The sequence below is a fragment of the Paraburkholderia kirstenboschensis genome, assembly GCF_904848585.1.
In the GTDB taxonomy this organism is placed as follows: Bacteria; Pseudomonadota; Gammaproteobacteria; order Burkholderiales; family Burkholderiaceae; genus Paraburkholderia; species Paraburkholderia kirstenboschensis.
The window spans coordinates 115344-230686 of record NZ_CAJHCR010000012.1; the positions used below are offsets into that span (position 1 = coordinate 115344).

General features: G+C 62.0%; 94 protein-coding genes and 7 pseudogenes (2 of these 101 cut by a window edge). 72 read left to right on the plus strand and 29 right to left on the minus strand.

From position 1 onward, the window contains the following. The 8 genes from JMY24_RS25965 to JMY24_RS26000 form a co-directional block, all read left to right on the plus strand. Window positions 1-668, plus strand: the 3' portion of a protein-coding gene (locus JMY24_RS25965) for an efflux RND transporter periplasmic adaptor subunit (RefSeq protein ID WP_128596250.1). It extends 577 nt beyond the left edge of the window; the window shows 668 of its 1245 coding nt (coding positions 578-1245); the start codon falls outside the window, past its left edge; its stop codon occupies window positions 666-668. Window positions 669-681: 13 nt separating this feature from the next. Then, window positions 682-3915 (plus strand): efflux RND transporter permease subunit, encoded by a 3234-nt coding sequence (locus JMY24_RS25970; protein WP_128596251.1) that lies wholly within the window; start codon window positions 682-684, stop codon window positions 3913-3915. 1 nt (window position 3916) lies between these two features. Then, window positions 3917-5416, plus strand: coding sequence for an efflux transporter outer membrane subunit (locus tag JMY24_RS25975; RefSeq protein WP_128596252.1), 1500 nt, complete (start codon window positions 3917-3919; stop codon window positions 5414-5416). After that, window positions 5413-6678: a paraquat-inducible protein A gene (locus tag JMY24_RS25980; protein ID WP_128596253.1), complete on the plus strand. Its 1266-nt coding sequence runs from the start codon at window positions 5413-5415 to the stop codon at window positions 6676-6678. Before JMY24_RS25975 ends, JMY24_RS25980 begins: the two co-directional genes overlap by 4 nt. Further along, window positions 6671-8296, plus strand: a complete 1626-nt coding sequence (locus tag JMY24_RS25985) for a PqiB family protein (RefSeq protein WP_128584452.1) — start codon at window positions 6671-6673, stop codon at window positions 8294-8296. Before JMY24_RS25980 ends, JMY24_RS25985 begins: the two co-directional genes overlap by 8 nt. Further along, window positions 8293-8886, plus strand: a complete 594-nt coding sequence (locus JMY24_RS25990; RefSeq protein ID WP_201703185.1) for a PqiC family protein — start codon at window positions 8293-8295, stop codon at window positions 8884-8886. The genes JMY24_RS25985 and JMY24_RS25990 overlap by 4 nt, the downstream gene beginning before the upstream one ends. Window positions 8887-9276: 390 nt before the next feature. After that, window positions 9277-11157, plus strand: a complete 1881-nt coding sequence (locus JMY24_RS25995) for an alpha/beta hydrolase (RefSeq protein WP_128597337.1) — start codon at window positions 9277-9279, stop codon at window positions 11155-11157. 31 nt (window positions 11158-11188) lie between these two features. Then, window positions 11189-13030 carry a clostripain-related cysteine peptidase gene (locus tag JMY24_RS26000; protein ID WP_164853756.1) on the plus strand — a complete coding sequence of 614 codons (1842 nt, stop codon included), beginning with the start codon at window positions 11189-11191 and terminating at the stop codon, window positions 13028-13030. Window positions 13031-13139: 109 nt separating this feature from the next. Here the strand turns inward: JMY24_RS26000 and JMY24_RS26005 are convergent, their stop codons facing one another. From JMY24_RS26005 to JMY24_RS26020, 4 genes are read right to left on the minus strand one after another with little or no spacing between them, the layout of a single operon-like run. Next, complete coding sequence (locus JMY24_RS26005) at window positions 13140-13886, minus strand: Lnb N-terminal periplasmic domain-containing protein (protein ID WP_236597504.1); 747 nt, start codon at window positions 13884-13886, stop codon at window positions 13140-13142. After that, window positions 13883-14452: a hypothetical protein gene (locus tag JMY24_RS26010; protein ID WP_128589160.1), complete on the minus strand. Its 570-nt coding sequence runs from the start codon at window positions 14450-14452 to the stop codon at window positions 13883-13885. Before JMY24_RS26010 ends, JMY24_RS26005 begins: the two co-directional genes overlap by 4 nt. 17 nt (window positions 14453-14469) lie before the next feature. Next, the gene (locus JMY24_RS26015; RefSeq protein ID WP_128597334.1) at window positions 14470-15726 is read right to left on the minus strand and encodes an HdeD family acid-resistance protein; all 1257 of its coding nucleotides are present in this window, start codon (window positions 15724-15726) and stop codon (window positions 14470-14472) included. Beyond that, window positions 15723-16481: a hypothetical protein gene (locus JMY24_RS26020; RefSeq protein ID WP_128597333.1), complete on the minus strand. Its 759-nt coding sequence runs from the start codon at window positions 16479-16481 to the stop codon at window positions 15723-15725. The genes JMY24_RS26015 and JMY24_RS26020 overlap by 4 nt, the downstream gene beginning before the upstream one ends. A 456-nt stretch (window positions 16482-16937) precedes the next feature. Here JMY24_RS26020 and uxuA point away from each other — a divergent pair, with 456 nt between their 5' ends. The 3 genes from uxuA (at window position 16938) to iolB (ending at window position 20371) form a co-directional block, all read left to right on the plus strand. Continuing rightward, window positions 16938-17996, plus strand: a complete 1059-nt coding sequence (gene uxuA, locus JMY24_RS26025; RefSeq protein ID WP_193425319.1) for a mannonate dehydratase — start codon at window positions 16938-16940, stop codon at window positions 17994-17996. Next, on the plus strand, window positions 17983-19476 hold the full coding sequence (locus JMY24_RS26030) for a mannitol dehydrogenase family protein (RefSeq protein WP_128597332.1): 1494 nt from the start codon (window positions 17983-17985) through the stop codon (window positions 19474-19476). The genes uxuA and JMY24_RS26030 overlap by 14 nt, the downstream gene beginning before the upstream one ends. A gap of 64 nt (window positions 19477-19540) precedes the next feature. Next, a complete protein-coding gene (iolB, locus tag JMY24_RS26035; protein ID WP_128597331.1) occupies window positions 19541-20371 on the plus strand; it encodes a 5-deoxy-glucuronate isomerase in 831 nt (276 codons plus the stop codon). Between the two features lie 43 nt (window positions 20372-20414). Here the strand turns inward: iolB and JMY24_RS26040 are convergent, their stop codons facing one another. Continuing rightward, window positions 20415-21401, minus strand: a complete 987-nt coding sequence (locus tag JMY24_RS26040; protein ID WP_128597340.1) for a LysR substrate-binding domain-containing protein — start codon at window positions 21399-21401, stop codon at window positions 20415-20417. Window positions 21402-21587: 186 nt separating this feature from the next. On the opposite strand from JMY24_RS26040, the gene JMY24_RS26045 reads away from it, so the two are divergent. Continuing rightward, entirely contained in the window at window positions 21588-22754 is a 1167-nt protein-coding gene (locus tag JMY24_RS26045) for a M24 family metallopeptidase (RefSeq protein WP_128597330.1), read from the plus strand. Between the two features lie 88 nt (window positions 22755-22842). Then, window positions 22843-24225: an MFS transporter gene (locus JMY24_RS26050; RefSeq protein WP_201703186.1), complete on the plus strand. Its 1383-nt coding sequence runs from the start codon at window positions 22843-22845 to the stop codon at window positions 24223-24225. Between the two features lie 229 nt (window positions 24226-24454). Here JMY24_RS26050 and JMY24_RS26055 read toward each other — a convergent pair whose 3' ends face one another. Both JMY24_RS26055 and JMY24_RS26060 read right to left on the minus strand, forming a co-directional pair. Further along, window positions 24455-25018: a hypothetical protein gene (locus JMY24_RS26055; RefSeq protein WP_128597328.1), complete on the minus strand. Its 564-nt coding sequence runs from the start codon at window positions 25016-25018 to the stop codon at window positions 24455-24457. 101 nt (window positions 25019-25119) lie between these two features. Beyond that, window positions 25120-26430 carry an MFS transporter gene (locus JMY24_RS26060; protein WP_128597327.1) on the minus strand — a complete coding sequence of 437 codons (1311 nt, stop codon included), beginning with the start codon at window positions 26428-26430 and terminating at the stop codon, window positions 25120-25122. Window positions 26431-26650: 220 nt separating this feature from the next. Here JMY24_RS26060 and JMY24_RS26065 point away from each other — a divergent pair, with 220 nt between their 5' ends. The 11 genes and pseudogenes from JMY24_RS26065 to JMY24_RS26115 all read left to right on the plus strand — a co-directional run. Next, a complete protein-coding gene (locus JMY24_RS26065) occupies window positions 26651-27496 on the plus strand; it encodes a phytanoyl-CoA dioxygenase family protein (RefSeq protein ID WP_128584624.1) in 846 nt (281 codons plus the stop codon). A 1-nt stretch (window position 27497) separates the two neighbouring features. Further along, window positions 27498-28937, plus strand: a complete 1440-nt coding sequence (locus JMY24_RS26070) for an aldehyde dehydrogenase family protein (protein ID WP_128584625.1) — start codon at window positions 27498-27500, stop codon at window positions 28935-28937. Between the two features lie 8 nt (window positions 28938-28945). Next, window positions 28946-29947, plus strand: coding sequence for a LysR family transcriptional regulator (locus JMY24_RS26075; RefSeq protein WP_201703187.1), 1002 nt, complete (start codon window positions 28946-28948; stop codon window positions 29945-29947). A 25-nt stretch (window positions 29948-29972) separates the two neighbouring features. After that, a complete protein-coding gene (locus JMY24_RS26080) occupies window positions 29973-30920 on the plus strand; it encodes an NAD(P)-dependent oxidoreductase (RefSeq protein WP_128584627.1) in 948 nt (315 codons plus the stop codon). A 181-nt stretch (window positions 30921-31101) separates the two neighbouring features. Then, window positions 31102-32265, plus strand: coding sequence for a CaiB/BaiF CoA transferase family protein (locus JMY24_RS26085; protein WP_128584628.1), 1164 nt, complete (start codon window positions 31102-31104; stop codon window positions 32263-32265). Window positions 32266-32298: 33 nt separating this feature from the next. Then, window positions 32299-33231, plus strand: coding sequence for an HpcH/HpaI aldolase/citrate lyase family protein (locus tag JMY24_RS26090; RefSeq protein WP_128597324.1), 933 nt, complete (start codon window positions 32299-32301; stop codon window positions 33229-33231). A 534-nt stretch (window positions 33232-33765) separates the two neighbouring features. Beyond that, window positions 33766-35172: a class I SAM-dependent methyltransferase gene (locus tag JMY24_RS26095; protein WP_128597323.1), complete on the plus strand. Its 1407-nt coding sequence runs from the start codon at window positions 33766-33768 to the stop codon at window positions 35170-35172. 1 nt (window position 35173) lies between these two features. After that, entirely contained in the window at window positions 35174-36511 is a 1338-nt protein-coding gene (locus JMY24_RS26100; RefSeq protein ID WP_128597322.1) for a sensor histidine kinase, read from the plus strand. A gap of 7 nt (window positions 36512-36518) precedes the next feature. After that, window positions 36519-36893 (plus strand): annotated as a pseudogene (locus tag JMY24_RS26105) (response regulator); the annotation flags it as partial. Window positions 36894-37104: 211 nt separating this feature from the next. Next, window positions 37105-38142 (plus strand): response regulator, encoded by a 1038-nt coding sequence (locus JMY24_RS26110; protein WP_128597320.1) that lies wholly within the window; start codon window positions 37105-37107, stop codon window positions 38140-38142. Window positions 38143-38302: 160 nt separating this feature from the next. Then, window positions 38303-38395: pseudogene (locus JMY24_RS26115) on the plus strand (helix-turn-helix domain-containing protein); the annotation flags it as partial. A gap of 7 nt (window positions 38396-38402) precedes the next feature. On the opposite strand, the gene JMY24_RS26120 reads toward JMY24_RS26115, so the two are convergent. The 4 genes from JMY24_RS26120 to JMY24_RS26135 form a co-directional block, all read right to left on the minus strand. Continuing rightward, on the minus strand, window positions 38403-39587 hold the full coding sequence (locus JMY24_RS26120) for a fumarylacetoacetate hydrolase family protein (protein ID WP_128597319.1): 1185 nt from the start codon (window positions 39585-39587) through the stop codon (window positions 38403-38405). 72 nt (window positions 39588-39659) lie between these two features. Beyond that, the gene (locus tag JMY24_RS26125) at window positions 39660-40676 is read right to left on the minus strand and encodes a Gfo/Idh/MocA family protein (RefSeq protein ID WP_128597318.1); all 1017 of its coding nucleotides are present in this window, start codon (window positions 40674-40676) and stop codon (window positions 39660-39662) included. A 115-nt stretch (window positions 40677-40791) separates the two neighbouring features. Further along, window positions 40792-41628 carry a shikimate dehydrogenase family protein gene (locus JMY24_RS26130; RefSeq protein ID WP_128597317.1) on the minus strand — a complete coding sequence of 279 codons (837 nt, stop codon included), beginning with the start codon at window positions 41626-41628 and terminating at the stop codon, window positions 40792-40794. 137 nt (window positions 41629-41765) lie between these two features. Further along, the gene (locus JMY24_RS26135) at window positions 41766-43199 is read right to left on the minus strand and encodes an MFS transporter (RefSeq protein ID WP_128597316.1); all 1434 of its coding nucleotides are present in this window, start codon (window positions 43197-43199) and stop codon (window positions 41766-41768) included. An 84-nt stretch (window positions 43200-43283) separates the two neighbouring features. On the opposite strand from JMY24_RS26135, the gene JMY24_RS26140 reads away from it, so the two are divergent. The 17 genes and pseudogenes from JMY24_RS26140 to JMY24_RS39890 form a co-directional block, all read left to right on the plus strand. Beyond that, window positions 43284-44093 (plus strand): IclR family transcriptional regulator, encoded by an 810-nt coding sequence (locus JMY24_RS26140; RefSeq protein ID WP_128597315.1) that lies wholly within the window; start codon window positions 43284-43286, stop codon window positions 44091-44093. Next, on the plus strand, window positions 44090-44899 hold the full coding sequence (locus JMY24_RS26145; RefSeq protein ID WP_128597314.1) for a 2-keto-4-pentenoate hydratase: 810 nt from the start codon (window positions 44090-44092) through the stop codon (window positions 44897-44899). Before JMY24_RS26140 ends, JMY24_RS26145 begins: the two co-directional genes overlap by 4 nt. A gap of 12 nt (window positions 44900-44911) precedes the next feature. Next, the gene (locus tag JMY24_RS26150) at window positions 44912-45805 is read left to right on the plus strand and encodes a fumarylacetoacetate hydrolase family protein (protein ID WP_201703188.1); all 894 of its coding nucleotides are present in this window, start codon (window positions 44912-44914) and stop codon (window positions 45803-45805) included. A 27-nt stretch (window positions 45806-45832) separates the two neighbouring features. Then, window positions 45833-46528 (plus strand): hypothetical protein, encoded by a 696-nt coding sequence (locus JMY24_RS26155; protein ID WP_128597313.1) that lies wholly within the window; start codon window positions 45833-45835, stop codon window positions 46526-46528. A gap of 116 nt (window positions 46529-46644) precedes the next feature. Then, a complete protein-coding gene (locus JMY24_RS26160; RefSeq protein WP_128597312.1) occupies window positions 46645-48216 on the plus strand; it encodes a UxaA family hydrolase in 1572 nt (523 codons plus the stop codon). Between the two features lie 369 nt (window positions 48217-48585). After that, on the plus strand, window positions 48586-48849 hold the full coding sequence (locus JMY24_RS26165; RefSeq protein WP_128597311.1) for a hypothetical protein: 264 nt from the start codon (window positions 48586-48588) through the stop codon (window positions 48847-48849). 12 nt (window positions 48850-48861) lie between these two features. After that, window positions 48862-49125 (plus strand): type 2 periplasmic-binding domain-containing protein, encoded by a 264-nt coding sequence (locus JMY24_RS26170; RefSeq protein ID WP_128597310.1) that lies wholly within the window; start codon window positions 48862-48864, stop codon window positions 49123-49125. A 202-nt stretch (window positions 49126-49327) separates the two neighbouring features. After that, window positions 49328-51649 carry a DUF3141 domain-containing protein gene (locus tag JMY24_RS26175; protein ID WP_128597309.1) on the plus strand — a complete coding sequence of 774 codons (2322 nt, stop codon included), beginning with the start codon at window positions 49328-49330 and terminating at the stop codon, window positions 51647-51649. Continuing rightward, on the plus strand, window positions 51646-52620 hold the full coding sequence (locus tag JMY24_RS26180) for a phosphate acetyltransferase (protein WP_128597308.1): 975 nt from the start codon (window positions 51646-51648) through the stop codon (window positions 52618-52620). The genes JMY24_RS26175 and JMY24_RS26180 overlap by 4 nt, the downstream gene beginning before the upstream one ends. Before the next feature lie 4 nt (window positions 52621-52624). Then, window positions 52625-53803, plus strand: a complete 1179-nt coding sequence (locus tag JMY24_RS26185; RefSeq protein ID WP_128597307.1) for an acetate/propionate family kinase — start codon at window positions 52625-52627, stop codon at window positions 53801-53803. Window positions 53804-53815: 12 nt separating this feature from the next. After that, entirely contained in the window at window positions 53816-54607 is a 792-nt protein-coding gene (gene fabI, locus JMY24_RS26190) for an enoyl-ACP reductase FabI (protein ID WP_128597306.1), read from the plus strand. Window positions 54608-54630: 23 nt separating this feature from the next. After that, window positions 54631-54885: an RNA-binding protein gene (locus JMY24_RS26195; protein WP_128597305.1), complete on the plus strand. Its 255-nt coding sequence runs from the start codon at window positions 54631-54633 to the stop codon at window positions 54883-54885. A gap of 128 nt (window positions 54886-55013) precedes the next feature. Beyond that, entirely contained in the window at window positions 55014-55931 is a 918-nt protein-coding gene (locus JMY24_RS26200) for a hypothetical protein (RefSeq protein WP_236597506.1), read from the plus strand. Between the two features lie 526 nt (window positions 55932-56457). Beyond that, window positions 56458-57279 (plus strand): polyphosphate kinase 2, encoded by an 822-nt coding sequence (ppk2, locus tag JMY24_RS26205; protein WP_128597304.1) that lies wholly within the window; start codon window positions 56458-56460, stop codon window positions 57277-57279. 247 nt (window positions 57280-57526) lie between these two features. Beyond that, window positions 57527-58321 (plus strand): NAD-binding protein, encoded by a 795-nt coding sequence (locus JMY24_RS26210; protein ID WP_128597303.1) that lies wholly within the window; start codon window positions 57527-57529, stop codon window positions 58319-58321. Between the two features lie 241 nt (window positions 58322-58562). After that, on the plus strand, window positions 58563-60284 hold the full coding sequence (locus JMY24_RS26215) for a SulP family inorganic anion transporter (protein ID WP_201703189.1): 1722 nt from the start codon (window positions 58563-58565) through the stop codon (window positions 60282-60284). 536 nt (window positions 60285-60820) lie between these two features. Beyond that, window positions 60821-61272: pseudogene (locus JMY24_RS39890) on the plus strand (transposase); the annotation flags it as partial. A gap of 354 nt (window positions 61273-61626) precedes the next feature. Here JMY24_RS39890 and JMY24_RS26225 read toward each other — a convergent pair. The 6 genes and pseudogenes from JMY24_RS26225 to JMY24_RS38495 form a co-directional block, all read right to left on the minus strand. Beyond that, a complete protein-coding gene (locus tag JMY24_RS26225) occupies window positions 61627-62802 on the minus strand; it encodes a porin (protein WP_128597302.1) in 1176 nt (391 codons plus the stop codon). Between the two features lie 632 nt (window positions 62803-63434). After that, a pseudogene (locus tag JMY24_RS26230) lies at window positions 63435-63539 on the minus strand (IS6 family transposase); the annotation flags it as partial. A gap of 61 nt (window positions 63540-63600) precedes the next feature. Next, a complete protein-coding gene (locus tag JMY24_RS26235; RefSeq protein ID WP_128597301.1) occupies window positions 63601-64644 on the minus strand; it encodes an SDR family oxidoreductase in 1044 nt (347 codons plus the stop codon). Between the two features lie 665 nt (window positions 64645-65309). Continuing rightward, window positions 65310-66281 carry an LLM class oxidoreductase gene (locus JMY24_RS26240; protein ID WP_128597300.1) on the minus strand — a complete coding sequence of 324 codons (972 nt, stop codon included), beginning with the start codon at window positions 66279-66281 and terminating at the stop codon, window positions 65310-65312. Window positions 66282-66893: 612 nt separating this feature from the next. Continuing rightward, window positions 66894-67085: pseudogene (locus tag JMY24_RS38490) on the minus strand (DDE-type integrase/transposase/recombinase); the annotation flags it as partial. Next, window positions 67085-67210: pseudogene (locus JMY24_RS38495) on the minus strand (IS6 family transposase); the annotation flags it as partial. The pseudogenes JMY24_RS38495 and JMY24_RS38490, both read right to left, overlap by 1 nt. Before the next feature lie 450 nt (window positions 67211-67660). On the opposite strand from JMY24_RS38495, the gene JMY24_RS39635 reads away from it, so the two are divergent. Next, window positions 67661-67996, plus strand: coding sequence for a UTRA domain-containing protein (locus tag JMY24_RS39635; RefSeq protein WP_128597299.1), 336 nt, complete (start codon window positions 67661-67663; stop codon window positions 67994-67996). A 70-nt stretch (window positions 67997-68066) separates the two neighbouring features. On the opposite strand, the gene JMY24_RS38500 is transcribed toward JMY24_RS39635, so the two are convergent. Then, the gene (locus JMY24_RS38500; protein ID WP_236597508.1) at window positions 68067-68429 is read right to left on the minus strand and encodes a hypothetical protein; all 363 of its coding nucleotides are present in this window, start codon (window positions 68427-68429) and stop codon (window positions 68067-68069) included. Window positions 68430-68726: 297 nt separating this feature from the next. Next, entirely contained in the window at window positions 68727-69038 is a 312-nt protein-coding gene (locus JMY24_RS26260; protein WP_128597164.1) for a DUF4148 domain-containing protein, read from the minus strand. A gap of 337 nt (window positions 69039-69375) precedes the next feature. On the opposite strand from JMY24_RS26260, the gene JMY24_RS26265 reads away from it, so the two are divergent. Both JMY24_RS26265 and JMY24_RS26270 read left to right on the plus strand, forming a co-directional pair. Further along, on the plus strand, window positions 69376-69606 hold the full coding sequence (locus JMY24_RS26265; RefSeq protein WP_236597509.1) for a BON domain-containing protein: 231 nt from the start codon (window positions 69376-69378) through the stop codon (window positions 69604-69606). Window positions 69607-69908: 302 nt separating this feature from the next. Continuing rightward, a complete protein-coding gene (locus JMY24_RS26270) occupies window positions 69909-71783 on the plus strand; it encodes a sulfatase-like hydrolase/transferase (protein ID WP_128597167.1) in 1875 nt (624 codons plus the stop codon). A gap of 73 nt (window positions 71784-71856) precedes the next feature. Here JMY24_RS26270 and JMY24_RS26275 read toward each other — a convergent pair whose 3' ends face one another. Further along, window positions 71857-73554: an alpha-amylase family glycosyl hydrolase gene (locus JMY24_RS26275; protein ID WP_128597170.1), complete on the minus strand. Its 1698-nt coding sequence runs from the start codon at window positions 73552-73554 to the stop codon at window positions 71857-71859. 53 nt (window positions 73555-73607) lie between these two features. On the opposite strand from JMY24_RS26275, the gene JMY24_RS39640 reads away from it, so the two are divergent. Together JMY24_RS39640 and JMY24_RS26285 are read left to right on the plus strand one after the other, a co-directional pair. Further along, entirely contained in the window at window positions 73608-74120 is a 513-nt protein-coding gene (locus JMY24_RS39640) for an AraC family ligand binding domain-containing protein (RefSeq protein ID WP_128597173.1), read from the plus strand. A 408-nt stretch (window positions 74121-74528) separates the two neighbouring features. Continuing rightward, window positions 74529-74957: a DUF1810 domain-containing protein gene (locus tag JMY24_RS26285; protein ID WP_128597175.1), complete on the plus strand. Its 429-nt coding sequence runs from the start codon at window positions 74529-74531 to the stop codon at window positions 74955-74957. 231 nt (window positions 74958-75188) lie between these two features. Here JMY24_RS26285 and JMY24_RS26290 read toward each other — a convergent pair whose 3' ends face one another. The 4 genes from JMY24_RS26290 to JMY24_RS26305 form a co-directional block, all read right to left on the minus strand. Further along, on the minus strand, window positions 75189-76301 hold the full coding sequence (locus JMY24_RS26290) for a low temperature requirement protein A (protein WP_201703190.1): 1113 nt from the start codon (window positions 76299-76301) through the stop codon (window positions 75189-75191). Window positions 76302-77003: 702 nt separating this feature from the next. Further along, on the minus strand, window positions 77004-77276 hold the full coding sequence (locus JMY24_RS26295; RefSeq protein WP_236597510.1) for a VOC family protein: 273 nt from the start codon (window positions 77274-77276) through the stop codon (window positions 77004-77006). A gap of 500 nt (window positions 77277-77776) precedes the next feature. Continuing rightward, entirely contained in the window at window positions 77777-78640 is an 864-nt protein-coding gene (locus JMY24_RS26300; protein WP_201703191.1) for a class I SAM-dependent methyltransferase, read from the minus strand. A 95-nt stretch (window positions 78641-78735) separates the two neighbouring features. Next, a complete protein-coding gene (locus JMY24_RS26305; RefSeq protein ID WP_201703193.1) occupies window positions 78736-79629 on the minus strand; it encodes an NAD(P)/FAD-dependent oxidoreductase in 894 nt (297 codons plus the stop codon). A 256-nt stretch (window positions 79630-79885) separates the two neighbouring features. Here JMY24_RS26305 and JMY24_RS26310 point away from each other — a divergent pair, with 256 nt between their 5' ends. From JMY24_RS26310 to JMY24_RS26325, 4 genes and pseudogenes are all read left to right on the plus strand, one after another. Beyond that, entirely contained in the window at window positions 79886-80518 is a 633-nt protein-coding gene (locus JMY24_RS26310) for a TetR/AcrR family transcriptional regulator (RefSeq protein ID WP_128598306.1), read from the plus strand. After that, window positions 80509-80613 (plus strand): annotated as a pseudogene (locus JMY24_RS26315) (IS5/IS1182 family transposase); the annotation flags it as partial. The gene JMY24_RS26310 and the pseudogene JMY24_RS26315, both read left to right, overlap by 10 nt. A 10-nt stretch (window positions 80614-80623) precedes the next feature. Next, window positions 80624-80779: a hypothetical protein gene (locus tag JMY24_RS26320; RefSeq protein ID WP_164853845.1), complete on the plus strand. Its 156-nt coding sequence runs from the start codon at window positions 80624-80626 to the stop codon at window positions 80777-80779. Window positions 80780-81213: 434 nt separating this feature from the next. After that, on the plus strand, window positions 81214-81537 hold the full coding sequence (locus tag JMY24_RS26325) for an Imm40 family immunity protein (RefSeq protein WP_128598305.1): 324 nt from the start codon (window positions 81214-81216) through the stop codon (window positions 81535-81537). Between the two features lie 126 nt (window positions 81538-81663). Here the strand turns inward: JMY24_RS26325 and JMY24_RS26330 are convergent, their stop codons facing one another. Genes JMY24_RS26330 through JMY24_RS26345 form a run of 4 tightly spaced genes read right to left on the minus strand, consistent with a single transcriptional unit; the run spans window position 81664 to window position 85373 of the window. Further along, window positions 81664-82116 (minus strand): hypothetical protein, encoded by a 453-nt coding sequence (locus JMY24_RS26330; protein ID WP_201703195.1) that lies wholly within the window; start codon window positions 82114-82116, stop codon window positions 81664-81666. Beyond that, entirely contained in the window at window positions 82109-83524 is a 1416-nt protein-coding gene (locus JMY24_RS26335; RefSeq protein ID WP_128598304.1) for a serine/threonine-protein kinase, read from the minus strand. The genes JMY24_RS26330 and JMY24_RS26335 overlap by 8 nt, the downstream gene beginning before the upstream one ends. Continuing rightward, complete coding sequence (locus JMY24_RS26340; protein ID WP_201703197.1) at window positions 83521-84441, minus strand: c-type heme family protein; 921 nt, start codon at window positions 84439-84441, stop codon at window positions 83521-83523. Before JMY24_RS26340 ends, JMY24_RS26335 begins: the two co-directional genes overlap by 4 nt. Beyond that, window positions 84438-85373 carry a hypothetical protein gene (locus tag JMY24_RS26345; protein ID WP_128598303.1) on the minus strand — a complete coding sequence of 312 codons (936 nt, stop codon included), beginning with the start codon at window positions 85371-85373 and terminating at the stop codon, window positions 84438-84440. The genes JMY24_RS26340 and JMY24_RS26345 overlap by 4 nt, the downstream gene beginning before the upstream one ends. A gap of 319 nt (window positions 85374-85692) precedes the next feature. On the opposite strand from JMY24_RS26345, the gene tssB reads away from it, so the two are divergent. The 19 genes from tssB (at window position 85693) to JMY24_RS26440 (ending at window position 112065) form a co-directional block, all read left to right on the plus strand. Continuing rightward, a complete protein-coding gene (gene tssB, locus JMY24_RS26350) occupies window positions 85693-86214 on the plus strand; it encodes a type VI secretion system contractile sheath small subunit (RefSeq protein ID WP_201703198.1) in 522 nt (173 codons plus the stop codon). 8 nt (window positions 86215-86222) lie between these two features. After that, window positions 86223-87725: a type VI secretion system contractile sheath large subunit gene (tssC, locus tag JMY24_RS26355; protein WP_128598301.1), complete on the plus strand. Its 1503-nt coding sequence runs from the start codon at window positions 86223-86225 to the stop codon at window positions 87723-87725. Between the two features lie 85 nt (window positions 87726-87810). Further along, the gene (locus JMY24_RS26360) at window positions 87811-88314 is read left to right on the plus strand and encodes an Hcp family type VI secretion system effector (protein ID WP_128598300.1); all 504 of its coding nucleotides are present in this window, start codon (window positions 87811-87813) and stop codon (window positions 88312-88314) included. 104 nt (window positions 88315-88418) lie between these two features. Next, complete coding sequence (gene tssE, locus JMY24_RS26365; protein WP_128598299.1) at window positions 88419-88931, plus strand: type VI secretion system baseplate subunit TssE; 513 nt, start codon at window positions 88419-88421, stop codon at window positions 88929-88931. A 5-nt stretch (window positions 88932-88936) separates the two neighbouring features. Then, window positions 88937-90826: a type VI secretion system baseplate subunit TssF gene (gene tssF / locus JMY24_RS26370; protein WP_201703199.1), complete on the plus strand. Its 1890-nt coding sequence runs from the start codon at window positions 88937-88939 to the stop codon at window positions 90824-90826. Continuing rightward, complete coding sequence (gene tssG, locus JMY24_RS26375; protein WP_128594381.1) at window positions 90790-91821, plus strand: type VI secretion system baseplate subunit TssG; 1032 nt, start codon at window positions 90790-90792, stop codon at window positions 91819-91821. Before tssF ends, tssG begins: the two co-directional genes overlap by 37 nt. A 94-nt stretch (window positions 91822-91915) precedes the next feature. After that, window positions 91916-94627 carry a type VI secretion system ATPase TssH gene (gene tssH, locus JMY24_RS26380; protein ID WP_128594380.1) on the plus strand — a complete coding sequence of 904 codons (2712 nt, stop codon included), beginning with the start codon at window positions 91916-91918 and terminating at the stop codon, window positions 94625-94627. Between the two features lie 64 nt (window positions 94628-94691). Beyond that, complete coding sequence (locus tag JMY24_RS26385; RefSeq protein ID WP_128594379.1) at window positions 94692-95732, plus strand: TcdA/TcdB catalytic glycosyltransferase domain-containing protein; 1041 nt, start codon at window positions 94692-94694, stop codon at window positions 95730-95732. Between the two features lie 56 nt (window positions 95733-95788). Continuing rightward, a complete protein-coding gene (locus JMY24_RS26390; protein ID WP_128594378.1) occupies window positions 95789-96400 on the plus strand; it encodes a YopT-type cysteine protease domain-containing protein in 612 nt (203 codons plus the stop codon). A gap of 116 nt (window positions 96401-96516) precedes the next feature. Next, window positions 96517-98409, plus strand: a complete 1893-nt coding sequence (tssI, locus tag JMY24_RS26395; RefSeq protein WP_236597511.1) for a type VI secretion system tip protein TssI/VgrG — start codon at window positions 96517-96519, stop codon at window positions 98407-98409. Next, complete coding sequence (locus JMY24_RS26400) at window positions 98406-98954, plus strand: DUF6931 family protein (RefSeq protein WP_201703200.1); 549 nt, start codon at window positions 98406-98408, stop codon at window positions 98952-98954. The genes tssI and JMY24_RS26400 overlap by 4 nt, the downstream gene beginning before the upstream one ends. Beyond that, window positions 98951-100486, plus strand: a complete 1536-nt coding sequence (tagH, locus tag JMY24_RS26405; protein ID WP_128598702.1) for a type VI secretion system-associated FHA domain protein TagH — start codon at window positions 98951-98953, stop codon at window positions 100484-100486. The genes JMY24_RS26400 and tagH overlap by 4 nt, the downstream gene beginning before the upstream one ends. Window positions 100487-100554: 68 nt before the next feature. Next, window positions 100555-101892, plus strand: a complete 1338-nt coding sequence (tssK, locus tag JMY24_RS26410; RefSeq protein WP_128598703.1) for a type VI secretion system baseplate subunit TssK — start codon at window positions 100555-100557, stop codon at window positions 101890-101892. Further along, window positions 101889-103256: a type IVB secretion system protein IcmH/DotU gene (gene icmH / locus JMY24_RS26415; protein WP_201703201.1), complete on the plus strand. Its 1368-nt coding sequence runs from the start codon at window positions 101889-101891 to the stop codon at window positions 103254-103256. Before tssK ends, icmH begins: the two co-directional genes overlap by 4 nt. 4 nt (window positions 103257-103260) lie before the next feature. Next, window positions 103261-106848, plus strand: a complete 3588-nt coding sequence (gene tssM, locus JMY24_RS26420; protein WP_128598693.1) for a type VI secretion system membrane subunit TssM — start codon at window positions 103261-103263, stop codon at window positions 106846-106848. Continuing rightward, window positions 106845-108293, plus strand: coding sequence for a type VI secretion system-associated protein TagF (tagF, locus tag JMY24_RS26425; RefSeq protein ID WP_201703202.1), 1449 nt, complete (start codon window positions 106845-106847; stop codon window positions 108291-108293). The genes tssM and tagF overlap by 4 nt, the downstream gene beginning before the upstream one ends. After that, window positions 108290-109009 carry a PP2C family protein-serine/threonine phosphatase gene (locus JMY24_RS26430; RefSeq protein WP_201703203.1) on the plus strand — a complete coding sequence of 240 codons (720 nt, stop codon included), beginning with the start codon at window positions 108290-108292 and terminating at the stop codon, window positions 109007-109009. Before tagF ends, JMY24_RS26430 begins: the two co-directional genes overlap by 4 nt. Before the next feature lie 10 nt (window positions 109010-109019). After that, on the plus strand, window positions 109020-111674 hold the full coding sequence (locus tag JMY24_RS26435; protein WP_201703204.1) for a serine/threonine-protein kinase: 2655 nt from the start codon (window positions 109020-109022) through the stop codon (window positions 111672-111674). A 43-nt stretch (window positions 111675-111717) separates the two neighbouring features. Beyond that, entirely contained in the window at window positions 111718-112065 is a 348-nt protein-coding gene (locus JMY24_RS26440; protein WP_201703214.1) for a hypothetical protein, read from the plus strand. Window positions 112066-112092: 27 nt separating this feature from the next. Here the strand turns inward: JMY24_RS26440 and tssA are convergent, their stop codons facing one another. Beyond that, entirely contained in the window at window positions 112093-113148 is a 1056-nt protein-coding gene (gene tssA / locus JMY24_RS26445) for a type VI secretion system protein TssA (protein WP_201703206.1), read from the minus strand. A gap of 591 nt (window positions 113149-113739) precedes the next feature. Between tssA and JMY24_RS26450 the strand changes: the two genes are divergently transcribed. The 3 genes from JMY24_RS26450 to JMY24_RS26460 form a co-directional block, all read left to right on the plus strand. Next, entirely contained in the window at window positions 113740-114294 is a 555-nt protein-coding gene (locus JMY24_RS26450) for an RNA polymerase sigma factor (protein WP_128598751.1), read from the plus strand. Further along, on the plus strand, window positions 114291-115247 hold the full coding sequence (locus JMY24_RS26455; RefSeq protein ID WP_128598750.1) for an anti-sigma factor family protein: 957 nt from the start codon (window positions 114291-114293) through the stop codon (window positions 115245-115247). Before JMY24_RS26450 ends, JMY24_RS26455 begins: the two co-directional genes overlap by 4 nt. A gap of 87 nt (window positions 115248-115334) precedes the next feature. Then, window positions 115335-115343, plus strand: the 5' end (the start) of a protein-coding gene (locus JMY24_RS26460) for a catalase family peroxidase (protein ID WP_201703213.1). The gene runs 1074 nt beyond the window's last position; the window shows 9 of its 1083 coding nt (coding positions 1-9); its start codon is at window positions 115335-115337; its stop codon lies beyond the right edge, outside the window.

The window sequence follows — 115343 nt, forward strand, 5'->3', positions numbered from 1 at the left end:
TCGCGAGGCAACAGGACGGCAGCTACGTGACGGCCGGCTCCGGCGGCTTGCTGACCTATGTCTACCAGCTCGATCCGATGTGGGTGAACTTCAGCATCTCAGAGAACGAGTTGCTCCGATTCCGCGACGAGATTGCCAAAGGGCGCCTGAAGTTTCCGAAGAATGACGACTTCACCGTGACAGTCGTGCAGGCCGACGGCACCGAGTTTCCCGACAAAGGTCATATCAACTTTACGAACCCGGCTTTCAGCACGGAAACGGGTACGTTTCTCGTGCGCGCGTCGTTTGCGAATGCCAAGGGTATTTTGCGGCCCGGGCAATTCGTGCGTGCGCGCGTGTCTGGTGCAGTGCGGCCGAACGCGATACTCGTGCCGCAACGTTCTGTGTTGCAGGGTGCAAAGAGCCACTTCGTGTGGGTGGTCGATGACGAATCGAAAGCGCATCAGCGGGTGGTCGAAGTCGGCGAGTGGCACGGCGACGACTGGTTCGTCACGCAGGGATTGAAACCGGGCGAGCGAATAGTAGTGGACGGTGCGCTCCGGGTTACAGCCGATACACCGCTGAAGATCGTGGCGTCGCCAGCGGCGGCCAACGCGGCAAACGGCGCACCCGCGGAGGAAAGCACCAGTTCGAACGCTCGTGCATCCAGCACGGTCGCGACGAACTGAACAGGCGAGCGAAATGAATCTCTCCCATTTCTGCATCGACCGCCCGATCTTTGCATCGGTAATCTCGATTGTGATAACGCTGGGCGGCGCGGTGGCGATGTTAAGTCTGCCGATCGCACAGTACCCGGACATCACACCGCCGCAGATCACCATCTCCGCCACATATCCGGGTGCCAGCGCCGATGTGGTTGCCAACAACGTGGCCGCGCCGATCGAGCAGCAGGTCAACGGCGCGGACAACATGATCTACATGAGCTCGTCGAGCTCATCGACCGGCAACCTGACGGTCAATGCATACTTTCAGATCGGCACCAACCCGGAACTCGCGCAGGTCGACGTGCAGAACCGCGTAAATCTGGCGTTGCCGCAATTGCCGCAATCGGTGCAGGCCCAAGGCATTCAGGTTCAGAAGAAGTCGTCAGCGTTCATGATGGTGATCGCGATCTACTCGCCGGGCGACCGTTACGACGCGACTTACATCGCCAACTACGCGAATATCTATGTGCTCGATGCGTTAAAGCGCATTCCGGGTGCCAACCAGTCGTCCATCTTCGGCACGCCGGACTACGCGATGCGAATATGGCTGAAGCCCGACCGCATGGCGCAACTGGGCATTACGGCCGGCGACGTGCAGAAAGCAGTCGCCAACCAGAACCAGCAATTCGCCGTTGGCCGGCTGGGGCAATCGCCGACCGGCAAGGCGGTCGAGCAGTCGTTCGCCGTGACGACGACCGGCCGCCTGAACGAACCGTCCGACTTCGACAACATCATCATTCGCGCTGCGAACGGCGAGGCGGCGATCGTGCGTCTGAAGGACGTTGGCTACGCGTCGCTCGGCCAGAAAGACTATTCGATCCGCAGCCGCTTTCAGGGCAAACCGGCGACAGTCATGGCGGTGTATCAGCAGCCAGGCGCGAACGCTCTCGACGTGTCGAAGCAGGTGCGCGCGACGCTCGAGGAGCTGAAGAAGACCTTCCCGGAAGGGCTCGAATACAGCATCGCGATGGACACGACCGAGTTCACTCGCGCGTCGATTTCGGATGTCGTTCATACCTTTTTCGAAGCACTGGTGCTGGTCGTGATCGTCGTGTTCGCATTCCTGCAAAGCTTGCGCGCGACGTTGATTCCGGTGCTGGCGGTACCCGTATCGATTGTCGGCACGTTCATGGGCATGCTGGCACTTGGCTTCTCGATCAACATGTTGACGTTATTCGGCATGGTGCTCGCCATCGGCATCGTCGTGGACGACGCAATCGTCGTGATCGAGAACGTCGAGCGCAACATGAGCGTGCACAAGCTGAGTCCAAAAGACGCCGCCAAGCGCGCGATGGACGAAGTCTCCGGCCCGGTCATCGCGATCGTGCTGGTACTGTGCGCGGTGTTCGTGCCGGTGGCGTTCCTGAGCGGCATCACGGGCCAGTTGTACAAGCAGTTCGCGATCACCATTGCGATTTCGGTGGTGTTCTCGGGTATCGTCGCACTGACGCTGTCGCCCGCGCTTGCCGCGTTGCTGCTCAAGCCGGGTCACCATGAAAAGCGTGGCTTCTTCAGGTGGTTCGACCGCAATTTCGAAAAAATGACGAACAGCTATTCGCGCGCCGTGAAGCTGGTCATCAAGCGGTTCGTCGTGGCGCTGCTGCTGTTTGGGGGAATGATCGCGCTCTCGGTCGTCATGATGCGCGCGATACCGACTTCGTTTCTGCCGCCCGAGGACCAAGGCTACCTGCTCGGCGCGGTCATCATGCCGGACGCCGCCAGCCTCGATCGCACAGGCGACGTTTCGGAGCACGTCACTGACTATTTCATGAAGCAGGAAGCCGTGGGCAGTGTGACGGTCGTCGATGGTTACAGTCTGCTCGACAGCCAGAACAAGAACAACGCAAGCACGTTCTTCATCGGCTTCAAGAGTTTCGACGAGCGCTACAAGTGGTCCAACATTCGAACGCAGAACGCGCGGGCGGTGCTGATCGGCGCGTACGAAAATCTGTCGAAAGTGAAGGAAGGCATCATTCTTCCTGTTAATCCGCCGTCGATACCGGGGCTCGGCACGACGGGCGGGACCGAGATGTGGATTCAGAGCAAGGGCGACGGTACGATCGCGCAACTCGCGGACGTGGTGGACAAGTTCCTGGAGAAGGCAAAGAAGCGGCCCGAACTGGCGCGCGTGACATCGACCTTCAATGCGTCGTCGCAGCAACTGCTCGTCGACGTCGACCGGGACAAGTCGGAAACGCTCGGCGTGCCGGTCGAAGAAGTGTATAGCGCGATGCAGACCATGTTCGGCTCGCTGTACGTATCCCAGTTCAACCGTTCGAGCCGGCTGTGGCAGGTCATTCTCCAGGCCGAGCCGTCCTACCGGTTGACACCGCAGGATCTGAACCAGCTTTATGTGCGCAGCAAGACAAACAGCATGGTGCCGCTCAAGTCGGTCGTGACGTCACGGTACGTGACCGGCCCTGATCTCATCACGCGTTTCAACAATTTTCCCGCGGTCAAGATCACGGCCAACGGCGCGCCGGGCTACAGCTCCGGACAGGTCATCTCGTCGCTCGAACAGGTCGCCGGCGAGGTCATGTCGTCGGACTACGGTGTCGGCTGGAGCGGTGAGGCCTATGAGTCGAGGCAAGCTGGCAGCACGTCGGGACTCGTGTTCGTATTCGGCCTGATCATGGTCTTCCTGATTCTCGCTGCGCAATACGAGAAATGGAGCCTGCCGGTTGGCGTGTTGATGGCCGTGCCATTTGCGCTCTTCGGCGCGCTGCTCGCGATCATGATGCGCGGACTCGAGAACGACGTCTATTTCCAGATTGGGTTGACCATGCTGGTCGCCCTTGCCGCGAAGAACGCAATCCTGATCTTCGAATTTGCGGTGCTCAACAGGGAGGCGGGCGAGTCTGTCCACGACTCCGCCGTCACGGCGGCGACCGAGCGGCTGCGGCCGATCGTGATGACGTCTCTCGCCTTTATCCTGGGCTGCGTCCCGCTTGCCATCGCCACCGGCGCGTCGGCCAACAGCCGGCATTCAATCGGCACGGGGGTGATCGGCGGCATGCTCGGCGCGACGGTGATCGCTGTGTTCTTCATCCCGATGTTCTTCTATGTACTGGAGACGATGTCGGAGAAGAGCGCCAGCAAGAAGGCACCCGGTTCGAGCGGCGGACCCACGGGCGGCGGGACGCCCCCCGTTGCGCAACCCGGCCCGGGCACGCCGACCATCAAACCGTCTGCCCCGCGCGAGGACGACTGACATGCGCGGCTTCGCGTTCCTCCTGCGTCCGCTATCCACTTTGCTGCTGTTGGGGCTTGGACTGACATTGGGCGGTTGTTTGCTGGGCCCGGACTATGTGCGGCCCACGGTGCCGACGCCGGCAACCTTCCGCTTCGAACCCGGCGAGGCGGCCGATGTTGCCAATGCGATGTGGTGGGAGCAATTCCAGGACCCCGTGCTGAACGATCTGATTGCCGCGGCGCTGGCCGACAATAAAGACGTCAAAATCGCGGCGGCGCGCGTCGACCAGTTTCTGGGCCAGTTCGTCACGACACGTTCGGCGCTCTTTCCGCAGGTCAGCGCGGGCTTTGAAGCTTCGCGGCAGCGCGCATCGATCGCTGGCCTGCCGACGCTGCCGCCCGGCGTCAACCCGGTATTCAACGACTTCCGGGCGCCGTTGATCGCCTCGTGGGAAATCGACTTCTTCGGCAAGGTGAGGCGTCAGACCGAGTCCGCGCGCGCAAGCCTGCTCGCAACTGAAGAAGGCCGGCGCGCGACGATCCTGTCCCTGGTGGCATCGGTTGCATCGGCATACATCAATTTGCGCGATCTGGACCAGCAGCTCGCGATCGCGAAGGCGACGACCGAAAGTCGCGCGGGTTCCGTGGCGGTGTTTCAGGCGCGCTTTTCAGGCGGCGATGTGTCGCAGATGGAACTCGCGCAGAGCCAGTCGGAATACGAAGCATCGCTCGCAACGATCCCGCAGATCGAAACGCAAATCGCCCATCAGGAAGACGCGTTGTCCGTACTGCTCGGTCAGAATCCCGGGCCGATTCTGCGCGGCCGCGAACTGATGGAACTGGAAGTGCCGCCCGTGCCCGCCGGCCTGCCGTCCGATCTGCTCACGCGCCGTCCAGATCTGCGGCAGGCCGAGCAGAACCTGATTGCCGCGAACGCATTGATCGGCGCCGCGCGAGCGCTTTACTTTCCGTCCATTTCACTCACGGGTCTGTTTGGGACGGAAAGCGGTCAGTTCTCGAAGCTCTTCACCGGACCGGCGCGAATCTGGTCCTATGCAGGCTCGCTGACCGTCCCGATCTTTACGGCGGGCAGCATCAGCGGTCAGGTGAGTCAGGCGGAGGCGCAGCAGCAACAGGCGTTGTTCCAGTATCAACAGGCCATTCAGACGGCTTTTCAGGAGGTCGAGGACGCGTTGATTTCGCTTCAGAAGTCGCGCGAGCAGCTGGTCGTGGAAGGCCGGCAGATCGAGGCGCTGAAAACCTATTCAAGGCTCGCGCGACTGCGCTACGAGGGCGGCTACACGAGCTACATCGAAGTGCTGGACGCCGAGCGCAGTCTCTTCAATGCACAGCTGAGCTACACGCAGACCAACGGCGTGGTATTCACGTCTCTGATCTCGCTCTACAAGGCGATGGGTGGCGGCTGGGTAATCGAAGCGGAGCGCATGACGGGACAGGTCATGCAGCATGGCGCCGCAGCACCCGGCACCGCGGAAGCCAAGGCGGAGCAGTCGCAATGAACGCCGGTCGCCTCATTGCATGTCACGAGTGCGATTTGCTGCAACGGGAAACGACGTTGACAGGCGAGGGCGTGCTGCGATGCTGCCGCTGCCGCGCCGAGCTGTTTCGCAGCCACCCGGAAGGCCTGGATCGTGCGCTGGCCTACACCCTTACGGCGATTGTGCTGTTCGTCATAGGCAATGCGTTTCCGATTGTCGGCTTGTCTGTAAACGGCGATCTCGTTCAGACCACGTTGCTGGGCGCGGTTCGCATTCTGTATCGGGACGGCATGTGGCCCATCGCGGGTCTCGTGTTCGCGACGACATTTCTGATGCCATTGCTGCAGATGTCCAGCATGGCGTACATCCTCTTGCCGCTGCGGTTCAATCGCCGGCCGTATCGCGCCGACATCGTCTTTCGGCTGCTCGGTCTGGCGCGGCCGTGGGGCATGACGGAGGTGCTGATCCTCGGCATGCTGGTTGCGCTCGTCAAGCTCGCGCATATTGCGAGCGTAGTGCCGGGCGTCGGGCTATGGACATTCGGCGCGTTGATGCTGATGCTCGCGGCCGCCAGTGCCGCCTTCGATCCACACGAGCTCTGGCAGCGCGCGGACGACCGCTTCAGCGGCGCGCCGATCCCGGACGTCCTCGACGCGCCGCCGGCACGCACGGCAAAGGCGAGCGGACTGATGACCTGCCACAGTTGCGGGCTGCTCACGAGAGCGGACGCGCGCCTGCACGACGCCAGCTGTCCCCGCTGCAGCGCGCCTTTGCACGATCGCAAGCCGGCGAGCTGCACGCGGACATGGGCGTTCCTGATCGCTGCGATGGTCCTCTACATCCCGGCCAACATGTTGCCGGTGATGAACACCAGTTCGCTGTTCGGCTCGGAGAAAGACACGATTCTGAGCGGTGTCGTGTACCTGTGGACCTCCGGCTCGTGGCCCCTTGCCATCGTCGTGTTCATCGCGAGCATTGCTGTTCCGATGCTCAAGATCATCGCGATCATGTTTCTCGTCATCTCGACGCAGCGGCGCTCATCTGCGATGTTGCAGCAGCGAACGCGCATCTACCGCGTGGTGGAACTGGTCGGGCGCTGGTCGATGCTCGATATCTACGTGATCACGATTCTTGTCGCACTTGTCCAGTTCAATGCGCTCGCGACTATCCAGGCGGGCCCCGCCGCGGTGGCTTTCGGCGCGGTGGTGGTGCTGACCATGTTCGCCGCGATGTCGTTCGATCCCCGCCTGATCTGGGACGCCGCGGAGCCGGATCGTGAGTGACCCCGTCGACCGGCCGGGGGCGTCCGGCGTTCCAGAGGCCGTCGCCACGCCCCGCTCGCGGTGGCGGATACAGATTATCTGGCTGGTGCCGCTGATTGCCGTTCTGATCGGCGGCTGGCTAGCGGTGAAGGCGATCGTCGAGCAGGGCCCGACGGTCACGATCAGTTTCGAGACCGGCGAGGGGATCGAGGCCGGCAAAACCAAGATCAAGTTCAAGGACGTCGATATTGGTGTGGTCAAAAGCGTCGCGTTGTCGAGCGACCATCGCCGCGTAGTCGCCACAGCCGAACTGACCAGAGAGGCGTCACCGCTTCTGGTCGATGACACGCGTTTCTGGATGGTCCGCCCGCGTATTTCGGGCGGCACCGTGTCTGGTATCGGCACGTTGCTGACCGGATCTTTCATCGGTATGGACGTGGGGAACTCGACGAAGCCGCGCCACGATTACAGGGGCCTCGAAACACCGCCCGTTTTCGCGAGCGGTGTGCCAGGCCGCGAGTTCATATTGAAAGGCGCGGACATGGGCTCGCTCGATGTCGGCTCGCCCATTTACTACAGGCGGCTGCAGGTCGGACAGATTACTTCGTATCAGCTGGATCCGGACGGGAAGGGGGTGACGATGCATGTCTTCGTCAACTCCCCTTACGACAAATTCGTCAGAGCCGATACACGTTTCTGGCAGGCGAGCGGCGTCGATGTGTCGCTCGATGCGACGGGTGTCAAGGTCAATACCGAGTCGCTGGTGGCGATTCTGATCGGCGGACTCGCATTCGAGACGCCCGACGATGCGACCGATGACGCAGAAGCCGCGGTGAAGGCCCAGTTCGCACTCTTTCACAATCGCGAAGAAGCGATGAAGCGGCACGATCGCATTGTCGATACGTATGTGCTGGTGTTCAAGGAGTCGGTGCGGGGACTTGCGGTCGGTGCGCCCGTGGATTTTCTCGGCATCGTGGTGGGAGAAGTCGTGGCGATCAACACGCGGTACGACCCCGTGGCGAAGCAGTTCAGCATTCCGGTCGAGATACATCTTTTTCCCGAGCGATTCACGTCGCGCTATACGAAGGGCGACGGGGGGCCCGGAGGCAGACTCACGGCCGACCGTCAGAAACTCGCGCAAACGCTCGTCGAGCATGGCTTGCGCGCCCAGTTGCGCACCGGAAATCTGCTGACCGGGCAGCTCTATGTAGCAGTCGATTTTTTCCCGAACGCGCCCAAGGGGAAGTTGGACTGGAACGCCAATCCGCCTGAAATGCCCACAGCGCCCGGTGGGCTGCAGTCACTGCAGGAATCCGTGACCAGCCTGCTCGCCAAGCTGAACCAGATTCCCTTCGGCGGGATCGGTAAGGGCGCGCAAAAGACGCTGGCCGACGCGGATAGCCTCCTGAAGCAATTGAGGACCGACGTGGTGCCGCAAGCCCGAGACACACTTGCAGCGGCTCAGACAGCGCTGAACTCCGCGAATGGCGCGTTGCAGCCCGATTCCGCGCTCTCGCAGAGCACCTCCGACGCCATGACCGAGCTCGCGCGCACGGCGAGCGCGTTCCGCTCGCTCGCGGACTACCTGGAGCGCCATCCAGAAGCACTGATTCGCGGCAAGCCGGAGGATAAAAAGTGAAACGCCTCGCGCCGTGCCTTGCTGTTGCGCTGACGCTGGCCGCGTTCGCCGGTTGCGCGGGCTCTCCCAAGGCCGACTTCTATACATTGAGCGCGGAGGCGCCCCGCGAGCAAGCGAGCGGCGGGGCGCCCGTCAGCGTCGTGGTCGGACCGGTGATCATGCCGGAGCTAGTCGACCGGCCTCAGATCGTGTTTCGTGACGGCACGAACCATGTGAACATCGACGAATTCGCGCGCTGGGCGGAGCCGTTGAAGAGTCAGATCCCGCGTGTGGTCGTCGCCGATCTCACGCGGCTGCTGAACAACGCCCGCGTGTCGACTTCGCCCGCCGTTGGCGAGCCGCCGGCGGCCTGGCGCGTGCGGCTCGACGTCCAGAGTTTCGACGTGTCGCCTGGCGATGCAGCGACTGTCGATGTGTTGTGGTCGGTATGGCCACCCGGGAAAGCGCCGCCCGTGACGGGCCATACCATCGCGCGCGAGCCGTGCACGGGTGCGGGCCGCGATGCGGCGGTGGTGGCCTGGAGCCGGGCGCTCGCCACAGTTAGCGTCGCGATCGCCGCCGCGATCCGCCCTTCGCCGGCAGTCGACTGAAAGGTGGAATGGAAATGGCGCATGACACGCTTCTATCGCGCATGCGCCGCGGTAGTCGTTGCCGTTGGACTGTCGATATGGGTCGATGCCTCGGCGGACTCCGGCGCTGCATGATTGCTCGATGAGCAGCCAGATTTCGTCCGCCAGCTTTTGAATGAAGTTCAGACGCCAGGCACCGTTGCTGCTCGTCTCGCACAAGCATTTCAAAAGTCTCCGACGCAGTGACGTATCTGATTTTCTTCCCGTGGCGGTTCCGACGGGGTTTGCGCTGGCAAGGAGCAGAGGCGCTAACAAGTCGCGTACTCGCCCGACACATATAAGGAACAAAGGTTTTCGATTCGCCTGCCGTTAACGCTTTCGTGTAAGCCAAATAAAAAGAAGTTGATAAGCATGAAAGCGATTTTCACTGGCCAGTATTTCCGCGCGTTCGTCGCCATGCCTGGCACTATCGGCGCGTTGCGCTCGCGCATAGCGCGTCGAATGAGCGATTCGCAGATCGATGCTGCTGGCACCGCCGCGTCATCCGTTGCAGCGTGCTTGTGTGCCGCTGCGCTGCTGGCCGGCTGTGATGGCGGTGGCGTAAGCGGGCAAGCCGATCCCCTTGCCGCCTACAAAACCCAGCAGATTGCCTGGGCGCCATGCAACGCGGAGCAAATTGAAGACATGCCCACGCTGACTGTGAGCGCGCTCGGTACGGATCTGAGCTGCGCACAGATCAGAGTGCCGATGGACTACGCGCATCCCACAGCGGGCGACATTTCCATTGGCGTGATGCGCGTGGCGGCAGCCGCCCCCAAAGAGCGCGTCGGCGCGATCCTTTTCAATCCCGGCGGACCCGGCGGCGACGGATACCAGTTCGGCGCGCTCAGAGCGGGTCTAGCGCGTCTCGTGAATCCGGCGAGCGGCGGCTATCGCGGCTTGTACGACATGTCGCGCAAGTTCGATTTCGTCGGCTTTTCTCCGCGCGGCGTCGGCCGCAGCACGCAGCTCATTTGCTCGCTGCCCGCGCCGCTCGAACACGTCGACTGGCTGCCGAACAATCTGAGCCCGCAGAACGTGGACCGCGCGCTCTATAACGCCAGGCTGTACGCCGACGCTTGCCGCAACGTGCCGCTCGCGCCGTTCATCAACACCGATGCCACCGCGCGCGATATGGACGTCCTGCGCGCCGCGCTCGGCGACACGAGGCTCAACTACATCGGCTATTCCTACGGCACGCTGCTTGGCGCGTGGTATGCATCGCTGTTTCCGCAACAGACCGGTCGCATTCTGCTCGACAGTTCCGTCGACTACGATATGCCGCTGCCGCTGCAATCGCAGGCCGTCGCACAGCAGCAGCTCTACGACGACACCATCTCGCTGTATGCGCTCACCAAGGTCGATCACGTTGCGCTGCCCAACACGCTCGCCGGCATTCGCTCGCTCTTCACGGATGCGCCGGACTGGTCGCGCAGCTATCTGTCGGAAAAGCTGTATAGCGTGATGCCGTACCACGGCGCCGTCGACGAGACCATCGTCGTGATGGCCGCTGCCTATGCGATCACCCAGGCAAGCGCGTCGCACCCGACACCCGATGCCTACGCCGCCGCCTTGGCGAATCACATCTATTTCCCGAACGATCCCGAGTGGAACCAGATGGCGCTCAAGCTCGCGCTCGGCTCGACAGGCGAGTATGCGGAGGCAGTCACGGGCGTCTACGCCTCGCCTGCGGCGCCGACCGACTGGGTCAACCCGACGGTGCGCTGCTCGGATGCACCGGTTTCGTCGAATCCGGCGTACTGGGTGAACCGTGCGACCGTCATCGCGCGCGAAGCGCCGATCGCGGACAGCTCCGACATCGACAATCCGTGTATCTACTGGGGGCCGGTTACGCTCACCAAGCCGGCGCTGTCGGTGGCCGCGAAATCGGCGCCGCCCATTCTCATGCTTCAGTCCGAGAACGACATGCTGACGCCGCTGGCCGGCGCGCAGACGACTCTTGCTGCCTTGCCCTCCGCGAGCATGATCCTCGTGAACGGCGAGTATTCGCACGGCCTCTTTCCGTACGGGACTGCCTGCGTCGATTCGACGGTCGCCAGTTATTTCCTGACCGGTGCGATGCCGCCGCGCAATACCGTCTGCGCGGGCAACGTCCTGCCGGGCGTGGCGGCGAACTCATCGGCCACGTCGGCGGCGGCGCTCAGGCGCGCATCGAGCGATGCCTTCACCGATCCCCAACAGGCGCAAGACATCATCGAGCGCACCCGCGAGCTTCTCCGCCCGCGCCGTTGAGACGCCCACAGCACTTTTCATTCGTACCGACATGATCCGAACTTACGCTCACCGCGCCGTGGCCGGCCTGATGGCGGCTACCCTGCTGTTTCTATCAGCCTGCGGCGGGCAGCTCGATGTACCCGCCGCGTCGCAAGACACGACTGTGCTCGTCTACATGATCGGCTCCGATCTGGAATCCGGCGCCGACAGACCGAGCGAAGGCGGCGCGGGCACGCTCAATATTAACGAGATGCTGCTCGCGCAGGCGCCCGCCAACGCGAACATCGTCATCGAGACGGGCGGCGCCGACCAGACCTATCGCGTGAGCCCGGTTCCCGACTGGAAGAATGTGCGTCGCTTCACGGTGGCCAACCAGAAGCTGACCGAACTGGCGAACCTCGGTCCCGTCGATATGGGCCAGCCGCAGACGCTTACCGATTTCATCGCCTGGGCGAAGCAGAAGTACCCGGCGAATAAATACCGTCTGGTGCTGTGGGATCACGGCGGCGGCTGGGCCGGTTACGGCCAGGACGAAAACTTCAGCAATCACGGTTTCACGCTCGCGCAACTCACGCAGTCGATCAAGGCGGCGGTGGATGCGACCGGCATCCATTTCGATGTGATCGGTTTCGATGCGTGCCTGATGGCCTCCGTCGAAGTTGCGAGTGCACTCGCGCCATACGCGGACTATCTGCTTGCGTCGCAGGAGAACGAGCCGGGCACCGGCTGGAACTGGCAAGCGCTGGTTCAGAACGCGTCGGCGGATCCACAGACCTTCGGCAAAGTGGTCGTGGACTCGTATCTCCTCAAGCAAGCTCAGGACAAAGACCCGAAGGACGCGGTCTCGACCCTTTCGCTCGTCGACCTGTCGAAGATTGCGCCGGTGCGCGCCGCGCTGGTCACGCTTGCGCAGCAACTTTCGTCGGCCGTCGCAAGCGCGGAAAGCTGGCTGGCCGTGGCGCAAGCTCGCTCGGCATCCCTGTCGTTCGGGGGTGCGGACGAAACGGATATCACGAGTCTGACGGCGCATTTCAACGCGGGCGGTGTCGCGGCACAGGCAGCCGCCGCGCTGTCCAGAGCCACGGCCGCCGCAGTCGTTTATACGCGCAACGGCAGCGTTTACCAGGACGCGGGCGGTCTGAGCGTGTACTTCCCGGCAAGCGTGGTGGACGTTAATACACCGGCAAGCTATGCGGGGATTCCGTTCGACGCTGGCTACAAGTCTCTGGTGGCGGCATATGCCGGCAACGGCATCGGATTTCCCCGCCTGCTGGGCATCGACACGACGGGTACCACGAGCACGCAGTTCACGGCGCACTACAACAGCACGTTCGGCGTTCGCTCGCTGGATCGGGCGCTCGTCACGGCGCCGCAGGCGGACGGCACGGTTGTCATGGCCGGCACGATGCCAATCGCGATCCAGCCGACCGCGAAGCCGGTCGACACCTATACAGTCACGCGCACCGGCACCTGGCTTACGCTCAACGGCTATCCCGTGGTGTTCGTCGACAAGAACAGCAATGGCGATGACGACGAGAACGATCACCGGCGCTTCTTCAACGTGCCGCTCGAGATGGATGGTGAGGCGGTCGCGCTGCGCGTGAGCTCCGACAGCAACGGCAACCTCGTGCCGCTCGGGATCGCGCGCGGCAATGTGGACACGAGCCGCCTCGAACCGTTGCCCGACGAGACGAGCGAGATTCGCACGCTCGGTTTCGCTTACGACACGACGCAAGACAAGCTCGGCAGCCCGACGCCGGTGTCGCCGGTGTTTCATGGCGGCAACCTGGTGTTCTCGATGACGACGCCGAACGGGACGTATGAGGAAGGTCTGTTTATCACGAACTTTCGTGGCGAATACCGCCTCTCGGCCTTGTTTCCACGTTCCTGACGTGACGTAGAAGTCGTCATGCATCGCCCGCTGCCTTCGCGCAGCGGGCCAATTCTTTTCTTGCGATGGGAAAGGAGTTCGACGTGCGAGCAGGGCGCCACAAGAGCGCTCAGCGCGCGCTGCGAATAGCTCGCGAGTAGTCTGCGCCGATCGAGGCGTTATCCGGCCGCGCGATCAGACAACGGCGCTTGAGTTCCTCGAATGGACAGGAACGGCCGAGCAAACCGAGGCGATAGCTGTAATCGTCGGCGTGTCCGCTCAGCAGCACTTTCCAGCTATAGCGCAAATGCGGTGCAATTGTGCGCGCATGCCCGAGTATGTTCGTCGTGCAGTTGTTGAAGAGCGTGTGATAGTACTCAGGCCGCTCGTTCAGCTCGTTGACGCGGCGCATATAGTCTCTGAACAGCGCGCGCACGGTATCGGGGCTCACGTCGGCCGGATACAGGCACACCCGCTCGCGCCGCACGTCGGTGCGCACGCCGATGAGATCGCGCTCGTCCGCGACGACATAGATCAGATCGTAATTCCTGAAGAAGCCTTTCCACGTCGAATAACGCTGGCCGCTCCGGCGTCGCGTCTCGATGGAGACAGACAGGTAGCGGCCGTCGTCGAAACCGAAGCTCACGAAAACGTGTGCAATCGAATCGTACGCCCAGCGCGAAACCACCAGGTCCACGCTGCGCAGCCGCGCAAGCTCGTAATCGGCATCGAAATAGGCTGCGGTGTAGTCATCGCGCGTGCGGTAGGTGAAGTGACGGACATTGCGGATACGCACCACGTCGCCGCTCCACACCGCGGAGGCGGTGCGCGCGTATTCATCGACCCACGCGTCGACCCGCGGTGCTGGGTTCTTCACGCGCGGCTCCATGACATGTTTGCTACGAACAGTAGCTGTGCGACCAGATTGAGCGCGACGAAGCTCGCGTGAAAAACCTGGTTGCGCGTGCGCATCGCGAAGATGCAGCCGATCGCGAAGACGGCGGTTTTCACCCAGTACATGTCGCCAAGGCCCGCTACGTGCAGTTCACCCTTGATGAACGAATCCCCTATGTCGATCACGCTTTCGGCAAGCGCCAGGCCGAAAAACCACACGCGTCGCGACATGAAGTAGTCGCGGTAATCGGCGTATTCACGCAATGATTCGGGGAACAGCATCGCGCACATCAGATAGATGATGAACGCGTAGAAGATCAGATAGAGATAGATGCCGAAGGTCCAGACGGGAATTTCGCGCAGCGAGAATTCCCACCACCAGAATTGCAGGATATTGAGGATCAGCGACGCGACCCACGCCATGTGGATCGGATAAATGTTCTTGCTCGACGGATGCTGGATGGCCGAACTTAGACCCTTGAGCATGTGCGTCAGCCCTAGACTGACGATCATGCCCATCACGATGCGCACGTGCGTGAATTTTTCCATGACGCGTGTATGGGGCTCTAGCTGCGGCGTGCGCGGCGCATCTGCCTGAGGCTCAGCGCCGCCAGTGCGAACCAGCCGACGGCCGGCGGATGCGTGACCACGCGCAGGGCGCGTGCGTAGTCGAGCACGAGTCCCGGTGTCCAGGCCATGGTGCGCGCGCGATGACGCAGTTGCGCGGCGATCCACAATTCAGGCGTTGCGACGAGGCGTACCGCGTTCATCCATCCGCCTTCGCGGTATGCCGCGCCTTCGAGTGCCGCCTCCATGGCTTCGGCCACTGTGCTCGAGCAGTTGCGGTTGGTGAGGTTATATATTGCGGTTGCCTTGTAGGTTCCCGCGAATGCCGCGAGACGCGCGGCGTCGAAGCGGCGGAAGGTAATGCGCGCCGTCGATTCGCACCAGCTTGCTGCTTCTTCGGGATAATTCGGCAGATATCGTCCGGGCACGTTGTTGGACGCATCGGCGCGCAGCAGGCGTGCGAATTCATCCGGTGAACGGTCGATCTCCACGCCAGGATACAGGCTGAGATACACATCGCCTGCTTCAAGCGCGGCATGACCCGTCGAGATGACGCCGTTGACGTCGACCGCCGCGATATACCGGTCGATAACCGGGCGGCTCAGCGCCTTGTTCTTCGCCGATCCGACAGGCGTCCAGACGTGCACGATCATCGGCTCGACATTCGACGTTCCGGCAGGCGTTGCGTGCGCCGCCTCTGCGCGAGCCGCTTTGCGCAGACGCAGGTACAGCCAGATCATGCGGCAGCCGCTTACCGCCATCCACGTGCCGATGCAGTAGGGCACCGTGCCGCGATAGTGCGTCGGATACGGCTGAAAGAAGATGATCGCCAGCGCGATGCTCGCGACGCCGAGCGCCATGGTCGAGCGCCAGTGCCGATATCGCACGACCCACGCCGCCGTGATCAGCAGCGCGCCTTCGAGCGCGAAGCCTGCGCCGAAGGTCATCGCGAGGAGAAAGTCGGAATAGCTGTGGCGCACGATGACGAGCACGCCGATAAGCACGCTGATCAGGCCTTTCACGTAGCGAAAGCGGGTCTGCAGCGACAGGCCGCTCTTCGCCAGCACGATCCCCGCGAGGCCTTCGGCGGCCAGCAGTACGCCGAAGGTCTGCAGCGGGAACCAGAGCGCGCCGTCGAGCGCGTCGGCCACGACGAAGGCGCCGATGCCGAGCCAGATCGCACCGAGCATGAGCAGTTTCGGCAGATGCCGGCTGATATAGCGCGCACCGAGCAGATGCAGGAGGAGCTGGATCATTTTGCAGTGGTCTCCGCGAGGGCACTGGACGTATCGTCGTGCACGTCGCTCATGGCGCGGCGCAGGCACATTTGCAGCGCTTCGACCGCGCGCGCATGACGCTGCCGCGCGGCTCGCAGGTGCTTCGGATCGTTTCGGGCCGCTTCGCCGTGCTGTTCCGCGCGGGCGCGGCGTTCGTCGACGAGCAGTTGTGTGATGAGCGCATCGCCGCGACGGCTTTCGTCGAGCAGGTGCACGAAGGCATGAACGTTCTCGATCGAGATCGAACGCGCTTTTTCGCCGATGGCGAGCGTGCGGTTCCAGATCGACACGACGATCGCCGCGACCCACACGAACACGTTGGCGGGCACGACCCACGCGGGTAGCGGCAGCGCCTGTTCCGCGCCTTTTAACCAGCCTTGTGAGCCAGCCGCGCCTTGCATGCCGTTGGCGGACGAGACCGCGCTTTCCAGCGCGTGATGGCGGGCGACTTCGATATCGACGCCCTTGGATGCGAGCAGCAGCGCCACGACGAACAGCACAATGCCGGCGACGAAAATGTTTTGTCTATGTTCGCCTTCGTAGATCGAGCCGATGGCCTCGCGTAGCGAATCGAGCATCAGCACGGAAGCGACGATCGGCAATTCCGCGCTGCCGAGAAAATTGACGATGCCGTGATTACCGCCCACCTGCGCGTGCAGCATGGTCAGCACGGCGGTAACGAACACGGTGAGAACGACTCCGCCGACGGCATCGGCAAACACTGCCTTTTTCATGTTGATCTTGAGAGCTTCCGGGTTGAGGCGAGACGGCCGGCGGCCTTCTTCGAATGTTGCGGCCCTTACGATTCAACTAACGGAAGATCGCGGCGGAACTTGAGGCAGTTATGAAGATTTTTGATGCGAAACGGCCCACACGCGGCTGGTTTTTCAACCAAATCCGCCCGCTGGAAAAACCTGCAACCAGTGTCCGACAGCAGGCGAGCGGCAACCCAGCACACCCAAACGTATTCCAAAATCGTATAGATAAAGCGTTATTCTTCATTATAAAGGCATGTCGATCGCCGCTACTATGCGAACTCCTGGCTGCGCCCCACGCGTGAACCAAACAGGCGCAAGGCATCCGCACGGCGCCTCGCCGCCCTGGGCAACGCGAAGGGCCGAGCCGGCCAATCATTGTGATGCGCTGCCTGCGTCGAAGGCGAGGCGAGCGTACGAGGAGGAGACTCGATCATGAAAATGACCTTCCGTTGGTATGGCGACGCAGACCCTGTGCCGCTCGCTTATATCCGCCAGATCCCCGGCATGGTAGGGGTGGTCTCAGCGGTCTATGACGTGCCCGTGGGCGATGTGTGGCCGGTCGACAGAATCCGGTCGCTGAAGGAGAAGATCGAGGCTCATGGCCTGACGCTGGAAGTGATCGAAAGCGTGCCGGTGCACGAGGACATCAAGCTCGGCAAGCCGACGCGCGACATGCTCATCGCCAACTATGGCGAGACGCTGCGTAACCTTGGCGCCTGCGGCGTGAAGGTGGTCTGCTACAACTTCATGCCGGTTTTCGACTGGACCCGCACCTCGCTCGACATGCAACTGCCCGATGGATCGACGACCCTCGCGTTCGACACGCAAGCGATCCGTGAGCTCGACGTCAGCCAGGGTATCCAGCTACCCGGCTGGGACGCGAGCTATCGGCCCGAACAGTTGAAAGCCCTGCTGCGCGACTACGAAGCGCTAGACGAAGCCGGTCTGTGGGCCAATCTCGACTACTTCCTGCGCGCGATCATTCCGGTGGCGAAAGAAGCCGGCCTCAAGATGGCGATCCACCCCGACGATCCGCCGCGGCCGATTTTCGGCCTGCCGCGCATCGTGAAAAATCGCGCTGACCTGCAGCGCGTGCTGGCCATTGTCGACGATCCGGCGAACGGCCTGACACTGTGTTCCGGTTCGCTGGGCGCGGACCAGCAGAACGATATTCCGGCACTCGTGCGCGAGTTCGGCGCGCGTGGCCGGATTCATTTCGCGCACCTGCGTAACGTGCAAACCAATGCCGCAGGCGACTTTCATGAGACCTCGCATCGTTCGGCCGATGGCTCGCTCGACATGGCGGAAATCGTCAAAGCCTATTTCGAAACCGGCTTTGAAGGCTATGCAAGGCCGGACCATGGGCGAATGATCTGGGGCGAAACGGGCCGCGCCGGCTATGGGCTGTTCGATCGCGCGCTGGGTGCGGTCTACCTGAACGGCATCTGGGAAGGGCTCGCCAAGCATCCGGCCGATCATGCGGCTGAGTAATGCCGCCGTGGCTTCGCTGGGGGGGCGCGCCGCTCGCAGAATCGTCGTTCCCACCTACGATCGCGCGGGCCTTGCACCGGGCATCGTCCATCTGGGCCTCGGGGCGTTTCATCGCGCGCACCAGGCCGTTTACACCGAGCACACGTTGCGCGCTGGCGATCATCGCTGGGGCATCGTCGGCGTGTCGTTGCGACGTGCGGACACTTCGGAGGCGCTCACTGCGCAGGATCATCTGTATACCGTGGATGTGCGCGACGGCACCGCGGATTCGTTTCAGGTGATTGGTGCACTGATCGCTTCGCTGGTCGCACCGCAGTCGCCTGCGGCCGTACTGGATGCGATGACCGATCCGCGCTGCCATATCGTCAGCCTGACGATCACCGAGAAAGGCTATTGCCGGAATCCTGCCAGCGGCGCATTGGAGTTCGATCATCCCGACATTGCCCATGATCTGCGCGAGGCCACCGCGCCGCGAAGTGCGATCGGCTTCGTCGTGCGCGCGCTGGCGTTGCGGCGCGCGGCCGGTTTGCGCCCGCTGACCGTGATGTCATGCGACAACCTGCCGTCCAACGGCGACACGATGCGCGCGTTGACGCTGGCGTTCGCGCGCGAAACGGATCCTGCGCTGGCCAACTGGATCGAGCGAGAGGGCGCGTTTCCCAACACGATGGTGGATCGGATCGTGCCGCTCACCACCGACGCCGATCGCACGCGCGTAGCGGAGCAACTGGGTGTCGACGATGCATGGCCGGTGATGACCGAGCCGTTCTCGCAATGGGTAATCGAAGACCGCTTCGCCGGTCCACGGCCGGCCTGGGAGCACGCAGGCGCGACGCTCGTGTGCGACGCGCGTCCCTATGAGCAGGCCAAATTGCGGATGCTGAACGGCTCGCATTCGGCGCTCGCGTACCTCGGCTCGCTGATTGGCTATGACACCGTTGATCAGGCGATCGGCGCGCCGGCCCTGCTGAACTTTGTCGAAAGCATGTTGCGCGACGAGGTGGAGCCGACGCTGTCGCGACCCGCTTTGGCCAGCTATCGCGCTGAACTGTTCGAGCGCTTTCGCAACACCGCGCTCGATCACCGCTTGCAACAGATCGCGACCGACGGCTCGCAGAAACTGCCGCAGCGCTGGCTGGAAAGCGTGCGCGTCAACCTGAAAAGCGGCGCGCCGACCGAACGTCTGGCATTTGCGTTGGCTGGTTGGATCGCATACCTGGGTGGTCAGGACGAGACAGGCCGCACCTACGCCATCGCGGACCCGCTCGCCGACACACTGACCGAAGCGGTCCGCTCGACCCTGCTCGCGAATGCCATCGACGCGGTACGAACACTGTTCGAAATCGAGTCGATTTTTGGATGCGATCTGCGTGCACAGCCGCGCTTCGTCGCGCAGGTCGCAGGCCATCTGGCGGCGATTCGCGCACAAGGCGTCGTCAAAGCCATGGAAGCTTGCAGCGCTTCACGGCCCTGCATGTAGCCGCAACGTTCGCCGCGTTCACCGCGTTCTGCAGAGTAGCAGCCCTAAATAACTGGAGGAAGACATGAGCGACCTGCTCGTCAAACCGTCAAAGCATGCCGAAGACGGCCAGATCATCCATATCACGCCGGCGAGCGCCGGCTGGAAATACGTCGGCTTCGATGTTTTCGAGTTGAACGCCGGCGCCAGGCTTACGCGGGAGACGGGCGATCGCGAAGTCGTGGTCGTGCTCGTCAAGGGACACGCAATAGTCGGTTGCGAAGGGCTCGCGAGCCGCGCAATCGGCGCACGGATGTCGCCGTTCGATGGCGCGCCGTGGTCCATGTATGTGCCGCCGCATACGCGCTACACGATCGAAGCCACCGACGACGTCGAACTCGGCATCTGCTCCGCGCCCACGAAGGGCGGCCTGCCGCCGCGCTTCATTGCACCCGACGAGGTGAAGCAGGAAACCCGTGGCACTGGCGCCAATCTGCGTCACGTGCGCCACATCCTGCCGGAAACCGAGCCGGCGGAAAGCTTGCTGGTGGTGGAATCGGTGACGCCCGCAGGCAACTGGTCCAGTTACCCGCCGCATCGACACGATACCGACGACGGGGAGCAGCAGACCTATCTCGAGGAAACTTATTACCACCGGCTCTCGCCGCCGCAGGGCTTCGCAATTCAGCGTGTCTATACCGACGACCGCAGTCTTGACGAAACGCTCGCGGCTTACGACAAGCATGTCGTGCTGGTGCCTCGCGGCTATCACCCGGTGGCCGCCGCGCACGGCTACAACCTTTACTACCTGAACGTGATGGCCGGTCCGCGCCGCACGTGGCACGTGCATAACGAGCCGGCTCATGAGTGGTTACTACAACCCGACGCAAGCGTTGCAGCCGACGGCGCGCGCTGATCCGGTTGCCGTGAGTCAATCGCCGTGAGTCAATCGCCGTGAGTCAATCGCCGCTGGCGTCGGGGCCTTGGGTGTCGAACCCGGCGGCCTCGCGCAGCGCTTGCAGCATCGCCCGCGCGCCCGGTGAGAGCCTTTCGCCGCGCCGCGTGACGATGCCCGCCGGTCCGAGCTTCAGATCGAGTTCGAACGGCAGCGGTTCGAGCGCGCCGGCAATGCAATACGGCCGCACCGGCTCGCGCGCAAGCGGCGCGATCATATCGCTCATCTGAAGCAGACTCGTGATGACGGGCAGCGACGAACTCTCGACCACGTCCGTCGGCAACGCGAGCTGCCGTTCGAGAAAAAGTTGCGTGAGCTGATTGCGCATCACATTGCCTTTCGGCGGCAAGATCCATGTTTGCGGCGCCAGTTCGTTCCAGCTCAATGTCTTGCGCCTGGCGAGCGGATGGCCAACGCGTGCGAACAGAGCGTGCTGTGCTTCTGCGAGTGGGGCATAGTTCAGTTCCACCAGATCGTCCGGATTGCGGATTCGCGCGACGATCATATCCAGTTTGCCTTCCTGCAGACGCTGCACCAACACCTCGCTGAACTCCATCTCGATGTTGACGCGAATCTGCGGAAAGCGCTTCTTGAGCAGCGCCACCGCTTTCGGCACGAGGTTGGTGGCCGCCGTGACCTCGGTGCCGATCATCGCCTGCCCGGTCAGGCCGGCTTTGAGCGCGGACACTTCGTCGTATGCGTGCTGCAACTCCGCCAGCACGTTGCGTGCATGGCGGATCAGCACCTCGCCGTACCAGGTGGGCTCGACACCGCGCGGATGCCTTTCGAAGAGCGCCACACCCATCGTCTCTTCCAGTTCGCGCAGCAACTTGGTCGCCCCGGGCTGCGTCATGTGCGCGGCTTCCGCTGCGCGCAGCACCGAGCGATGCGTGTCGAGCTGAACGATCAGGGCTAGTTGACGTGTCTTCAGACGCGAGGGGTCGAAGCGGCTCGTCGCGACGCCGGTGTCCGGATGAGTAGCAGAGGTCACCATGTCATCTCCACGTATTCCATATCGATATAGATTATGAGTTATTTTTCATTTTAAAAGCATATCGATCGATTCTACTATGCATAAGACGCCCGGCATTCCAGGCCGGCGCGGATTCATTCACGGACATCGAGACCGGCTGCATCGAGCAGTCGCGCATGCAACCGCACAGGAGATGAAGAAGCAATGAACATCCGTACCACAGACATCCCGCCGGAAGGCATCACCACCGACGAATTCCTTGGCCGCGTCGCCAAAGTCCGCAGCGCACTCGACAAGGCGGGCCTCGTCGGTCTGCTCGCCTTCGGCGATTGTTGGCGTGGCGCGAACATCGGCTACTTCACCGAATTCCGTCCGCTCGACGGCGTATCGGACATCGCCAACGCGATCCTGCTGTTGCCTGTGGACGGCGACCCGGTCCTGTTCGTGTCGGATCAATGCTTCGATTACGCGACGAGCGTGACCGCCTTCGAGGTGCGCAGCCTTCGTGAAGTCACGCAACAGGTGCAGGCATTTTCGGCACGGCATCGCAGCGGCACGGTCGGCCTCGCCGGCGCCGCCTATATCCCTGCGGATCTGCTGAAGCGCCTGAACGCCGGTCTGGGCGAATTGAAGCTCGAGCCGACGATGGTGCTGGCCGAAGTCAAGGCGATCAAGAGCGACGCCGAAGTCGCACTGATGCGCAAGGCCTCCGCCTTGACCGATTCGGCGATGGCCGCGATTCGCGATGCGCTCGCCGACGGCCGTCCCTACACCGAGCGTGAACTTGCTCTGATCGCTGACCGCGCGATGCTCGCGGGCGGAGCAGACCGGACCGCGTTCGATTCGATGGTGCAGTCCGGTCCGCGCTCGGCGTATAACCTGGCGCGCCCCACCGACCGCATCCTGCAACCGGGCGACCTGATCATGACCGACATCGGTGCGCGCTATCGTGGGTACGTAGCCGATGGCGGACGCGGTTTCACCTACGGTCCGGCGAATCCCGAGAAGATGGCGATCGTCGCGGCAGCGGCGCGCGCGGTCGAAGCGGGGCTTGCCGCCGCACGTCCCGGCATGGCGGCCATGGAACTGAATGCGGTAATCCAGCAGGCGCTGGTGAAATCGAACTACGAGCAATACTCGAGCGAAGCGCGCGGCCATGGCACCGGTCACGGCACCGGCATGGACCCGGAAGAAGAAGCGCCGTGGATCGGGCCGGGCAACACCACCGTGCTGCAGGAAAACATGGTCTTTACCCTGAAGGCGACGATCACGGTGCCGAACGTCGGCGGTTTGCGCACGGAACGTATAGTGCGGCTGACCTCGGGCGGCGTCGAAACGCTCGACCAGTTCCCGATGGAGCTGCACTGGTGAGCAAAGCTCATTTATCGTAACCCGCCGGCGGACCCGCGCCGCCAAACGCAGCGGCTTAAGACATAGATTCCCAGAGAAGGGAGGAGACATGAATACATCGCCCGTTTCATCCGGTAACGCGCCGGTTATCAGCCGTTCGGCCGTCAACCGTGTGCTGGTCGCTTCGGTGGTCGGGACCGCTATCGAGTGGTACGACTTTTTTCTCTATGCCACCGCTTCGGCGCTGGTGTTCGCCAAGCTGTTCTTCCCCTCGTTCGATCCGATGGTCGGCACCATCGCGGCGTTCGGCAGTTTTGCGGTCGGCTATCTCGCGCGGCCATTCGGCGCCGTGTTTTTCGGGCACTTTGGCGACCGCATCGGACGCAAGACGACGCTTGTCGCGACGCTGACGATCATGGGTGTCGGCACCTTCGTGATCGGCCTGCTGCCGACCTACACTTCGATCGGCGTCTGGGCGCCGATCCTGCTGGTGGCGATGCGCTTCCTGCAAGGGCTCGGCGTCGGCGGTGAATGGGGCGGCGCGGTGCTGATGGTGGTCGAAACGGCGCCGGCCAGCAAGCGTGGCTTCTTCGGCGCGTTCCCGCAATTGGGTGTGCCGCTTGGGCTGATGCTCTCGACCGCGGTGTTCAAAGCAGTGTCGAGTCTGCCGTCGGACGCGTTCTATTCATGGGGATGGCGCTTGCCGTTCCTGCTGAGCGTCGCGCTTATCGCGATCGGCCTGTTTATCCGCCTGCGCGTCATGGAGTCGCCGGTATTCGAACAGGTCAAGGCGAGCAAGCAGGTCGTGAAGGCGCCGCTGATCGAATTGCTGCGCCGGCATCCGAAGGATCTCGTGCTCACGATCGGCACGCGCTTCGCGGTCGACATTACCTTCAACGTGATCAACGTGTTCGTGCTGGTCTATGGCACGACCCGGCTCGGCCTGCCGCGCGGACTGCTGCTGAACGCCATCATTCTCGGCTGCGCCTTCGCGCTGATCACGCTGCCATTGTTCGGCAAACTGTCGGATCTGATCGGACGCCGGACCGTCTTCATGTTCGGGGCGGTGTTCGTGGCGATCTACGGATTCGCATTCTTTCCGTTGCTCGAGACACGCAATCCGACTTTGATTCTCTTGGCGTACGTCTGCGGTATCGCGTTGAGCCAGGCGTCCGTGTACGGTGTGCAATCCACGTGGTTTGCGGAGCTGTTCGGTACGCGGGTGCGTTATACGGGTGCGTCGCTGCCGTATCAGATCGCCGGCATCATTACGTCAGGGCCGACGCCGTTGATCGCCACCTATCTGTTCGCCACGTACGGCCAGACGCTGCCCATTTCCATCTATATCGCGGCGACGGGGCTGCTGAGCCTGGTGTGCGCGTTTTTCCTCGCCGAGACTTTCAAGCGGGATCTGTCGGCAGAGCCGGAAGATGAAGCGGCCGCGGCGAGTGCACATGTGCACGCGCACTCGCCGCATTCTCTGTCGCGCTGAGCGCAAATCGATCCTGATGTGATGTCGTGGATGACCCCGCTGTATGACCTCGCTGTTTGCGGGGTCGCAGCGGGGCTGGCGCAAGGCGGCCGTCGAGTCGCTAACGCGGTCTGAATGGATGCTTTGCAATGGCAGTGGGCGGTCCACTGACGGCCACGCTGATTGCGTCGGGCCGGTGAACTGCTCTCGCATCGGCAAGCTACGTGGGTTCGGACGGATTGCGTTCGCGTCACAATCCATGCGTTGGGACGAGAGGGGCAAGCCATGCGTAGCTCAATCCGATATCGCTGTCGGCCTGCATGCTGTAAATCTGATCTGTTACTGGGCATGCGTGAGCATATACCGCTGAGAACCTGGCAAACTCGTCCATTCGCTCTGTCGTGCTCTGTGATTGGATCAGCAGGATTGCATGGCGGGCGAAGTAGCGCGATGCCTGTTGTTTTACGAAGGCGGCATCGCGGTCAAGCTGAGCTTCGCTTGCGCTTCTGGCATCGCGCACGATAATGGATGCCAAGCCGGTGGCTGTGCGCGCCAGAATCCAGATCGCTCGAATGCCGTGGACGCTCCCGCATTCCAGGGGCACGCGAATCAAGCCCGTTACGCCGGTGAAATTCAAGTCGGTTTCCAGCACTTGTCTGGCCTTACGGGGGATATCCGCGCCGGCCAGCCATGCCGTTAGTTGAGCAGACGGTCGCTGTGAACCAGAGAGCGTGAGCCCTGTTTCACCTAGCAAACAGGGCTCGCTATACGCTCCATCGCAAGTTCCTACTGTCAGATAGTTTGGCAGCGTCATGCTGACTCCGGCCTATCCAGAACAACATTCGTTCGGTAGCGCTGCGCATCTGGTTCCGGGCGGCGCTGCCGTATCTGGTTGGTAATGGTGCAAGCCTCGTCTCAACGATCAACCAGTCGTGACGGGAAGCAGAACACCATCGCGCTGCCGACTATCATGCTTGCGGCAAGAATATAGAGGCCGATGCTCGTGGTGCCCGTGTTTTGTTTGATCCAACCGAGCATGTAGGGACTGACGAAGCCCGCCAGGTTTCCGACCGAATTGACGAGCGCAATGCCCGCGGCGGCTGCAACGCCGCCGAGCAACGCCGACGGCAGGGTCCAGAACTGCGACACGACGGACAGGACACCCACGGTGCCGATCGTCAGTCCGCACACGGCCATCACGGTGCTGTGCGGATACATCGCGACGAGCCCGAGGCCGATGGCCGCGACGACACCGGGCAACGCCAGATGCCAACGGCGCTCACGTGTCCGATCCGAATGCCATCCGACAACGAACATCGCAAGCACGGTCGCGGTATAGGGAATCGCAGTCAGCAAGCCGACCTGTAACGGGTCCGTGACGCCGGTGTCCTTGATGATAGTCGGCATCCAGAACAGAACGCCGTACTCTCCCATCAGGATGAAGGCATACATGACGCACAAGATCCACGTGCGCGGGTCGGTGAAGGCGCCACGCAGCGAATGCACCTGGGCCTCCGGGGTCTCGCGTTCGAGGTTAGCCGCCAGCAATTGCTTCTCCGCTTCTGTGAGCCATTTCGCGGAGCGGACATCGTTGCCTAGTACAAAGAACACGGCGATGCCGAGCAGTACCGACGGCGCCGCCTCGAGCAGGAACATCATTTGCCATCCGGACCATCCGCTGATATTGCTCGATGCATGCATGATCCAGCCGGAGAGCGGCCCGCCGAGCATGCCGGCGAGGGGAATGCCTGCGAGGAACAGCGCAATGATGCGTCCACGGCGCGAGGACGGATACCAGTACGTCAGGTAGAGAAGGATGCCTGGCAGAAAACCGGCTTCAGCTACACCGAGAAAGAAACGCATTACATAGAAGGTGGCCGGCGTTTTAACGAACACCATTGCCGCCGAAATCAGGCCCCACGTAATCATGATCCGAGCGATCCAGAGCCTGGCGCCAACCTTATGCATAACGATGTTGCTAGGCACTTCGAAAATCACATAGCCGAGAAAGAAGATACCCGCGCCGAGACCATAGACCGTTTCACTGAACTTCAGTTGATCGAGCATCTGCAGCTTCGCGAAGCCGACGTTCACCCGGTCGAGATAGCCGGCTGTATAGCATATGAGCAGAAAGGGGATAAGGCGCCACGACACCTTCGAATAGACGCCGCGCTCGTCGAGCGTTGCTTCCGCATAGGGCATGGTAGCCGGCGGGTTGATTGACATGTCTCGCTCCATAATGGGTTGGCGGCTTTCTCGCTGCACTTTTGTCTGCTCAAGCCGGGCCTGTTCGCTTCCGGCCGGATGGGCAATCAAAGTATGCAAGAACGAGGAGGCAGGGTCATTCTCAACTTCGCAACGCCGTCATCGCAATTGGACAACCAAACGGGGTACCCGCTGTTTTAGACTGGCTTCGTAGGCTGGTTTGGCTAAACAAGGAGACGAAATGGAACTGAGCAAGCAACAGATTGCGGATTACCACCGCGACGGATTTATCGTTATTCCCAATTGCTACAGCAGTGAGGAAGTGCAGGCCATCCGGAACGACACCGAACGTTTGTGCGCGATCAAGGCGGATTCCATCTTCAGGGAAAGCTCGGGTGCGGTACGTTCGATCTTTCGGGTCCACGAAACTGACGGACCCGTTGCATCGCCGCAGTATCGGGCACTGTCACGCACACCGCGCCTTCTGCGTCCAGTCATGCAAACGCTTGGCAGCGAGGAGGTGTATATCGCCCATACGAAGGTGAACACCAAATCGGCGCTCGAAGGTACAGGATGGCTTTGGCATCAGGACTTCGGTTACTGGGTGCACGATGGTTATCCCGAGAATGACATGCTGACAGCCATGGTCATGCTCAGTGACACCCAGGAAATCCACGGCTCGCTGTACATGATTCCCGGCAGTCATAAACTGGGCCTCATCGACCATTACTACGACGACAGCCAGGCGGCCTACCAGCTGCCGCAGCGCGCGGTACAGCGCGATCGCATCAAGAAGATCCTCGAGACGTCCGGCGCGCCGGTGCCGATCGTCGGCAAAGCGGGCACGCTGGTGCTATTTCATTGCCTCACCATTCATGGCTCCGGCGTGAATATGTCAGCGGAGAACCGCTGGCAGGCGTACCTCACCTATAACCGCGTTGCGAACCGTCCACATGACGTGGAAAAGCCGCGCGGCGACTTCGTGCGGTCGACCAACTGGGCGCCGCTTCCCATCGAACGCGACGACGGGATTCTTGCCGCCGGCCAACGCCAGCAGCAACGCGAAGTCTCGGTACAGGGGAAATAACGTGACAACAGCTCATCATTTCATCGGCAATCAATGGGTGGCGCCTTCGAACGGCGACACGATAGCCGTGGTCAACCCGTCCACGGGGCTCGAATTCACACGCATCGCACGTGGCAACGCGGCTGACATCGATGCTGCCGTCAAGGCGGCGCGGAAAGCATTCGACACCACGTGGCGACGTATCGGTCCCGTCGAGCGTGGCCGCATTCTCGCGCGACTGGGCCAGCTCGTGCTCGACAATCATGAGACGCTGACGCGCATCGAATCGGAGGACACGGGCAAGCCGCTAAAGCAAGCCGCGGCCGACATCACCGTATGCGCGCGCTACATGGAATTCTATGCAGGTGCCTGCGACAAGCTGCATGGCGAGACGATTCCCTTTCTGCCGGGACATACGGTGCTGGCCGTTCGTGAGCCGCATGGCGTGACCGGCCATATCATTCCATGGAATTATCCTGCCGCGATGTTCGGACGCAGCGTCGCGGCTTCGCTGGCGGCAGGCAACGCGTGCGTGGTCAAACCGGCCGAAGATGCCTGTCTCTCGTATCTCAAGCTGGCCGAACTGGCGGCCGAAGCCGGCCTGCCCGCGGGCGTGCTGAACATCGTGACTGGCTACGGCCGTGAAGCCGGCGTCGCGCTCGCCGAACATCCTGGCATCGCACATATCTCCTTTACGGGTTCTCCCGCAACGGGCACCGCCGTCGCTCAGGCGGCGGCCAGGCACCATTGCCCGGTGACGCTGGAACTCGGCGGGAAGTCTCCGCAAATCGTCTTCGACGACGCCGATCTGGATGCCGCGCTGCCGATCATTCGCAACGCAATCGTGCAGAACAGCGGCCAGACCTGTTCCGCCGGTAGCCGCCTGCTCGTGCAGGCCTCGTTGTACGAAGAGCTTATCGAACGACTCGCGCGCAGCTTTGAAGCAGTTACGGCGGGCCCCGCGCAAGGGGACTACGACTGCGGACCGTTGATCAACGCGACGCAGCTCGACCGGGTGAAGACGTTCCTTGCCAGGGCGGACGCCGACAACATCCGCTTTGCGGCGACAGCGAAGCTTGCACCGAATGCTGCAAAGGGAGGATATTTTCAGCCTCCGGTGTTGTTGCGTGATGTACCGCACAAGCACACCCTGGCACAGGACGAAGTGTTCGGGCCGGTATTGGTCGCGATGCCGTTTTCGGATGAAGCCGAGGCTGTACATCTGGCGAACGACACGGCGTTCGGTCTGGTTGCCGGCATCTGGACGCGCGACGGTGGACGCCAGATGCGCCTCGCTCACGCGTTTCATGGGGGGCAGGTGTTCGTCAATTGCTACGGCGCGGGCGGGGGTATAGAGTTGCCGTTCGGCGGTGTCAAGCAAAGCGGCTATGGCCGTGAGAAAGGGTTGGAGGGCATGTTGAGCTTTACGACCTTGAAGACGATCACCCTCAACCACGGCTAAGGCGGACGTTGAGTGCGCCAGGCCTGAGTATTCCGAATGCCGGAAACGTGTCTGGCGCACTTAACTTAACCCTGCCGGAGCAATCTGGACCTTGCATGCGGATTGACCTTGTTACGTTAAAGATATTTCTAACCGTTATTGAGGAGCGCAATTTCGCGCGGGCCGCGGAGCGTCACTTCATCGCGACATCTGCCGTCAGTAAGCGGATCAGCGATCTCGAAGACGCGCTGGGCGTGCAATTGCTCGAACGCCGTAACATGGGTGTTCGACCAACGCCCGCCGGGCTCGAACTCGTCACGCACGCGAAAGACATGATGCTGGTGATGGCTCGCATGCGTTCGCAGATGAGCGAATTCGGTGACGGTTCCAAGGGCGAAGTCCGGGTTTTCGCCAACAGCACTGCGATCGTCGGTTTTCTTGGCCCGACCATTCGTACGTTCCTCGAAGCCTATCCGCAGATCGACGTTCATCTCGAAGAGTGGAGCAGCCCGTTCATCGTTCGTGCGCTGCGCGACGGCATCGCTGATCTAGGCGTGTTCTGGTCGGGCGTCTCGACGGCAGGACTGATCGTGCATCCGTTCCGACGTTCGAACCTCGTTGCCGTGGTGCCCTCGCAGCATCCGCTGGCCGACCGAACTGAAGTTTCCTTCGCCGAGACGCTGGACTACGACCAGATCGCTTTCCACGAAGGCAGCCTGATATTCCGAATGATGCAGTCGTGCGCCGCCGACTTGCAGCGCAAGTTGCGTATCCGTTTGCAGGTGACGAGCTTCGACGCGATGCGCACGATGGTGCGCTCCGGCATTGGCCTCGCGGTTATGTCCGACGTCACTGTGAACACGCCGGACGAGAGCTATGGCTACAAGGTCGTCCCGTTAAGCGATGAATGGACGAAGCTGGAAAGCCTGATCGGCTATCGTGACTTCAACGCATTGCCACGCTCCGCACAGAACTTTGTTCGCCATCTGCAATCCCCACACCCTGGTCTGACGCAAGGGCCGCAGACGTAACCGAACGTTGGAGATTTCCACTCTCATGAGTCATATCGTCTTTCTGGACAGTGCGACCTTGCCTGTGCCAGTACCCCGGCCACGGCCATCCGACCGCTGGACGGAGCGACTCAGCACCCGCGAGCATGAGCTTATCGACGCGCTGGCAGACGCCGATATCGCGATCACCAATAAGGTTCCGCTTCGGTCGGACGCACTGCGGCAACTTCCGAAGCTCAAGTATATTTGCGTCGCGGCGAGCGGTTACGACAGCGTGGATATAGCCTATTGCCGTGAACACGATATTCAGGTCTCCAATGTTCCTGCGTATGCGGCATCGAGCGTGGCCGAGCATGTGATCGCCTGCATCTTCATGTTGCGAAGGCAAATGCTTTCGTACAACCAGTTGGCTGCTTCGTCCGCATGGACTTCATCGCCGGTGTTTTGTGTCCACGGCGCGCCCATCCGCGACATACGCGGCGCAACGCTCGGCCTGATCGGCCTGGGCGCGATTGGCAAGGAGGTCATGCGGATGGCGGCAGCCCTCGGTATGCGGGTACTGGTAAGCGAGCGTAAGGGCAACACCGAAGCGCGCCCGGGCTACACCTTATTCGACACCGTGATTGCCAACAGCGACGTGATCTCGTTGCATTGCCCTCTGTCCGCCGATACCGCCGGTCTGATTGGAGAACGCGAGCTTTCGATGATGCGTCCCACTGCGGTGCTGATCAACACGGCGCGCGGTGCACTCGTCGACGAGCGTGCGCTCGAAGCGGCGCTTTTCAGGCAATCCATCGCCGGCGCGGCGCTTGACGTGTTACAGCTTGAACCACCGCACGAGCAGCATCGTTTCGTCACCGGTCAGCCGGACAATCTGTTGTTGACACCTCATGTAGCGTGGGCGAGTTCGTCCGCCGTCGAGGCACTTGCACGCGCGGTTTCCGCCAACGTGCAAAGTTTCCTGGAGCAACGCACGCTCAATCGCGTTGCCTGAAACGCCGCAATACATTGAGCCGTTCGTCGGTGCCGCCGCGCAAGTCTTCAATTCCGAATGCGGCATTCACAAATCGATGATTCACAGGCCGTATCGGCTGCGGGAAACTTTCTCAAGGAATTGGGCGCGCGCAATCAGGCAGCCTGGTAGACCGTCCTCAACCAACTGAGAAAGCGTCGATATGAACCTTCCCCTGGATAACATAACCGTGGTATCGCTTGAGCAGGCGATCGCCGCTCCGCTCGCGAGTCGGCATCTTGCAGATTGGGGCGCGCGTGTCATCAAGATCGAACGGCCCGGTAGCGGCGATTTTGCCCGCGGATACGACAAGGCGATGCACGGCATGTCGAGCCAGTTCGTGTGGGCGAATCGCTCAAAAGAAAGCCTGGCACTGGACGTGAAGTCAGAGTTCGGGCAAGAGGTACTGGAGGAACTGTTGCCACGCGCGGACGTGTTCATTCAAAACCTCGCGCCCGGCGCGGCGAAGCGGCTTGGCCTCGACGCGAAGTCACTCGTTGAGCGGTATCCGCGACTCATAGCCTGCGATATCTCCGGCTATGGTTCGACAGGACCGTATGCGAATAAAAAAGCCTACGACTTGCTGGTTCAATGTGAAACGGGCTTCTTGTCGATCAACGGGACGCCAGATGAACAGGCAAAGTGCGGTTTATCTATCGTCGATATCGCGACTGGCATGTATGCGCTGAATGGCATTCTACTCGCGCTCTATCGCCGCGAGCGGACAGGCAAGGGTACCGCATTCGAAGTCTCGCTGTTCGACGCCATGGCCGAGTGGATGAGTTATCCAGCGTATTACACACGCGATAGCGGCAAGCCGGTCGAGCGCTCCGGTGCTCGACACGCGACCATCGCGCCATATGGGCCATTTACCGCGGGCGACGGCAAGACAGTTTTCTTCGGAATCCAGAACGAACGCGAGTGGCGGAACTTCTGCGAGAAAGTGCTGGGTGATGCGAAGATTCGCACGGACCCACGCTTCGCGTCCAACCCGGACCGCGTGCGCAATCGTGACGCACTTGAAGCACTGATCACCGAGTCCTTCGCCAAATGGACGAGTGCCGAACTGGGGGACCTTCTCGAACGGGCCGCCATCGCCAATGGCCGCATGAATACGGTCGAAGACTTTCTCGCGCACCCGCAACTGCATGAGCGCGGCCGAGTGACGTCGATCGGAAGTCCGGAGGGGCCACTCGAAGTGTTCTTGCCGCCGATGATTATCGACGGACTGTCGCCGGCGATGAAAAGCGTGCCCGATGTAGGCGAGCATACCGACGACATCCTCGGGGAGCTGGGACTGCATCCGTCCCGCTTGCGCATCGCCTGACCCATCCCTTAACCGTACGAGGATCATAGTTCCATGCGTGTAACAAGAACCTTCCTTGCGGTACCGGCCCATCAGCGTCGCATGGTCGAATCGGCTGCCCGCAGTTCGGCGGATGCGGTCTTTCTCGACCTGGAGGACGCCGTCCCGCAAGCTCAAAAGGAGACCGCACTCCTCGGCGCTGTGGCGGCGATTAACGAGCTGGATTGGGGACGCAAATCTGTAAGCGTGCGCGTCAATGTGCCGGCTAGCGCGACCATCGAAAGCGAGGTGGCAAGGCTGTTAACAGAGGCGCCGCGACTGGATACACTGCTCGTTCCGAAGGTTGAATGTACTGCTGACGTGGACAGAGTTGCTGGATTGGTCAAACTCCACAGCCAACGTCGGAGGACGCCGATCGGTCTGGAGGTGATGATAGAGACGGCTCTCGGGCTCGCTAACTGCGAGCAGATCGCTGCACATTCGGAACTGATCGAGTCGCTGCATTTTGGCGTGGGCGACTTCTCAGCGTCGATCGGGGCAAAGGGTGTCGATATCGGGCTTTCGCATCCCGGGTACCGCCTGACCACGCGATCCGCGCAAGGCGACTACTCGAGCGCGGCGCTCGACATGTGGGCCTATCCTATGATGCGCATCCTCGTTGCGGCGCGCGCTCACAGCCTCCGGGCAATCGACGGACCCTGCGGCGCTTTCCGTGATGCCGATCTGACGTCGGCATTGGCTGCCAAGGCCGCGACTATGGGGTTCGACGGAAAGCAGGTCATTCATCCTTGCCAGATCGAGACGACGCTCCGCGCTTTTGTTCCTACCGACGACGAGCTGCGCGAAGCTCAACGTGTCATCGCGGCAATGACTGAAGCAGAGCGTGAGGGACGAGGCGCCGTTCAGGTCGATGGCAAACTGGTTGACTATGCGAACATCCGGATGGCGCAACGCGTAGTTGCAATGGCGGCAAACGTAGACTTGTAACGAATCAGGAGGGAAGCGGCCGCCGAAGAGGCGACGCTCCAACCAGTGGCGGATGCACCCAAGCCTCTATCATGCAGGCGGCATGACCGAACACGATGAGAAGCGCCGGGCGTACACGCCTTTGGCGCCGTTCGTCGTATGCCTCCATGCAGCGTCACTGACAAAATGACCGTAGACGACAGCATTCTTTTTTATCAGTAGAATGTTGCAAGCGCAACGGGCCGGAATTGTCAGAAACCGACGTTCGGGCCAACCAGGCTAACGGGGGTCGTCAGAACCGTGACGCCGTGAGCACGCGTGTCGTCGCGAGGTGACCCAAATAAGTCGAATGCAAAACTTGTGTTCCGATGCACTCGGAGGAAGTGGCACGCCGCCAGAAACAATGGATTGCCGTCGCTACAACTGAAACAGACGGCGACGCATCGTCGGCTGGATCACGGACGCCATCGGCGCCCGGCTGGCCGACCTGCTGGCCGAGGTAGGGTGCCGGATATCAAAACTAACTTGTCGTGATACTTACCTGGCCGCAATATTGTGTATTCCAAAACGCAAATCGATCCGGTAGTGAGCTTCCGGAACTCGCAGGGCGAGCAGGTGCGAGGCACGATCATCAATCTCCAGCGAAATTCGCTGGTGATGGAAGTCTATAACCCGTACTCGATTGTGCAGGTCAGTGAGGTGCTGAGCGACCTGTCGGTCAAGATGGGCGTGGAACACGCCTATTCGGGCAAGGCGGTCGTGATCAGTATGGTCAATACCGGCCTCACAGCCATTGTCTCGGTAACGCTGATCGCGGAGTGGCGGGAACTGAGCGGCGGCGCGCTGGAAGCGAGCGCGGTGGGCGAAGAAGCGCGCCGGTTCGTGCAGGACTGGACCGGGCGTTTCCAGATCCGTCGTGACTACCAGATCGCGGTCAACCAGATCCGGGCATTTCTCTCAGACATGTCGCGATGGGTCGAGCAGGCAGACCTGGGCGAGACCATGCCGAAGGAAGGCAATAGTCTGCGCGAGGACTTCTTCTTCGAACTGGCATCGCCGCTGATGGAAAAGACCAAGCTCTACTTCGACGAATTCGAAGGCGAGGCGCGGTTGGTCGACGAAGAACTGGCGCCGGCACACCGTGCCTTTGCCCAGGCTGCGCTACATCCGCTGCTGCTGCGCTCACCCTTTGTCTTTCGCACGTTCACGAAGCCGCTGGGCTATGCCGGCGACTACCAGATGGTCAACCAGATGCTCGACGATCCCCGCCAGGGACCGAGCACGTATTTCCAGATCGTCAACGCTGCCTTCCTGCAGACGGCCGTCGCGCGTGCGCACCGCAATCGCGTCGATCTGCTGGTGGACTACCTGACCCGGCTCGCCAATGAAGCGCGCGCCGCACAGCGGCCGTTCCGGGTGCTGAACGTGGGTTGCGGACCCGCTCAGGAGATCCAGCGTTTCATTCACGAATACGACGAACCCCAGTGGCTGACGTTCGAACTGCTCGACTTCAGCCAGGAGACACTGGACTGGACGCGCGAACGCCTCGCATCCATTTCACAGAAAATGGCCAGGCGCATGACCATTAGCTACACGCACGATTCTGTCCACCACCTGCTCAAGCGCCGGATCGATGCGCACGCACCGGACGTGCGCGAGTTCGACGCCGTGTATTGCGCCGGCCTCTTTGACTACCTGTCAGACAAGGTCTGCGCGCGGCTGAACCAGCATTTCGCCAGCCGCATCAGACAGGGCGGCCGCCTGCTGGTAACCAATGTCCACGCCGACAACCCGGAGCGCCTGAGCATGGAGCACGTGCTCGAGTGGTACCTGATCTATCGCGACGAGGCACAGATGGCCGACATCATGCCGGAGAACTGCGGCGAGCCGCGCCTCTACACGGACTCGACCGGGGTCAATGTGTTCGCCGAGGTGGTGATCGGCCAGCAACAAGTAGCCTGAGATGACAACATCCCTTGGTGGGCTACAGTCGAACTATCGTGAAGAGTTGCGCGACTACCGGTTGCTGTGCAGCAAGGCTGGCGGCCTGACGGTGATCGTGCTGGTGTTGATGGGCGTTGCGCTGGACTATGTCGTGTATCCGGATGAGCAGAAGCGCTTTGCGATCATTCGGGTGCTGACCAGCGCAGCCATTGGCTTGGCATTGCTGTCGTTTTACACGAAAACGGGCAAACGCCACGTACAGGTCATCACGTTCTTGTGGCTGCTGCTGCCGCAGGCAATGATCTCCTGGATGATTTATGTCACGCAGGGCGAGCAGTCGCTGTTCTATGCCGGGCTGATGCTCACGATCTTTGCGGTCGGCATTCTGTTCCCTTCCGGCTACTGGCAGACGCTGGCTTTCGGGCTGGCCACGGTCGGGCTCTACTACATTGCCTGCGTGGCCCATCCGGATGGCATACACAACCCAAGCAAGTTTCTGTTTCAGCTAATCCTCATCTTCTTCTGCGCGTTGGCCAGCTCGGTTTATACCTATTTCAACGAGAAGGGCCGTTTCCAGCTTTTCCGGCTCAAGGACGAGGTGGCGCACAAAAACGACCAGCTCGCCCGTACCAACGAAAACCTTGCGCAGATCAAGGGCCAGTTGTTGCAGCAGGAGAAGATGGCCGCAATCGGTACGTTGTCGGCGGGGCTGCTTCACGAGGTCAACAACCCCGTGAACTTCTGCCTGATGGCAATCGAAATTGCCATGGAAGAACCGCAGGCCAAAAGCAGCCCGTCGCTGATGGAGTGCCTGATTGATGTCAAGCAAGGCATGCAACGCATTCAGCATATCGTCTCGGACCTGAAAACTTTTGCCTACCGTAAGCCCGGCGCGGCGGCAGACGACGTGCCGTTCCTGTTCGAGAAGGCGCTTGACTCGTCGATCCGCCTGAGCGCGCATGAGCTACGCGGTGTGAGCGTCACGCGCGAGCTGTCCGACGATACCCTTGTGCTGGGCGACGAGGCCGCCATTATCGGAGTGCTCATCAACCTGTTCTCGAATGCTGCTCTGGCCATGCACAAGGCCGGCACCGTATCGCCGCGGATCCATGTCGCGGCCAAATGGCACGACGACCGGCTGCACGTCAATGTGCGCGACAACGGACCGGGAATCGCCGCAGAGAATCTGGCGCGAGTGTTTGAACCGTTCTTCACGACGCGCGAAGTCGGCCAGGGCCTTGGCCTTGGCCTGTCCATTAGCTATGCGGTGGTGGAGCGGCACGGCGGCACACTATTCGCGGAAAGCCAGTTGGGCGAGTGGACCGCGTTCAACTTCGACCTGCCGCGCGCCGACTGATACCGAGATGAGAGATACCCAGCAAAGCCCGCACACCGTCGTCTATGTCGATGATGAGGATTTGGCCCGCAAGTACTTTGCGCGAGCGGCCGGCAGTGACTATGAAGTGCTGGTCGCCAGCGGCGCGGACGAGGCTATGTCGATCCTTCGGCGCGAAGGTGCGCGGGTGACGGTGCTTGTGACCGACTTCCGCATGCCCGGCCGGCACGGCGATGACCTGTTGCGGCAGGTCGCTCAGGAGTATCCGCATATCGTGCGGATCCTGGTGACAGCCTACGCGGACAACAACGCGTTGCCGGCAGCGGTCGATTCCGACGGGGTATTTCGAATCCTTGAGAAACCCTTGGGCGTGAGCACGGTCCGCGAGGTGCTGACATCAGCGACGACAGCCCCGGTGTCGCGGCCGACGTGATGCAGCGCTTGCGGGTAGACCCAGTTATCACGAAGGCCTGCGTAAGCGGCTTTGGCATGATTTTCTGCCAGCGCGTCGTGCAGCCTTTGGCGGGTAGCGGGATCACATCAGCAGTCGGCGCCGGTACGAGCGCGACGCTGGAATCTCCAAATTTGAAGGATCGAATGCACAGGAGTTACCAATGAGCAATACGATTGCCAACCAGACACCGCCCCCGGCGATTCTGTTCGTTGATGACGAAGCCACCGCGGTCAAGTACTTCGAGCGGGCCATCGGTGCGATCGCGCCGGTGGTGACGGGCGCCTCGGTGGAGGACGGCAAGGCAATGCTGGACGCCCACGCCTCCAGCCTCGCGGTGCTCGTGTCCGACCAGCGCATGCCGGGCGAACATGGCAACGAACTTCTGCGCTATGCGCGAGAACGCTATCCCCACATCGTCCGGATTCTGACGACGGCCTATTCGGAGTTGGACCAGACCGTCGAGGCCGTCAACCAGGGCCAGATACACCGCTATATCAAGAAGCCGTGGGACATCGCCGCGCTGCGCATGGAGATGAAGCAGGCGCTGGAGTTGTCGGGACTGCGCAAGGAGCGCGACCAACTCGTGCGCGAGAAGCTTGGCGTACTGCAGACGCAGACGTTGGCCACCCGCATCGGCATAGTGCACACGCTGTGTGCGAGCCTGATTGGCCCCGGCCGTTTCCAGCCGGTGGAAACCTACCTGGCCGGCACCGAACTGGCTGGTACGCGCAATGCCGAGCCCGACTGGCGGCGTATGGACTACGCCGATCTGGTGCATGCCGAGAGTGAATGCAGCGGCAACTTCGGCCACGCGGTCAGCACGCGCTTGATGCAACTGCGTGCGCAGAATGCGGGGCGAGGTGTTGCTGATGCGTTGCAGGTGTTCGCCGAGGTTCTTGGCGCGTCAGTGCGCGGCGATGGCGATGCGCTGGTCTGGACTTCGCCCGCAACGCTGAGCGAGTTCCTAACCCGTCCGGTGGGTCAGGCGGTATCCGCGGAGCACGCTGCGTGGCTGGCCTGCCTGCTGTGGCTGGAAGAAGCTGGTGGCGCGCTGCAGTTCATGCGGGAACGCGACGCTATCGTCTGCCGCGCCGGGACACAGGCTGCCAGTTTTGCGGCCGACCGCCTGGCAGTCTGGATCGAGCGGTTTCTTGAGCCGACATTCGATCAGGCGAAGCAGACGACCAGCGTTAAATAGGGCGCAACGCACGATGCTCGGGCTGTACCGCTACAGGGTAAATGACCCGCTGCGCCTGGAGAAAAGACGTCGGCCCTAGATAGCCCGTACTTTGAGCGGAATGATCCATTGGTTCGCTGCACTGCGCATTTCCGCCGACAACCCTGTCAGAGGGATGCGCATGGACCGCATGGTGGCGATGGAGACTTTCGTGACGGTCGTCGAGACGGGTTCATTCTCTGCCGCCGCACGCCGGTTGAAGCTAGGCCGACCCGGCCGTCTCAACTGACGTTCAGCAGCGAGCGCCCGGCGAGGTTGGCGTACAGCGCACGCACGCCGAACGTCCACGGAGCGATTTCGGTCGACAGCCGCACGGTGTTGACGAGTGCGCCAAGCGGAAGGGCGCTGATCGTCACGCGGTCGCCGAGGTGATGCGTAAAGCCGCCACCCGGCGCATCGCGATCCTTGATCGGAGAGAACATCGTGCCGAGGAACAACATGAAGCCATCGGGATACTGATGGTGTTTGCCCCAGGTCTGACTCACCAGGTCAAGAGGGTCACGGCTGATCTCCCGCATGTGGCTTATGCCTTCAAGCAGGAAACCGTCGTCGGTACCTTCGACGCGCAACGAAACACTCGTTTCTCGAATCGTGTCCAGCGTGAACCGTCCGTCGAACAGGCGGATAAACGGACCGATCGCGCATGAGCCGTTGTTGTCCTTGCATTTGCCCAGCAGCAACGCGGAGCGGCCTTCGATGTCGCGCAGATTGACGTCGTTACCCAGTGTGGCGCCCACCACCTCGCCTTTGCTGTTGACTGCGAGGACGATCTCCGGCTCCGGGTTGTTCCACTTCGAAGCAGGCAGCAAGCCGATATCGGCACCGAGGCCGACCGAGGACATAGGCTGCGACTTCGAAAATACCTCTGCATCGGGGCCGAGTCCGACTTCCATGTACTGCGACCATGCACCGCGTCGCTGCAATTCTTCCTTGAGCTTGACGGCCGCTTCTGAGCCGGGCTTGATCTTCGAGAGATCGGTGCCGATCAGACGCGTGATCGCAGCGCGCACTTCCTCGGCCTTCGCAGGGTCGCCGCCTGCCTGCTCTTCAATGACGCGTTCAAGAAGGCTCACGGCAAACGTCACGCCACAGGCTTTGATGGCTTGCAGATCGCAGGGAGCGAGGAGGTAGGGTTGGTCCTCTTTGCGTTGTGCGGCGACGGTGGCTTCGATCAGATTGCCGACATGACCCAGAGATTCGCCGGCAGCCTGCCTGACGAGTTCGACCAGATCCTGGCGCTCGAAAAGGTCGGACACGGTCGGTGCGATGCGGGAGATATCGAATACTTCCCCGCCGCGAACAGCAACGACGCACGGTCCCGCGCCGTTTTTCGTTTGACGCCACACGCGGCCAACGAGCAGGGCGCCGTCGACATCGTCAGGCAGATAGCTGGAATATGAGGTCATGAAGGGATCCAATATGCATTGCCAAAGGCGGTGGACGATACCCACGCCTGCTGCGAACATGCTGCTTTCTGACTAGGAAACGGGATTCAGAGTAAGACACACTCCGCCTTGTTGGGCCGAGGCGTAGGCCGCGTCCATGACTTGCATCATCCGCTCTGCATCACGCAACGATGCAATCGGCTTTGCGCCAGTCTGACATTCAGCAAGAACGCGCTTGACGAACAAGGGGTAGTAAACGTCGGTCTCAAGCTGCAGGCGGCGGCTTCGCGTGCCGGCGGAAAGATTATTTCTGTCGCGGATCTCGATTCGGTCCGGCCCAGACTTCGCGTACATGCGGTCGGAGGCAACGGTGAAAGAAAATTCGCGCTGCTCGTCGGCGGTACTGGGAAAGCTGTATCCCGTCTCCACCAGGCCGATCACGCCGTCTTCGGTTTGCATGGTCACCAGCGAATAGTCTTCTGCGGCACCTCCGTGCGTTCTTGAGTTCATGACGGCTGAGACACGGGCAACCTCTTTGCCTGTGAGCAATCTGAACAGGTCGATGAAGTGTGTTGCCAGATTGATTGTTGATCCGCCGCCGGAATATGCGGGATCGATTACCCAACCGGAGCGTGCAGCTTCGTATCGACTGGGCGGCCCGGCAACGAAACGAAACGATATGTGGTTGAAGTTCGATGGTATGCGCCCCTCCGCTTCTTCAAGTGAGCCGAGCAACTCGCTCATCCGGAAGATTAGCGGCACCGCGCAATAAAGGTTCGCTTCTTCGGTCAGTGTGCGAAGCCGGGTGACCTGGGACATGTGGACGCCGCACGGCTTTTCTAACGCGAACGGAATGTTCCGCGCAATCACGGCCTCGGCGAGCGCCGGCATTTCGGAATGCCGCCCAAATACAAACGCGAAATCGACCTCCTCGCGCTCAAGCAACTCGTAGGCCGACGAGTACAGCTTGCTTCCGAATCGTGCGGCAATCGCCTCGCCGTTCACTTGCTCCGCGTCAGACACGGCCACCACCTCAATCCCGGGTGCTTCGAGCGCATCAAGATACAGCGGCACATGCCAATGGCTGGCCTCCAGCAAGGCTACTTTCATACATGTTCTCCATCGTAGTTTTCCACGGATTTTGTAATTCCGAGTTGCAACAACCGGTTGCTTCGGACATTTTTTGGCGATCCGCCGTCGCCACCGTGCGCTCTTGTTTCTATGCTCATTTCAGGCTCTCGCCGCTTGTTCCGCGGCCATCGGGGCGGTAGTCGAACCCGAGAAAGCGCAGCGCGTACAAAGCCTGTCCTTGATGCATTGGACCGCCGTCCTGAGTACGGCATCCACGTGCCTGCGCCGCTCGAAGAAGCGGCGTCGGCTCGGCCGCATTAACGATGTCTACGACGATGGTGCCGAGTGCGAGCCGCTGCGGATCAACTGGCATGGCGTCGTTCGCTTTCATGCCGAGCGGCGTGGCGTTAATCACGACCTCGAAACCATTTGGATCTGATGGTCCTGAACGTGCAGTACAGCCCGTTTCGGCGGCAACAGACGCCGCAAGATCCTTCGCCCGATGCTCATCGACATCGGAGATAGTCAGTTTGCTAGCGCCTGCGGAAGCGACGGCAAATGCAATAGCTCTACCTGCGCCTCCGGCGCCGACGAGAAGCACCGACTTGTTCGCCGGATGGATGCCTCCCCACTGCATCCCAAGAACGCAGCCGACGCCATCGGTTATCGCGCCGACCCAGCGACCATCTGCTTCGCAGCGAATGACGTTGAGCGCGCCGACCTGACGAGCAGTCGAATCCAGCTCGTCGACAAACGCGAGCATCCGTTGCTTATGAGGCATCGTGACCAGCATGCCGGACAGATTGCCTATCGTTCTTGCACCTGTAACGAAGGCAGACAAGTCGTCTGGCTTCACACAGAAAGGAACGCAAACCGCGTCCACGCGCTGTTCGATAAACAGTCGGTTCAACAATCGTGGCGACTTCGCCGCACTCAGCGGGTCGCCCACCAAACCGTAGAGTCGCGTTGTGCCTGAGATATGTGGTTGCATTGCGGCTTAATATAAAACTAAGGTCAACTCGTACACATTCGAACCGGCGTACGGCTGCCAAGTCCACGTTTGCATGCGACGTCCAGTTTGCGTTGCGCCCACGCGGTGATTACGTCGAGCAGGCGGCCGGAGGCGGCTTAAGACCGCACGTTATTGGCAAACCCCGCTTCATCGGCATCTGTGCTCGTCGCCATTATGGCTTCACTGCGCAGGCGTTCATATTCGGCCTTGGGTACGGGGATCGCATTGCGGTCGCCCAGATCGGCAAGGCGAATACGGTACGTTTCCCGAGTCGTGAACGCGGCAAACGCGGCAACCAGACAAATGCCGAAGGTGAGAAAGCCGATCTTCAACGGGATGTTGGAGGACCCCGGGGGCGCGACTGCGACGAAGAGCGACGGCAGCAAGGCACACAAAGTCGTCCCTACGTTTTGTCCGATCGCCATGCCGGAGACACGCACGCGCGTGCGGAACAGTTCGGGGAAGAGACTCGGGAACACGCCGTTGAAGCCTTGATAAGCAACGCCCCACATGAGCAACGAGAAGACCAGTGAGAGCCAGATACTGTGGATGCTGATGGCGTACAGGTAGCCGAAAGCGAAGATCCCGGAGCTCACAACGCCGACGATAACGGGGGGCCTGCGACCGATCTTGTCCGAGAGGTTGCCGACGATGGGGATCAGTATGACGGAGCAAAGGTTGCCGAGGACCGGCACCCACAGGAACACGCCGGCAGGAAAACCAATACCGTACGCCGGCTGGACTGCATAGGTCGCGCCGAACACAGTCGCGAGGAGCGCGGTGACCGCGGCAAGTGCCATGCCGACAACCCGTAGCACGTCGCCCCAACTCTCGCGCAGGACCTCGATGACCGGAGATGCAGCGACTTCTCCTTGCGCCTGCTCTTCGGAGAAAGCGGGGGTCTCATCGACCTTGCGGCGAATGATGTAACCCACGATGATCACGACGATGCTCAACAGGAACGGAATCCGCCAACCCCATGAAACAAACTGATCCTTTGGCATGAAGTGGGCGAGCGGCAAGAAGACGGCTGCCGCGAGTAACTGCCCCGCCTGAACCCCCTGGAGGGTAAAGCTTGCGAAGTACCCACGCCGTCCGAACGGCGCGTGTTCGAGAATCATGGAGCTGGCGCCGGACATCTCTCCCGCAACCGCGAATCCCTGAATGAGCCGCAGGATGACGAGCAGCACTGGCGCCCAGATGCCGATCTGCTGGTAGGTGGGCAAGAGGCCCACACACATTGTTGCGGCCCCCATTAGCAGCATGCAGAAGATCAGCACCGTCTTGCGACCGTGGCGGTCGCCTACGTGCCCGAGCACCATCGCCCCTATCGGACGGGCCACGTAGCCGACACCGAAGGTAGCCAGTGACGCGACGATGCCGACAGTCGGATTGTCTGAGGGAAAGAAGATCTGCGGGAACAACAATGACGCTGCGGTCGCGTAAATGAAAAAGTCGTAGTACTCGAGCGCTGAGCCGATCCAGCCACTGGCTGCTGCGATCTTTGACTGGCGCTTGCTGTGGGGCCTTACCGGTGCATTCCGATTCATGCCTGTCTCCGTTGTGATTGACTTTCCGGTGCTGGTGGCTTATTATTGTAACATCGTTCCAATAGGAAGGATGTTACTCACATTATGAGAGTTGTCAAGGGAGCAGTTGACCGATCGCTTCAGGCGATCGAGTTGCTCGCACGTGAGGCGCGCTGGATGCGTATGTCGGACATCGCCGCTGAACTCGAGCTGGAGAAAGGTCCCGCCCATCGCGTGCTCGCACAGTTGTGCGAGCAGGGCTGGGCTGAACAGGACGAACACACTTCGCAATACCGTCTGACTCTGAAGCTTTCATTGCTCGGTCAGCGGTACTTGCATGGGCTTGGCTTGCCGGGCCTCGTGCAGCCGATCCTCGACGAGGTGGCGGCGCAGTGCCGCGAGCTGGTTCGTCTGACCGTCGCAAGCGAAGGGACGCTCGCGTGGCTCGCGTCCTCGCAAGGCGCGGCACCGGGGCTCATGTATTCGCCGTCCATGGATAGCCCGATTACCTTGCATGCAACGGCGAACGGGAAGGTGTGGCTGGCGTCGATGTCAAACGACCGGGCGGTCGAATGTGCATTGCGCGGTGGACTCGGAAAAGCGGCCGCCAGCGAATGCGGGCCCAAGGCAATCACCAGCATCGAGCAGTTGATTCCCGAGTTGGATCTGACCAGACGGCGCGGCTATGGGCTCGTCGTAGAAGAGGCTGAACCGGGCGTGGCCGCTTTGGCGGTGCCTGTGCGGTCGCTGAGCGACGGTACGGTGGTCGGCACGATGAGCATTGCTGGACCGGTGATGCGAGTTCAGCCCGAGCGTTACGACGACTTCTACGCGCTATTGAAAGAGGCAGCTTCGAAGCTAGGTGCGGTATGGCCGCGTCAAAGCGTGCGTGCCAACGTCAATGAGGCGGCATGAACATGCCAGCCGCAACGCAGGCCGCCGAGACTATCGCCATTCCGCATGCACAGGCAGCACGCATTCTTGCGACAGCGCGTCGACAAGGCGTGCTCGTCGAGCGGCTGCCTGTCGAACTGCAGCCTACGAATGTCGACGACGGTTTCGCAATCCAGCAAGAGGTCAGCCATCAGCTAGGTAGGGGGATCCTCGCATGGAAATGCGCGCTTCCGCAGCCGGGCAAAGTCATCGCCGCGCCGGTCTATGACGCTGATATCCGTCGCGGCGATGTATGTCGCATGAGCGGGCCTCTGCGCGCCTTTGCGAGGGCGGAGCCGGAACTGGCCTGTCTGCTGAATCGCGACCTGCCCCCACGGCTCGAAGCCTATAGCGAAGCAGAAGTGCTCGACGCTCTTGGGCACACGCACCTGGCGCTCGAATTGTTAGGCAGTCGTTATTCGCATCCCGAAACGCTGACGTTTCCTGAACTACTCGCAGACGGCTTGTTCAATGCCGGCCTTGTCATCGGACCGCGCGTTAGTTCGATCCAAGGCGCGACGCCGGCCGATCTGCCCATCGAATTCGACGTCAGTCTGGCCAGCGTCGGGGAAGAAGCAGTCACGTTCGCAGGACGCCACCCTGATCGGGGCGTGCTCGCGCCGATCGTGTGGCTCGCCAATTTCCTTCGCGTCCGCGGCCTTGGACTGCATGCCCGCCAGGCTGTGATCACCGGATCTTACGCGGGCGTTCTGGAGTTGCCAGTCGGTCGCGAGTTGCGTATCGGGTTCGGCAACCTCGGCACTTTGCCGATCACTTTTTTGTCTTGATAGGAGTAGTACATGCGTCTCGTCCGTTTCGGCCAGCCAGGTCAAGAGCGCCCCGGTATCATCGATTCGAGCGGCGCGATCCGCGATCTGACGGGCATCGTGGATGACATTGATGGAACGACTGTCTCGCCAGTCGCCCTTTCTAAACTGAGCGAACTCGATCTCGATCGTCTACCCGTCGTTGAAGCGGGCACGCGTCTCGGCGCCTGCGTCGGCAATGTCCGCAATCTCGTGTGCATCGGCCTGAACTACTCCGATCATGCTGCTGAAACCGACACGCCGATACCGCGGGAACCTGTCGTGTTCAACAAGCACACGGGCTCCATCAGCGGCCCGAACGACCCGGTCGTCTTGCCCGCCGACGCGCAAAAGCTGGATTGGGAGGTCGAACTCGGCGTGGTGATCGGCAAACCCGCCTGGCAGATCGACGAAGCCAACGCGCTGGACCATGTGGCGGGTTACTGTCTTGCCAATGATGTTTCCGAACGTGCGTATCAGCTCGAACGCGAAGGGCAGTGGACCAAGGGCAAAAGCGGATTCTCGTTCGCTCCGCTCGGACCGTGGCTTGTCACGCGTGATGAGATCCCCGACTCGCAGGTGCTGGACCTGTGGCTCGACGTCAACGGCACGCGTCGTCAGACCGGCAACACGCGGACCATGATCTTCAACGTCGCGCATATCGTGGCGTATCTAAGCCGCTTCATGCCGTTGATGGCTGGCGACGTCATCATTACGGGCACGCCCCCCGGCGTGGGCCTCGGTCAGAAGCCGCCGGTCTTCCTGAAAGCAGGCGACACGATGACGCTCGGCGGCAGCGGGCTCGGCACGCAGACACAAAAGGTCGTGCAGTATGCGGACACACTTGGCGCGGCATGGGGCCGCGGCGACTATCCGTTGGCACTCTAAGACAATCCGATTTGGAAGGGAGGAGATATGAGCCTTGCTGGAACGGGCGTTGTCGCAATCTGGCATGACCTGCTGCCGGAAGCGAAGGATGAATTTTACGAGTGGCACAACCGCGAGCACATGCCCGAACGCGCCGGGATTCCAGGGTTCAGGCGCGGTCGGCGCTTTATAGCACTGGATTCAGGTCCGGAGTACTTCAATCTTTACGAGGCCGATACGGTCGAGGTGCTTGGCGCGCAAGACTATCTTTCCCGGCTGAATACGCCGACGCCGTGGACGAAGCAGGTGGTCGCCTCTTTCCGGAGCGTCGCACGCTCGATCTGTCACGTGGCTTATTCGGACGGTGTAGGGCAGGGTGCCAATCTCATGACTGTGCGGTTTGACGTGCCATCGGCTGCGCGGGCAGAGGTCGTGAAGGCTTTGCGTCAGCGCGTCCTTCCGCCGCTCGTGGACCTGCCCGGTATCACGGGCGTGCACCTGTGCCTTGCAGACGAAGCGATCAGCAAAGTGGAAACGGCGGAGAAGAAGGCGCGCTCAGAAGGCACCCAGGTACCGACATGGGTCGTGTTAGTCGAAGGGTGCCGGGCAGACTATGTCCGGTCAGCGGTGGACCGTTTCGTTTCGGGACTCGCGGCATTGCCTCAGACCGGCGCGACAGCGCCCGACACGACGCTCTATCAACTGGAGTACACGCGCTGCAAAACGCCCTGGAGCGCTGGCTAAGAAGTTAAGCGGCTAAGCGGCTAAGCGTCGTCTGATCATCGCTCCACGGCCGGTCGCACGATTCCCACGTGGCCAGACGCGACCGCCTTTACCCTGAGAAACGTAGGAGTAGTGCCATGTCGTTGAATATTGCCGACACGTCCGCCTCATCCACCGCGTCGATGTCGGCTCGTGTCATACGACTCAATCCTGCCGACGATGTTGTTATCGCGCTCGAACAGCTTGTGTCCGGCACGGTGATCGACAGGGAAGCGGTGACAGTCTCAGGGCTGATTCCGCCCGGTCACAAAGTGGCGACGCGGGACATCGGTCAGGGTGAGGCGGTGCACCGCTACGGCCAGGTGATCGGCTTTGCAAGTCAGCCCATTCGAGCGGGGCAGCATGTACACACCCATAATCTCGCGATGGGCGACTTTGCGCGCGACTACGCATTCGGTCAGGCCGCGCGTCCGACCGTACGCTCGAACGAGCCCGCAACATTCCAGGGCATTGTCCGCGCAGACGGCCGTGTCGCCACACGCAACTACATCGGGATCCTCACCTCGGTGAATTGTTCGGCCACGGTCGCGCGGGCCATTGCTGATCATTTCCGCCGCGACATCCATCCTGAACAACTGGCTGCGTTCCCGAATGTCGATGGCGTCGTCGCACTCACCCATGGTTCCGGTTGCGCCATCGACTCTGAAGGCGATGGTCTCGCGATCCTGCAGCGCACGATTGGCGGCTATGCATGCCATCCGAATTTCGCGAGCGTGCTGGTCGTCGGTCTCGGGTGTGAAACGAATCAGATTCCGCGATTACTTGAGACGCAGGGACTCCGGGAACACGACCGCTTGCGAGCGTTTACGATCCAGGACAGCGGTGGTACCACACTGACGATTGCGAAGGGTATTGAACTGGTTCGGAGCATGTTGCCCGAAGCGAACAACGTGAGGCGAGAGCCGGTCAGCGCAAGTCATCTCACGGTCGGTCTTCAATGCGGAGGATCGGATGGGTACTCTGGCATCACTGCCAATCCGGTGCTCGGCGCAGCTGTTGATCTGCTGGTGCAGCACGGCGGCACCGCGATTCTCTCGGAGACGCCCGAAATTTATGGCGCGGAGCATTTACTAACGCGTCGTGCCGCAACGCCCGAGGTGGGTCGAAAGCTGCTTGATCGCATCAAGTGGTGGCAAGCCTATGCGCATCGGCAAGGGGCGCAAATGAACAACAATCCGTCTGCGGGCAACAAGGCGGGTGGCTTGACGACCGTCCTTGAAAAATCGCTGGGAGGCATTGCTAAAGCCGGGTCAACCAATCTGACCGAGGTGTACGAGTATGCGCAGCCGATCAGGGCGCGCGGCCTGGTGTTTATGGACACGCCCGGCTACGACCCGGTGTCGGCTACGGGCCAGGTAGCGGGCGGTGCGAACCTGATCTGCTTCACGACGGGACGTGGCTCAGCTTACGGCTGCGCGCCCGCGCCGTCAGTCAAACTTGCGACGAACACAGCACTTTGGCAACGACAGTCCGACGATATGGACCTGAACTGCGGAGAAGTGCTGGAAGGGAGAACGACGATCGAGCAACTGGGCGCAGTGCTTTTCCAATTGCTTCTGGATGTCGCCTCGGGGAACCATACTCGCAGTGAGCGGCACGGTTACGGACAAAACGAATTCGTACCTTGGCAAATTAGCGCGATCATGTGAGCGCACATTAAACCATCGGACCTCGCAATGCTGCTTGGCAGACAGTGACTTCCCGGCGCTGTTTTTTCCTAAGCGCGCAGGTCCAGGCAACTAAGGGCAAGGGAAAGGCCGCTCCGCGTCGGAGATCTGCCGCTGCATGATCGGCGGTTAAAACAGTCGGCTTTGGGGGCGATCACAGGCGTCGCCGCTCGGCCCAGAAATGGACATCGCCGCGATGACTCACGAGGCCGTGAAAGTGTTTGTAGAGACGGGAGCCAACGCATTTTTTAAATGGCGTCCAGGCGCTCAACGGGCCAGGTAGAAACTAACGTCCCGCGACGCAGCAGCGAACGGCCACGATGCGGGTCCATCGAAGCCACGACGGTCGGTTTGTTGCTCGGTGCGCACGAACCGGCGACGACGTATTGCGCCGAGGCCGAAGCCAACGCGGCCAGCCATGGTCGGCTGCCTACAGGTGCGCTACGACTGGTCGGGCATGCGATCGCCACGCTGACCAGGCTCCCACCATTCAAGATCGCTCCGGACTTCACGCTAACCGGGCGGCCCGTCGACCTGACGGCTGACGGTGACGACCTCGGTATCGTCCTACCTTTCATGCTGCCGACGAATCTGGCCGTGCCCCGGCTTCTCTAGCGGTGGCCGCTGGTGATCGTCACCACGGAGGCTTACCTGAACAGGAGGCCTCGGCCGCGGCATCCCGCAGCGCTGGCGGACCATGTGTTCGTCACTGTTCCCCCTTCGATGCACAAGCCATTCGTCACCTTCCGAATAGGGCACGAAAACGTCGAGTTCTCGATCAACCATGAGATCACCTCGAATAACGCTACTTTCAACCGCGACATTCAGCTAGAGCGATTTGATGTTGGCGTGTTTTCAAAGCGGACGCTGAGGCTTGGCCGCACCCGTTAGAAGGCACCGCATTGGTGCGGCATCTTGGCCTCGTCCATCGGCAGCCGCAAGATTGATCTAGGTCACAACAGGCCAAACCCGCACGCGTACGCTGCACGAGTTGCATGCGTTATCGGTGGGCGCACGAATTATCGAGCCCGCCAGCAGCCCGCGGGGCAGCCGCTAGCGCGGCTCAATCGATGTAGCAATGGAGGACGGTGTCATGGACGCAGCCACGCAATTGGCGCGCAGTCAGGAAATTGCCGGGAAGGTCGCGTATGTGCTGGAAAAGCGTACGCAGAACGCAATGGAGCAATACGGGAGACGGTTGCGCGCAGCCGTCGATGGCGACGCCGGCAGCGACCAGAGCGCTACCTCATTCGCGGCGCAGCTCAACCCCCTGAGCGCATGGCATTACGCCGTCGACGTCGCGCAGCGCTCGCTGCTGTTCTGGGACACGATGCGCGAGCGCGGAACGCAATACGTCGAACGCGCTTCACAGGAACTCAAGCCGGCGCTCCATTTCGACTACGACATCGTGCTCGACGCGAGGCACTTCGCGCGCCCCGTCAATTACGCGCTGCTGTATATCAAGCCGCCCGAAGGCGTGATCGTCGACGCGAAAAAGCGGCCTTATCTGATCATCGATCCGCGCGCCGGCCACGGTCCGGGCATTGGCGGCTTTAGAGACGATTCGCAGGTCGGCGTCGCGCTGCGTGCAGGCCACCCCGTGTACTTCGTCGTGTTCTTCCAGAACCCTGAACCCGGTCAGACGCTGCTCGACGTATGCGCCGCCGAACAGGAGTTCGTCAAGAAAGTGCGTGCGCTGCATCCCGACAGTGCGAAGCCGGCCATCATCGGCAACTGCCAGGGCGGCTGGGCCGCGATGATGCTCGCGAGTTCGTCGGCGGAGGATACCGGTCCTGTCGTCATCAACGGCGCGCCGATGTCGTACTGGAGCGGCGCGTGGAGCGACGGCGCAGGCGACAATCCGATGCGCTATGCGGGCGGGATATTGGGCGGCACCTGGCTTGCGTCGTTTTCGTCAGATCTCGGCAACGGCAAGTTCGACGGCGCCTATCTCGTGCAGAACTTCGAGTACCTGAACCCGGCCAACACGCTGTGGGACAAGTACTACCACGTGTACGACAACATCGACACGGAGCCGCCACGCTTTCTGGAGTTCGAGCGCTGGTGGGGCGGCTACTACCTGATGAACCGCGAAGAGATCGAGTGGATCACGCGCAATCTGTTCATCGGCAACAAGCTCTGGTCGGGCGAAGTGAGCGGCGTTTCGGGCAAGGCGTTCGACCTGCGCGATATCCGCTCGCCGATCATCCTGTTCGCCTCGATGGGCGACAACATCACGCCGCCGCAGCAGGCCTTCAACTGGGTGACCGATCTCTATGGCAGCACCGAGGAAATCAAGGCGCGTGGCCAGGTCATCATCGGGCTGATGGACCAGGATGCCGGACATCTTGGCGTTTTCGTGTCGGGCAAGGTGGCGAAGAAGCAGCATGCGCAGATCGTCAACGTGCTCGAAATGATCGAGACGCTCGCGCCGGGCCTCTACGCGATGTTGATCGACGAGGTGAACGGCGCAGACGGGAACGTCGCTTACGAGGTGACATTCGTCGAGCATCGTCTCGAAGAGATCGCGCAGCATTTCAACCGGTTCAAGCGCGAGGACGAAAAGCCGTTCGAAGCCGTTGCCGAGCTTTCCGAATTCAACCAGCGCGCTTATGAATTGTTCATGCAGCCCTACGTTCAGTGGATGTCGAACGAGACCACTGCGCGATGCCTGCGCCAATTTCATCCGCTACGCTTTCAGCGCTGGGCCTTTTCGGATCTGAATCCATGGCTTGCCTGGCTGCGCCCGGCGGCTGAAGCGGTCAAAGCGAACCGGCAGCATGCCGACGATATCGCGCCCTGGCGCGCGCTCGAACATCGCGGCTCGGAGATCGTCAGCGCCTCGCTCGACCACTATAGGGCGATGCGCGACGCCGGCGCCGAGTCGCTGTTCTTCAACCTCTACACCACGCCCTTTCTGCTCCATTTCGCGGAACGGTATCGCAGTCGCGAGATTGCCGTGTCCACGGCTACCGACCCGCGCGAACTGCCTTTCGTGAAGGAGGCATTGGCGTCGATCGCGCAGGGCGGCTACGACGAAGCCGTCGCCCGCGCGGCGTTCCTGCTTGGACGCAGCGGCGAGCCGTTGCCGCTTGCCCGGCTTGCGACGCAGCGCGAACTGGTTGAAGCCTACGCCGAGTATCTGCCGAGCTTGCCCCCCGATCAGTGGCGGCGCGTTCGCGGTGAACAGGAACTCATCGCGACTTACGAACCGCAACAGGCCATCGCGACGCTTCCCGCTCTTCTCGCCAAACCGGAAGACCGCAAGCGGCTGCTGATGTTGCTCGACGGTCTGCTGGCCGACACGCGCGTGCAAAGAGTGCCGCCGAACACGCAGCAATGGGACGCGTTGCAACGCATTCGCGCGGTACTCGGCGCTGCTCCCGCAGTGCGGCCCGAGCATGCTCTGTCATGAGCGTGCCCACCTCTTCCATTGAGGAGTCGTTCGTGGAACCCAGACACGCGAAGTATCGCCAGCTCATTGCCCACTGTGAGGCGCTGGCGCCGATGCCCACGGCCGTGGTTCACCCATGCGACAGGAGTTCGCTGGAAGGCGCAGTGGAAGCGGCGCGCAGCGGCCTGATCGTGCCGATACTCGTCGGGCCGCGCGCTCGCATCGAATCGCTTGCCGCCGAGTGCAAGCTTTCGATCAGCGACTATCAGATCGTCGACGCGCCGTTCAGCGAGGCCTCGGCAGCCGCGGCCACGCAGCTGGTGCGCGAGGGCAAGGCCGAGGCGCTGATGAAAGGCAGCCTTCACACCGACGAGCTCATGGCCGAGGTCGTCCGGCGCGATGCGGGGTTGCGCACCGGCCGGCGCGTCAGCCACTGCTTCGTGATGGACGTGCCTGCCCACGCGGACGCGCTGATCGTAACCGACGCCGCCGTGAACATCGCGCCGACGCTGGAGGAAAAGGTCGACATCCTGCAAAACGCGATCGACCTTGCGCACGCCCTTCAGTTTCCGGAGATACGGGTGGCGATCCTCTCGGCCATGGAGACCGTCAGCCCGAAGGTGCCCTCGACCATCGAAGCCGCCGCGCTGTGCAAGATGGTGGATCGGCGGCAGATCACGGGTGCGCTCGTCGACGGCCCGCTTGCACTCGATAACGCCATCGACCCCGAGGCGGCGCGCATCAAGCAGATCGATTCGCCAGTGGCCGGGCGCGCCAACGTCCTGATGGTGCCCGACCTCGAAGCGGGCAACATGCTCGCCAAGAGCCTCTCATTCCTCGCGGGCGCGGACGCGGCCGGCATCGTGCTGGGTGCGCGCGTGCCGATCATCCTGACGAGCCGCGCCGATTCGCTCATTACGCGGCTCGCCTCGTGCGCGGTGGCGGTGCTCGTCGCGCTTGCGCGGCGCGAAGCCGCAAAGATCGTCGGGTGATGCCATGGCAGACGTGATTCTGGTATTGAATGCCGGCTCGTCGAGCATCAAGTTTTCCGCATTCGAAGAGCAGGGCGACGCGCTCGAACTGGTCGTGCATGGGCAGGTCGGCGGCCTGTACACGGCAAGCGCCCGGTTCGAAGCCGTCGACGGTGACGGCGAGCACCATGCGAGGGAATGGAGCGATGGCGGCGAGCTGGATCATCGCGGAGGCCTTGAGCAAATCGGTGCGTTCCTGAGCGAGCACCGCGAAGGACACGAGCTTGTCGCGGTCGGCCATCGCGTCGTGCACGGAGGGCAGCGCTTCAGCGGTCCGGTGCGAGTCACGCCCGCGGTAGCGGACGAGCTGGCGAAGCTCACGCCGCTCGCGCCGCTGCATCAGCCGCACAACCTGACGCCCATACGCATCCTCGAAGACATGCAACCGGACGTGCCGCAGGTGGCGTGCTTCGACACGGCTTTCCATCGCACGCAACCCGAGGTGGCCCAGGCGTTCGCGCTGCCCGCGTCGATCACCAGCCGGGGCGTGCGCCGCTACGGCTTTCATGGGCTGTCCTACGAGTACATCGCGAGCGTGCTGCCTGACGTCGATAAGAAAGCAGCCAGCGGACGCACTGTCGTCGCGCACCTTGGCAATGGCGCGAGCATGTGCGCGCTCGTCGCGGGCAAGAGCGTAGCGAGCACGATGGGCTTCACGGCCGTGGACGGATTGCCCATGGGCACGCGCTGCGGCAACCTGGACCCGGGCGTGGTGCTCTACCTGATGGAAGAACTCGGCATGGACGCGCGTGCCGTCGAGGATCTGATCTATCGCCACTCGGGGCTGCTCGGCGTGTCTGGCGTATCCAGTGACATGCGCACGCTGCTCGCCAGCGACGATCCTCACGCGCGTTTCGCCATTGAACTCTATATCTACCGCATAGCGCGCGAACTCGGCTCGCTTGTCGCGGCCATGGAGGGCATCGACGCGCTCGTTTTCACGGCGGGAATCGGCGAGCATGCGGCGGCGATCCGTGAGGGCGTTGTGCGGCACGCGGCGTGGCTCGGCGCGGAGATCGACGCCGAAGCGAACGCCAAGGGCGGTCCTCTCATCACCACCGCGTCGAGCCGGATAGCGGCGTGGGTTATTCCGACCAATGAAGAGCTGACGATCGCGCGCCATACGCGTGCGGTCCTCGAATGAAGGAGAAATGCCATGTCGCCCGAAGGCACTGATCGATCACGTCCGCTACTTGCGGGCATGAAAGCGCTGATCACCGGCATTGCCAACGAACACTCGATTGCATACGGTTGCGCGAAAGCGTTTCGCGAGCTTGGTGCGGATCTGGCCATCACCTACGCGACGGAAAAGACCCGGCCTTATGTCGAGCCGTTGGCGAGCGAGCTTGAAGCAGAACTGTTCCTGCCGCTCGACGTCGGCGACGCGGCGCAGTTGGAAGCGGTATTCGAGCAGATCCGGCAGCGCTGGGGACGTCTCGACATCCTGCTGCACTCCATTGCATGGGCGCCGAAAGACGATCTGCAAGGCGGGCTGTTGCATTGCTCCGGCGAGGGCTTTGCGCGCGCGATGGACATTTCGTGTCATTCGTTCGTGCGCATGGCGGCGCTTGCGGCGCCGCTGATGGACAAAGGCGGCACATTGCTCACGATGAGCTACTACGGCGCCAACAAGGTCGTGCCGAACTATAGCGTGATGGGGCCGGTAAAGGCCGCGCTCGAAGCCTGTGCGCGCTATCTCGCTTACGAGCTTGGGCCGAAGGGCATTCGCGTGCATGCGATTTCGCCGGGTCCGCTCAAGACGCGGGCGGCTTCCGGCCTCAAGAACTTCGACCTGCTGCTCAACGAGGCGGCCGAGCGCGCGCCGCTCGGCGAGCTGGTCGACATCATGGACGTCGGCTACACCTGCGCGTTTCTCGCCACCCCCTACGCGCGGCGGGTTTCGGGCGAAACGCTATATGTCGACGGCGGCGTCAATATCATGGCCTGACACGGCTTCGGAAAGGAAACACCATGGCTCAACTTTTACTGGGTAATGTCGAAGAAACCGTGTCTGACGAGGAACTCGACGAGTTCCTGCAGAGATACGGATTCCCTCCGTTCAATTCGATCGAGCGCGTGCCCGCGGGAAGCGGACAACCCATCGCGCTGCTCAGGTTCAGCGACCTCTCGTCTGAGGCGCTGAACCTGCTCCGGTCGAGGATTCACAACATGTTCTGGAAGGACCACACGATCAGCGCGCAGATCCTGCTGGAAAGGCAAGATTGAGCCTCAAGGAGGCATCCATGAGCATTCTGGACAGACTGTTTGGTCGCGAGGGCACATCGGAGAAGAGCGCCCCGGGCTCCGCACAGGCGAGTGACGCCATCGAGCGCATTGCAAGAATGAGTCCGCAGTTGCGGCTCGCGGAGCGCTATCAGGAGCGTCTCGCGCGCGCGGTCAGGACTTCGCTCGCCTATGTCGAGGCATTGGTGAACGATATGCCGCCGGCTCGCGAGGCGAGCGCATCGGCCTGGACGACGGACCCGTATATCCAGGCGTTTTTCGCAACGCCGGAAGACGTGCCGCGTGCGCTGAGTCATTCGACCGAACTGCGTGCGCACTTCGCCGTCAACCCCCTGGCAAACGAGGTCTTTGCCGTGCTCGGCATGGCGATGACCGAGCGGCTGACAATCGGCGTCCAGCAACATGGCTCGGCCGCGCGCACCGACGTGCAGCGAACCACCGTGAACTTCAGCGATCACCGCGCACGGGTGTGCGCCAGCACGGAGCCGGCGCTTCGAGAGGAGATCGTGCGCCATGTGATGGATCAGCTCGTGCTGGCTGGCCTCGAGCGAATCGGTGCGGACGCGTCGCGCCGCGACGAGCTGGAGCAGGAGCGCGCGCTGCTGAAGACGCGCCTCGCGCTGCTGCAGCAGCAGGGCAGCGGGATGAGCGCTGTATTGGGTGCGCAGCCATTGTCCGGTCTGTTGGAGCTGACGCGCCTGCAGGCAAAGATGGAAGAAAACGACGCGGAGTTGGCGCGTCTGGGACTTGCGACCGAGGCGATCGACCGCCGGTTGGAGACCATTGCTGAGGTGCTCAATGCGCCTGCGGAACACCTGCATGTACTCAAGAGGGACCTGCGGCTCGATCGTATGAACGTGATCGTGGAAAACGGGCACGCGCGGGAGGGTCGGACGATCGAATTGAGGCTCGCGAGCGTGCCGGAAACAAAGGGTGCCATGCGGGCGTTCGCGCTGGTGAAATTTGCTCGCTCCGATCTGCTGCCAGCGCCCAGCATGGCCGATGAGGCGAGAAAGTTTCTAGTCTGATGCCGCCGCGAACGCATTCTAGCGACCAGCCCACTGTCGCAGGCTTTACGTAGCAGCCGCTAGTTGCTGCATGGAATTCGGAAGTGCACGGTTCAGCCGACCGCGGTCGCAATGTGTAGGTCTAAACAGTGTGAATTGCTTGATTTGTATCAATCGTTCAATTGGATCATGTGACAGCCTGTAGTTAAACGGACGGAAAGTTGGAGAGAAAGCCTGATTGCGCCCAACTAGATCCGCCGCGCGTCTTAAGCAGGCCGAATGCGCTGTCGATCACTTTCGAAGGCCGGTGAAGTCACGCGGCGAGCGTCATCAGAACCTTGCGCCGAGGCGTTCCGATGCGGTTTTGCTACCTCGGTGAGTACGCCGGTGACGTCGTCGCCGGCACCGGTCGCGCTACCTGCACGCTCAAAGACGATGAGACTGCTATCGGGTGCGCCGATGCGCGGGATAGGCGGGCGCGATCAAGTTTGAAGTGCAATACCTTGCTCGCGTGAGGTGTGCCAACGCGCATTTTCATGGAGGAGCAATGTCCGAAACTCCGAAGGAAATGAAGAACAGCGATTCGAAGCCCGTGGGCAAGCTCGGCAACAAGGCCTATTTGAAGGAACTGTGTCGTCTCCACGTCGAACTGGTCAAGATGCAGGAATGGGTCGTGCAGAGCGGCGCGAAGATCTGCATCGTATTCGAGGGGCGCGATGGCGCGGGCAAGGGCGGAATGATCAAGGCGATCACCGATCGCGTGAGCCCACGGGTTTTCCGGGTCATCGCGCTGCCCGCGCCGACCGACCGCGAGAAGAGCCAGATGTACATGCAGCGCTATCTTCCGCACCTGCCGGCGGCCGGCGAGGTCGTGATCTTCGACCGTAGCTGGTACAACCGCGCGGGCGTCGAGCGCGTGATGGGCTTCTGCACGGACCGCCAGGTGCAGGAGTTCCTTTTTGCGACGCCGCTCGTCGAGCGGGCCGTCATAGACTCTGGGGTCATCCTCCTCAAATACTGGCTCGAAGTCAGCGCCAAGGAGCAGACGCGCAGGCTCGAAGCGCGGATTCACGATGAGCGCAAAATCTGGAAACTTTCGCCGATGGATCTTGAGTCCTATCGCCACTGGTACGACTATTCGCGGGCCCGCGACGATATGATCGGCATGACCGATACGGAGTTCTCACCGTGGTATGTCGCACGGGCCGACGGCAAGAAGCGAGCGCACCTCAACGTCATCAGCCATTTGCTCAGCAAGGTGCCGTACGTGGCTGTGCCGCGGACGAAGGTGTCGTTGCCTCAACGACAGAAGGCGGGGGCGTATCGCGAATCGGAGCATCGTTTCAGGTATGTGCCCGAGAAATTCTGAGCAATGCCGCATTGCGTCTGGCAGGAAAAAGGCTTGCGCAGCGCTGGCTGAGAACGGCACTGACGAGCGCGGATGCTCCTTTGTTCCTGCGACTTCCACACGCTGGACTAAAGTCCAATTCTGCTAGCGTGCCCGAGTGACATGATGCAATCGGGGAAGTGTGGCGGCTGGCGAGCATGTCGTGCGATCGTGCTTGCCCCGAATGGTACGTACTGCGGATGAAGAGCGCATTCGAGGAACGATGCAGATGTACCGGATCGAAGAGCCGCGGCTTGGCGGGCTGCGTATCAAGGAATGGCGGCGCCGCGCGCGTCTCGCGGTTGGCTTGTTGCTTCTGGTGCTGCTGGGATCGGCGCTGGGGATCGGGCTGCTCGACCACTCGGATGCGCCTCTCAGCACGAAGATGTTCACGGCCGTGTGGGACGCGGTCAACCTTATCTCGACCTTGGGCGACTTCTCGGAGTTCAACGCCGACCAGAAGATATTCATGCTGGTCGCCATACTTGCAACGATGTTGGTTGCCGGCTACGCGTTGAGCCAGCTGACGGGGATGCTCTCGGGCGATGACGTGATGGTCTTCTGGGAGAACAGGGCCATGGAGAATAAGCTGGAAACGCTGAGCGCCCACGTCGCGGTCTGCCCGTTCGGCCCGGTCGGCCAGCTGGTCGCCGCCCATCTTCGAGATGCGGGAGCGAGCGTGCTCGTGCTGGAAACCGACGTAAAGCATGCCGAAAAAGCATCCGGACTGGGATACATGGTCATCTTGGGCGATCTCAGCTCGTTCGACGATGTACTCGAGCGTGCCAGACTGGATACCGCCAGCGCGCTGTTTGTGACGGGTACCAATGCGAACAGCAATCTGGAGATCACGCTGGTGGCGCACACGCTCAATCCCGGGCTGCGGATCGTGGTGTCAGGCGAGAGCGATCTGCGCAGAATGTTGCTCGAGAAGGCGGGCGCAACGACGGTTATCGACGAGAACGACATCGTTGCGCGTGCCATGGTCGGGCAGATCGACACGCTGTGGGCGCAACGGACATGAAGCCGGGTGCTCGACAGGCGCAATCCGCCGCGGGCCTGCCGCCCGTACCGGCACGGTCGCACACCTGCGGCACCGTCTGGCCTCACGGCTTTGGGGGTAGCGGACGTTCGCGCTATGCGCCCGAACGTTCGCCATGATGCTTTCGCTCCTCTATCGACGATGACATGGTCTCCTGCGGCACCGGATTCGCGCAAGCATGGGCCTGAGGATTTGATGACGATGGGGAATCTGGGCGACGATTATGGGACACGACTCATCAGCGCATTCCACTGGCGGCTTTCACATTCCGGTGTTGGAGTGGGTCCGCGATTATCAGAAAGAGTGGATCAAGCCGGACATCGTTGCCGGCGTGACCGCTGCGGCGGTCGTTCTTCCGAAGGCCCTGGCATACGCGACTGTCGCGGGGCTGCCCGTGCAGGTCGGGCTGTATACGGCCTTCCTTCCGATGGTGATCTATGCGTTCCTGGGATCGTCGCGGCCGCTTAGCGTCAGCACCAGCGCAACGATCGCCATCCTCACCGCAGCGGCCCTCGCCCGGGTGGTCCCGAACGCAGGGACGGCAGATCTGCTGACAGCCTCTGCAACGCTGACGTTACTCGTCGGGGCCATCCTCACGCTCGCCGCGCTCCTGCGGTTGGGATTCGTTGCCAACTTCATTTCCGATCCTGTGCTGACCGGATTCAAGGCCGGTGTCGCGGTCGTCATCATGCTGGATCAGTTGCCGAAGCTGCTCGGCATTCACTTTCTCAAGGGGTCGTTTTTCCACAACGTGCTGGCCATCGTCACGGGTATTCCACACGCGTCCGCGACGACAGTCGCTGTGGGTGCGATTACGGTGGGCATTCTGGTGGCAATCGAGCATTTCGTCCCACGGGCACCCGCGCCGCTGATCGCGGTGGCCTGCGGGATCGGCGGCATGAGCCTGCTCGGCCTGCAGTCTCACGGGGTCGACATTGTCGGCCATGTGCCGACGGGCTTCCCTTCCGTCACCATGCCCGACCTTTCGCTTGTCGCGTCGCTTGGGCCAGTTGCCGCGGGCATTGCCCTGATGAGCTTTACCGAAACTATCGCCTCTGGACGGGCATTCGTTGAAAGCGGGGAACCTAAGCCACAGGCGAATCGGGAGTTGCTGGCGATCGGTCTTGCCAATGTGGGAGGCGCGCTGTTGGGCTCCATGCCGGCGGGCGGAGGGACGACCCAGACAGCCGTGAACCGTCTGTCGGGCGCCCGCAGCCAGCTGGCCGAACTAGTCACGGCTGCCGTCACGCTGGGCACGATGCTGCTGCTTGCGCCCTTCATCGGACTGATGCCGCAGGCCACACTGGCAGCGGTTGTTATCGTCTATTCGATCGGCCTGATCAAGCCCGCGGAATTTCGCGCGATTGTCGCTGTGCGACGCACAGAGTTCGTGTGGGCGCTGGTTGCAGCCACCGGCGTCGTGCTCTTCGGCACCCTGCCGGGCATCCTCGTCGCCATTGTCGTGTCGCTCCTTGCGCTTGCTCACCAGACGTCCGATCCACCGGTATATGTGCTGCGCAGGAAGCCTGGCACGAACGTGTTTCGCCCTGTGTCCGCGGAGCACCCCGACGATGAGGCTTTTCCCGGCCTCCTGTTGTTGAGGCCGGTAGGCCCCATTTTTTTTGCCAACGCCGAGCGCGTCGGCGAGAAGATTCGCACGCTGATCGCACAGACTCATCCCCAGATCGTCGTGCTCCATCTGCGCGCCGTGTTCGATCTCGAATACACAGCGCTCAAAATGCTGACGGAAGCGGAAAAAGAGCTGCGCAAGCGGGGCATAACGCTATGGCTCGTGGGTCTCAACCCGGGCGTACTGACGATGGTGCAGCGTTCACCGCTCGGCGAGACGCTTGGGCGCGAGCGGATGTTCTTCAATCTCGATCGGGCGGTCGCGGCATGGCAGGCGCAGCAACCACCAGGGGCCATGCGGGAAGCGACGCAGTGAGTTCGCCGACGGCGTGCGCACACGCCTACTCAGCGCGAAAAAGGCAGTCTTGATTCCGCCCGACGCAGTAGAGCGGCCGCCGGTTCGACAGGCAGCGGACGACCCCATCGCAGTCGTTGCTCAACGATCCTTTGGCAAGACGACACCTTTGATACGCGTCAAACCAATCTCGCGCCGCAGGGGTAGTTCAACGTCGAGGATTGAATCATGAGCGAGAGCAGTTAACCCACAACTCGCCTTGCTCAATCGCCACGGCGCGGCCTCGTGGCAACGCTTGCGGTGTCGCTTGCGCTCGCTTGGCGAGCTGTGCGACGCCCGTCACGCAGGCTTTCATCGACGTGCCTGGCCGATTCGCTGCGGCGCCAGCATCCGCCGTTGAGCCGCAGGCCGCCTGGTGGGACAGCTACGGTGACCCGGTGCTGTCCGACCTCGTTCGCCGGCCGGCCCGTGAGAATCGCGACGTCAAGGTTGCACTGGAGCGCGTGCGTGCGACGCGAGCAGGCCAGGCGATCAGCCGCTCATGGCTGTTTCCCAAATGGGATGAACTGGCCAATGAATATCGCTGCCCCACTGGGCACGCACTACGCAGTGATCGGCGCAAGTTCAGAAATCCGCGCTCGCGAGTCACGAAGGCTGACACGATAATCTATCGGGCAAGCCAGTTTGACTGTGAGAACTGTTCGATGAAGGATCGCTGCTGCCCGAATACACCATTCCGCAAGATTGCTCGATGCATCCATGAAGCTGCGCGTGACAAACGAGACGTATTGCGAACACGCCTGAATACAAGCAACCTTGTCGTGAGCGAAAGAAGGTGGAAATGCTCTTCGCCCATCTCAAACGTATCTTGAAACTGGACCGTCTGCGACTGCGCGGTCCAAGCGGTGCCCATGATGAGTTTCTGATGGCAGCAACGGCGCAAAATCTGCGAAGAATGGCCAAGCGGCTAGTGCCAGGAAGCAAGCAGATGAACCAGGCAGTCGCATGACGGGCAACGGGGATCGTTGCCTCGTTCAAGTTTGCCACTTCGCCGATCACCACAACTCGAAAACGTGCCGCGGACTTCAGCGCTTCGAGCCAAAACAAGACTTTTTCAACACAATCCACTCGATAGCGGACCGACGGAGCGCCACAAACCTGCTAGAAGACAACCGGCGTGGTCGAAGCTCTAGTGTACCGACTGTCACGCCAGTGGCATCGCCGGGTAGCGAGGTCCGCAAGAGATACCGCTGAAAGCATCGAGCGGAAAACTCGTCTCATCGTGATAGGGCGCACGAGCCGACGCTTTTGCGCTGGCCCGTACCCCCGACGCGGGGTCCGCGTCCGGGGTACGAACGCGTCTTTAGAACATCGTGCGAAGTCCGATTGCCACGCCTACCTGATTGGTCCGGCCAACGGTGTTGGTCGGAACGCCCTCGCCGTTGACCCCGCCCGGGTAGGCGGCGGAGAAGGCGCCCGTGCCGCGCGCGAAGTCCGTGATCCCGTAGACTTCCGTGCGCTTCGTGAACGAGTATTCGGCGAGAACGGTGGCCGATTGGTTCACCCCCCTGCCGAGCGTGCCGTCGAGCAGTTCAGCATTGCGCGTCTGCCCATAGTAGTAGGCAAACGTGAACAGCAGCGCAGGCATGGCGTGCCAGTTCGCACCGACGTAATAGGTGTCGTCGATACGGTTGGGGCTGCCACCCTTCAGTGTCGGCGCGCCAGATTGCTGCATGTAGCTGTCAGTCAAACCAGTGTGGTCCTGCCCCCGCAGCCAGCCGGCCAGGAGGCGGATGTCGTGGGTGACCTGAAACGCGCCGCTGATGTGCAGGAAGTTGGTCTTAGCGCCATTGATCGAGCTGCCGACACTGGTGCCAACCGAAGAGCCAGTCGCAGATGTCGGAACGGAGACCTGCTGGAAGCCTGCGTTGAGCATGGCAGGGCCGTACGTGTACGTCAGTTCGACGGCATAGGTGGAGCCGAGACCGACCGCGCCCGGCTGGTTGCCAAAGCCGTACAGGGCATTGACATCCAGGCCATCGAAGCTGCCCTTGTACTTGACGGAGTTGTTGACTTCGAGGTAAGGGCCGATGCCGTTATACATCCAGCTGTGTTGCCAATAGTTGCCAACGGTCAGCGGGTCGAAGATATCGCCCAAAGTGTCGTAGGCCGGCGCATATTGCCTGCCAAAGGTCAGCGAGCCCCACGTTTTGTTCGACAGACCCACGAAAGCTTGCCGACTGAACAGTGTGCCAGGGACGTGTAGTTGCCCATCAAAGGCTTCGAAGCCGTTTTCAAGGCGGAACACTGCGGACCAGCCGCCCCCCAGATCCTCGCTGCCCCTCAAGCCCCAGCGGCTGTGGGTTTCCGGGCCGGACGTCATGGCGACCTGGTCGTTGCCGCCCGGGCCAGCATTCGTCTGATACCGGATGGCTTCATCTACGATGCCGTACAGCGTGACAGAGCTCTGTGCGAATGCCGACGATGCCCCGGCTGCGAACAGCACGCCAGTGGCGCTGGAAATAAGAATTTTGTTCATTAGCAATCCACAGTAATTAGTAAGCTGACTGGGAAAGTTTTTCAACGCTCGAACAATAAGACCGTCAAGGGAGCGTAGCCTGTCATTTCATTGAGGCACAGCGAATAGTTACGGAGTGTTGTTTATTTGCAGTGTCGGGGACAGGTGTGTGCAATCGTCTGATATTTACGTGCGGGATGGCGACCTATTAGTTGAGTCTTGATGCGGTGCGCTGCTGTGAGCACGAGGCACTGCCGATGCCCAGGGCGGCTAGGGCATGGAGAAGGATTGCTTTTTATCGCTGCGGCAACAGACCTTTAATATAAAAAATGAGTTGCCAAGAGGCATCGCACGGATATCAGTGCGATCCACGTCGAGCCTTATTGCTATGTAGACCTCATGAAATTAGCGCGCGTATGCTTCCTCTTGAGCGGCATTGAACCGCTTGATCCTCGCGTCGGCGCTCGCGTGGCGCCTTCTTTTGCGATGGTAGTCGTGGTTCCTCTTCGATGCGGTAGGCCGTGGCGACGCTGAACCCGGCGCGCGCAGCGGCACTGGCCGGCGCGACGCACCGGTTCTGGGCTACGCCCGCTCCCGCTGCCGTCACGCCACTACTCTCATCCTGATTGCCGGGCGGCAGAGTAGACCACCTACCACCGGACACACAGCACAATCACGTCCAGCGGATAATGCAGCCGCTTCACCATCTTGATCCCCGGCGGTACCGTCTTGCGCGGCGTTTTGCCCGTTATGGCCATCGTGGTCATGTCAACTTCGGTCGCTGAATTTTATGTGACTGCCGTAGCGCGACAGAACCTTTCAGGGAATGTAACGTTGCTCCCTGAGCTCGGTCAGCATCTCGATATACATTTCCTCTGAATCGATGCAGTCATGGAAGCCATGTTTGCGTGCCTTTATGGTGCTAGAGATGTTGTCAAAGGTCGTTTTGAAAATCATGTCGCCAAACTTCCACGAGACGATCTGGTCGTACCGGTAGTCTCGAAGGTTGTACTTCTCGACCAGACTGTTCCACAGTTCTGCCTTGTCGGCCATCATCTGCTGTAACAACATGGGGAACGGCTCACCGACCGGCACATCGAAAAACTGCGCCAGACGCGGCCAGACGCGAGACCATCTGAAGTAGTCGCCATTCGTGATGTTGTAAATTTCGCCTCGGCATGCGTCGGTCTCGCCCGCCCAATCGACGGCACTCGCGAGAATTCGAGTATCGGTAATCTGGTAGAGCGCGTCGTAAGCGGCGCGCGAGCCGGGAAAAGACATTGGAACGCCCAGGGCCTTCGCTAACGTTCCATAAACAGCAATCACCATCAGCAGATTCATGGGATTGCCCACGGCAACCCCTGCAACACCCTCGGGACGAAATGCAGTCCAGGACCATGATTTGCCGACTGAACGTTCCCGAAGGAAATCCTCCTGGTCGTAATAGAAGTTCGGTGGCATATGGCGCGGGTCGCTCTCCTTCGCGGGCGACGGAATCGGGCCAATATGCACGCCGTATGCCTTGCCTCCCTGCATCAGCGTGACGTGCTGCAGGTTCGGCGCGTGCTTCTCCATGACCTCAACCATGTTCTTCAGCATCCGCAGATTCACCTCGACCAGTTCCGCAGGCGTCGGCTTCTCCTGGTAGGCTGCGAACACGAGATGCGTTGCTTCCGGTACTTGTGCAAGTAGCGCCTCGCAGGAGTCTCTGTCCAGCAGGTCGACCGCCAAATGCCTGGCGCGCGTCGGGAAATCAGGTGCGCGTCGGGAAACGGCGACCAGGTCGACGCCCTTGGTTTCATAGTGTGCGAGTACTCCGCGTCCGATAACTCCGACCGCGCCTGCTACGACTACTGTTTTCATGTTCGTCTGCTCTCCAGAGATTCGTAAATTGAATGTTCAGCCAGTCGCGACTTCAGGTCTGCTAGTTCCCAGCCCCGCGAAGCGGCATCGCTTTACTCTGTAATTCCCCTATGAGATCGAAGCTCGTTGCAGAACTTGGGCGCCCGGATCGACAACCACTGACGCCCCATAAGCGGGCCCGTCAAGCGTTCCCCGCTGGCCCTGCTGGACGCCTCGACGCTCGACCCCGATGACCTGCTGGACACCGCCGACCAGATCTACTCGGATCGTATCGGTGAGATCTACCAGCTGGCCTACAATCCGCATCAGCGCTGGTACTATTCTCTGGACATGTGTCGTGACTAAGCCTTGCTGATCAAGGGGTATGACTTGCGTCACGACGGCGGTGCCCGCTTCACCCTCCGTACCGTTCCTTCCAGGCCCCCTGCGCCGCCGGGAGCCGTGCCGCGCGAAAGTATCGCGGTTCGCATCCTGGCCTTCTTCGGTTAGGTCTTGACCACCTGAGCGTGGGCTTCCCCTGTGCGGTGCTTGACGCCCCCGCGCATTTCGAGGCGATCATCCGCTCCTCGTCGGTGCCGGCAACAGCTGTGGGCAGTGCTGATGCGCCGGGCGTGGCGGTGACCGGATAGAAAGCGCCGGTCGTCGCTTTCCAGCACCATGCCGGCTCATGTCGACATCACGAAGTCAGGTAGAACGAACTGACCGAGCTCCTCAATGACCTCACCTGCGGGGCGTTGGCCGTATTTCAAATTGATGATCACATGGTTAACGCCGACCTCCTCCTGCAAGCTGTGCAGCAGCGCGATCAGGTGATGTCGCCCCAGTTGATAGCCTAGGTGGATCGGCCGTGGTGGTGTCTGCGGGTTATCTGTCAGGTCGATGTATAGCGACTGCGTGAAGGGTTTGAACAGTTCACCACATTCGGCACGAACCGTCGTGCGCCAGCGCTCGACAATCAGCTGCTGAGCCTTTGGTGCACGCGGATAGGTGATCCAGCCATGACTGTAGCGGGCGATCCATTCAAGCGTCTGGCGGCTATGGCCGGTGACGAAGAAGGGAATTTCCGCCGTGGTCGGCTTGGGAATCAGATCTGCCCCCTCAAGCCTGCCGCCGGGCCAGGTCAAAGGCACGAAACTGGTGAGCTGAACCTCGCGAAACACCTCGAGGTATTCGCGGAACAGGCTGCCACGTTGCTCCGGGTCGACACCGAATGCTGGAAACTCTACTGGACGGTCACCGGAAGCCACGCCGAGTAGCAGGCGGCCACCACTGAGCTGATCGACACTGGTTGCGGCCTTGGCTGTGTGTAGGGGATTGCGGATTGGCAGGATGACCGACGCGGTACCCAGCGCAATCGAGCGAGTGTGCGCCGACATAAAACCCAGGTAGACCCAAGGATCGAAGACCTGGCCCGAATCACCGAAGCTGGGGTCGCGTAACGGAACGTCGCGAAACCAGAGGGCAGAGAAACCCAGCTTTTCGGCACGTTGGGCCAGGCTCACCTGGTCGAACATACTCGGCGTATCGCCGGTGAAGGCTTCGAGGGGAAAGAATAGACCCAGGGTCAGGCGGCCTTCGCGGTAGGTGCGCTGAAAGCCGGGTTGTTGCTGATAGGGAATGGAACTCGGAGTAAACATGCTCTGGCCTACATATTTCAGAATATCGATTTCTGAGGGGCTGAAAAAACGCCTGCGAGCAGGTATCTAATCAGCGCTTTCAAGGCCACCTGGAACGCCGCGATTTCTGCTCATGGCGTTTGTAATAAGTCCAGGGTCGATGCGTTGTGAGGTCACCGGTTGCGACCGCTGCAAAGCATCGAGATACAGCGAGAGGGTCGACAGCGACAGGCCACCCGATCCTGGACAATGCTCACTGAGCATCCTGCGCTTATGCTTCGGCGGATCACTGCGCTCACTATTCCCCCGTATCAACGCCCGCCGGGAAAACGGGCCACCCGATGTTTCCAGGGCAAAACGTTCGGCATCGCATTTCGCACTTTGTCGGTCGCCGCGTCGGCTTCGAGTTCCGACGCCCCAGAGTTAGCACGTCCTGACGGCCGAGCAGCAGGACGGACTCCAAGGTTTCCCCGCACTATGTAGTCGGCGTCGTGTTTGACCCGCTTCAGCGCGTGTTCGCGGTCAAAAGCGCGCCCCAGCAATTGCACCTGCGGGCAGTAGCACCGCGTACTTTCGACGTTTCCGATGCAAATAGACGATTTCGGCGAGCTAACGCCACCAGATCAGGACACCTTATTGAGTCGCGAGGACCACATTCCAGGCGGTAAGCATGGTGGTATCTTCGAGGTACAGGCCGTTCAGGCGAAATTGCCCCTTGCGAATGCGGTGCATCAACTCAATGCCCGCTACGGTGGCGGCCGCGTTCCTGAAACGTTTGAAGCTGCGCATCGCGTTTGTTCTGGACTTTACGTTGCGATGGTTCTGGCCATCATCTTGACGAGATCGCGCAGGCTGAGCTTGTAGCGATACCAGCGCACACAAAGAATGATCACGTCACGGTCAAAGTGACGGCCGGCAAACAGCCCGTCCAAACTCTTCAGCTTGCTCATCGCGGGCTTGCAAGTCGGTCAGTCCGACACGCTAACCGATTCGTTGATCGCTATTTGCACCACAACCTTTCGTGCGACGGGATTAAGTCTAGGGGGAGGGGGCCGGCGTTTCTTTCCAGTTTCTATCAAAACGTGTCGGAATCTTGCTTCATCGCGACTTGCCTGAATTACTGAACCGGTAAGAGGGACGGTCTTCGCGGGAGCACTGCACGATGTTGTTCACGACGCTGTCTAGCCGACGCCTCGCGTGCGGTCGCGAGTGAGCAGCATTTCGAATAATTGCGCACGCGCAAGGAAGAGATGACCGCTGGCACACTGTACTGTGGACGGATGCGTGAGGCGCACGGCGTGGCTCGCGTAGAGACGTCGGTCACTTGTTCAATAGGAGCAGTGCTGAGAACCGACGAGTGCGGCGCTGGGCCAGAGAAACGGGGGTGATGAACAGACGTTGTGCACGTTGCGCCGCCAGGCGAAAGAACAAGGACTGGCCGTGCAGGGCGATGGAAAAATCCCGGCTTTGTCGCGATAAGGCGAGTCGATACGGAAAAACTGAATGGCGCGAATTTCAAGGATCTGCTTGCTCGCGGGTTTCATCACCCACTCACGAAGTTCAGCGAGCAACTCACGGTACGCGTCTTCCCGGCATACGTGTGCAAGGCTTTGCGTCTGAAGGCGGAGACCTCGGGTGCCGTGCTGGAAATCTTCGCATACGACCGACACGGCGAGGTCGGGTATTTTCAGGACCTTTATATTCCGCCCAACGGCCGTCCGCTACAGATCAGCTGAGTCCGACGTTTCGTGAATAGCTTGAGCATCACCTCGGGGGCTCTGGTGCGAATTGGGGGCGGCGAATCGGTTAGAGTTGTCGGAGCAAAACGAACCTCGATGCACCACCGGCGGAGTCTGTCGAGATGTGATCCGGGTGACTCACGGCGCATGAGTTCTGGCTTTTTCTACCATGTTGGTCGCGAAGCGCTGCAGCGCCGCGCAGTTGCACGGGCCCCGCCGCGAGTTCGACAGATGCGCTTTTCGAGCCCTTGCGCCCACGTCGATGCTCGACCCACGCCAGGATCGCAACCGCCACCGATCCGCCGGGCAGTACGAACAGCACGGCGAATAACGCGAGCTTCCACCAGCGATGCGGCCCCTGGAAGCTGTGCAAAGCTGAATCGGTCAAGGAGCGGCTCAGGCCGCCGAGGGTATTTTTGAGGTACAGCATAGAAGGAACATCCTTGGTCACGCCGCATCCGAGGACGGACAAAAAAGCGGTCAGTTCGTCACGCCGGTTCGGCCGCAGATGCGTCGTAATGCATTGCGTCGGCGATTGTGCAGACGCAGGAAGCCGGGAAGCGCACTGTGAGCGCGTGTTAACGCAACATCGGGGGAAAACCGGGGTTTTGCCGCGTGAGCGAGCCAGTTCCTTAATAGGAGCGCGCAAGAGGTGCTGCGCGCTCATAGGGCGGTGCTCAACGACTGAATGTGTTAGGCAGCCTGTTGGCATTCAGGCATCAACGCATTACGGATGGTCGTACATCGCATTCCAGTCGGCCTTCGACACGGCCGGACGTCCTGCGTCCGACGAACCGCTCACCACACCGCCGTAACCGCTCGTTGCGCCGTTCTGTGCGGCCACCTTGGCTTCAGCAGCCTGGATGTCGGCGGGGTAAGACGGGTCTTCGCCGCGAGCCGGGTTATAGCCAGCCTTTTCGAGTTGAACCAGTTCAGCACGCACCTGCGCACGGGTCAAAGGCGCATTCGATTGGGCGAACACGGCAACCGGAGCAGCAAGGGCAGCGGCAACGACAACGGCTTGAATAAGGGACTTCATGGTACTTACCTCCAGACTTGTTTTGTCCTGCTACGAACAGCCCTGTTCGTAAACCAGTGACTACAGTGTAGGTAAGTATTCGCTTAAAATTAAGGCAGATGTCAGGAAGGGATTGTTGCAGGATTTGGGTAAAAACCTAATCCGCGATGAGGACTGCGGCCAAAAAAAGCCCGCCTTCGAGAGCGCGTGCCGGCGCTGCAGGACGGCAAGCTGGTCCGCATCGTAGCCGCTCCATCGTGAGCCGCTCCAATCTCATGCGGGCACTGGCGAGCTTCGCACTGGCCGGAGATTCCTCCAGTCATGACGATGCGAGTCTACGGGATGCATCGTCCTTGAAATGCACGGGAAGCGGTGGGCGCTGTCAAAGCGGGATGTACTCGTCAAGGACGGCGTCGTCCATCTGTGGGGTGTGATCGAATCCAAGGAGGAAAGGCGCGCGATCCGTGGTGCTGCCGAGGGCGTGCCCGGCGTTAGGTGTGTGGAGAGCCACCTGGAGTTTCCGAGGAGTATTCCAGCGCTGCAGTGTTGCCAATGGCGTGCACGTCGCTTTGCACGCGGTGAGAGATAACGGCATCAGGAACGGCTACGCCCCGATTTGGGCGGCCCGTGCGCGGCGGGCCGCGCCCGTCTTCGGTCAGCAGCGAAATGCGAAGCAATGGCGCATCAACCCTCGAAATTGTCACTACGATCAGTGACATAAGGTGAAACGATTTCTTCCCTTATACGTCGCGAGCTTCGCCTATTCTTGGTCTGGCTTTCAGCACGGTCTTAGCCATAAACGCGACCGCATTCGTCGTAACAAAACAAAGCGTACTGAAGCTGATCACGTTTATTTAAATTTCCCAATACATTTAGTTAGGAATACAAACCATGGACCGAAGAGAATTCATCAAGAAGACGTCCGCCGTCGGCGCAGCTGTCGCTACGGCCGATGTCACTGCTCAGGCCGCGGATACCGCGCAGGGCGGCGACTCCTCTCGTCGCAAACCCAACATTCTGTTCATCCTGCTCGACGAGATGCGCTTTCCTAGCGTCTTCCCGGACGGCATCACCGATGTGCGCGGTTTTCTCAAGACCTACATGCCAAGAACGTTCGATCTGTGGAGAAAAGGTGTCAAGTTTTCGGGCCATTACACGGCGGCTTCCGCATGCAGCCCCGCACGAGCCGCGCTGGTCACCGGGCTCTATACGCAGCAAAACTGGCTGCTAACGACTATCCTCGATGCGCCGGATACTAAGGTCTCGATACAGCCAGTGCTTCGTCGCGAATATCCGACGTACGGAAAGATACTTCAGTCGCTCGGCTATCTGACACCGTACATCGGCAAATGGCATTTGTCGATCGTGCATAAAGGACCACGCCCCTTGTCGCTTTACGGTTTCGAGGCCATGACCTATCCCGACCCGACCGGCAGCAATTTGCAAGGCACGATTGGAGATCCGGGAGAAGGCTATCTGAGCGACTCCAACATCGCCGACCAGGCAAGCCAATGGTTGCAAGGGCGCAAGCCGGGGGATTCACCATGGTGCCTGACTGTCGGCTTCATCAATCCGCACGACAAGGAGTTTTTTCCCGCAGGCACGGAGTTAAAGCGCTTTACCGCATTGTTCAATTCGAATCGGTACAACCCCAACGGCTATACGCAGTGGATCAATTACACCAAGGGGCCGCCCAGCTACAACTGGGAGTTCAATCCGCTGCGCAATCCGCCGCCGCTTGCTTATCCGGCGACGGCGCCCAACTGGGAGTCCGGCCCCCAACTGGCAGCGAACAAGCCGCCGATGCAGACCTTCAACCGCACGATTCAGGAAGCCGTGTGGGGCGGCGTCCAGGATACGCGCGACACCGACTTCGAGATTACCGCTTATCCCGCGAATCCGGATTACCCGCCGCCGTCCGAGACCAGAGGTATCGCCAAGGCGCCTTTTCATTACTGGAAGCGAGGTCTGGATTCATATACACAGATCATGTCTATCGTGGATGGCAAGATAGGCGCTGTCGTCGACGCACTGCCGCACGCCGTCGCGAGAAATACGATCATCATCCTCACGTCGGATCACGGCGACTATGCTGGCGCGCACGGCCTGATCTCGGGAAAGACCGGTACGTGTTACGAGGAAGCATTCAACGTCCCGCTCATCGTGGTCGATCCGACCGGTCAGTACGCCGGCGATATCGACACGGTGCGCGGTGGGCTGACGTCGTCCGTGGACATTCTTCCGCTGCTGGCCACCATCGGCAACGGAGGTCAACGGAACTGGCTCACCGGGGACTACGCGCAGATGTATGGCAAGCGGCACGATCTTCTTCCGATGCTCAAGAGTTCGAGCGCACCGGGGCGGCCGTACGTGGTTTTCTCGACGGATGAGACTGTGCCGGAAAGCCTGAACTTCAACAATGCAGCGTCACACATCGTCGCGGTCAGGACCGACAAGGACAAGCTCGGAGCGTACTCGCACTGGGCGCCGTCCACCACGACGGTCACCGGTTCAAGCGACCTGGAGTATTACGATTACTCGACCGAGCGGGGAAGGCTCGAGCTGGATAACCGCTACCACGACCCTGCAGCGCAGGCGCTTCATGACCGGTTGATATCGGACATTGTTCCGAACGAGTTGCAAGCGCCCTTGCCGGGCAGTCTGGTCGCCGCACAGAATCTGGCGCAAGCGCGCTATCTCGAGTATGTGCAGTTGATCAACAGTGGCGGCGACTTCGAGCTGCCATTCAGGATCGGTGATGTGTAGGCGAGCCGGGCGCAAGGAAGACCGGCTTGCGCCACGTCGAAGAAGGGCACGTGGCCGGGCCGGCGGTGACGATTCACTCAGCCGCCATCCACACGAATGCGCTGCGCGGCGGCAATGAAGTGGTCACGGTGCCATCGGCGGCCACAACGAGCCGCTGAGGCGCCGTGCCAGTCGCCACGCGATTGGCGAGCACCGTGCCGCTCGGAAGACCGGTTTTGAGCGTACCCGTCGCAGTGTCGCTATCCGAAGTATTGATGGCCACGATGGCGGTGGCCGCCTGATACGTCATCTTGTACACGAACGCGCCGGGGCCCGTGCTGTTCCGATCGAGAATAGCCGGCGTACCGCGCGACAACACTTTGTTCGCTTTGCGCAAGCTGGCGAGTTGCGCGATGAACTGATAAAGCGGCGCGGAGGTGTCGAAGTGATCGCGTCCGCCCGACGCATAACCGCCCGCGAACATTGCCCCTCGTTGCTCGGTGAATGCCTGCTCCGTTCCATAATAGACAACCGGAATACCGGGCAACGTCATGATGAGCACGAGGCCTTGCTGCAACGCGGCCATCGTTCCATCGGCGAGAAAGCGGTCCACGTCGTGATTGTCGAGAAACGTCGGCATGAGATACGGGCGCCTGAATACCTGCATCATGTTCTGGATGCGATACCCGAGTTCGGCCGTCGGATGCTTTCCGTTCAGGACGTCGCCCATCGTGCCGTAAAGCGGATAGTTGAGCATGCCGGGCAGAATGTCGGCCCCGTTGGGATCGACCATATAGGTTTCGATCTTCTGCGAATTCGCGTCGTCATACGCGGCATCGGTGGCGAAGCCTTCGCCAAAGGCAAGAAAGTTCTGTTTGCCGTTGTTCTGCGCGACCTGGCGGATGCCCGGTGCGGCCGCAGCGCTTGAGTACATGAAGTCGCTGAAGAAAGCCTGAGGCACATAGAAAGCGGTGTCGATGCGAAAGGCGTCTACGCCGACCGTGGAGATCCAGTAACCGTAGCTGCGCCGCAGCGCCTCGCGCACGACCGGGTTCTCCGTGTTCAGATCGTCGAGCCCATACAGTTGGTAATTGAGCAACTGGTTCTCGTCGTTGAAGTTGCTGATATCGGGAGTCCAATGGTAGATGGCCGCGGCCTGCTGGGCGGGATCGGTCGGGTTGTCCATGTCGAAGGGCGCTTGCGTCGGCGCGCTCACTGGCACCGAAGCGGTATTGCGCGCCCAGTGCAGCGCAGGAGCGGCAGCGTCCCAGGAACCGTTGTAGTAGAAAAAGTCGCCGGTATGATTGACGACGATGTCCTGAATCAGATACATCCCCGTTTTATGCAGGGCGCTCGACAATTGCCGGTAATCGTCGAGCGAGCCCATGTGCTTGTCCACCTGCTCGAAGTTGGCTGCCCAGTAACCGTGATATCCACCATAGTTCACGAGTGGATCCCACCATTGATTTGCCACAGGAGGTGTCAACCAGATCGCCGTTGCGCCCAGGCCCTGGATATAGGCGATTTTCTGCTGAATCCCGCGAATATCTCCGCCACTGTATTTGGCGTTGTTGCTCGGGTCGAATTCGCCGGCGCCCTGATTGTCATTGGTCGGATCGCCGTCGCTGAAGCGATCGGTCAGAATGAAGTAGACGATCTGGTCCTGCCATTCCGGCGACGGCACATTGAGATCGAGTTGATCCGTCTGGAGAGACGAGCCGCACGCCACGAGGAAGGCACTCGCGACGGCCGCAAGCAACGGGCGTGCTAAAGGAATGAACGTACCTTGCATGATTGCCTCGCCACGTGCGGTCGCGTTGCTCGAAGTGTACAGGCGTGGGCCTGATGCGTGCCGATTTCACGACTCAGCAATACGCGCCTCACACTCACGAGGGATTTGTCATTGCGATTACGGAGTCGGGCGGGTCGGTCGTAAGAAGCCGAGGTGTGAACGATGAGGTGCGGACTTCCACGCTGCTCGTCTTCAACCCCGCAGAGGCACACTCGGGATGGATGGGATCGAGCGAGCGTTGGCGGTTGCCGTGGATCGGCTTGAAAATGTCCGTTGTCTCATCCTGCCGCAATACGCCAGAGACCATGAAGCGCGTCGGCTGCCGAACCTGCCAGCCGATATGCGCGGCCCATTCGCTTGCGGCAGCGGGGATAGCTGCTCGAAAGCTCAAACCGGCAACGAGAAAGCCGACTATACAAGCCTTAATTGCGGAAACGTTCGTGGAAGAGCACGTCCTCATGGATGGTTTGACCTCTTCAGAGGGTTGCGCCATAAATACCTCAGTGAGCGCGGCATGGACACCAAAACGGGAAGCGTTGCAGCGTGGAGGAGGCTGGCACTTCTGATGCTCGCTTCTTGTTCTGGAGCGAGACGATGGGGATGCGACGTGAAAACACTTACGTTATTCAATCTGTTATGTCCGTGCGGCCACCGTGGCTGCGTTGTCCAAAGCGCAGACGAAAACGCCGTGCCAGCCTGGCACTTCAACTTTGTGAGGAGCCTTTCTCACACTGGCGATTATGAAGGCCTCGACCCGATATTCGCCGATGTAAAGCCCGCTTGCCCGGGTTGCGGAACGTCGCTGGGCCCCGAACACATCGTAGCGCGGCTTGAGCTACCTGTTGCCGGTGGCAACACGTCCGGCGCCGTCGCAGATGGCATGCTCGCATCCATCGGTCTTCACAACGGACGCGAAACGGGGTAAGCGATGTCGTCGCAGGCCGGGTGACACTGACGAAAAGGAGGACATCGTTATGGCCGACCGTTATGATCTGCAACGTTTCCTGGACGCGCAGCAGCCGGTCTATGCGCGCGTGACCGACGAACTGCGCGCCGGCGAGAAGCGCAGCCACTGGATGTGGTTCATCTTTCCGCAAATAGAGGGAATCGGCAGTAGCCCGACCGCGCAACGCTACGCGATCTCCGGGCTCGAAGAGGCGCGCGACTATCTCGCACATCCCCTGCTCGGGTCGCGTCTGCGAGAGTGCACGGCGGTCGTCAACGGCATCGAAGGTAAGACGCTCGACGAGATCTTCGGCTATCCGGACAACCGCAAATTCTGTTCTTCGATGACGCTGTTTGCGCGCGCCGCGCAAGACAATGAGCTATTCGAAGCGGCACTTCGCAGGTACTGCGACAACGAGCCGGATCCGCTCACCGTCGCGAGGCTGCCGCGCGACTGATTCATGAGGCAAGCAGGCATGCCCGCACGTGATGCGCCGGGCGAGCGAGGCATGACAGAGTACGCGTACCCAATTCACGGGCGCAGCGCTTGCTTCACGTGCGCTGTTCCCGAGCGATAGAAGGAGGCCGTATGGCAGATCAGCATAAACCCGGCGAGACCGTCAAAACATCCGGGGTGTCGCTCATGGCTGGTCTCATGCGACAGCGCTGTCGCGCGGATGGTCGTGACGCTAGGGCCGGACGTTCAGGTATCTGAGGCTGAGGAAAGCATAACAAATCACCGCAGCGGTAAGACCAAGCAGAATGTAACCGGTTCTGGGCAATAGCAGGGCAAACCCGGTCAACACGAAGACGACCAGGGTGTTGACGACCAGTTGGGACCGCAGCTCGGGACGCTCCATAAAATAGCCATACTGCTTGCCAATGAAAAAGCAGACCGCGCCGATGACCGACAATACGCGGAAATCGGATACCACCATGTCGTCCAGGGTCGCGTGCCGGATCAGGCTGGCTAGAATCGACAGACCGATGAAGACGAAAAAGTGCGAGTACAGGACCGAATGGCCGGTCGTGATCTTCTGTTTTGTCAGCAGGTGAAAACTGTCAAAGTAGACCCACCAGATGCCCGATATCATCACGAAGCCGGTGGCCGCGGTCAGCAGCCTCTCCACAGTCCAGCTGATGTTGGCCAGTCCCGTGGACAGGCTGCTAACGGACTCTCCCAGTAGGATGATCGTGAGCAGGCCCACACGCTCGATCAGGTGTTCGGTATGCACTGGGATGACCCGGAGACGACGCGGCAAAAAAAAGATGAACACAGCCAGATCGAACAGTATTCCAAGGTAAAACACGACATATCGCTGTGGCGCCGGGAACAGGACCGAAGCGAGGCTGATGGTGCTGCCAGCGACAATCACCCAGCCAACTGCCGTTGTGAGTTGTTTGCTTTCCTTGTGCCGGTATTTCGACACGAAGTACATCATGGCGATGATGTATTTTGAACCGACGTAGCAGACGACGATGGCCTCAAAGCTGGCCAGGAATCGTCGGTCGATCAAGCCTGAGATGATAATCAGCAGGAACATGATGAACAGGGTTGCCAGCCGATGCTTTCGGTCATCCGCATCGAACCGGTTGGCATACATCGTGTGGCTGACCCAAATCCACCACAAAGGTATGAAAATCAGGACAAATTTCCAGAACTGCAGTGGGTCAAGATGACCCTCATGCGTGTGGCTCAAGATATGCGTTACATCAGCGATCGTCACCGCAAAAATCAGGTCGAAGAACGCCTCCAGCCAGGTGGCATGGCGATTGGACTCAAAATACTTTATGTTGGGCATACGCCTCATTGTCGTGTTTGCGCCGGGGGGCACCTCCGGGTGCCGGGACTCTTATGCTGTGCCGGGGGACGTTTTGAGGCGTGCGGCCCAGGACCTGTCAACTTGTTGAAGGGACGCTCGACAGATCCCCCAGATCGTCAACAATCAATCCGACCAACATACTCCAGCCTATGCACTGTCCCTACTGTTCCGCACAGCTCGTTGAAGCCACCGGGGGAGAGCTCCGATGCTCATTGTCGGGCTCATTATTTAGCATCTCCGTTCGAGAGCAATTCGAGACGCTCACGTCGAAGGCTACCGCTTTATCCTACAAGTTGACACCGTTCAATCTGGGTAGATGGTTTTGTCCTTGCTGCGGCATGGCAACCAACAACGGAGTTTGCGCCAAATGCGGCCCGGTGATCACCAGTCGGCTAGCACGCCAACTGCTGGAACTGAATCCGCACGAGCGCAGTTAAATCTCTCGACAAAAATGACGACACACAGTTCGGACCGGCGTCGGCCAGGAACAGTCACCCGAGCTAGGCCGCTACATCGTTCACAACGCGACTGCGGAGGTTCGGAAGCGACCTCAGGGTTAAGCACGGAATCGCAAGTATCGAGTCCCACTTGCCAGAAGCGCTTTGCGGCTCTAGCGCTCCTGTCGGACTAGAGACCTTCACCATGCCGCCATAATGACCGTATTGAAAGACCGTGCGGAACCTACTGTGGCGCGGGATCGTGACAGCAAACGCAAATCTTGTTTCCCTCTGGATCCCGGAAGTACGCGCCGTAATAGTCGGGGTGGTAGTGGGCTCTCAATCCGGGCGGGCCTTCGCAAGAACCCTTGTTCGCCAGCGCACTAGCGTATGTGTTGTCGACTGATCGGCGATCAGGTGCAAGCAACGCCACCATTTGACCGTTCCCGTGCCCTGCAGCGTTGCCGTCGTATGGCCTGCCAATGAGGAAAAGTGGACGAGGCATTCCCTCAGCCATCCAGCCCGCCCATGCTTTATTAGCCTCTTAGAACTTGAGTTTATGCCCCAGCTCGTTCATGACGGTCGAATAGAACTTAAAGGCACGGTCAAAGTCGCTAACGCCGACAAAAACATGCGAAATCATTGCGTTCTTCCCTTGGACAAGCATTGATGTTAATTGACGTTACCATGACGGAAGTAGATTGAAAATTCGTTGCAGTCTCAGGTGCTGAATGGCTGCCATCGGAAACCGCGAATGTCCCTTTAGGGTCGGTTATGCCATGTTGCATGAGACGTGGGACGGCGAGAGCGACGTGCACGGTCGTGGGACGCGGTGCGGCCACAAACTGCCGGTCACATGCGCCGCCGGCAGGCCGCTCACGCGTCTGCTCTGCTTCGCAACCGGCCATTTGATTGTCGCAAGGCGAGCGCTCGTTCAGCGGCCAGAAGGGACATCCATCTGAGCGGCCAACGACGCCCAGCTCTACCAAGCGGAGGCGTCTCCCCTATTAATCCCTGTCAGCTTGCCGGATTTCGTGCCATGACGACCCAGGCCGCGCCGTTGATCAACACCGACCCCTCGCCGGGGAGGCTCGCGAAGGCGGCACGAACTGCGGCGGAGGCACGGGCGCGGATGTCGTCGGGCTGACCAGCGAGCGCACGCGACAGCGGGCCGACCTCAAGCGTCATCCTCACTGCGTCGTCGATCGCGGCGTCCCGCGTTTCGCCCTCGCCGAACGAGACGGCCGCGTCGAAGGGCGAGATAACGATTTCGGTGAAACCAGCCGCCGTCAGGATGCGCGCCACGTGCTCCCGGTCGCCAAACGAGAACGGTCCGGGCGCTTCGGGATCGGGCAGCGCGCTCGGCGGGACGATGTCCTTGAGCGCGTCCACCGGCAGTCGCATCCAATCGTTCTCGGCCGCACCGCGCCAGCAGACGAAAGCGACCCGGCCGCCCGGCCGGAGCGCGCGTCGCATGTGGGCGAACGCTGCTGTCGGATCGGGGAAAAACATCACGCCGAAACGCGAGAACAGAATGTCGAACGCGCCTTCGGGCAGCTCTGCGCTGCTGGCGTCGGCCACCAGAAACAGGGCCGGCGTATCGTGGCGCGCAAGCGCGCGCGCTCGATCGATCAGCGGTTCGGATATGTCCACGCCGAGCACTTGGCCCTCCGCGCCGACGCGAGCGGCCAGAGCCAGACTCGACGCACCCGCGCCGCAGCCGATGTCCAGCACGCGCTCACCTGTCGCGGGCGCGGCGGCTTCGATCACGGCCTGGCCGAACACCGCCACCAGAGCGTTGAGCCGGGCCTGGTTGGCGACCCAGCGCTCCCCGCTTTGACCATTCCAGTCAGCCACCTGATCAGCACTTTGCTTTGCCATGTCATCTCCTTGACTCGACGATCCGCCTTTCACCGCGTCGATCCACGCCAACCTTTTCGAAGGCGACGACGCAATGAGAGCAGGGATCTGCGCTCTCAAACCACCATCGACTGCTGGGCGAAGATACCCGCCATCGCGCCCTGCGATGAAGCCTGGGTGACCGAGGGCAAGAAGGACGTGGCGAGGTCGCCAGCGGCGTAGATGCCGGGCATGTTGGTTTGGCGGCGCTCGTCGACCTTGAGGACGATGCCCGTGGGGGTGTCGACCGTGGCGAGGCCCAGTGATTCATGCAGGCTTGCGGACGGCTTGTTGCGCGGATGGGCGAACAGGACGTCGACCACGACATTGCGGCGGGTATCGAGATTGACGGTGGTGATATGGCCATTCTGGTGGGCGATCTCGACGATCCGGCCATCGATGAGAGATATGTTGCGGCGCGCCAGATCGGCCTGGATATCGGGCGCAATGTCATGACCATCGGCGAAGACAGTCAACTTGTCGGTCCAATCGCGGAACAGCCTGGCAGACTGGTACGACTGCTGGCTGGACCAGACGAGGCCCCAATGCTGGCCGGCGACTTCAAATCCGTCGCAATAGGGGCAGGGCACGATGGACGTGCCCCAGCTTTCGGCAAAGCCCGGAACATCAGGCATCTGGTCGGCGACGCCATAGCTCAGGATCAAGCGGCGCGCCCTCAGGCTTTCGTGATCGTCAGTAACGACGCAGAAATCGTCGATGGCGCCAGACACGCTCTCTGCCCGGGCATTGACGAGGCTGATCGTTGGATAGCGCGACAGCTGCTGCCGCGCCTCGACCAGGATGTCCAGCGGCGGCTTGTGATCGTGGCCGAGCAGGCCATGCGAGTGGCCGGCAAAGCGGTTGCGCGGCCGGCCGGTATCGAGATCGGTGACCTTGCGGCGGGCACGGCCAAGCTGCAGGGCAGCAGCGAGGCCAGCAAAGCTGCCGCCGATGATGATGACGTCATTCATGGTGATGGGCTCCTTGTTGCGGATGGAAGGCTGGCTGAGCGTGGTGTGCAACATCGTCCGGCGATACGCGTTTGAGACAGTCAGCGAGCACTGCTTCGACATTGGTAAGAAAGTTGCCCATGGCTATTGACCAGCCCGACAATGCCGCTCGATATCGCCGGTCGGCCCGGGGGAAACCTGCCCTTGGCTTGCTCATTTCGATACTTCATGGTATCGTAATTCACCAATTTGGATACTGTCAAGTACTGGAATTGTCGTGACCGAAAATAGCCAGGGCCGGCGCGGCCGGCCCGCCAACGAGGCGCTTCGCCAGACGATCGTCGACGCTGCCTGCGAACTCTTTGTGGAATTGGGTTTTCAAGCGACGACCATGGATAAGGTCGCCCAGCGCGCGAAGATATCCAAGCTCAGCATCTATCGGCACTTCGAGAACAAGGAGGCGCTGTTCAGCGCGGCCATGGTGGCCCGCTGCAATCAATTTGCACCGCAGGCCCTTTCTGAAGGCATCGCCGGTTCGGCCGAAGATCAGCTCATGGCGGTCGGATCATCCCTGCTTCGCACGCTGTTGAGCCCGGACGTCCGCAGTGTCGAAGCCATGGTTTTGGCCGACAAGACGAATCAAAGGTCGTTAAGCAAGCTCCATTACGAAGCCGGGCCCGCCTATGTCATCGCCCAAATCGAGGCCGTGTTGCGTCAGTTGCACGCGAAAGCGATTCTGAACGTGCCCGATGCTCACCGGTCCGCCCGCTTGTTTGGCGCGCTCTTCAAAGGATGCGATCTGCTGCTTATCGCACGCTTCGACGAGGCGAGAGCAGAGGACGACAACGAAATCGAATCCTATTGCCGGTCGGCCGTCGCCATGTTCATCGCCGCGCACGGTGGCATCTAAAGGTGCGCTATCGAGGCTTGATGACGAACCCGCAGCAGTCGCATACGATGTTCGCCCTGAGCAACCTATGGATGATGCGTGGACGACTGACGGGGAGGACATTGCGTGAGCGCAAAAAGCCGTCCGTACGGGCAGGCAATCGACGCCTTCTTTATGCCGAACGTCGCGCTGCAATCGATCCAGGTGCCGCACCGCTTGCACCGCATCGACCCTATGTGGATGGCTCAGTGCGGCAAAACGAGTTCTGAACACCATCCCTAACCTTGCGGGCGCTTCCTTTCGATCTGGTGAACGACAAGCTGATTGCTTATAGAGAAATCAAACTTAAGTTCGAGAGCAATTCGAGGGTCGAGCAAGACGTCATCCTTGCACGGCGTAAGCCGCCTCACCAACTCACGGGTCTAAGCGTCTGCAGAGGCCGATGACTTATCCCCAAGGCGACGGCACGGAACGACCGTTCCCCTCCGATACCTACCCTTAGAACAGAGACTGCTCGATTGGCTGCAATGGGTCGACCACCGCCGGACGCGGTGAGTGCGACCCGTGCTGCATCGCCTGATTGGCATCCGCCCGGGTTCGGCCACGAACGGTCATTTGACGATCGTCCCCGGATTGCTGACAATCCGGCGTCTTGCACCGATCGACGAGTTGTCAATTGATCCGGTTTTTCGACAGACACTGCCACAAGGGTGCCAATGACCATCTCGAAGATCCTCGAACTTTACGCTCGCAGCGGGCGGTCGCTGGAAGATATTGGCCTAAAGGAAGCCGCGTTAGATCTCCCGGAAGCAGGGCAAGCGTTGGACCTGTTTGCGGGCCAAAAATGGCTGGTCCTCGGCGGGGACGTTTATCGCGCATCGTCAGACGGACGAAGTCTTGAGCCCACGCACGAAAATTGGTTTTACGAGGGAAGCAATGTCGACGAGGGAATCTCTGCAGCTCGGGATTTTTTGCGTTCCTTGCGAGAGCGTTCCTTATTCGTTGTGTTTGTCGTTACTGGCCGAACTCCACCCCGGTGAATCACGGCACACCTGAACGGCACACCGGCCTGCGAAAAAGCGCGGGAAGTAATGAGGCTCCTGAAGCCGCATAACTTTGTGGGGGCTGCAGGCGCGCACTTCGTCATGGCGCGGGCTCGACCCCAATCAACGACGCCGGCCAGATTTGAGCAAGTCGCCTGGATCGATAGTCAGCGCTTGACGATAGGGCGCGAGCGCGTCGCGACGACGGTTCACCATCTGCAGTACATACCCGAGGCGGAAGCTGGAAGCGACATCGTCAGGCCGAAGCTGGGCAAAAACGTCAGCCAGTGTGATGGCACTCGCGTACTGTGTTTGCGCGATCAGCATTTGCGTCAGTGCGCCGACCGGGTCATCGTCAATGCCGTGGAGGTGTGCGGCCGCCTGCAGCCAGATTGATTCAGTTTCCGACTGGCCGTTTCGCCGGACTGTCGCGGCATGACGCAGAAAATATAGCCGCCGCTTATCTCGGTGTGTCGCCCCAGTCCCTGCCGTACGCGTAAAACGCGCTTTAGCCGGCCACTGGACGCGAGCCGTGGGGACGCCCATGGCGCTGAGTGCATCGGCTGAGTCATTCATCCGGCGCGTCGAGCTTGTCGAGAAACGCACGCTTATCTACCGACGCGGGCAATGCATCCGCAATCCGCGCGTGAAAGGCCGCGATATCGGTGCCCAACGCGGCGCGCCGTGCGACGATGCGCGCGATCGGCCCGATATGCGTGGCCAGCCTCCGCGCGACCAACTCGATGTGCGCGGGATCGATCGCCGCCGCTGCGGTCTTCGTTATGCTGTCGCGGTGCTCTTCTCGTATGGTTACGATCGCCGATGCCGTCGCGTGTCGCTCTAACAAGGCAGTGAATTCGTGCCGTGCAGTTTCGTCGGGGAGATGGCGTGCGAGTTGTGCGGCGAGCATGTGCGAATCGGTGGCTTGCGCCGCCGCACGCCGCACGAGCCGTGACGCAACCGGCCCGACGTGACTCGCAAGCCGCCGTTCGAGTTGCGCGAGAAATTCCGGCGGCCAGCCGAGCGGAACCATAGGCGTATCGGCTAAATCCGGCGGTGGTGCCAGCGCTTGTCGCACGAGCGGTGTGACGACCACGGTCTGATCGGCGTCGAGCCGCGCGGTGAGTGTGTCAAGCAACGCCAGCAGGTCGCTGCGCCAGCTTTGCGCGGAGCCGTAGCGTTCCTCAGGCCGTTTTGCGAGAGCCTTCAGTACCGTCGCATCGACTTCTGGAGGCAGGCCCGCCACTCGCGACGACGGCGCGAGCGGCATCTCGTTCAGAACCTGGTGCATGACCGCTGCCGACGCGCCGGCAAACGGACACACGCCCGTCAACATTTCATACAGCACGACGCCCGCTGAAAACAGATCGCTGCGCGCGTCGATTTCCGCGCCGGAATACTGCTCAGGCGACATGTAACTGGGCGTGCCGATCATCATGCCGAGTTGCGTCAACCGGCCGGTATCGAGTTGCGCGATGCCGAAGTCGGTGACCTTGCATTCGCCACGCGGCGCGATCAGCAGATTCGCCGGTTTGATGTCGCGATGAATCACGCCGACATCATGGGCGTACGCGAGCGCATCGAGTAATTGGGTGAACCATACGAGCACGCGCATCAACGGCATGGTGGCGCCGCCGGCAGCGCGTTGCGCGAGCCGTGCAGCGAGCGTTTCGCCGCGTACATATTCGAGCGCGATGAATGCGACGCCGTCGGCCTCGCCGTAGTCGAATACGCTGACTATGTGCGGATGCACGAGCCGCCCGGCCGCGCGTGCCTCGTTGATGAAGCGCGCCGGCAATTCGGCGTCCGCTGCGGCGCCGCGCGTGTCGTTCAGCAGTTCGGCGCGGATCGTCTTCAACGCGACGTGCCGCTGAATATGCGGGTCGGTGGCGAGATAGACGGTACCCATCGCGCCACGGCCGAGCACGCGCTCGACCTGATAGCGGCCGATCTGGCGCGGCAGCACTTCCGTGCCCGCGATCATGGCCGTGCGCCCGGCGGCACGGTCTCGGCCGAACCGGTCTCATCGAGTATCTCGAACGCGGTCACGAGGCTCGTGCGCATGCGGCCGAACGACACCGCGAGCGAAGCGATCTCATCGCTGCCGTGCGTCGGCAAATCGACCTCGCCGAGTTTGCCGAGACTGACTTCGTCGGCCGCGCGGGAGAGAGTCTGCAATCGTCGCGTGACGAGGAAATGCACCATCACGTTCAACACGATCAGCACGACCGCGAACACCACGCTCAACGCCTCCATGAAGCTGCGCCACAACACGCGGCCACGCGCGATCGATTCGGACATCGGCACCGATACGAATTCCGCGCCGATCACGTCGTTCATTTTCCAGTCGAAGCCGTTCGCCGGACCGTACTTGTCGAGCATCGTGCGCGGAGCGGCGGAGGGCGTGCTGTGACACTGCATGCAAGTCGAATCGGTGATGCTGCTCGGACGCGCGAGGAACAGCAGATGCTCGCCGCCGGGTGTGTGCCGCTGCCCGGTGACCTCTTTCAAGGCCGGCTGATCGTGCAGGTGCGCGATGACCTCGCTTTCCCAATCGGTTGGCCTGTCGCGCGGATTGGTCGGATTGACCATGGTCGACCGATACGAGAAGTTGGGGAACGTGCTTTGCAGCGTGTTGAGCATTTCGATCGCGGAAAACGCCGGCACGGACTCGGGAACGAACGAATACTGAATCTGGGTCGATAGCAGCGGCGTGATGTGCCGCGCGGTGTAGTTCTGCATGGCTTCGGCGGCGCTCATCAGCACGTTGGCGTCATGGCGTGTTTCGTCGAGCGCCTGCTGTTGCAGCACCCGGTCCGCGACGATTCCCGCTGCGGTCAGTCCGATCGCGAAGATCGCGACGAACACGAGATTGAACTTGATGGCGAGTGACAGCTTCATGGGCGGGCGGAACTCGATGAGTAAGCCGCGAGCGGCTTGAGTGTCGTGCGAGGCGGCGGGAAAACCAGCGGCCGCCAGTCTGGCAGCGCACGAATATGCTGCTTCACGTCGCGGCGAAACGCCGGGTCGGGAAGGCGCGCGCGGAAACGCTCGGTGAAACGCGTAGCGGGATCGGTGCGCACGGCGAGCGTGCCGCCGAGCCAATCCGCCACCTCCGCATAAGCAACCGGGCGCAGGCCGTGGGTCGGCAGAGCGCGCGCGGCGGATGGCAAGGGCAATGGACGCAGCGCGTCGCGGAACGCCACCGGCATCGCCGTGACGAACGCGGGTTCCGGGCTCGGAGACACCGACATCGTCCCACCCGCTTTAGCGTGCAGTGCGAACGCGGATCCATGCGCATCGATGCGCAGATCGAGCGGTTTGCCACGTGGCTTGCCGAGCGCGAGTATCTGCGCCGAGCCGCTTTCGCAGAACACGGCGTCTGCGCCGTCGTAACCCTCCGGCGTCGCGGCGATCACCAGCGTCGCGCGATCAGCCGGTGTGAAGCGCGTGCGCTCTGTCTCGACCACCGGCGTCGCGCAATTCGCGTCCGGGCACTCATGCATTACCTTGAGCCACCCGCGCAGCAACGCGATATGCGAGTCGCGCGTCAACATCGCACGTGTATCGCGGCCGAGCGCGACGAGATTGCCGCCCTCGTCCTGAATCTGCACGACGCCGTTGCCTGAACTTTCAATGATGTCGTCCTGTGAGAAGCGTTGACCCGTCTGCGCCTGATAGACGCTCGACGCATGAATTGCCGTGACCGGCGCGTCCGCGCGCACGAGTATCCAGTCCGCCCGTGCGTACGGCGCGATCGCCAGCAAGGCCAGCGACGCGAACCGTAGCGGCGTTCTGAACAGGGTTCCGGTGAGTCGTCCTGAAAGTCTCATTGCATGCGTTGCGGTGAATGCGCTGTCGGTCGAAGCGCAGGTACTCACTGAACACCCCACCTCGGTTGTTTATTCCGTCGCAGGCGAAGGTTCGCGTCAGGGAATATTTCCAGCATCCCAATGTTCCGGTTTGCGCGGACAACAACGGCGCCGAACAGGATCTCTTTCACGGCGATCGAAAAAAAGTGGAATAGATCGCGAGGCTGCGCTGTTCTGTGTGCGTGGACGACGGTCGCGGTACGGCGCAAGTCCATCGCGATCGGGTCGTGTTCAAGCGGCCGCGTCGAATCCCTGAAACCCAATGCAAAGGAATCAGCGCATGGCAACGAAGCAGAGCAGTCAGAAATTCATTGCCCGCAATCGGGCGCCGCGCGTACAGATCGAGTACGACGTGGAACTGTACGGCGCGCAGAAAAAAGTGCAAATCCCCTTCGTGATGGGCGTGATGTCGGATTTGTCCGGCGCGAATGCCGGCGATTTGCCGCCTATCGAAGCGCGCAAAGCGCTGGAGGTCGACGTCGACAACTTCGACAGCCGCATGCAGTCGATGAAGCCGCGTGTGAATTTTCACGTGCCCAATACGCTGACCGGCGAGGGCAATCTCGAAGTGGACACCACCTTCCAAAGCATGGACGACTTTTCGCCCGCAGCGGTCGCTCGCAATGTGGATTCGTTGAGAAAGCTGCTCGAAGCGCGCACGCAACTCGCCAATCTCGGCACCTATCTCGACGGCAAGGGCGGCGCGGAAAAGCTGATTGCGCAGGCGCTCAAGGACCCGGCGTTGCTGCAATCGCTGAGCGCGGCGCCGAAGCCCGCCGGCACCGAACCCGAACAGGAGTAATGGCGACCATGGAAATCCAGAATCAATTCGACCCGGCCGTGCTGGACGCGAGCGGCGCATCGGCTGAAAGCAGCGACTTCGCGGCCTTGCTGAGCAAGGAATTCAAGCCGAAGAACGAGCGCGCGAAAGCAGAAGTGGAAGCAGCCGTGCGCACGCTCGCCGAGCAGGTCTTGCAGGACTCGAACATCGTTTCCGACGACGTCACGCAAACCATCAACGCGTATGTCGCTGAAATCGACCGCAAGCTGAGCGAGCAGTTGAACCGCATCATGCATCACGCGGAATTCCAGAAGCTCGAAGGTGCGTGGCGCGGTTTGCATCACCTCGTGACGAATTCGGAAACCGATCCGATGCTGAAGATCCGGGTGCTGAACATTTCGAAAAAAGAACTCGGCAAGAATCTCAAGCGCTTCAAAGGTGTTGCATGGGATCAGAGCCCGGTGTTCAAGCGTGTCTATGAGGAAGAGTATGGCCAGCTCGGCGGCGAGCCGTACGGCTGCCTGATCGGCGATTACTACTTCGATCACAGTCCGCAGGACGTCGAACTATTGCGCGGCATTTCGCAGATCGCCGCCGCCTCGCATGCGCCGTTCATTTCGGCGGCGGACTCGACCTTGCTCGGTATGGAGAACTGGAACGAGCTTGCCAATCCGCGTGATCTTTCAATGATCTTCACCACGCCCGATTACGCCGGCTGGCGCTCGCTGCGCGAGATGGACGACGCGCGTTATCTGGCGCTGACCATGCCGCGTACGCTCGCGCGTCTGCCGTATGGCGCGAAGACCGATCCGGTCGAGGAATTCGATTTCGAGGAAGACACGGAAAGCGCGGATTCGTCGAAATACACGTGGCAGAACGCGGCGTATTCGATGGCGGTGAACATCAACCGGTCGTTCAAGCAGTATGGCTGGTGCACGCGCATTCGCGGCGTGGAGTCGGGCGGCGCGGTGGAGAGCCTGCCCATGCATACCTTCCCGAGCGACGACGGCGGCGTGGACATGAAGTGCCCGACGGAAATCGCCATCACCGACCGCCGCTCGGCGGAACTGGACAAGATGGGGCTGATGCCGCTCGTGCATCGCAAGAACTCGGACGTGGCCGCGTTTATCGGCGCGCAGTCGGTGGCGAAGCCAGAGGAGTACGACGATCCGTCGGCGACCGCGAACTCGAATCTGTCCGCACGGCTGCCGTATATGTTCGCGTGCTGCCGTTTCGCGCATTACCTGAAGTGCATCGTGCGCGACAAGATCGGCTCGTTCAGCACCCGCGAGCAAATGGAAAGCTGGCTGTCCAACTGGGTGATGAATTACGTCGATGGCGACCCGGTGAATTCCAGCGAAGAAACCAAGGCCCGTAAACCGCTCGCCGCCGCGCAGGTGGTTGTCGAGGAAGTGGAGGGCAACCCCGGCTACTACACCTCGAAGTTTTTCCTGAAGCCGCACTATCAACTCGAAGGTCTGACCGTCTCGCTGCGTCTCGTATCGCGGCTGCCTTCGGCACGCGCGGCCTAAGCATCCTAGCCGGCGAGTAGACGCGCGCCGGCCCCTTGTTCGCCGATCTGGCGAGTACTCTCATTAGCAACGAACAGAGGTCAATATGGCATTCGACATGCACCTGAAATTCGGTTCTGGTTCCGTCACGATCCAGGGCGCGTCCAACCACTCGAAGCACAAGAACGAAGTGCCGATCATCGCGTGGTCGTGGGGCGTAAGCAATACCGGCAACCTGCACACGGGCGCGGGCTATGCATCGGGCGGCAAAGCCAACATCCAGGACATCACCATCACCAAGTATGTCGACAGCTGCTCGAACGCGATCCTCAACGCGTGCTGTACCGGCGCGCGCCTCGAAACCGCATACCTGTATGTCACGAACGCAACCGGGCAGCAGACCGACTTCGTGACGATAGAGCTGAGCGAAGGTGTGTTGATCACGTCCGTGAGCACCGGCGGCAGCGGCGGCGACGAGCGTTTGACCGAGAACATCTCGCTGCATTTCGGCAAGTTCAAGTATTCATTCCAGCCGCAGGACGACGAAGGCAAAGCGAGCGGCGGTACGAAAGACTTCACGTTCGATATCCAGCAGGTCGCGAAGCAGTAAGCGCGTTCGCATTCCGGCCAGCAGTCGCGACGCATCGCAATGCTGCGGGCGGCTGGCCGCCACCGGGCCCGGGCCTGTTACCCGGCTTCATTCAGCGAGAACTCATGGCGGAACTTACGCCCCAGGAGCGCTTGCAGCCTTCGCTGCTCGACCGGCTCACCGATCTCGCGCCGAACGAACGCGACGAGAGCCGCGAACAGCGCGTGATTACGGCGGCACGGTTGCGCGAATGCGTGACGCGCGATATCGCCGCGTTGCTCAATTGCACGCGCCATTGGGACGGCGAGCGCCTCGGCGAACTCGACGGCCTAGACCACGTTCGCAACTCGGTGCTGAATTTCGGCATTGCCGATCTCGCGGGCATGGCGTTGTCCGGCATCGATGCCGGCATGCTGCAAGAGCGTATTCGCGTCGCATTGCTCGACTTCGAACCGCGTCTGATCGCCGATACGGTGCAGGTGAGCGTGAGTACCGACGACTCGCGCATGGACAGCCGTTCGCTGAGTTTTCGTATCGAGGCGCAAATGTGGGCGCAGCCCATGCCGCTCGGCCTCTACCTGCGGACCGACGTCGATCTGGAAACCGGCGAATTCCGTGTGTCGCAACATTTCGGCTGACTATCGTGGACCCACGTCTCCTGCGTTATTACAACCGTGAATTGCAGCATGTCCGCGAAATGGGCGCTGAATTCGCGAGCGCGCATCCGAAGATTGCCGGCCGGCTCGGCATGGAAGGTTTCGAATGCGCCGATCCGTACGTCGAGCGGCTGCTCGAAGGCTTCGCGTTTCTCGCCGCGCGTGTGCAGTTGAAGCTGGACGCGCAATATCCGGTGTTCACCCAGCATCTGCTGGAGATGGTGTATCCGCATTACCTGTCGCCGATTCCGTCGATGGCCGTGGTGCAGATGCATCCCGACGCCACGGAAGATTTGCCGGCCGCCGGTCACGCGGTAGCGCGGCACACCGTGATGCGCAGTCTCACCGGTTTTGGCGAGCGCACCGCCTGCGAATACCGCAGCGCGCACGAGGTGACGTTGTGGCCGCTCGAACTCACCGAGGCGCGCTACTTCGACACGCCCGCCGCGCTGGCCGCAGCCGGTCTCGCGCCGCCGCCCAATCGCCGGGTGCGCGCCGGCTTGCGTCTGCGTTTGCGCACGCTCTCCGGCGTACAGGCAAACATGCTCGCGCTCGACAATCTGCCGGTCTACCTCGCCGGTGCCGACGAATTGCCCGGCCTGATCCACGAGCAGTTGCTCGCCAACGGCGCCGGCTATACGGTGCGCGCCGCGTCGGCACGGGAGGGCGAATTCCTCAGCCAGCACTACGACACGAGTGCCTTGCGCGCGCTCGGCTTCGGCGAGCACGAAGCAATGCTGCCTTACGGCGACCGTTCGTTCAGCGGTTACCGGCTGTTGCAGGAATATTTCGCTTGCCCTGAGCGCTTCCGTTTTGTCGAGTTCACCGGGCTGCGTTCGCTGCTCGCGCGTGCGCAGGGCAACGAGTTCGAGATCGTCGTGTGGCTCGATCGCAGCGTGACACGTCTGCACAATTCCATCGATGCCGGCAACTTCAGGCTCTTCTGCACGCCTGCCGTGAACCTGTTCGAACGCCTCGCGGACCGGGTTCATTTACAGGAAGGGAAGACCGAATATCACGTGCTCGGCGACCGCACACGTCCCATGGACTTCGAAGTGCATAGTGTGCTCGACGTGCAGGGTTACGGCGACCGCCAGGAACCGGAGCAGGCTTTTCTGCCCTTTTACGGCGGCGATTCGCGCACATGGCATGGCGGTCAGGCGGCGTTCTACACGCTGCGGCGCGAGCCGCGCCTGTTGTCGAGCCGCCAGAAAGAGAAGGGCGCGCGTTCGAGTTATGTCGGCAGCGAAAGCTTCGTTGCGCTGGTGGATGGGAACGATGCACCGCATTCCACCTCGTTGCGCCAGCTCGGCTTGCGCGTGCTGTGCACCAACCGCGACCTGCCTTTGCATATGCCGGTCGGCAAGTCGTACACCGACTTTACGCTCGACACCGACGCGCCGGTCGCGTCGATCCGCTGCGTCGCGGGCCCGACCCGGCCGCGCGTGCCGACTGCGAACGGTGACACCGCGTGGCGGCTCATCAGTCATCTGCAATTGAACTATCTGTCGTTGCTCGACGGGGACGGTGAGCACGGCGCGGCCGCATTGCGCGAAATGCTCGGCCTTTATCACGATGAATTCGACGCGGCGACGCGGCGGCAGATAGAAGGCATCAAGCAGGTAGTCGCCAAACCGGCGACGCGCCGCGTGCCCGTGCCCGGACCGATCACGTATGGCCGCGGCCTCGAAATCACGCTGACGTGCGCGGACGCGGCATTCGAGGGCAGCAGCGCGTTTTTGCTCGGGTCCGTTCTGCAGCATTTCTTTGCGCGCTATGTTTCGCTGAACTCGTTCACCGAGACCGTGTTGCGCACTTTCGAACGTAATGAGGTAGCCCGATGGCCCGCGACACCCGGCAAACGCCCGATCCTGTAGCGCCGGATGCCGCGGCGCTCGAAGCGGCGCTGCGCGACCGGCCGTTCGACTTCGAGTTTTTCGAGGCAATGCGGCGGCTCGAATGCGCGTATCCCGCGCATCCGCGCTTCGGTCACTCGACCAAGCCCGCCGAAGATCCGGTGCGGCTCGCCCATGCCGCGACGCTCGAATTTCCGCCGCGCAGCATCGAGAGCTTCGAGCCGCGTACGGCGGGTTCGCCGGGGCGTCTACATGGGCTCTTTCTCGGGCTGTTCGGAGCGAACGGGCCGCTGCCGCTGCATCTGACCGAGCACGCGGTCGATCGGCAGCGCAATGCGAAAGATTCGACGCTCGTCGCATTCGCGGACATGTTCCATCACCGCATGCTGAGCCTGTTTTATCGCGCGTGGGCGGACGCGCAGCCCACGGTGCAGTTCGACCGCCCAACGCAAGACCGGTTTCGCACCTACATCGGTGCGTTGATCGGCATCGCCACACCGCAACTCGAGGAGCGCGATGCATTGCCCGACCAGTACAAGCGTTTTTTCGCCGGAAGGCTCGTGCCGCAGGCGCGCAATGCCGAAGGGCTGAAGGGTTTTCTCGAGCATTACTTCGGCGTGCCGGTGTGCGTGCTGGAATTCGTGGTCGGGTGGATGCAACTGCCGCGCGAGGCGCATTTGCGCATGGGCGGCGCGATGGCGCAGATAGGCCGCAATGCAACGCTCGGTGCGCAGGTGCGTGGCGCGCAGCAGCGGTTCAGGCTGCGTATCGGACCGCTGGGTCTGAACGACTTCAACCGCTTCCTGCCGGGTGGCGACGCGCTCAAGGAACTCGTGGCCGCCGTGAAGCTTTACGCCGGGGCCGAGAAAGGCTGGGACGTGCAGCTCGTGCTGAAGAAAGAAGACGTGCCGACGACGCATCTGGGACGCTCGGGACGCATGGGCTTCAGCACATGGATGGGCCGTTATCCGAAGCCCGTTGACGCCGATCAGGTCGTGCTGACACCAGTCGAATGAAGCGAAGCGATTCAGGCGCGCCAGCGCGAAAGCATTTTCACTTTAGAACCGGGGACCGCCGGGCGGTCGCCTCACTCTCTACAGGATTGACATCATGGCCGAAATCAGCCGCAGTGCCCTGTTCGGCAAGCTCAATGCAGTGGCTTATCGAGGTATCGAAAGCGCCACCGTGTTCTGCAAGCTGCGCGGCAACCCGTACGTCGAACTCGCGCATTGGGTCCATCAGATCCTGCAATTGCAGGATTCAGATCTGCACCGGATCGTCAGGCACTTCGACCTGAATCCGTCCAGTCTCGCGCGCGACGTGACGGCAGCGCTCGACCGTCTGCCGCGCGGCAGCACGACGATTTCCGATCTGTCCGCCGAGGTCGAGGAAGCCGTTGAACGCGGCTGGGTGTTCGCGACGTTGATGTTCGGCGAGGCGCAGGTGCGCACCGGCTATCTGCTGATCGGGCTGCTGCGCACGCGTCATTTGCGTCACGCGCTGCATGCGCTGTCGGCCGAGTTCGCGAAGGTCAAGGCGGAGGCGCTCGCGGACGGGTTCGCGCAAATCGTTGGGGGGTCGCCTGAAGACCGCTTGCAGGCCAGCGACGGCTTTCGCGTCGATACCGCCGCGCCCGGTGAGGGCAGCGGCGCCATTGCGCCCGCGCAAATGGGCCGTCAACAGGCGCTCCAGCAGTTCACCGTCGATCTGACCGCGCAGGCGCGCGACGGCAAGCTCGATCCGATCGTCGGCCGTGATGGCGAGATCCGGCAAGTGGTCGATATTCTGATGCGGCGGCGGCAAAACAATCCGATGCTGGTCGGCGAGGCGGGTGTCGGCAAGACGGCCGTGGTCGAAGGCTTCGCCCTGCGCATCGCGCGCGGCGACGTACCGCCCGCGCTGAAGGACGTGCAGGTGCGCACGCTCGACATCGGACTATTGCAAGCCGGCGCCAGCATGAAAGGCGAGTTCGAAAACCGCCTGCGCCAGGTGATCGACGAGGTGCAGGCATCGCCGAAGCCGGTCATCCTGTTTATCGACGAAGCGCACACGCTGGTCGGCGCGGGCGGTGCGGCCGGCACCGGCGACGCGGCGAATCTGCTGAAGCCGGCGCTCGCGCGCGGCAATCTGCGCACGATTGGCGCGACCACGTGGGCGGAATACCGCAAGCACATCGAGAAAGATCCGGCTTTGACGCGGCGTTTCCAGACGGTGCCGGTCGATGAACCCGAGGAAGAAAAAGCCATCCTGATGATGCGCGGTGTGGCGAGCATGCTGGAACAGCACCACCGCGTGCAGATTCTCGACGAGGCGCTCGAAGCGGCCGTGAAACTCTCGCATCGCTATATTCCGGCGCGCCAGTTGCCCGACAAGTCGGTGAGCCTGCTCGACACCGCCTGTGCGCGCGTGGCGATCAGCCAGCACGCAGTGCCGGCGGAGATCGACGATACGTTGAAGCGGATCGAAGCGCTCGAGACCGAGCAGCGCATCATCGAGCGCGAAAAGAGCGTGGGTGTCGAGGTGACGGCGCGCGAGGCACAGGTCGTTGCGTCGCTCGACACGCAACGTGCGCGGCTCGTGCAACGCGAACTGGCCTGGGCGGATGAAAAGGCGCTGGTCGGGCAGGTTCTCGCGCTGCGCGCGCAATTGCGCGGTGAAATCGCGCCGGTCGAAGGAACGGGCAGCGAACTCGAAGCGGCGGTGCAGGCCGCGCCCGCGCTCGACGACGATACGCGCGCCAGCGTGCTCGCCGAGTTGCAACGCTTGCAGGCGCAACTTGCCGAGTTGCAAGGCGAGACGCCGCTGATTCTGCCGAACGTCGATTACCAGGCGGTGGCGTCGGTGGTTTCCGATTGGACTGGTATTCCGGTCGGCCGAATGGTCCGCAGCGAACTGCGCACGGTGATGAATCTCGCGAGCCTGATCGGTGAGCGCGTGATCGGGCAGGACCACGCAATGGAGGCAATCGCGAAACGCATTCAGACCTCGCGCGCCGGTCTCGACAATCCGGACCGGCCGATCGGCGTGTTCATGCTGGCGGGCACCTCGGGTGTCGGCAAGACCGAGACCGCGCTCGCGCTGGCAGAGGCGTTGTATGGCGGCGAGCACAACCTCATCACCATCAATATGAGCGAGTTTCAGGAAGCGCATACGGTCTCGACATTGAAGGGCGCGCCGCCCGGTTACGTGGGATACGGCGAAGGCGGCGTGCTGACCGAAGCGGTGCGCCGCAAGCCGTATTCGGTCGTGCTGCTCGACGAAGTCGAGAAAGCGCATCCCGATGTGCACGAGATGTTTTTTCAGGTGTTCGACAAAGGCGCGATGGAAGACGGCGAAGGCCGCTCGATCAACTTCCGCAACACGTTGATTCTGCTGACCACGAATGTCGGCACCGATCTGATCGCCGGATTGTGCAGGGACGCCAAGTCAATGCCTGCGGCCGAGGGGCTCACACGGGCGCTGCGCGAGCCGTTGCTCGAGGTATTTCCGCCCGCGCTACTGGGCCGGCTGGTGACCATTCCATACTTCCCGCTGAGCGGCGAAATGCTCGCGCGCATTGTCATTCTGCAACTGGATCGCATCAAGCGGCGCGTGGAGGAACGCTACCACGTGCCATTTGAATACGATGAAGCGGTCGTGAAGCTGGTGGTGAGTCGCTGCACCGAGAGCGAGTCCGGCGGACGGATGATCGATGCGATTCTCACCAACACCATGTTACCGGCGATAAGCCGCGAATTTCTCATCCGCATGATCGACGGGGGCACCCTCGAACGGGTGCGCGTGCGCGTTGCGAAAAATGATTTCGTCTACCACATTCGATGAATGTGCAGCGCTGCCAGGCGTAGCGAGCTAGCGAGATCCAAGTCTGTCTTCAGGAGGTTCAAACGTGAAAGCGATTCCAAAGATCATCCACATTATCTGGATCGGTGGAGATATCCCGCAGCGAAACCGCGATTGCATTGTGACGTTCCCGAGAATGAACCCCGACTGGCAAGTGAATCTCTGGATCGATGCCAACCAGTTGCTGACCGGTGAGCGGCGGCGCCAGGTCAGCGCGCAATACAGGTACGAAAAGAGTCAAGGCAATCCCGTCAATGACGTGAAGAATCCAAAGGTCCCCGCGGAAAAATGGAAGGAGGTCGCCGACACGCTGGGCAAGCATGGCGGAGACGCCGCCACGATCCAATATCTGGATCAGTATCTGCATCTGCGGGGCGAAGCCTTGCAAGGCATGCGCGTCCAGCAGATCAACTCGATCATGAATTTTTGCAACGCCAACGGGATCAAGCTGCGGGAAGTGCAACGCGATCTGAAGATGGGAAAGAATGCCGCCATCTATCGCAAGGAACTCGTCAATCGCGGCGGCAATTTCGGGTCGGCCAGCGACATTCTGCGCATTGAGATCCTGCTCCAGCACGGCGGCATCTATGTCGATACCGACGTCAGTTGCGTGAACCCGCTGGGCGAACTCATCTGTCACCAGTCCTATCCGCGTTTCTCCGCCGTGAGCATTGTCTGGCACAACGGTGTCAGCGAACAGAACTGGCGCAGCGACGACTGGTGGAAAAACAGCATCACGACCGACCAGCAGCCGGCGATCAGTAATTCGATCATTGCGGCGCACGCCGGCAGCAGCGGGCTGAAGTCGTATAAGTCGCTGATCCACAGCAATTTCAAAGCGCTCAAGAGCAAGGAAGAGTTGCGCATGCAATACATGCACGACGTGCGCGGTTCGACGATCAAGATGACCGGGCCGACGGCCGCCGCCGAGAGTTCGGGGTTCAAGAAGATCCGGGACACGATGGCGGACGGGCAGATGCGGTCACAGGATGCGGACCAGAAGCTGCGCGACTCGCTCTTCATGCGGGACAACTGGTACTTCCCGATGCACAAGGTGAGAGACGGTTACTTTCACGACTGGCTCTGACGCGCCGCTCCGTTTAGCCGCGTGAATACGAAAGCAACTCCTACAGCGAGGAAACAATGGAACAACCGACGTTTGTGTTCAAGCAGGGCGATCTTCTGAAAGGCATGACGAGTTCGCTGCGGGCCGGCGCGTGCTGGGGGCTCACGGTCAAATGGTTGCGCGACTGCTATTCGGGTGGCCCGAGTGTCGCGGGACTGGGTATCACGCACGGTACGACGGCACACGAGGCGTTGATCGATCACGCCAACCGGGCCAATCAGTTCCTGAGCGGCAGCTCGGACGACAGCAACCTCTCGAACGGAATTGTCATGCTCTCGCTCGGCCGGTTGGACGGCGTGCGCGACACGAACGCCGATGCCAATATCGGCGCTGGTGCGGGGATGCTGTCGCTGAGAAAGGCGATGAGCATCACTGCGGCGTTGACAAGCGTTGACGGCAACTATTTCGGCATGATCGTGTTCGCCTGTCCGATTGGCCGGCACGCGATGGCGGTCACGAAATGTCGCAACGTCTGGGCCCTGTTCGATCCCAACTATGGAACCTGGACTTATGCGGGCGATGCCAGCGGCGCGCCGCCGAAATTCCCGGCTCTGCTGAAGGACAACTTCGACAGCTACAAGGTCACGGAAGTGAAGCTTCTGAAGATCACGAGGCTGATCAACGAGTGACGGCGCAGGCGGTCCATGAGCCGTTTGATCCGAACTTGCAACATTGACGGAATAGATCGGGGTGGCTGGCTGTTCTTTGTCGTGAAGCACATCGACAAACGCTCGCGAATCATTCCATGGCTCACGCAATCACACTCAGCTCCAATCTCGGCAGCAGTCTGCTGTTTTCGAACATGAGCGCGACCGAGGCGCTCGGCCGGCTGTTTTCGTACCGGCTCGAAGCGATCAGCAAGAACGCGGCGGTCGATCTGCGCGCGCTGCTCGGCACACCGATGACCGTCAAGCTCGTCACCCCGCAGGGCTATACGCGCTATTTCAACGGGATCGTCTGTGAGGGCGAGCAGGGCGGCTTCGTCAATATCGACAACGTGCGTTACGCGGTCTACACCTTCGTGCTGGTACCGAAGCCGTGGCTGTCGACACGCCGGCGCGACTGCCGCATTTACCGCAGCATGAGCGTGCCGCAGATCGTTCAATCGGTGCTGGGTGAGATCGGCTACAGCGACGTGAAATCGAGTCTCAGCGCGAGCTATCCGGCGCGCGACTACTGTGTGCAATACCGCGAAAGCGACTTCGACTTCGTCAGCCGTTTGATGGAGCAGGAAGGCATTTACTACTTTTTCACGCACACCGACGGCACGCACACCATGGTGCTCGCCGACGCTCTCGGCGCGCACACCGCGGTCTCCGGTTTCGAGCAGATTCCCTATGCGCCGCCGGTCGAGCGCGGTAAGCGCATGAAAGCATCGATCAGCGACTGGGAAACCGCGCGCTCGCTAAACACGACGCGCGTGCAGATCGACGATTACGACTATCTGAAGCCGAAGGCGTCGCTGCTCGCCACGGAGGAGCTGACCGACAAGGACGAGGCGTCGAACGTGAGCGGTCTCGACGCGTATGACTATGCGTACGGGTACGTCGGCCACGACCAGCGCCTCGCAGACGGTCAGCGATACGCTCAGGTGCGTGCGGATGCGCTGAATGTGCCGCTCTTCACGAGCGCCGGCCACACGGACGCATGCGGTCTCACGACCGGCGCGCTGTTCAGGCTGAAGGATTTTCCGACCGCTGAGGCGAACCAGGAATACCTGGTGATCGAGACCGAGATGCGGCTGGTCGAACCGGACTACGTGACGGGCGGCGGTGCGGACGACGACCAGGAGCCGTTTCGTTGCTCCTTCAAGGCGATCCGCAGCCGTCAACCGTTTCGCGCGATGGCCGTGACACCGCGTCCGGTGATCGCGGGCTTGCAAACAGCCGTGGTCTACGGCGACACGCCCGAGGACATCGCGGTGGACAAATACGGCCGCGTGCAGGTCACGTTTTTCTGGAGCCGGCCGGGCAAGCCGAACGCGCAGAACTCCTGTCCGGTGCGCGTCGCGCAGATGTGGGCCGGCAAGCGCTGGGGCGCGCAGTTCATTCCGCGCGTGGGCCAGGAGGTGGTGGTGAGTTTTCTCGACGGCAATCCGGACCGGCCGCTGATCATCGGCAGTGTCTACAACGCGGACAACATGCCGCCGTACAGCCTGCCCGATAACAAGACGCAAAGCGGCGTGAAAAGCCGCAGTCACGCGGGCGGCGGCAGCGAGGACTACAACGAAATCCGCTTCGAGGATAAAAAAGGCGGCGAGCAGGTGCTGATTCACGCACAGAAGGATTTGCTCGAAGAATCCGAGCACGATCATAACGTGCAGGTCGCGCACAACTACACGCTGAGCGCGGGCAACCAGATCAAGCTCGTCACCGGGCTCGCAAGCATCACGATGAACAGTTCCGGCGAGATCGCGATCCAGGGCACCAGCATCACCATCAACGGCGACATGAACGTGACGATGAGTTCCGGCCTCGCGATGGAGATCAACTCGAAGGCCAATCTCAATGTGAGTTCGATTGCGGCGATGGAAATTCTGTCCGAAGCCGACTGCCTCGTGCAGTCCACCAACCTGCAATTGATCGGCACGGCGACGGCGATCCTTGGCGGTGCCGCTCCGATGATTCTGCCGTTATGAGCGTGATCCTCGATGCCGCCCGTCAGATGCGGATGTCCGCGCCAGCGCAAGCGCGCCTGCGACCTGCAATGGCGTCGCACACGGCCGTGCGAACGCTGCTCGACGACGGGCTGGCCGCCGACGCATTGAGCCTGCTCGCGCGCCTGTTGCCACGCCGATATGCCGTGGCGTGGGTATGCCAGTGCGGCAACCGGCAGGCGCTTGGCGAACACGACCGCGCAGGACTCGCACTGGCCGAGGCATGGGTGCGCGATCCGCGCGAGGTCCATCGCGCAAACGCGGCGTCGTTCGCGGGCGCGCACCGCTACCGGAGCATCGGCGCGTGGTCGGCAGCCGCCGCCGGCTGGACCGGCGGCAACCTGAATCCCCGGTGCGATCAGCCGACTCCGCCGCCGGAACATCTCACCGCGCTCGCCGCCATGGCGGCCGCGACCTACATGGCCGCGCTGGTTCCCGCGCAAGTCGACGCGCGCCGGACCGCATTCGTGCGCGACGCGCTGGGCTTGCTGAGCGTTCCTAACAGTATCGACGGAGGTGTTCAATGAGCAGCGCGCAAAGCCTGACCCTGTCGGTGCAAGGCGAACGGGGCGAGCGTCTCGGTGCGCGCCGCGAGCACGAGTTCGATTGCCGCGACGGCAGTATCGGCCGGTCCGACGAATGCGACTGGGTGCTCGGCGCCGAAGGCGTGTCGCGTCTGCATGCGCTGGTGCGCTATCTGAACGGCCTCTATTTCATCGAGGACCGCAGCACCAACGGCATGCTGCTGAACGGCACGTCGCTGACGCGCGGCGAGCCCGCGGCGCTGAAGCATGGCGACCGCTTGCACATCGATACGTTCGAGATCGGCGTGCGATTAAAGGGTGAGGCGGCGACGCAGTGGAACGCGTTGGACAATCGCGGATCAGCGGCGGCGAGCACGGCGCCGGGTCACGCAGACGCTCTTTCCGCGCCCGCTAAAGTTTCCGCGAAACCGATCGATACGCTCGATCTGAGTTTGCTGCTCGCGCCACGGCGCGATGCCGCACCGGGCAGCGCCGGCCACGGCGAAGGGCTGATTCCCGGCGCTGCCGATGCCGCACCAGGCGCAAGTCTCGATCCGCTCGCAATGTTCGATCCGCCGTCGTCGTATGCGGATGAAGCACAGCAACCGCCGCCGCCCGTCGAAGGGTGGAATCACACGCCTGCGGTGTCCGACCGTTTCCGTCCGCCGCAAGTCGAAGCGGCGCGCCCGAGCGGTCCGATTCTTCCCGACGATTGGGATACGACAGGCAGCCGCGTGGTATCGCGCGTCGGGCCGAAGGAGATCGATTCCTTGCCTGTACCCGATGCGGCCACGCCAGGCGCTTTGCCTGTTTCACCGCCGGATACGACGGCATCCGGGTCATCGGCGAAGGCGCCGCCGCAGCCTGCCCTTGAACAGACGCCTGCGAATCCGGCTGCGCAAGAGCCGTCACCGCAACCCTTGCCGCAGAAGCCGACACCTCCACCGGAACCCGCGCCCGCTTTTGCCGCCGCACATGCACTGACGCCTGAACCGGCGCACGCTGCGACAGCCCCGACGTCTTCCGCGGTGCCGGAACTGAACGACATGTTTCACATCGCCGTGGACGCCATGATGGACGTGCTGCGCGCGCGCGCCGAACTGAAGAACAGTTTTCGCCTGCCCGCCACGCTGATCCAGCGCTCCGAGAACAACCCGTTGAAGTTCGCGCCGACCGCGCAGGAAGCGGTGAAGAAACTGTTCGCGCCGCCGGACCAGGGCTTCCTTTCCGGCAGCGCGGCGCTCAACGACGCCGCCGCCGATATCCGTAATCACCAGATGGCGATGCTGGCCGGTGTGCGCTCCGCGTTCCAGTCGATGCTCGCGCATTTCGACCCGGCACGTATCGAAGACGCCGCGAGCGGTGGTGCGCGGCGTTTGTCGCTTGGCAGCCGGCCGCGCCATTGGGAGCGCTACAAGGAGCAGTTCGACGCGCTCACCAGAAATCCTGACGAATGTTTCCGGCGCCTGTTCGGCGACGAGTTCGCGAGAGCTTACGAAGAACAACTGGCGCGCCTGAAAAGCCGCCGCGACTGAGCGTCGCGAATCGACCGTCGTCCGCTCACACGACGACGCTTAAAGCCCTCCCGATCGACGTATAAGCCATGACCCAAAGCAACAAAGTCATATGGAGCGAAGGCCTGTTTCTGCGGCCACAGCACATGCAGCAGCAGGAACGCTATTTCGAGCGCTATGTGGAATTGCGCGCGGGCGGCTTGCGTCCGTATGCGTGGGGCTTCCAGGAACTGGAACTCGAAACCGATCTGCTGGCGATCGGCAAGCTCGGTATCAAGCGCGCGCGCGGGGTGTTTCCCGACGGCACACCATTCTCGATGCCAGGCGACGAGCCGTTGCCGCCGCCGCTCGACATCGATTCGAACTGGCGCGATCAGACCGTGCATCTGACCTTGCCGCTGCGCTCGTCCACGCAGCCCGACAGCGCGTGGGCCGCTTCCGCCGCCGACGAACTGTACCGCTATCGCGTGCGCGAAACCGAAGCGCGCGACGCGTCCGGCAGCATGGAAGGGCTCACGACCCTGGAAGTAGCGGGCATGAGCACGCGGCTGCTGCCTGACTCGCAGCCGGCCGAAGGCTTGATGCAGATTCCGTTGGCGCGAGTGGTCGAATGCCGCGCGGATCGTCGCGTGATACTCGACGAGGGCTTTATGCCAACCGCGTTGCACACCGAGGCCGCCGGGCGTCTCGTTACCTTTCTCTCCGAGCTGCTCGGTCTGCTGCATCAGCGCGGCGAAGCGCTGGCGGGCCGCGTTGCCGAAACGGATCGTGGCGGCGCGGCAGAGATTGCCGACTTCCTGATGTTGCAGGTCATCAACCGTTATCAACCGCTCGTCGCGCATCTGGCCGCCGCGCCGCTGTTGCATCCGGAGGCGCTTTACCGTCTGCTGCTGGAACTGGCCGGCGAACTCGCCACGTTCACCGCGCCGGGAAAGCGCGTGCAACCGTTCCCGCCGTACCGGCACGAACGGTTGCGTGAGAGTTTCGAGCCGCTGATCGCCGCGCTGCGAATCGCGCTGAGCGCGGTACTGGAACAGAGCGCGGTGCCGATTCCGCTGCAACAGCGTAAGTACGGCGTGTGGGTCGGCGTGGTTCCCGATCCTACGTTGCTCGATACGGCCACCTTCGTGCTCGCCGCCAAGGCCGACATGAAAGCCGAAGATATGCGCCGCCAGTTGCCCGCGCAATCGAAGATCGGTCCGGTCGAGAAGATTCGCGATCTGGTCAATCTGCAATTACCGGGCATCGGTGTGTCGCCGATGGCCGTCGCGCCGCGTCAGTTGCCGTACACATCCGGCTTCGTCTACTTCGAATGCGACCGCAATTCGGCGATGTGGCGCATGTTGAAAACATCGGGCGGCATCGCGATGCATTTCGGCAGCGGTTTTGCGGGCCTCGATCTGCAATGCTGGGCGGTGCGGACATGAATATGGGCCATCGCAACGACGATCGAACGGTGCCGGTGGACGCCACTGTGCTGCGTCCGCGAGACAACGCGACGGCGGGTGCGGGAGCGGACGACGCAACCCGCATCATGGCGCCGCGCGCGTCTTCCAGCACCTCGACGCGTGGCGCCTCGATCCATCCCGAGCCTGGCACACGTCGCGCCGAACTGGGCGACTTCATGAGCGGTGTCGCCAACGCGCTGGTGCGCGCAGCCAATCCGCTGCTGCTGCTGACGGTGCAGTTGCGGCATAGCGTGACGCCACCCGCCGACATCGCGCGGCTGCGTGAACAGGCGGTCGCGCAAGTACGCAGTTTCGAGCGCTATGCGCAGGACGCGGGCATCAACACGCAAACCGTCATGGCCGCGCGTTACGTGCTGTGCACGATGCTCGACGAGGCCGTCAACAACGCGCCGTGGGGCGACCCGAGCGGATGGGCGCAAAAGACGCTGCTGGTTACGTTCCACGGCGAAACCTATGGCGGCGCCAAGTTCTTCCAGATTCTCGACCGGCTGAGTGCTGATTTTTCGCGTCATCTCGATCTGATCGAACTGATGTACATCTGCCTCGCGCTGGGATTCGGCGGACGCTATCTCGTGGAGCCGGGCGGCCTCGGCCGTCTCGCCGACATCCAGGACGATCTGTACCGCCGCATACGCGGACTGCGCGAAGCGCCCGCCGCCGAACTCGCGCCGCACTGGCGCGGCGTGGAAGATCGCCGCAATCCGGTGATGCGTCACGTGCCGCTGTGGGTCGCGCTGGCGGCGTCGGCAGTGATCGTGCTGGGTGCGTTCCTGTTTTTATTTACGCGCCTCAACGCGTTGAGCGAGCCGGTCAGCGCGCAGCTTGCCGCGATCGGTCTCGACAGCGCGCCGCCGCCGCAGAGCGCCGCCGTGCCCAAAGCATCCGACAGGAGCCTGAAGACGCTGCTCGCGCCGCTCGAACAGACCGGCGCGCTGAGCGTCGACGAACAGGCGGACGGTCGCGACACCGTGCGTCTCGCGGCGGGGGCACTGTTTCCGTCCGGTGGCGCCGATCTCGCGCCCGACGAAATCCCGTTGCTGCGTCAGGTCGCTGCCGCGCTAAACCGTGTGCGGGGCCGCGTCATCGTGGTCGGCCATACCGACGATCAACCGGTGCACTCACTGCAATTCAAGGACAACTTCGCGCTCTCGACGGCACGCGCACAAAACACACTGGCGGTCCTCGCACAGGGTCTCGACGATCCGCGCCGGCTCGAAGCGAACGGCGCGGGCTCCTCGCAGCCGCTGGCTACGCCGCCGAACCTGCCGGCCAACCGGGCACGCAACCGGCGCGTGGAAATTCTGTACATCCCGGAGAACTGAACCCATGAACACACTGAAAACCTGGGTGAAGTCCCGCTGGTTCGTGCTTGCAATCGGCTTGCTGCTGATTGCCACGCTGATCTGGCTTGGCGGCCCGTATCTGGGTATCGGCGAGTATCAGCCGCTCGCGAGTCCCGCCGCCCGGCTCGCGCTGATTCTCGCGACGGTGCTGAGCGTGTTGCTTGCCGTGCAACTGCAGCAATGGCGCGCGCAGCGCAAGACGGCGCAACTCTCGGGCGAACTTGCCGGGCAGGAAGCGCGGCTCGCCGCCGGGGAGCCGGGGAGTGCCGAGCGCGCGCAATTGCAACAACGTTTTCGCGAGGCGGTCGACACCTTGCGCAAGACGCGGCGCAACGGCCGTAATCTGTACGCGCTTCCGTGGTACGTGGTGATCGGGCCGCCGGGTTCGGGCAAGAGCACGTTGCTGCACAATTCCGGTCTCGACTTTCCGCTGTCGGAGCGTTTTGGCAAAGAGGCGCTGCGCGGGATCGGCGGCACGCGCGACTGCGACTGGTGGTTCACCGATGAAGCGGTCTTTCTCGACACGGCGGGCCGCTATACCACGCAGGATTCGGATGCGAGCGCAGATGCTTCGGCATGGCAATCGTTCCTGACGTTGCTGCGCCGCTACCGCCGGCGCCGCCCGCTGAACGGCGTAATCGTGACGATGAGCGTGTCCGATCTGCTGAGTTTTAGCGACGACACGCGGGCCCGGCACATTCGCGCGGTGCGTCGGCGTCTGGACGAAATCACGCAGCATCTGAAGGTGGCGGTGCCCGTGTATCTGGTGTTCACCAAGTGCGACCTGGTGGCGGGCTTCGGCGAATTTTTCGACGACCTCGGGCCGGACTTGCGCAGCCAGGTTTGGGGCACGACGTTTCCGCTCGACGCGAGCCTCGACGGCAGCGCGTGCAGTCGTTTCGCAGGCGAATACGATCTGCTGGTCGAACGTCTCAATACAAGGCTCATCGAGCGTCTGCACGCCGAACGCGACCGCAGCCGGCGAGCGGCCGTACTCAGTTTTCCGCAGCAGCTCGGCGCGTTTAGAGAGATCGCCCGGCAGTTCGTGGAAGGCGCGTTCGGCCGCCACGAATACGGCACGCCGCCGCTGTTGCGCGGTGCGTATCTGACCTCGGGCACGCAGCAAGGCGCCCCGATCGACCGGATGCTGGGCGCGGTGGCGCGCACGTTCGGCGTCGATGCCGCGCGCGTGCAGGTCGGCGCCGGACAGCCGCGGACCTATTTTGTCGAGCGGCTGTTAAAGGAAGTGCTGTTTCGCGAGTCTGGCCTGGCCGGCACGAACCCGCGCCTGGAGCGACAGAAGCTGCTGATGCAGGCGGCGGCCTATGCGGGCATCGCACTAGTCACGCTGCTGCTGATCGCCGGTTTCGCCACGAGCTATGCGCGCAATCGCGCGTTCGTCGCGGACGTGCAGGGCGCGTTGAAGGACCTGCCGCCCGCCGATACCCTGGCCGGCGCGCCGGATCTCAAGTCGTATTTCGCGCGCTCGCTGGCGCGGCTCGAAGTCATCTCTGCCGCGCAGGACGTCGCGGGCCAGTATCGCAAGCATGTGCCGTTGCTGATGCGCTTCGGGCTGTTTCAAGGCCATGCGCTTTTCGCGCAGGCGCACGGCGCGTATCTGCGCGAAAGCGACGGCACCTTGCTGCCGGGCGTCGGTGTTCGCTTTCGTGAAGGTCTGGGTGCAAGCGCGAACGACCCGCAGGCGCTGTATGACTATCTGAAGGGCTATCTGATGCTCGGCCAGCCGCAGCATCTCGACCCCGGCGAACTCGCGGCGCTTGCGCGTCTGGAATGGCAGCGTCTGTTTCCGCAGGATCCGGCGATCGCGAGAGCACTCGACAATCATTTCTCTGCGCGGGTGAACGATCCGCAAAAGCCGCGCGCGCTCCCGCTCGACAATGCGCTGATCGGCCAGGCGCGCGCCACGCTGAAAACCGCCGATGTCGCCACGCTGATTTACGGCAGCGTGCAACTCGAGGCTGGGCGCTCAGGTGCATCTCCGGTACGGCTCGATCAATCGCTGGGATTGCTCGGCAACGTGTTTGCCCGCAAGAGCGGAACGCCGTTGTCGCAGCCGCTGCCCGTGCTGTTCACGCGGCCCTCTTTCGCCTCAGAGGCAAATGGCGGGATCGGGCAGTCCGTCGATAACTTTGTGAAGGATTACTGGGTATTCGACGCCGGTCGTGTCGATCCGCTCGCCCGTTCGCGCTATGAGCAGCAGGTGTTGACGTTGTACGAGCAGGACTACATTCGTAACTGGGACGCGCTGCTCGCCGATCTGCGACTGCAGCCTGTCGCCAGCATTCAGGACGCGAGTGCGCTCGCGGCAAAACTGTCCGGTCCGAGTTCGCCGCTCAAGGCGCTGCTGAATCTGGTGCGAGACAACACCAGCGACATGCTGCGTGGCGCGGCGAAACCCGGCGGTGCGTCCGGTGTCGACGTGGCGACTGCGGTGGGCTCGCAAGCGAAAGCGGTCGGCGAGAACTTCGCGGTGAACCGCGCATCGAGCACTCGCCTCGGGGGCCAATTGCGCTCAGCGGGCGTGTCCGTGCCGGCCGGTATCACGCCGGGCGCGACGAATGGCGACAATGCAGCCAGCAGCCGCCAGCCGGGTGCCGCGATCGAAGAACATTTCGCCCAGCTGGATCAGTTGAGCACGGGCACGCCCGGCGCGACGCCGCTCGATCACACCATCGGCGTGCTCGATCAGCTCGGCAAGACCTTGCTCACCATGAACGACCTGAGCGAACCCGCCGCGCAGAACAACACCGCGGTGCTGGCCGCACGCCAGGAAGCCGAACAATTGCCGCCTCAAGCGGCCGGCCTGATTGCCGGCCTGACCGGCAGAAGCGCGGCGCTGATCGCGAGCGGTAGCAGTGCCGCGCTGGCCGGGCAGTTCCACGCGGCGGCGGGCAACGACTGCGCGAGTTTCGTCGATGGGCGCTATCCGTTCGTTCCGGGCGGCGCGACGGATATTCCGGTGCAGAACTTCGCCGAGCTGTTCGGCAACGGCGGACGCTTCGACAGTTTCTTCAAATCGACGCTCGCACAGCGGGTCGATACCGGCGGCCGCGCGTGGCGCTGGAAGGCCGGCGTGACGCCGGGACCGGACAGTGTGCTGGCCGCCGCGCAAATCGCCGACGACATCCGTCAGATTTTCTTCAGCAGCGGCGCGCAGGCGCATGTCGGTTTCACACTGCTCGCGCCGCAATTCGATGCGTCGGTTGCGCGGGTGGTCGTCGAGATCGACGGACAGAAATACGATTACAGCGCGAACGGCGCATCGAGTGCACCGAGCGCGGTGATGGCGTGGCCCGGCCCGCAACCCGGCCATGTGGTGCTGAGCGCGTTCGACAGTTCCAATCATCCGCTCGGCGCTCCACTGCATTTCGACGGCGACTGGGCGTTTTTCCACGCGCTCGACGCGGGACATTTGCAGAAGCAGAGCGATCTGCGCTTTGTTGCGAGCTTTGACTTCGGCGGACACGCGGTGCGGCTGCCGCTCCAGGCGGCGAGCCTGCGTCACCCGTTCCTCAACGACGACGTGCGGCGTTTCAGGTGCCCGCGATGAACGGCGTCGGTTTCTACGGCAAGTTGCCGGGCGCGGGAGATTTCGTCAGACGGCGGCTGCCGCCGGACTTCGTCGAAGCATGGGATCGTCATTTTCAGCGCGCGCTTGAAACCGGCCGCCGCGAGTTGGGCGAGCATTGGGCGAACGCGTGGCGGCAGGGTGCCGCGTGGCGTTTCGTGATGCCGCCGCAGGTGTGCGGCAGCGGCGCGTGGTGCGGTGTCACCGGGCCCGCGGTGGACCGGCTGGGCCGCGAGTTTCCGATGGTGCTGGCGGCGCCGTGTTCGGGCGGCTCCGCGCGCATTCCCGGCAACAGTGCGTGGTTCGACGCGCTCGACCGCGTCTACCGGAGCGCACAGGACCAGGCGATGAGCGTCGAGACATTCGACGCGCACGTGGCAGCGCTGCCGCGTCTGGAAGGGGAGGCGAGCGCGTCGTTGGCGACCTGGAGCGAACTGTCATGGGACAGCGGGCAGTGGCAACTGGAGTTGCCGCGCGAGCTTGTGACCGGTGCGGCGTTGAGTGAAGCGTTGAGTGAAGCGTGGAGAGAGCTTGGCATGCGGCCGGGGCCATGGTGTCTGTGGTGGACCGAAGGCGCAGCGCGCTTGCTCGCGACGCGTGGGTTGCCGCGCAGTCATGCGACGTTGCTGGCTGCGCGTCGAATGCAGGCAGGTGAGGTTGACGTTCGGCCGCCGGCGATAAATTCATGGCACCACACGACGCAGACCACCCAGAACGACTGGCTCGCGGAAAAAGCGGTATCCGTCGGCACCGCCGCATCGCACATCGAAGCGGGCGAGTCTGCGCCCGCCAGCGCCGACCCGGGCGCCGCATTATTGTGCCTCGATCAGGGCCGCACCTTGCTCCTGAGCGCCGACGACGGCCCCCACGATCCACGCCGTCTGGCCGCGCAAAGCATCCGCGAAACCGTGAGGGCCACCGCCCACGATACGGCTAGCTTGCGCACCGCGCTGATGTCGCTGCATGCGCGACTGCGCGACGCGAACCACGGCGCGCCTCACGCCGCCCGTGAAAACGGCGCGGCCATTGTCGTGCGCTTCGACGGTCCGCAAGCCCGTTTGCTGCGGATCGGCGCTGCCGCGCTGTGGCACTGGCGGCGCGGCGAGTTGCACGCGCCGTTCGTCGAGCACGCGGTAGGCGCAGGCGGCGAATTCGACGACCTGCTGTTCGGCGATGCGTGGCTCGATATGCCCGGCCTCGGCACGCCGGGCGAGCCTGATTGCGACGAAGCCGCGCTGCGCCTCGAACCCGGTGACCGTCTGCTGCTCCTCGCGACGCGCGAACTCATGCAACTGCCGCACGACTGTCTTGAGCAGGCGCTCGCCTTGCCGACCTGCGACGACGCCCGCGCGCATCTCGCACTGCACGCCGGTCTGCGTACGGCACGCGCGCAATGGCCGCTTGCTGTCGTGGGAGTTGCGGCGTGACGACAGTCTGCCGCTCCGCCGGGCACACCGAAACGGGTAACGTGCGCCGCCGCAACGAGGACGCGATTCTCGTGCGCGACGATCTCGGCCTATGGGTCGTCGCCGACGGTCTCGGCGGTCACGCGGCCGGCGACTACGCAAGCACGCTGATCGTCGAGCGGCTCGGCGCGTTGCAGCGTCCGGGCGACGTGAACGACTTCATCACCGCGATCGAGGACGGTCTGCAACAGGTGAACGCCGAATTGCGTGCCGCCGCTGTCGCGCAGCAGGTGGACGTGATCGGTTCGACTGTCGCGCTGCTCGTGCATGATCCGGCCTTCGTCCTGTGCGGCTGGGTTGGCGACAGCCGTGTCTACGTGCATGAAAACGATGCGCTGCTGCAACTGACACGCGACCACGTGCACGGGCAGCCGCCCGATATCACGCAGTTCGGCGGACGTTCGGCTTCGGCCGCCGGTGCGGGCGTGCTGACGCGGGCGGTCGGCGTCGAGGAGACGCTGTACATCGATTGGGCGGTCGCCGGCAGCCGTCCCGGCATGCAGTTCCTGTTGTGCTCGGACGGCATCAACAAGGAACTGAGCGACTGCGAACTGGCGAGCGTCTGCCGCGAGCCGCTTGGCCCACGTCAACAGGTTGATCGCCTGTTCGCACTTTCGCTGGCGCGGCGCGCCCGCGACAATCTTTCCGCCGTGATCGTGCGGCTCGAAGCCCAGTGAAGATCTTCCGATGACCCATTCCGACACAAATCCGAAGTCGGATCGCGTGCCTGCCCGGTTGCCTCCCGCGCCGCACGCGCCGCCCACGCCGTCCGCGTGCCGCGACGCGCCCGACTCTTTCGCGGGCACCCGCTGGGACGACGCCACGGTCGTCAAACCCGCCAGTCGCGCGGGCGGCAGCACGCTCTCCGACAGCCGCGAGCGTGATGGCTGGCAACGCGTCGCGCAAGCGCCGGGCGGCGATTACGCGGCGCCCGGCAAGCTCCTGAAAGGACGTTTCCTGCTCGAACGCGAACTCGGACGCGGCGGCATGGGCGTCGTCTATCTCGCGCGTGACGAGCGCAAGGTCGAAGCGCGTGACCGTGATCCGTACGTCGCCGTCAAGGTGCTCAACGACGAGTTCCGCCGCCATCCCGATTCGCTGATCGCACTGCAACGGGAGGCGCGCCGTGCACAACGTCTCGCCGACGACAACATCGTGCATGTCTACGACTTCGACAAGGATGGCACGATCGTCTTCATGACGATGGAGTACATCGACGGCACCGATCTGCGCACGCTGATTCGCGAGCGACCATCGGGCATGCCGTTTCGCGAGGCGTGGCCGCTGATCCAAGGGATGGCGCGCGCGTTGCAGCGTGCGCATGCGAGCGGCATCGTGCATTCGGACTTCAAACCGGGCAATGTCATGGTGACCCGCGACGGCGTGCCCAAGGTGTTCGACTTTGGCATTGCACGCGCGGGCCAGGTCGGCGCGGCCGTGGCCGGCGAGCAGACCGTTTTCGACGCCGGCACGCTCGGTGCGATGACGCCGGCCTACGCAAGCCTCGAAATGATCGAGGGCGCCGAGCCGACCGCGCGCGACGACGTCTACGCGCTCGGTTGTGTGGCGTTCGAGTTGCTCACCGGCCGGCACCCGTTCGACCGCCATAGCGCCGACGTCGCCATGGCCGAGGGCGCGCTGCCGCCGGCCATTGCAGCGCTGCCGCGCCGTCAATACCGCGCGCTGTGCGACGCGGTCGCGTTTCGCGGCGAGGCGCGCTTGCAGACGGTCGGCGCGTTTGTCGACGGTTTGCGCCGCAGGCGGCCGCGTGAACGGCTTGCGCCGTATCTGCTTGGTCTGCTCGCGGTCGCGGCGTGCGCGGCCGGCGGCACGGCGTTGCACGATCACTACCGGCAACGTCGACTGGACATGACCGGTGCGCGTTTCGCCGTGAACGATCCGCACCGTTATGCCAACGAAGATCAGGCGATGGCGGCACTCGCCACGCTCGGCGTGGGCGACCGCGAGCGTCTCGTACTAAACCAGAACGACGCGATCCTGGGCTTTCTCGCCGGGCGGCTCGACGCTTACTGGAGCCCGCCGCTCGGCCGCTTTGATTACGCGGCGGTCCAGCATGTATTCCAGGTGCGTGAGCAATTGAAGCTGTTCTCACCGGGCTTCGACGCACGCCGCAAACAGATCGAGGATGAGCGCACCGACATGCTCGCGAGGCTCGGCGGCAGTCTCGACGAAGCGGTGGACCGCGACGCCCTGTTCGAAGATCAACCGGGCAGCGCGGCGGATATCCTGCACCGCATCCGTCTGCTCGATCCCGGCAGCGCGCTCATCAGAAGCACGAGGCTCGAACTCAAATACGACGCCGCGATCGGACAGTCGATCGATTTCGGCAAATTCGATGAAGCACGCGCACGCCTCGCGCTGGCTTCGCAGTTGTTCCCGGATGCGGCGCGTTTGCAGCGGCGTCGTGCTCAGCTGGATGCCGCAATTGCAAGCGCCGCCGCGCATCCTGGGCCGCGTGCCGCCACACTGAGCGTGTCCGATGCGCGCCGCGCGTTGAGCGAACTGGCGGCTAATCCGTCCACTGCGAAGCCGTGGCTCAACTCGCTCTCCAGTGCGATGGCGGCTCTGCAAGGCGATGACGCGCCGGAAACCGGCAAGGCGATCGAAGTGCTGGCGGACGGCATCGTCAACGTGGCGGCGCAGGTGAGCGAGCCGCCGCGGTCGCATCAGATGCTCGATCTGATCGAGGTCGGCTTGCGCTACGCGCCGCATTCGCCGGGGCTCGAGGCGCAGCGCGACCGCATGCTCCTGCTGTTGCAGCAGCAACGTATCGATCAGCAGATCGCGAGCGGCGATGCGGCCGCACAGATCGACGCGCTGCGCCTCGCCGCCGCTGCGAACGACGGCGCACGGGCGCTCGCAGCGCTGAACCGGCTGCGCACGCTCCAGCCCGATAACGCGTTTCTGGCCAGCGCGGGTCCACAACTCGTCGCCGATGCCTATCTCGGCAATGCGCGAGCGTTCAGCCGCAGCGGCGCTTTGACGGACGCGGCGCGGGTCGCGTCGCAGGGCGCCGAAGCGATGCCGGGCGATCCGCGGCTTGGCGACGCGGCACAACGCTACCGGCTCGCTGCGGCGATTCTGGATGCGCGTGGCAAGCCGATGGCCGATCCCGATCTGCAGGCGCTACGAGCGCGTTTCACCGCCGCGCGCGACACCGATCCCGAGGCCATGCGCCAGTTGGAGCGCGATATTGGCGGCACGAAGGCGTTGCCGCAAGGCGGCTTGAGCATGGTGCTGGATCAGATCAAGGCGCAAGTGGAAGACGAGGCATCCGGCGCGACGGCATTGAATGCCGGCGACCAGGCGGTGGCCCGATGAGCGATGGACTATGACGCGGACCGGGAGCGATGAAGGAGTCGAGATGAGCGTGCGCGAGCAGCAGGTCAACGACGCATTGCGTGTGCTCGATGAAATGCATCGGCTGTGCCGTATCGAACGCGGTGATTACCGTGAGCGCCGGCGCCGCCTGCTCGAATCGCTGCGCGATGCGACGGAACGAGTCGGGCGCGATACGGTGCGACGCGCAGTGCCGCAGACCGATGCGACGGCGGCGGACGGCACCGCGCCGCGTCGCGATGGTGCGCGCAGGAGTGATGCGCACGGAACACGGAGTCGTCGAACGGTTGTGCGGCGCGTCGCCGCCTGCGCCTTCGCGCTTGGCGTGCTCGCTTGCGCCGCCGTGTTGTGCTGGTTCACGATGGGCGCGTGAACGAACGTGACGGTGCTCGATCCAGCTTTATTCGCTGTCCGGCCCGGCCAGCATCTGAAGTTCCGACAGTCCGCCCGGCGCGACATCGCGCAGCACGTCGGCGAAACTCTTGCCGACCAGACGCCGCGCGCGCCTGAGTAGAACCGGCAGCGGGCTCGACGGTTCGACGCGTTCGTAGTACTCGCAAATGTCGTCGAGCCGGCGGATTACGTCGTCGTGATTTGCGATTTTGCCGTGCGCGATTTGTGCGGGCGCGAGCGCCGGACCCGCCGCGCTGCCGTCGCTATCCTGCGCGGTTTCAGTTAGGGCGTTGTGCTCGAGATCAGGAAAGCGCCGGATCAATTGTGCGTCGACGAACTTCTTCAGTTCCTCGATATCGCCGCAGAGGTTGCTCATATCGGGACTGGCCGTGCGCAAGCGCTCTTGCAGCAAGCCGGCGATTGCCTGCGCGTGGTCGTGTGCGGCGCCCAGTAGTGCCGACGCCGTCGGCAACTGATCGTCGGCGCAGTCCATGCAGCACGCTTCGAGATCGACAAGCGTCGGAGGCGGAGTGCCGTCCGCTGAAGACGCGGCCACTATCGCGCCGGTCGCGACGTGCAGATCGCGCAGCGAAAAACGCCCAAGCCGCGGCGACTGGACGAATGGCGTGCTCCGCAAACAGCCGAGCGCACTTCGCGGATCGGCGAGCGGCATGAGCGCGTTGGCGCGGGCGGTCGGGTCGTTGTTGTCGTCGGCATCGAGTTGGGGATGCGCGTCGTCCCAGTACCGTTCGAGCAGGCCGCGCACCAGCGCGAGGCCGGCGGCCCAGCCCGCGAGCCCCTGCTGGCGCGTGCGTGCTGCGCAAAGATGGACGGCCACGCGCAAATCCTTGGTGCGGGCGAGCAGCGATTCGGCGGCGTTCGCGACCTTGTCCCAGTCGGGTTCCTGCGCGGCCTTCAGGCTGTCGCCCATGGCGCGCTCGGGCGTCGGCATGGCGATCCGTTCCAGCTCGATGAATTCCGGATCGTATTCGAGGTTCGGACCCGTGGGCGCAGCGTCGTCGATGGGGGCGAGCAGGGGATCGGTCGTGTCGGATTCGTTCATTGCGGCTTGGACATATAGGTGACAGGCGGATGACAAGGGGATGGTTGCGGCAGCTTGCTTGGCCGCTGGCGATATCAGCCGGCCGGACGGACGGACAGCGAGCGGTTGAGTCGCCGGTCGTCGCACGATCTGCACGCTAAGCGCCTTCATCCACAGAACACCTGAAGGCGCTGAACTATTCCAGGGCGAAACAGGAGGCGTCGTTGCATATGAGCGTGGAATAGGGAACTCGAAATAGGGGGTTCGAAAGAGGGGGTTCGGGATGCTGTTTCGATCTGTTTAGTTTGTCGGGGCGGCTTGTTTAGTTGTTCACAATTCGATGCGCCGACGGCGCTGGCATCTGCTTACACTTTTGCATGGATGCATGCACGCGCCGCGCGATACTGCGTGGTGACAGGGCCGCAAGTCGCTGCCACGAGAAGATGTACGGCGTGATACGAAAAACTGTGCTCGTCCCGTACTGGGCAGGCATGGTGGCAATGAGCAAACGTTTAACGTACGCTGTACAATCCGCAATCCTCCTTGATCGCGCAGTCACGGCCAGTTTCCGGCCGGCGCGCCGGCCGCAACGCCGCTTTCAGCCAGTCAATCATGTCAACAGCAGATGTCGAGAATCTGCCCGCTCTATTGCCGGGCATGCTGCCGCGGCTCTGGGCATTCTCCCTTCGCCTGTGCGGAAATCAGCACGACGCCGAAGACGTGCTTCAGCGTGCCTGTGTGCGCGGACTCGAGCGTGCTGATCAATTGCAGCCGGGCACCTCACCGCTGAGCTGGATGTTCTCCATTGTTCATTCCACGTGGATCAATGAGCTGCGCGCGCGCAGCGTGCGCAGCCGTTCGAGCATGGAGTGGGACGACAATTTTCTGGAAACCGTGCCCGATCCCGGTGCGCGCAATCCCGAATCGACTTTGATGAGCAGCGAAATCCTCGCTGCAGTGGAACGTCTGCCGGAAGCGCAGCGGATCGTGATGCTGCTGGTCGCGGTGGAGGGATTGAGTTACGGTGAAGCCGCCGAAGTACTCGGCGTGCCGATCGGCACGATCATGAGCCGCCTGTCCCGCGCGCGGCAGACCATCGGTGCCCAGTTCGGCGAGCGTGAGCCCGCGGCCACGCGCGCACCCAAAACCCAGCGAGCCACCCAATGAAGATCGATGACGCCAGCCTGTTGGCCTACGTCGACGGAGAGTTGTCTGCGGACGAGCGTGCCAGGGTCGAGAGAGCGATTCAGGAGTCCGAGGAACTCGCCTCACGCGTGTCGCTGCTGCGCGCATCCGACTTGCCGTATCAGGATGCGTTCGCATTGCAGTCGTTGCCGCCGATACCCGAGTCGCTCAGCCGCAATGTCGATGCGCTGATTCGCCAGCATCTGGCGAACGCGTCCGCGCCGGCGGCGTCCGCATCCATGCAGTCCGACATGAGCGCGGACGAGCCCGGTGACGATACCGAGCCGCTCGGCGAAAACGTGCACCGTCTGAAGCCTCGCGCGCGCACGTTGCCACGGTTGTCGTGGCCGAAGCTCGCGGTGGCGTTCGTCGCGGGCGCATTCTGCTGCGGCCTCGCACTGCATCTCGTGCCGCAATTCGCCGGCGGCGACAGCAGCATGACGACGGCCGCCGACAACTCCGGCATGACGCCCTGGATCAAGGCCGCGGCCGGTTATCAACAGCTCTACACGCGTGACACTGTCGCGCAAATTCAACCGGATATGAACGCGACGGCCAGCACCGTCGCGGATATCAACCAGGCCGACAATCTGCCGGTGCGGATTCCCGATCTGCGCAGCCAGGGTCTCATGTTCAAGCGTGTGCAGCGGCTGCGCTTTCACGACAAACCGCTGGTGCAGATCGTCTATCTGCCGATGAAGGGCAAGCCGGTCGCGCTATGTGTGCTGAGAGAAGCGAAGGCGGACGCGGCGCCGTCGAGGGGCAGCGTCTCCGGCATGGATGTGGTGGCGTGGCGGCGCGGCGAGCTTGGTTACGCGTTGATCGGCGAACCTGGCGCGGTCGATCTCGATGCGCTGGGCAAGCAGCTTTACGGCGGCCAGGTCGCGGCCACCATCAGCGATAACGGCATGGGTGGCAATGGTCGCCGCGCCTGAGCGAGCCGCTGCCGATCAGATGTACCGGGCTGTTCGTGTGGCCGCGATTCTAACTGAACGACCACTCGCGGTTGCCGCGTCATGCCCATGAAATCC

Excerpts from the sequence above, each read along its gene's own strand:
- JMY24_RS26145 (WP_128597314.1), top strand. The coding sequence starts at position 44,090 with ATGAACATGCCAGCCGCAACGCAGGCCGCCGAGACTATCGCCATTCCG.
- fabI (WP_128597306.1), top strand. The coding sequence starts at position 53,816 with ATGTCGCCCGAAGGCACTGATCGATCACGTCCGCTACTTGCGGGCATG.
- icmH (WP_201703201.1), top strand. The coding sequence starts at position 101,889 with ATGAATATGGGCCATCGCAACGACGATCGAACGGTGCCGGTGGACGCC.
- JMY24_RS26180 (WP_128597308.1), top strand. The coding sequence starts at position 51,646 with ATGAGCGTGCCCACCTCTTCCATTGAGGAGTCGTTCGTGGAACCCAGA.
- JMY24_RS26340 (WP_201703197.1), bottom strand. The coding sequence starts at position 84,441 with ATGAAGCTGTCACTCGCCATCAAGTTCAATCTCGTGTTCGTCGCGATC.
- JMY24_RS25975 (WP_128596252.1), top strand. The coding sequence starts at position 3,917 with ATGCGCGGCTTCGCGTTCCTCCTGCGTCCGCTATCCACTTTGCTGCTG.
- JMY24_RS26455 (WP_128598750.1), top strand. The coding sequence starts at position 114,291 with ATGAAGATCGATGACGCCAGCCTGTTGGCCTACGTCGACGGAGAGTTG.
- JMY24_RS26060 (WP_128597327.1), bottom strand. The coding sequence starts at position 26,430 with ATGTCAATCAACCCGCCGGCTACCATGCCCTATGCGGAAGCAACGCTC.
- JMY24_RS26275 (WP_128597170.1), bottom strand. The coding sequence starts at position 73,554 with ATGCAAGGTACGTTCATTCCTTTAGCACGCCCGTTGCTTGCGGCCGTC.
- JMY24_RS26305 (WP_201703193.1), bottom strand. The coding sequence starts at position 79,629 with ATGAATGACGTCATCATCATCGGCGGCAGCTTTGCTGGCCTCGCTGCT.
- tssI (WP_236597511.1), top strand. The coding sequence starts at position 96,517 with ATGGCTCACGCAATCACACTCAGCTCCAATCTCGGCAGCAGTCTGCTG.
- JMY24_RS26345 (WP_128598303.1), bottom strand. The coding sequence starts at position 85,373 with ATGAGACTTTCAGGACGACTCACCGGAACCCTGTTCAGAACGCCGCTA.
- tagF (WP_201703202.1), top strand. The coding sequence starts at position 106,845 with ATGAACGGCGTCGGTTTCTACGGCAAGTTGCCGGGCGCGGGAGATTTC.
- JMY24_RS26240 (WP_128597300.1), bottom strand. The coding sequence starts at position 66,281 with ATGTTTACTCCGAGTTCCATTCCCTATCAGCAACAACCCGGCTTTCAG.
- JMY24_RS26265 (WP_236597509.1), top strand. The coding sequence starts at position 69,376 with ATGCACGGGAAGCGGTGGGCGCTGTCAAAGCGGGATGTACTCGTCAAG.
- JMY24_RS26270 (WP_128597167.1), top strand. The coding sequence starts at position 69,909 with ATGGACCGAAGAGAATTCATCAAGAAGACGTCCGCCGTCGGCGCAGCT.
- JMY24_RS26210 (WP_128597303.1), top strand. The coding sequence starts at position 57,527 with ATGTACCGGATCGAAGAGCCGCGGCTTGGCGGGCTGCGTATCAAGGAA.
- JMY24_RS26300 (WP_201703191.1), bottom strand. The coding sequence starts at position 78,640 with ATGGCAAAGCAAAGTGCTGATCAGGTGGCTGACTGGAATGGTCAAAGC.
- JMY24_RS26020 (WP_128597333.1), bottom strand. The coding sequence starts at position 16,481 with ATGAAAAAGGCAGTGTTTGCCGATGCCGTCGGCGGAGTCGTTCTCACC.
- JMY24_RS26325 (WP_128598305.1), top strand. The coding sequence starts at position 81,214 with ATGACCATCTCGAAGATCCTCGAACTTTACGCTCGCAGCGGGCGGTCG.
- JMY24_RS26195 (WP_128597305.1), top strand. The coding sequence starts at position 54,631 with ATGGCTCAACTTTTACTGGGTAATGTCGAAGAAACCGTGTCTGACGAG.
- JMY24_RS26065 (WP_128584624.1), top strand. The coding sequence starts at position 26,651 with ATGGAACTGAGCAAGCAACAGATTGCGGATTACCACCGCGACGGATTT.
- JMY24_RS26080 (WP_128584627.1), top strand. The coding sequence starts at position 29,973 with ATGAGTCATATCGTCTTTCTGGACAGTGCGACCTTGCCTGTGCCAGTA.
- iolB (WP_128597331.1), top strand. The coding sequence starts at position 19,541 with ATGAGCGACCTGCTCGTCAAACCGTCAAAGCATGCCGAAGACGGCCAG.
- JMY24_RS26055 (WP_128597328.1), bottom strand. The coding sequence starts at position 25,018 with ATGACGCTGCCAAACTATCTGACAGTAGGAACTTGCGATGGAGCGTAT.
- JMY24_RS26150 (WP_201703188.1), top strand. The coding sequence starts at position 44,912 with ATGCGTCTCGTCCGTTTCGGCCAGCCAGGTCAAGAGCGCCCCGGTATC.
- JMY24_RS26215 (WP_201703189.1), top strand. The coding sequence starts at position 58,563 with ATGGGACACGACTCATCAGCGCATTCCACTGGCGGCTTTCACATTCCG.
- JMY24_RS26125 (WP_128597318.1), bottom strand. The coding sequence starts at position 40,676 with ATGAAAGTAGCCTTGCTGGAGGCCAGCCATTGGCATGTGCCGCTGTAT.
- JMY24_RS26090 (WP_128597324.1), top strand. The coding sequence starts at position 32,299 with ATGCGTGTAACAAGAACCTTCCTTGCGGTACCGGCCCATCAGCGTCGC.
- JMY24_RS26400 (WP_201703200.1), top strand. The coding sequence starts at position 98,406 with ATGAGCGTGATCCTCGATGCCGCCCGTCAGATGCGGATGTCCGCGCCA.
- JMY24_RS25980 (WP_128596253.1), top strand. The coding sequence starts at position 5,413 with ATGAACGCCGGTCGCCTCATTGCATGTCACGAGTGCGATTTGCTGCAA.
- JMY24_RS26335 (WP_128598304.1), bottom strand. The coding sequence starts at position 83,524 with ATGATCGCGGGCACGGAAGTGCTGCCGCGCCAGATCGGCCGCTATCAG.
- JMY24_RS26045 (WP_128597330.1), top strand. The coding sequence starts at position 21,588 with ATGAACATCCGTACCACAGACATCCCGCCGGAAGGCATCACCACCGAC.
- JMY24_RS25995 (WP_128597337.1), top strand. The coding sequence starts at position 9,277 with ATGAAAGCGATTTTCACTGGCCAGTATTTCCGCGCGTTCGTCGCCATG.
- JMY24_RS26160 (WP_128597312.1), top strand. The coding sequence starts at position 46,645 with ATGTCGTTGAATATTGCCGACACGTCCGCCTCATCCACCGCGTCGATG.
- JMY24_RS26050 (WP_201703186.1), top strand. The coding sequence starts at position 22,843 with ATGAATACATCGCCCGTTTCATCCGGTAACGCGCCGGTTATCAGCCGT.
- JMY24_RS26285 (WP_128597175.1), top strand. The coding sequence starts at position 74,529 with ATGGCCGACCGTTATGATCTGCAACGTTTCCTGGACGCGCAGCAGCCG.
- JMY24_RS26130 (WP_128597317.1), bottom strand. The coding sequence starts at position 41,628 with ATGCAACCACATATCTCAGGCACAACGCGACTCTACGGTTTGGTGGGC.
- tssA (WP_201703206.1), bottom strand. The coding sequence starts at position 113,148 with ATGAACGAATCCGACACGACCGATCCCCTGCTCGCCCCCATCGACGAC.
- tssC (WP_128598301.1), top strand. The coding sequence starts at position 86,223 with ATGGAAATCCAGAATCAATTCGACCCGGCCGTGCTGGACGCGAGCGGC.
- tssK (WP_128598703.1), top strand. The coding sequence starts at position 100,555 with ATGACCCAAAGCAACAAAGTCATATGGAGCGAAGGCCTGTTTCTGCGG.
- JMY24_RS26290 (WP_201703190.1), bottom strand. The coding sequence starts at position 76,301 with ATGCCCAACATAAAGTATTTTGAGTCCAATCGCCATGCCACCTGGCTG.
- JMY24_RS38500 (WP_236597508.1), bottom strand. The coding sequence starts at position 68,429 with ATGCTGTACCTCAAAAATACCCTCGGCGGCCTGAGCCGCTCCTTGACC.
- JMY24_RS26235 (WP_128597301.1), bottom strand. The coding sequence starts at position 64,644 with ATGAAAACAGTAGTCGTAGCAGGCGCGGTCGGAGTTATCGGACGCGGA.
- JMY24_RS26085 (WP_128584628.1), top strand. The coding sequence starts at position 31,102 with ATGAACCTTCCCCTGGATAACATAACCGTGGTATCGCTTGAGCAGGCG.
- JMY24_RS26260 (WP_128597164.1), bottom strand. The coding sequence starts at position 69,038 with ATGAAGTCCCTTATTCAAGCCGTTGTCGTTGCCGCTGCCCTTGCTGCT.
- JMY24_RS26100 (WP_128597322.1), top strand. The coding sequence starts at position 35,174 with ATGACAACATCCCTTGGTGGGCTACAGTCGAACTATCGTGAAGAGTTG.
- tagH (WP_128598702.1), top strand. The coding sequence starts at position 98,951 with ATGAGCAGCGCGCAAAGCCTGACCCTGTCGGTGCAAGGCGAACGGGGC.
- JMY24_RS26120 (WP_128597319.1), bottom strand. The coding sequence starts at position 39,587 with ATGACCTCATATTCCAGCTATCTGCCTGACGATGTCGACGGCGCCCTG.
- JMY24_RS26225 (WP_128597302.1), bottom strand. The coding sequence starts at position 62,802 with ATGAACAAAATTCTTATTTCCAGCGCCACTGGCGTGCTGTTCGCAGCC.
- JMY24_RS26175 (WP_128597309.1), top strand. The coding sequence starts at position 49,328 with ATGGACGCAGCCACGCAATTGGCGCGCAGTCAGGAAATTGCCGGGAAG.
- JMY24_RS26000 (WP_164853756.1), top strand. The coding sequence starts at position 11,189 with ATGATCCGAACTTACGCTCACCGCGCCGTGGCCGGCCTGATGGCGGCT.
- JMY24_RS26015 (WP_128597334.1), bottom strand. The coding sequence starts at position 15,726 with ATGATCCAGCTCCTCCTGCATCTGCTCGGTGCGCGCTATATCAGCCGG.
- JMY24_RS26295 (WP_236597510.1), bottom strand. The coding sequence starts at position 77,276 with ATGGCTGAGGGAATGCCTCGTCCACTTTTCCTCATTGGCAGGCCATAC.
- JMY24_RS26440 (WP_201703214.1), top strand. The coding sequence starts at position 111,718 with ATGAGCGTGCGCGAGCAGCAGGTCAACGACGCATTGCGTGTGCTCGAT.
- JMY24_RS26330 (WP_201703195.1), bottom strand. The coding sequence starts at position 82,116 with ATGAATGACTCAGCCGATGCACTCAGCGCCATGGGCGTCCCCACGGCT.
- tssM (WP_128598693.1), top strand. The coding sequence starts at position 103,261 with ATGAACACACTGAAAACCTGGGTGAAGTCCCGCTGGTTCGTGCTTGCA.
- JMY24_RS26030 (WP_128597332.1), top strand. The coding sequence starts at position 17,983 with ATGCGGCTGAGTAATGCCGCCGTGGCTTCGCTGGGGGGGCGCGCCGCT.
- JMY24_RS39640 (WP_128597173.1), top strand. The coding sequence starts at position 73,608 with ATGCGTGCCGATTTCACGACTCAGCAATACGCGCCTCACACTCACGAG.
- JMY24_RS26360 (WP_128598300.1), top strand. The coding sequence starts at position 87,811 with ATGGCATTCGACATGCACCTGAAATTCGGTTCTGGTTCCGTCACGATC.
- JMY24_RS26185 (WP_128597307.1), top strand. The coding sequence starts at position 52,625 with ATGGCAGACGTGATTCTGGTATTGAATGCCGGCTCGTCGAGCATCAAG.
- uxuA (WP_193425319.1), top strand. The coding sequence starts at position 16,938 with ATGAAAATGACCTTCCGTTGGTATGGCGACGCAGACCCTGTGCCGCTC.
- ppk2 (WP_128597304.1), top strand. The coding sequence starts at position 56,458 with ATGTCCGAAACTCCGAAGGAAATGAAGAACAGCGATTCGAAGCCCGTG.
- tssE (WP_128598299.1), top strand. The coding sequence starts at position 88,419 with ATGGCGGAACTTACGCCCCAGGAGCGCTTGCAGCCTTCGCTGCTCGAC.
- JMY24_RS26135 (WP_128597316.1), bottom strand. The coding sequence starts at position 43,199 with ATGAATCGGAATGCACCGGTAAGGCCCCACAGCAAGCGCCAGTCAAAG.
- tssB (WP_201703198.1), top strand. The coding sequence starts at position 85,693 with ATGGCAACGAAGCAGAGCAGTCAGAAATTCATTGCCCGCAATCGGGCG.
- JMY24_RS26010 (WP_128589160.1), bottom strand. The coding sequence starts at position 14,452 with ATGGAAAAATTCACGCACGTGCGCATCGTGATGGGCATGATCGTCAGT.
- tssG (WP_128594381.1), top strand. The coding sequence starts at position 90,790 with ATGGCCCGCGACACCCGGCAAACGCCCGATCCTGTAGCGCCGGATGCC.
- JMY24_RS26110 (WP_128597320.1), top strand. The coding sequence starts at position 37,105 with ATGAGCAATACGATTGCCAACCAGACACCGCCCCCGGCGATTCTGTTC.
- JMY24_RS26155 (WP_128597313.1), top strand. The coding sequence starts at position 45,833 with ATGAGCCTTGCTGGAACGGGCGTTGTCGCAATCTGGCATGACCTGCTG.
- JMY24_RS26450 (WP_128598751.1), top strand. The coding sequence starts at position 113,740 with ATGTCAACAGCAGATGTCGAGAATCTGCCCGCTCTATTGCCGGGCATG.
- JMY24_RS26140 (WP_128597315.1), top strand. The coding sequence starts at position 43,284 with ATGAGAGTTGTCAAGGGAGCAGTTGACCGATCGCTTCAGGCGATCGAG.
- tssH (WP_128594380.1), top strand. The coding sequence starts at position 91,916 with ATGGCCGAAATCAGCCGCAGTGCCCTGTTCGGCAAGCTCAATGCAGTG.
- JMY24_RS26435 (WP_201703204.1), top strand. The coding sequence starts at position 109,020 with ATGACCCATTCCGACACAAATCCGAAGTCGGATCGCGTGCCTGCCCGG.
- JMY24_RS25970 (WP_128596251.1), top strand. The coding sequence starts at position 682 with ATGAATCTCTCCCATTTCTGCATCGACCGCCCGATCTTTGCATCGGTA.
- JMY24_RS26390 (WP_128594378.1), top strand. The coding sequence starts at position 95,789 with ATGGAACAACCGACGTTTGTGTTCAAGCAGGGCGATCTTCTGAAAGGC.